This is a genomic window from Bacillus tequilensis KCTC 13622, assembly GCF_000507145.1.
In the GTDB taxonomy this organism is placed as follows: Bacteria; Bacillota; Bacilli; order Bacillales; family Bacillaceae; genus Bacillus; species Bacillus tequilensis.
Genome location: NZ_AYTO01000036.1, coordinates 1 through 115,343, shown reverse-complemented (window position 1 = coordinate 115,343; position 115,343 = coordinate 1). Strand labels below are relative to the sequence as shown.

104 protein-coding genes, 5 pseudogenes and 1 other annotated feature (1 of these 110 running past the window's edge) are annotated in these 115,343 nt (G+C 46.2%); of the genes and pseudogenes, 72 read left to right on the top strand and 37 right to left on the bottom strand.

From position 1 onward, the window contains the following. Positions 1-195, top strand: partial view of a branched-chain amino acid aminotransferase gene (locus V756_RS0116205; protein WP_024715580.1) — the 3' end only. 876 nt of this gene lie to the left of the window's left edge; 195 of the gene's 1,071 nt are visible here — the last part of the coding sequence; the start codon falls outside the window, past its left edge; its stop codon occupies positions 193-195. Positions 196-230: 35 nt separating this feature from the next. Here the strand turns inward: V756_RS0116205 and mmuP are convergent, their stop codons facing one another. From mmuP to V756_RS0116180, 4 genes are all read right to left on the bottom strand, one after another. Further along, a complete protein-coding gene (gene mmuP, locus V756_RS0116200; protein WP_024715579.1) occupies positions 231-1,643 on the bottom strand; it encodes an S-methylmethionine permease in 1,413 nt (470 codons plus the stop codon). A gap of 120 nt (positions 1,644-1,763) precedes the next feature. Beyond that, the gene (gene mmuM, locus V756_RS0116195; RefSeq protein ID WP_024715578.1) at positions 1,764-2,711 is read right to left on the bottom strand and encodes a homocysteine S-methyltransferase; all 948 of its coding nucleotides are present in this window, start codon (positions 2,709-2,711) and stop codon (positions 1,764-1,766) included. A gap of 126 nt (positions 2,712-2,837) precedes the next feature. Then, on the bottom strand, positions 2,838-4,274 hold the full coding sequence (locus V756_RS0116185; protein WP_024715577.1) for an alanine/glycine:cation symporter family protein: 1,437 nt from the start codon (positions 4,272-4,274) through the stop codon (positions 2,838-2,840). A 22-nt stretch (positions 4,275-4,296) separates the two neighbouring features. Further along, complete coding sequence (locus V756_RS0116180; protein WP_024715576.1) at positions 4,297-5,280, bottom strand: glutaminase; 984 nt, start codon at positions 5,278-5,280, stop codon at positions 4,297-4,299. 289 nt (positions 5,281-5,569) lie between these two features. Between V756_RS0116180 and glnK the strand changes: the two genes are divergently transcribed. From glnK to V756_RS0116135, 9 genes and pseudogenes are all read left to right on the top strand, one after another. After that, complete coding sequence (gene glnK, locus V756_RS0116175; RefSeq protein WP_024715575.1) at positions 5,570-6,802, top strand: two-component system sensor histidine kinase GlnK; 1,233 nt, start codon at positions 5,570-5,572, stop codon at positions 6,800-6,802. A gap of 10 nt (positions 6,803-6,812) precedes the next feature. Then, positions 6,813-7,757, top strand: a complete 945-nt coding sequence (gene glnL, locus V756_RS0116170; protein WP_024715574.1) for a glutamine utilization two-component system response regulator GlnL — start codon at positions 6,813-6,815, stop codon at positions 7,755-7,757. Positions 7,758-8,106: 349 nt separating this feature from the next. Continuing rightward, positions 8,107-9,021: pseudogene (gene mphK / locus V756_RS01000000122630) on the top strand (macrolide 2'-phosphotransferase MphK). 56 nt (positions 9,022-9,077) lie between these two features. Continuing rightward, positions 9,078-9,326 (top strand) — a binding site (T-box leader). 93 nt (positions 9,327-9,419) lie between these two features. Next, positions 9,420-9,581: an anti-TRAP regulator gene (rtpA, locus tag V756_RS0116160; protein WP_024715573.1), complete on the top strand. Its 162-nt coding sequence runs from the start codon at positions 9,420-9,422 to the stop codon at positions 9,579-9,581. 20 nt (positions 9,582-9,601) lie between these two features. After that, positions 9,602-10,537, top strand: coding sequence for a DMT family transporter (locus tag V756_RS0116155; protein ID WP_024715572.1), 936 nt, complete (start codon positions 9,602-9,604; stop codon positions 10,535-10,537). Between the two features lie 96 nt (positions 10,538-10,633). Continuing rightward, a complete protein-coding gene (locus V756_RS0116150) occupies positions 10,634-11,314 on the top strand; it encodes a winged helix-turn-helix domain-containing protein (protein WP_081719902.1) in 681 nt (226 codons plus the stop codon). Between the two features lies 1 nt (position 11,315). Then, positions 11,316-12,251 (top strand): HAMP domain-containing histidine kinase, encoded by a 936-nt coding sequence (locus V756_RS0116145; RefSeq protein WP_024715570.1) that lies wholly within the window; start codon positions 11,316-11,318, stop codon positions 12,249-12,251. Positions 12,252-12,345: 94 nt separating this feature from the next. Continuing rightward, positions 12,346-13,287 carry an ABC transporter ATP-binding protein gene (locus V756_RS0116140; protein ID WP_024715569.1) on the top strand — a complete coding sequence of 314 codons (942 nt, stop codon included), beginning with the start codon at positions 12,346-12,348 and terminating at the stop codon, positions 13,285-13,287. Next, positions 13,287-13,973, top strand: a complete 687-nt coding sequence (locus V756_RS0116135; protein ID WP_081719901.1) for an ABC transporter permease — start codon at positions 13,287-13,289, stop codon at positions 13,971-13,973. The genes V756_RS0116140 and V756_RS0116135 overlap by 1 nt, the downstream gene beginning before the upstream one ends. A 45-nt stretch (positions 13,974-14,018) precedes the next feature. On the opposite strand, the gene V756_RS0116130 is transcribed toward V756_RS0116135, so the two are convergent. Next, positions 14,019-14,405, bottom strand: a complete 387-nt coding sequence (locus V756_RS0116130; protein ID WP_014112528.1) for a YndM family protein — start codon at positions 14,403-14,405, stop codon at positions 14,019-14,021. 122 nt (positions 14,406-14,527) lie between these two features. Here V756_RS0116130 and V756_RS0116125 point away from each other — a divergent pair, with 122 nt between their 5' ends. The 7 genes and pseudogenes from V756_RS0116125 (at position 14,528) to tatC (ending at position 19,172) form a co-directional block, all read left to right on the top strand. After that, positions 14,528-14,740: a hypothetical protein gene (locus V756_RS0116125; RefSeq protein WP_024715567.1), complete on the top strand. Its 213-nt coding sequence runs from the start codon at positions 14,528-14,530 to the stop codon at positions 14,738-14,740. Between the two features lie 171 nt (positions 14,741-14,911). After that, entirely contained in the window at positions 14,912-15,340 is a 429-nt protein-coding gene (gene cwlJ, locus V756_RS0116120) for a cell wall hydrolase CwlJ (protein WP_024715566.1), read from the top strand. 88 nt (positions 15,341-15,428) lie between these two features. Then, positions 15,429-16,209 (top strand): annotated as a pseudogene (locus tag V756_RS01000000122625) (vWA domain-containing protein). Positions 16,210-16,214: 5 nt separating this feature from the next. Beyond that, positions 16,215-16,391 (top strand): hypothetical protein, encoded by a 177-nt coding sequence (locus tag V756_RS01000000122620; RefSeq protein WP_032682134.1) that lies wholly within the window; start codon positions 16,215-16,217, stop codon positions 16,389-16,391. Between the two features lie 18 nt (positions 16,392-16,409). Next, positions 16,410-18,161 (top strand): alkaline phosphatase PhoD, encoded by a 1,752-nt coding sequence (gene phoD / locus V756_RS0116105; protein ID WP_024715565.1) that lies wholly within the window; start codon positions 16,410-16,412, stop codon positions 18,159-18,161. 13 nt (positions 18,162-18,174) lie between these two features. Further along, positions 18,175-18,387 (top strand): sec-independent protein translocase protein TatAD, encoded by a 213-nt coding sequence (tatAD, locus tag V756_RS0116100; RefSeq protein ID WP_003223835.1) that lies wholly within the window; start codon positions 18,175-18,177, stop codon positions 18,385-18,387. A gap of 59 nt (positions 18,388-18,446) precedes the next feature. Beyond that, positions 18,447-19,172, top strand: coding sequence for a twin-arginine translocase subunit TatC (tatC, locus tag V756_RS0116095; protein ID WP_024715564.1), 726 nt, complete (start codon positions 18,447-18,449; stop codon positions 19,170-19,172). Here tatC and pcp read toward each other — a convergent pair. Beyond that, positions 19,169-19,816 (bottom strand): pyroglutamyl-peptidase I, encoded by a 648-nt coding sequence (pcp, locus tag V756_RS0116090; protein WP_024715563.1) that lies wholly within the window; start codon positions 19,814-19,816, stop codon positions 19,169-19,171. The genes tatC and pcp overlap by 4 nt on opposite strands. A gap of 79 nt (positions 19,817-19,895) precedes the next feature. On the opposite strand from pcp, the gene V756_RS0116085 reads away from it, so the two are divergent. After that, complete coding sequence (locus V756_RS0116085; protein WP_024715562.1) at positions 19,896-21,008, top strand: aminotransferase class V-fold PLP-dependent enzyme; 1,113 nt, start codon at positions 19,896-19,898, stop codon at positions 21,006-21,008. 61 nt (positions 21,009-21,069) lie between these two features. Here V756_RS0116085 and lmr(B) read toward each other — a convergent pair whose 3' ends face one another. Together lmr(B) and lmrA are read right to left on the bottom strand one after the other, a co-directional pair. Next, positions 21,070-22,506 (bottom strand): lincomycin efflux MFS transporter Lmr(B), encoded by a 1,437-nt coding sequence (gene lmr(B) / locus V756_RS0116080; protein WP_255210050.1) that lies wholly within the window; start codon positions 22,504-22,506, stop codon positions 21,070-21,072. A 46-nt stretch (positions 22,507-22,552) separates the two neighbouring features. Beyond that, the gene (gene lmrA, locus V756_RS0116075; protein WP_024715560.1) at positions 22,553-23,119 is read right to left on the bottom strand and encodes a transcriptional regulator LmrA; all 567 of its coding nucleotides are present in this window, start codon (positions 23,117-23,119) and stop codon (positions 22,553-22,555) included. 212 nt (positions 23,120-23,331) lie between these two features. Here lmrA and V756_RS0116070 point away from each other — a divergent pair, with 212 nt between their 5' ends. Together V756_RS0116070 and estA are read left to right on the top strand one after the other, a co-directional pair. Then, the gene (locus V756_RS0116070; protein ID WP_024715559.1) at positions 23,332-24,465 is read left to right on the top strand and encodes a type II asparaginase; all 1,134 of its coding nucleotides are present in this window, start codon (positions 23,332-23,334) and stop codon (positions 24,463-24,465) included. Between the two features lie 158 nt (positions 24,466-24,623). Beyond that, on the top strand, positions 24,624-25,262 hold the full coding sequence (gene estA, locus V756_RS0116060; protein ID WP_024715558.1) for a lipase EstA: 639 nt from the start codon (positions 24,624-24,626) through the stop codon (positions 25,260-25,262). A 37-nt stretch (positions 25,263-25,299) separates the two neighbouring features. On the opposite strand, the gene V756_RS0116055 is transcribed toward estA, so the two are convergent. After that, positions 25,300-25,683 (bottom strand): RDD family protein, encoded by a 384-nt coding sequence (locus V756_RS0116055; RefSeq protein WP_024715557.1) that lies wholly within the window; start codon positions 25,681-25,683, stop codon positions 25,300-25,302. A gap of 234 nt (positions 25,684-25,917) precedes the next feature. On the opposite strand from V756_RS0116055, the gene V756_RS0116050 reads away from it, so the two are divergent. After that, positions 25,918-26,994 (top strand): helix-turn-helix domain-containing protein, encoded by a 1,077-nt coding sequence (locus tag V756_RS0116050; protein ID WP_024715556.1) that lies wholly within the window; start codon positions 25,918-25,920, stop codon positions 26,992-26,994. A 38-nt stretch (positions 26,995-27,032) separates the two neighbouring features. On the opposite strand, the gene natK is transcribed toward V756_RS0116050, so the two are convergent. Both natK and natR read right to left on the bottom strand, forming a co-directional pair. Beyond that, a complete protein-coding gene (gene natK / locus V756_RS0116045; RefSeq protein ID WP_024715555.1) occupies positions 27,033-27,989 on the bottom strand; it encodes a two-component system sensor histidine kinase NatK in 957 nt (318 codons plus the stop codon). A gap of 12 nt (positions 27,990-28,001) precedes the next feature. Further along, the gene (gene natR, locus V756_RS0116040) at positions 28,002-28,703 is read right to left on the bottom strand and encodes a two-component system response regulator NatR (protein WP_024715554.1); all 702 of its coding nucleotides are present in this window, start codon (positions 28,701-28,703) and stop codon (positions 28,002-28,004) included. A 143-nt stretch (positions 28,704-28,846) separates the two neighbouring features. Here natR and natA point away from each other — a divergent pair, with 143 nt between their 5' ends. From natA to V756_RS0116025, 3 genes are all read left to right on the top strand, one after another. After that, positions 28,847-29,587: a sodium ABC transporter ATP-binding protein NatA gene (gene natA, locus V756_RS0116035; protein WP_024715553.1), complete on the top strand. Its 741-nt coding sequence runs from the start codon at positions 28,847-28,849 to the stop codon at positions 29,585-29,587. After that, entirely contained in the window at positions 29,588-30,748 is a 1,161-nt protein-coding gene (locus tag V756_RS0116030; RefSeq protein ID WP_024715552.1) for an ABC transporter permease, read from the top strand. Positions 30,749-30,883: 135 nt separating this feature from the next. Further along, the gene (locus V756_RS0116025; RefSeq protein ID WP_024715551.1) at positions 30,884-31,816 is read left to right on the top strand and encodes an aldo/keto reductase; all 933 of its coding nucleotides are present in this window, start codon (positions 30,884-30,886) and stop codon (positions 31,814-31,816) included. A 37-nt stretch (positions 31,817-31,853) separates the two neighbouring features. On the opposite strand, the gene V756_RS0116020 is transcribed toward V756_RS0116025, so the two are convergent. Together V756_RS0116020 and V756_RS1000000123980 are read right to left on the bottom strand one after the other, a co-directional pair. Further along, positions 31,854-32,918, bottom strand: coding sequence for a DUF4352 domain-containing protein (locus V756_RS0116020; protein WP_024715550.1), 1,065 nt, complete (start codon positions 32,916-32,918; stop codon positions 31,854-31,856). Continuing rightward, a pseudogene (locus tag V756_RS1000000123980) lies at positions 32,919-33,070 on the bottom strand (hypothetical protein). Positions 33,071-33,243: 173 nt separating this feature from the next. Here V756_RS1000000123980 and V756_RS0116015 point away from each other — a divergent pair. Continuing rightward, the gene (locus V756_RS0116015; RefSeq protein ID WP_024715549.1) at positions 33,244-34,659 is read left to right on the top strand and encodes a YcdB/YcdC domain-containing protein; all 1,416 of its coding nucleotides are present in this window, start codon (positions 33,244-33,246) and stop codon (positions 34,657-34,659) included. A gap of 185 nt (positions 34,660-34,844) precedes the next feature. Continuing rightward, entirely contained in the window at positions 34,845-36,206 is a 1,362-nt protein-coding gene (locus V756_RS0116010) for a YcdB/YcdC domain-containing protein (RefSeq protein ID WP_024715548.1), read from the top strand. A 5-nt stretch (positions 36,207-36,211) separates the two neighbouring features. Here V756_RS0116010 and cwlK read toward each other — a convergent pair whose 3' ends face one another. Next, positions 36,212-36,715: a peptidoglycan L-alanyl-D-glutamate endopeptidase CwlK gene (gene cwlK, locus V756_RS0116005; RefSeq protein ID WP_024715547.1), complete on the bottom strand. Its 504-nt coding sequence runs from the start codon at positions 36,713-36,715 to the stop codon at positions 36,212-36,214. A 122-nt stretch (positions 36,716-36,837) separates the two neighbouring features. Between cwlK and rapJ the strand changes: the two genes are divergently transcribed. The 6 genes from rapJ to znuB all read left to right on the top strand — a co-directional run bounded on the left by rapJ (position 36,838) and on the right by znuB (position 43,247). Next, positions 36,838-37,959, top strand: coding sequence for a response regulator aspartate phosphatase RapJ (gene rapJ, locus V756_RS0116000; RefSeq protein WP_024715546.1), 1,122 nt, complete (start codon positions 36,838-36,840; stop codon positions 37,957-37,959). A gap of 107 nt (positions 37,960-38,066) precedes the next feature. Then, positions 38,067-38,843, top strand: a complete 777-nt coding sequence (locus V756_RS0115995; RefSeq protein WP_024715545.1) for an SDR family oxidoreductase — start codon at positions 38,067-38,069, stop codon at positions 38,841-38,843. 27 nt (positions 38,844-38,870) lie between these two features. After that, positions 38,871-40,562 (top strand): glycoside hydrolase family 13 protein, encoded by a 1,692-nt coding sequence (locus tag V756_RS0115990; RefSeq protein WP_024715544.1) that lies wholly within the window; start codon positions 38,871-38,873, stop codon positions 40,560-40,562. 181 nt (positions 40,563-40,743) lie between these two features. Continuing rightward, positions 40,744-41,697, top strand: a complete 954-nt coding sequence (locus V756_RS0115985) for a metal ABC transporter substrate-binding protein (RefSeq protein ID WP_024715543.1) — start codon at positions 40,744-40,746, stop codon at positions 41,695-41,697. 54 nt (positions 41,698-41,751) lie between these two features. Continuing rightward, positions 41,752-42,447 carry a zinc ABC transporter ATP-binding protein ZnuC gene (znuC, locus tag V756_RS0115980; RefSeq protein WP_024715542.1) on the top strand — a complete coding sequence of 232 codons (696 nt, stop codon included), beginning with the start codon at positions 41,752-41,754 and terminating at the stop codon, positions 42,445-42,447. Further along, positions 42,405-43,247 (top strand): zinc ABC transporter permease ZnuB, encoded by an 843-nt coding sequence (gene znuB / locus V756_RS0115975; RefSeq protein WP_024715541.1) that lies wholly within the window; start codon positions 42,405-42,407, stop codon positions 43,245-43,247. The genes znuC and znuB overlap by 43 nt, the downstream gene beginning before the upstream one ends. Positions 43,248-43,285: 38 nt before the next feature. Here the strand turns inward: znuB and V756_RS0115970 are convergent, their stop codons facing one another. Next, the gene (locus tag V756_RS0115970) at positions 43,286-44,281 is read right to left on the bottom strand and encodes an LLM class flavin-dependent oxidoreductase (RefSeq protein WP_024715540.1); all 996 of its coding nucleotides are present in this window, start codon (positions 44,279-44,281) and stop codon (positions 43,286-43,288) included. Between the two features lie 283 nt (positions 44,282-44,564). On the opposite strand from V756_RS0115970, the gene V756_RS0115965 reads away from it, so the two are divergent. The 7 genes from V756_RS0115965 to niaP all read left to right on the top strand — a co-directional run bounded on the left by V756_RS0115965 (position 44,565) and on the right by niaP (position 51,333). Continuing rightward, positions 44,565-45,164, top strand: coding sequence for a TerD family protein (locus tag V756_RS0115965; RefSeq protein ID WP_024715539.1), 600 nt, complete (start codon positions 44,565-44,567; stop codon positions 45,162-45,164). A gap of 21 nt (positions 45,165-45,185) precedes the next feature. Continuing rightward, complete coding sequence (locus V756_RS0115960) at positions 45,186-45,767, top strand: TerD family protein (RefSeq protein ID WP_024715538.1); 582 nt, start codon at positions 45,186-45,188, stop codon at positions 45,765-45,767. Between the two features lie 34 nt (positions 45,768-45,801). Further along, positions 45,802-46,380 (top strand): TerD family protein, encoded by a 579-nt coding sequence (locus tag V756_RS0115955; protein WP_024715537.1) that lies wholly within the window; start codon positions 45,802-45,804, stop codon positions 46,378-46,380. Positions 46,381-46,431: 51 nt separating this feature from the next. Further along, positions 46,432-47,205: a TerC family protein gene (locus tag V756_RS0115950; RefSeq protein ID WP_024715536.1), complete on the top strand. Its 774-nt coding sequence runs from the start codon at positions 46,432-46,434 to the stop codon at positions 47,203-47,205. Positions 47,206-47,288: 83 nt separating this feature from the next. After that, on the top strand, positions 47,289-48,902 hold the full coding sequence (locus tag V756_RS0115945) for a YceG family protein (RefSeq protein WP_024715535.1): 1,614 nt from the start codon (positions 47,289-47,291) through the stop codon (positions 48,900-48,902). Between the two features lie 15 nt (positions 48,903-48,917). Further along, positions 48,918-50,009 (top strand): toxic anion resistance protein, encoded by a 1,092-nt coding sequence (locus V756_RS0115940; RefSeq protein WP_024715534.1) that lies wholly within the window; start codon positions 48,918-48,920, stop codon positions 50,007-50,009. Between the two features lie 121 nt (positions 50,010-50,130). After that, on the top strand, positions 50,131-51,333 hold the full coding sequence (niaP, locus tag V756_RS0115935; RefSeq protein ID WP_024715533.1) for a niacin permease NiaP: 1,203 nt from the start codon (positions 50,131-50,133) through the stop codon (positions 51,331-51,333). Positions 51,334-51,371: 38 nt separating this feature from the next. Here the strand turns inward: niaP and V756_RS01000000122615 are convergent, their stop codons facing one another. Next, positions 51,372-52,529 carry an MFS transporter gene (locus V756_RS01000000122615; RefSeq protein WP_032682133.1) on the bottom strand — a complete coding sequence of 386 codons (1,158 nt, stop codon included), beginning with the start codon at positions 52,527-52,529 and terminating at the stop codon, positions 51,372-51,374. Between the two features lie 68 nt (positions 52,530-52,597). After that, positions 52,598-52,900: an ArsR/SmtB family transcription factor gene (locus V756_RS0115925; protein ID WP_081719893.1), complete on the bottom strand. Its 303-nt coding sequence runs from the start codon at positions 52,898-52,900 to the stop codon at positions 52,598-52,600. Positions 52,901-53,186: 286 nt separating this feature from the next. On the opposite strand from V756_RS0115925, the gene opuAA reads away from it, so the two are divergent. From opuAA to opuAC, 3 genes are read left to right on the top strand one after another with little or no spacing between them, the layout of a single operon-like run. Next, positions 53,187-54,443 carry a glycine/proline betaine ABC transporter ATP-binding protein OpuAA gene (gene opuAA, locus V756_RS0115920; protein WP_024715531.1) on the top strand — a complete coding sequence of 419 codons (1,257 nt, stop codon included), beginning with the start codon at positions 53,187-53,189 and terminating at the stop codon, positions 54,441-54,443. Position 54,444: 1 nt separating this feature from the next. Continuing rightward, positions 54,445-55,293, top strand: coding sequence for a glycine/proline betaine ABC transporter permease subunit OpuAB (gene opuAB / locus V756_RS0115915; RefSeq protein WP_024715530.1), 849 nt, complete (start codon positions 54,445-54,447; stop codon positions 55,291-55,293). Then, the gene (opuAC, locus tag V756_RS0115910; protein ID WP_024715529.1) at positions 55,293-56,174 is read left to right on the top strand and encodes a glycine/proline betaine ABC transporter substrate-binding protein OpuAC; all 882 of its coding nucleotides are present in this window, start codon (positions 55,293-55,295) and stop codon (positions 56,172-56,174) included. Before opuAB ends, opuAC begins: the two co-directional genes overlap by 1 nt. Positions 56,175-56,211: 37 nt before the next feature. On the opposite strand, the gene V756_RS0115905 is transcribed toward opuAC, so the two are convergent. Next, the gene (locus V756_RS0115905; RefSeq protein ID WP_024715528.1) at positions 56,212-57,363 is read right to left on the bottom strand and encodes a M20 peptidase aminoacylase family protein; all 1,152 of its coding nucleotides are present in this window, start codon (positions 57,361-57,363) and stop codon (positions 56,212-56,214) included. A gap of 148 nt (positions 57,364-57,511) precedes the next feature. On the opposite strand from V756_RS0115905, the gene V756_RS0115900 reads away from it, so the two are divergent. The 5 genes from V756_RS0115900 to V756_RS0115880 all read left to right on the top strand — a co-directional run bounded on the left by V756_RS0115900 (position 57,512) and on the right by V756_RS0115880 (position 64,569). Continuing rightward, positions 57,512-58,945, top strand: a complete 1,434-nt coding sequence (locus tag V756_RS0115900; RefSeq protein ID WP_024715527.1) for a YfcC family protein — start codon at positions 57,512-57,514, stop codon at positions 58,943-58,945. A gap of 115 nt (positions 58,946-59,060) precedes the next feature. Further along, complete coding sequence (locus V756_RS0115895) at positions 59,061-59,552, top strand: DUF6773 family protein (protein WP_024715526.1); 492 nt, start codon at positions 59,061-59,063, stop codon at positions 59,550-59,552. A 244-nt stretch (positions 59,553-59,796) separates the two neighbouring features. After that, positions 59,797-61,776 carry an alpha-amylase gene (gene amyE / locus V756_RS0115890; protein WP_024715525.1) on the top strand — a complete coding sequence of 660 codons (1,980 nt, stop codon included), beginning with the start codon at positions 59,797-59,799 and terminating at the stop codon, positions 61,774-61,776. Positions 61,777-61,951: 175 nt separating this feature from the next. After that, positions 61,952-62,911, top strand: coding sequence for an L-lactate dehydrogenase (locus tag V756_RS0115885; RefSeq protein WP_024715524.1), 960 nt, complete (start codon positions 61,952-61,954; stop codon positions 62,909-62,911). 32 nt (positions 62,912-62,943) lie between these two features. Next, a complete protein-coding gene (locus V756_RS0115880; protein ID WP_024715523.1) occupies positions 62,944-64,569 on the top strand; it encodes an L-lactate permease in 1,626 nt (541 codons plus the stop codon). 41 nt (positions 64,570-64,610) lie between these two features. Here V756_RS0115880 and bmr3 read toward each other — a convergent pair whose 3' ends face one another. Continuing rightward, positions 64,611-66,149: a multidrug efflux MFS transporter Bmr3 gene (bmr3, locus tag V756_RS0115875; RefSeq protein ID WP_024715522.1), complete on the bottom strand. Its 1,539-nt coding sequence runs from the start codon at positions 66,147-66,149 to the stop codon at positions 64,611-64,613. 112 nt (positions 66,150-66,261) lie between these two features. Here bmr3 and V756_RS0115870 point away from each other — a divergent pair, with 112 nt between their 5' ends. The 3 genes from V756_RS0115870 (at position 66,262) to V756_RS0115860 (ending at position 68,261) form a co-directional block, all read left to right on the top strand. Further along, positions 66,262-66,726: a MarR family transcriptional regulator gene (locus tag V756_RS0115870; RefSeq protein WP_024715521.1), complete on the top strand. Its 465-nt coding sequence runs from the start codon at positions 66,262-66,264 to the stop codon at positions 66,724-66,726. Positions 66,727-66,800: 74 nt separating this feature from the next. Then, positions 66,801-67,430 (top strand): LysE family translocator, encoded by a 630-nt coding sequence (locus V756_RS0115865; RefSeq protein WP_024715520.1) that lies wholly within the window; start codon positions 66,801-66,803, stop codon positions 67,428-67,430. A gap of 69 nt (positions 67,431-67,499) precedes the next feature. Beyond that, the gene (locus V756_RS0115860; protein ID WP_024715519.1) at positions 67,500-68,261 is read left to right on the top strand and encodes a YqcI/YcgG family protein; all 762 of its coding nucleotides are present in this window, start codon (positions 67,500-67,502) and stop codon (positions 68,259-68,261) included. 1 nt (position 68,262) lies between these two features. Here the strand turns inward: V756_RS0115860 and V756_RS0115855 are convergent, their stop codons facing one another. Further along, a complete protein-coding gene (locus V756_RS0115855; protein WP_024715518.1) occupies positions 68,263-69,603 on the bottom strand; it encodes an amino acid permease in 1,341 nt (446 codons plus the stop codon). Positions 69,604-69,732: 129 nt separating this feature from the next. Here V756_RS0115855 and V756_RS0115850 point away from each other — a divergent pair, with 129 nt between their 5' ends. Next, entirely contained in the window at positions 69,733-70,329 is a 597-nt protein-coding gene (locus V756_RS0115850; RefSeq protein ID WP_024715517.1) for a DUF1989 domain-containing protein, read from the top strand. Positions 70,330-70,461: 132 nt separating this feature from the next. Continuing rightward, positions 70,462-71,280 (top strand): NAD(+) synthase, encoded by an 819-nt coding sequence (gene nadE, locus V756_RS0115845; RefSeq protein WP_024715516.1) that lies wholly within the window; start codon positions 70,462-70,464, stop codon positions 71,278-71,280. 49 nt (positions 71,281-71,329) lie between these two features. Here the strand turns inward: nadE and tmrB are convergent, their stop codons facing one another. Continuing rightward, complete coding sequence (gene tmrB, locus V756_RS0115840; RefSeq protein WP_024715515.1) at positions 71,330-71,923, bottom strand: tunicamycin resistance ATP-binding TmrB; 594 nt, start codon at positions 71,921-71,923, stop codon at positions 71,330-71,332. A 277-nt stretch (positions 71,924-72,200) separates the two neighbouring features. On the opposite strand from tmrB, the gene V756_RS0115835 reads away from it, so the two are divergent. Beyond that, positions 72,201-72,761: a shikimate kinase gene (locus V756_RS0115835; protein ID WP_024715514.1), complete on the top strand. Its 561-nt coding sequence runs from the start codon at positions 72,201-72,203 to the stop codon at positions 72,759-72,761. Positions 72,762-72,788: 27 nt separating this feature from the next. Here V756_RS0115835 and V756_RS0115830 read toward each other — a convergent pair whose 3' ends face one another. Beyond that, positions 72,789-73,550 carry a class I SAM-dependent methyltransferase gene (locus V756_RS0115830; RefSeq protein WP_024715513.1) on the bottom strand — a complete coding sequence of 254 codons (762 nt, stop codon included), beginning with the start codon at positions 73,548-73,550 and terminating at the stop codon, positions 72,789-72,791. Between the two features lie 116 nt (positions 73,551-73,666). Here V756_RS0115830 and V756_RS0115825 point away from each other — a divergent pair, with 116 nt between their 5' ends. The 7 genes from V756_RS0115825 (at position 73,667) to putR (ending at position 82,136) form a co-directional block, all read left to right on the top strand. Continuing rightward, on the top strand, positions 73,667-74,641 hold the full coding sequence (locus tag V756_RS0115825; protein WP_024715512.1) for a LysR family transcriptional regulator: 975 nt from the start codon (positions 73,667-73,669) through the stop codon (positions 74,639-74,641). A gap of 71 nt (positions 74,642-74,712) precedes the next feature. Continuing rightward, positions 74,713-75,669 (top strand): cephalosporin C deacetylase, encoded by a 957-nt coding sequence (gene cah / locus V756_RS0115820; RefSeq protein WP_024715511.1) that lies wholly within the window; start codon positions 74,713-74,715, stop codon positions 75,667-75,669. A gap of 83 nt (positions 75,670-75,752) precedes the next feature. Next, complete coding sequence (locus V756_RS0115815) at positions 75,753-76,535, top strand: nucleotidyltransferase domain-containing protein (protein WP_024715510.1); 783 nt, start codon at positions 75,753-75,755, stop codon at positions 76,533-76,535. 189 nt (positions 76,536-76,724) lie between these two features. After that, positions 76,725-77,636: a proline dehydrogenase PutB gene (putB, locus tag V756_RS0115810; RefSeq protein ID WP_081719900.1), complete on the top strand. Its 912-nt coding sequence runs from the start codon at positions 76,725-76,727 to the stop codon at positions 77,634-77,636. A gap of 16 nt (positions 77,637-77,652) precedes the next feature. Next, positions 77,653-79,200 (top strand): L-glutamate gamma-semialdehyde dehydrogenase, encoded by a 1,548-nt coding sequence (pruA, locus tag V756_RS0115805; RefSeq protein WP_024715508.1) that lies wholly within the window; start codon positions 77,653-77,655, stop codon positions 79,198-79,200. Positions 79,201-79,293: 93 nt separating this feature from the next. Next, positions 79,294-80,748: a sodium/proline symporter PutP gene (gene putP / locus V756_RS0115800; protein ID WP_081719892.1), complete on the top strand. Its 1,455-nt coding sequence runs from the start codon at positions 79,294-79,296 to the stop codon at positions 80,746-80,748. Positions 80,749-80,900: 152 nt separating this feature from the next. Beyond that, positions 80,901-82,136 (top strand): proline utilization transcriptional regulator PutR, encoded by a 1,236-nt coding sequence (putR, locus tag V756_RS0115795; RefSeq protein ID WP_024715506.1) that lies wholly within the window; start codon positions 80,901-80,903, stop codon positions 82,134-82,136. A gap of 26 nt (positions 82,137-82,162) precedes the next feature. On the opposite strand, the gene V756_RS0115790 is transcribed toward putR, so the two are convergent. From V756_RS0115790 to V756_RS0115780, 3 genes are all read right to left on the bottom strand, one after another. Then, positions 82,163-83,020 (bottom strand): TIGR03943 family putative permease subunit, encoded by an 858-nt coding sequence (locus V756_RS0115790; protein WP_024715505.1) that lies wholly within the window; start codon positions 83,018-83,020, stop codon positions 82,163-82,165. A gap of 4 nt (positions 83,021-83,024) precedes the next feature. Beyond that, positions 83,025-83,909 (bottom strand): permease, encoded by an 885-nt coding sequence (locus tag V756_RS0115785; protein WP_081719899.1) that lies wholly within the window; start codon positions 83,907-83,909, stop codon positions 83,025-83,027. 96 nt (positions 83,910-84,005) lie between these two features. Beyond that, positions 84,006-84,857 carry an alpha/beta fold hydrolase gene (locus tag V756_RS0115780; protein ID WP_024715503.1) on the bottom strand — a complete coding sequence of 284 codons (852 nt, stop codon included), beginning with the start codon at positions 84,855-84,857 and terminating at the stop codon, positions 84,006-84,008. A 161-nt stretch (positions 84,858-85,018) separates the two neighbouring features. Here V756_RS0115780 and ffoR point away from each other — a divergent pair, with 161 nt between their 5' ends. Continuing rightward, complete coding sequence (gene ffoR, locus V756_RS0115775; protein WP_024715502.1) at positions 85,019-86,029, top strand: ferredoxin--NADP(+) reductase; 1,011 nt, start codon at positions 85,019-85,021, stop codon at positions 86,027-86,029. Positions 86,030-86,058: 29 nt separating this feature from the next. On the opposite strand, the gene cobA is transcribed toward ffoR, so the two are convergent. The 5 genes from cobA to nirB form a co-directional block, all read right to left on the bottom strand. Further along, entirely contained in the window at positions 86,059-87,510 is a 1,452-nt protein-coding gene (gene cobA / locus V756_RS0115770; RefSeq protein ID WP_081719891.1) for a uroporphyrinogen-III C-methyltransferase, read from the bottom strand. Positions 87,511-87,570: 60 nt separating this feature from the next. Next, positions 87,571-87,891, bottom strand: a complete 321-nt coding sequence (gene nirD / locus V756_RS0115765; RefSeq protein WP_024715500.1) for a nitrite reductase small subunit NirD — start codon at positions 87,889-87,891, stop codon at positions 87,571-87,573. Positions 87,892-87,922: 31 nt separating this feature from the next. Next, positions 87,923-90,340, bottom strand: a complete 2,418-nt coding sequence (gene nasD / locus V756_RS0115760) for an NADPH-nitrite reductase (RefSeq protein WP_024715499.1) — start codon at positions 90,338-90,340, stop codon at positions 87,923-87,925. 120 nt (positions 90,341-90,460) lie between these two features. After that, a complete protein-coding gene (gene nasC, locus V756_RS0115755) occupies positions 90,461-92,593 on the bottom strand; it encodes an assimilatory nitrate reductase catalytic subunit NasC (RefSeq protein WP_024715498.1) in 2,133 nt (710 codons plus the stop codon). Positions 92,594-92,599: 6 nt separating this feature from the next. Further along, the gene (gene nirB, locus V756_RS01000000122605; RefSeq protein ID WP_255210048.1) at positions 92,600-94,873 is read right to left on the bottom strand and encodes a nitrite reductase large subunit NirB; all 2,274 of its coding nucleotides are present in this window, start codon (positions 94,871-94,873) and stop codon (positions 92,600-92,602) included. Between the two features lie 216 nt (positions 94,874-95,089). On the opposite strand from nirB, the gene V756_RS0115745 reads away from it, so the two are divergent. Both V756_RS0115745 and V756_RS1000000124585 read left to right on the top strand, forming a co-directional pair. Further along, entirely contained in the window at positions 95,090-96,295 is a 1,206-nt protein-coding gene (locus V756_RS0115745) for an MFS transporter (RefSeq protein ID WP_024715497.1), read from the top strand. Positions 96,296-96,356: 61 nt separating this feature from the next. Next, positions 96,357-96,440 (top strand): annotated as a pseudogene (locus V756_RS1000000124585) (hypothetical protein); the annotation flags it as partial. Between the two features lie 62 nt (positions 96,441-96,502). Here the strand turns inward: V756_RS1000000124585 and V756_RS0115740 are convergent. Together V756_RS0115740 and V756_RS0115735 are read right to left on the bottom strand one after the other, a co-directional pair. Next, positions 96,503-97,183, bottom strand: coding sequence for an amino acid ABC transporter permease (locus V756_RS0115740; protein WP_024715496.1), 681 nt, complete (start codon positions 97,181-97,183; stop codon positions 96,503-96,505). 9 nt (positions 97,184-97,192) lie between these two features. Beyond that, positions 97,193-98,056, bottom strand: a complete 864-nt coding sequence (locus tag V756_RS0115735; protein WP_024715495.1) for a transporter substrate-binding domain-containing protein — start codon at positions 98,054-98,056, stop codon at positions 97,193-97,195. A gap of 169 nt (positions 98,057-98,225) precedes the next feature. On the opposite strand from V756_RS0115735, the gene V756_RS0115730 reads away from it, so the two are divergent. The 7 genes and pseudogenes from V756_RS0115730 to V756_RS1000000123640 all read left to right on the top strand — a co-directional run. Further along, positions 98,226-99,362: a zinc-dependent alcohol dehydrogenase gene (locus V756_RS0115730; RefSeq protein WP_024715494.1), complete on the top strand. Its 1,137-nt coding sequence runs from the start codon at positions 98,226-98,228 to the stop codon at positions 99,360-99,362. A 12-nt stretch (positions 99,363-99,374) separates the two neighbouring features. Next, entirely contained in the window at positions 99,375-99,830 is a 456-nt protein-coding gene (locus V756_RS0115725) for an RDD family protein (protein ID WP_024715493.1), read from the top strand. An 81-nt stretch (positions 99,831-99,911) separates the two neighbouring features. Beyond that, positions 99,912-100,244: a YckD family protein gene (locus tag V756_RS0115720; RefSeq protein WP_024715492.1), complete on the top strand. Its 333-nt coding sequence runs from the start codon at positions 99,912-99,914 to the stop codon at positions 100,242-100,244. Positions 100,245-100,370: 126 nt separating this feature from the next. Next, positions 100,371-100,793: a MarR family winged helix-turn-helix transcriptional regulator gene (locus tag V756_RS0115715; protein WP_111909791.1), complete on the top strand. Its 423-nt coding sequence runs from the start codon at positions 100,371-100,373 to the stop codon at positions 100,791-100,793. Further along, a complete protein-coding gene (locus V756_RS0115710) occupies positions 100,781-101,122 on the top strand; it encodes a DUF3147 family protein (RefSeq protein WP_024715490.1) in 342 nt (113 codons plus the stop codon). Before V756_RS0115715 ends, V756_RS0115710 begins: the two co-directional genes overlap by 13 nt. Positions 101,123-101,141: 19 nt before the next feature. Next, positions 101,142-101,870 (top strand): AAA family ATPase, encoded by a 729-nt coding sequence (locus V756_RS0115705; RefSeq protein ID WP_024715489.1) that lies wholly within the window; start codon positions 101,142-101,144, stop codon positions 101,868-101,870. 72 nt (positions 101,871-101,942) lie between these two features. Beyond that, positions 101,943-102,351 (top strand): annotated as a pseudogene (locus tag V756_RS1000000123640) (family 1 glycosylhydrolase); the annotation flags it as partial. A 68-nt stretch (positions 102,352-102,419) separates the two neighbouring features. On the opposite strand, the gene nin reads toward V756_RS1000000123640, so the two are convergent. From nin to hxlA, 5 genes are all read right to left on the bottom strand, one after another. Then, the gene (nin, locus tag V756_RS0115695) at positions 102,420-102,818 is read right to left on the bottom strand and encodes a DNA-entry nuclease inhibitor (protein WP_024715487.1); all 399 of its coding nucleotides are present in this window, start codon (positions 102,816-102,818) and stop codon (positions 102,420-102,422) included. A gap of 26 nt (positions 102,819-102,844) precedes the next feature. Then, positions 102,845-103,291, bottom strand: a complete 447-nt coding sequence (nucA, locus tag V756_RS0115690) for a DNA-entry nuclease (protein WP_142675228.1) — start codon at positions 103,289-103,291, stop codon at positions 102,845-102,847. A 173-nt stretch (positions 103,292-103,464) separates the two neighbouring features. Continuing rightward, the gene (gene tlpC / locus V756_RS0115685) at positions 103,465-105,189 is read right to left on the bottom strand and encodes a methyl-accepting chemotaxis protein TlpC (RefSeq protein WP_024715485.1); all 1,725 of its coding nucleotides are present in this window, start codon (positions 105,187-105,189) and stop codon (positions 103,465-103,467) included. 112 nt (positions 105,190-105,301) lie between these two features. Beyond that, positions 105,302-105,859, bottom strand: coding sequence for a 6-phospho-3-hexuloisomerase (gene hxlB, locus V756_RS0115680; protein ID WP_024715484.1), 558 nt, complete (start codon positions 105,857-105,859; stop codon positions 105,302-105,304). 5 nt (positions 105,860-105,864) lie between these two features. After that, on the bottom strand, positions 105,865-106,497 hold the full coding sequence (hxlA, locus tag V756_RS0115675; protein WP_024715483.1) for a 3-hexulose-6-phosphate synthase: 633 nt from the start codon (positions 106,495-106,497) through the stop codon (positions 105,865-105,867). A gap of 229 nt (positions 106,498-106,726) precedes the next feature. Between hxlA and hxlR the strand changes: the two genes are divergently transcribed. Beyond that, complete coding sequence (hxlR, locus tag V756_RS0115670) at positions 106,727-107,089, top strand: transcriptional activator HxlR (RefSeq protein ID WP_024715482.1); 363 nt, start codon at positions 106,727-106,729, stop codon at positions 107,087-107,089. A gap of 579 nt (positions 107,090-107,668) precedes the next feature. Further along, positions 107,669-115,343: surfactin non-ribosomal peptide synthetase SrfAA (gene srfAA, locus V756_RS0115665; RefSeq protein ID WP_024715481.1), on the top strand; the 7,675-nt coding region annotated here is incomplete at its 3' end.

Below are 115,343 nucleotides of genomic sequence, written 5' to 3'. Positions count from 1 at the left end.
GGAGAATTGACAGAGGTTTTTGGCACCGGTACGGCAGCGGTCGTTACGCCTGTGGGTGAACTCAATATTCATGGGAAGACCGTGATTGTAGGCGACGGGCAAATCGGGGACATCTCGAAAAAACTGTATGAATCGATAACAGATATTCAGCTTGGCAAAGTGAAAGGGCCGGTCAACTGGACGGTGGAAGTTTGAAGATGAAAAAGAACCTGCCCGGAGGCAGGTTCTTTTTATTTGGCATGCGTCATATCAGCAGCCGGCTGTCTTTTGCGATTTTTCGCATAATACACTGCATAGCAGCCGGCCATAAACGGAATGCCGCAATACAATGCGATTCTTTGGTTCGGATCAAAGGCTATGCCGATAACAGAAGCCAGACATAACAGAAACGCGGCGATTGGCACGAACGGATACAAGGGAGTCCGGTATTTTAAATCGGCAACCTTGTTTCCCGCTTCAATATAACGTTTTCTGAACATGAATTGAGAAGCGGCGATTCCCATCCACACGATAACGACCGCAAAACCGGAAATCGACACGAGCGCAACGTATACAGTATCCGGCGCAAATACGCTGGACAGCAGTGCCAGAATCCCGCCAATCATGCTGAACACCAGCGCGTTAAACGGGGTTCCTTTTGATGTCAGCTTTGCAAATGTCGGATGAAGCGTTTTTTCTTTTGATAAAGACCACAGCATCCTTGATGAAGCGTAGAGTCCGGAATTTGCCGCTGACAGGATTGCTGTCAAAATGACAAAGTTCATGATATCGGCTGCGTACGGGACACCGACTCTGTCAAAGACTGCGACAAACGGGCTTTCGATGACGCCTGCATCCTGAATCGGAATCATCCCTGACAGCACAAAAATGGTTCCGACAAAAAAGAGTGAGAGACGCCAGACCGTTGTTTTTATCGCTTTTGGTATCGTCTTGTCGGGATCAACGCTTTCACCCGCGGCGATACCAATCAGTTCCGTTCCCGAAAAAGCAAAATTGACGGACAGCATCGTCATTAAGATGGGGACAAATCCATTGGGAAAGAGCCCGCCTTCCCCTGTGAAGCTGGACAGCATCGGAGCGGCTTCTCCCCCTTTGATCGGGATGATGCCGAACATGGCAGAGCCGCCTAAAAGAATAAACAATACAATGGCTAATACTTTGATGCTGGAAAACCAAAATTCTGATTCTGCGAAAAACTTGACCGAAAATGCGTTAAGTAAGAAAATGACCAGCGCAAAGACGGCGCTCCACATCCAAACGGACGTATGGGGGAACCAGCGCTGCATTAACAGGCCTGCTGCTGTGAATTCTGATCCCAATGCCACGGTCCATGTCAGCCAGTACAGCCATGCGACTGTAAATCCGGTGCCCGGTCCTATGTATTTGGCTGCATAAGTGTGAAAGGCTCCTGTCACAGGCATGGCTACAGAGAGTTCACCAAGGCACAGCATGACCAAATAGACGATTCCGGCGCCGACTAAGTAGGCGAGTATCGTTCCCGCCGGCCCTGCCTGCTGAATGGTATAGCCTGAACTTAAAAACAGACCGGTTCCGATGACGCCTCCTAAGGAAAGCATAAAGAGGTGCCGGCTTTTCATACTTCTTTGAAAGTTTGTCTCATTCTTGTTGTGAGCAGGTTTCATTTTTTACCAACTTTCTATCGGCGGTTTATTTCCTTCCTAATAAAAAATCCCATGCCAGCGAGTGACACGAGACTCCGGCGAACCGGCTTTTAGATAGAATATACAAACAATTCCGATAAGTCAAGTTGTTTTTAAAGAGCGTGCCCAAGCCGCAATTTCTGCAATATCTTCAGGTGTTGTCCGGCAGCATCCGCCAATCAGCTTTGCACCTTTTTCATGCCAAGTTCGGGCGGTTTCTCCGTAAGGTTCTGCGCATGCCATACCGTTCCACGTTTTTGTCTCCGGGTCATATTGTTCACCTGAATTCGGATAGACGATGATCGGTTTTGATGTGCGCTTTTTTAACTCCTCGATCAAGGAAGGGATATGCTGAAGCGGCGTGCAGTTGATGCCGAGCGCTGCAATTTGGCGGTGCTCATTGAGCCACGATGCACAGTCAGCGGCAGGTGTTCCGTCACTGATATGCAGACCGTCTTTTGCACTGAAGCTGATCCACGCATATGTTTCAGGAAATTCCTTCAGCAGCCGCACAATTGCTTTCGCTTCGGTCAGACACGGAATCGTTTCACATGCCAATACATCAGCTCCCGCTTCAATCAGCGCTTTGATCCGGGGACGATGAAATTCAATCAGTTCATCCTCTGAGATTCCGTAGTCGCCGCGATACTCAGACCCGTCCGCAAGATAAGCGCCATAAGGGCCTGCAGAAGCGGCAATAATCGGTTTTGGCCGGTTCATACGGTTCTCTTCAAGCGCCCAAAATTCATCGCGTGCTTCCGCTGCGATGCTGACGGACATCGCGATGAGCCGGCGTGCTTCCGCTTCGCTCAGCCCGCGTGCGGCAAAGCCTTCAAACGTAGACTGATAGCTGGCGGTGATCGCACAGTCGGCGCCTGCCGCGAAATAATCAATATGAACTTGTTTAATCAGGTTCGGCTCTTCTATCAGGATTTTTGCCGACCAAAGACTGTCGTTCAAATCACAGCCCTTGCGTTCAAGCTCGGTCGCCATGGCGCCGTCTAGCACAATAAGCGGGTATGTATCTAGGATGTGTTGGATAGGATTCATAAAATGTACCGATGCCTTCTTTCAGATTTTTTTGAAAAAGATATGAAAATCGTAATGGACGCTTACATATTTGTCAATGAATGAAAAAGGGAAGGGTGTTCAGCCGTATGTCTGAACACCCTTTTTTTACGATATTTGTTTATTAGAGCTGTCAGCCTCTGTATCAGAAAGCGGCCAGCACTCAATGCCATTGTGGTTTTGGAGCACATCTTTATAAAAGACCGGATCTTTGCCCGCTTTTTTCTGGCGTGTATAGTCTTTCAGCGCCGTAAACACGACTTTTGATAATAAGAAAATCGCAATTAAGTTCACGACGACCATCAAGCCCATGAACAAATCAGCCAGATCCCAGACGAGCTGGACTTTGGCCACACAGCCAAACACAATCATTGCCAGCACGCCGATACGGTAGACGAATATCAGTTTTTTGCTTTTGTTTAAAAAGCCGATATTGGTTTCGCCATAGTAATAGTTTCCGATTAAAGCACAGAAACCGAATAACAAAATTAGAATGGCGAGAAAGCCTGATGCCCATGATCCGACATGGGAGCTTAGAGAGGCTTGTGTCAAGGCGATTCCGCTTAGTCCCGGAGTATGATAGGCATCCGAAAACAGGATGATAAAAGCGGTGCTCGTACAAATAACGAGTGTATCTGTCAGCACACCAAACGCCTGAATCAGCCCCTGTTTGACAGGGTGGCTTGTCGTTGCGGTGGCAGCGGCATTTGGTGCGCTTCCCATTCCCGCTTCATTTGAAAAAATTCCCCGTCTGACGCCCTGCATTAACGCCGCTCCCAAAGCGCCGCCAGCGGCCTGGTCAAAGCCAAATGCGTTTTTTACGATAAGCGCAAGCACGTGTGGCAGCTGCGTAATGTTGGTGAAAATCACGAAAAACGCGACTCCGATATACACGACAGCCAATACGACGACAATGGATTCAGCCAGCTTCGCAATGCGTTTTACACCGCCAAAAATAATCATGCCGAATACAGCAATAAAAATGAGTCCCAATGTCAGGCGGTTTGTGCCGAACGCGTTTTCAAAGGCGAGGCTGACTGTATTTGATTGAACCGAGTTAAAGACGATACCGAACGATAGGGTGATTAACACAGCGAACAGTGCGCCCATCCACCTTTTGTTCAGCCCTTTTTCCATGTAATACGCCGGCCCGCCGCGGAAGCCGTTTGCATCCTTTACTTTATAAATTTGAGCCAATGTGCTTTCCACAAAGCTTGATGCTGATCCGATAATGGCGATAAGCCACATCCAGAAGATCGCACCGGGTCCGCCGAGCGCAATGGCGATGGCAATGCCCGTAATATTTCCCGTGCCGACACGGGCTGCCATGCTGATGCAAAAGGCTTGAAACGGAGAAATGCTGTTTTTCGACCGGGATGCAGCACCTTCTCTTAACACTCTCACCATTTCTTTCAGCATGCGAACCTGCAAAAACTTAAGCCTGAACGTAAAATAGATTCCTAGTGAAAGGAGCAATACAATTAACAGCTTTGACCACAAAAGATCATTTGCGATACCGACGATATGTTCCAGGATTTTCTGCATACAATCACCTCTTTTTTATAGTTTAAAAAATGCTGAGCTCCCACTCCTGTGCCATATGCTTCAGCAGCATACCGCCGGTGAGGCTGTTGCCGTATTCATCAATGGCAGGTCCGTAAATGCCGATGCCGCATCCGGATTGAAAAGGCTGGTCTCTTCTGGCGCTTGGAGGAACAAGAGCCATGATGCCGCCGGAGACGCCGCTTTTGGCAGGCACGCCGACAAACGCAGCATATTTGCCTGAAGCGTTGTACATGCCGCACGTCAGCATTAACGCCTTGGCCAACTTGGCCACATCCTTTGGAATGATCTGTTCGCGTCGAATCGGATGATACCCGTCATGGGAAAGGATCAGGCCGATCAATGCGATGTCCTCTGTCGTGCCCTCCATGGCGCACTGCTTCAAGTACACCTCAAGCGTTTCTTCTACATCCGCTTCTAAAAAGTTTGTTTCTTTTAAATAGTAGGCCAGCGCTCTGTTGCGGTGGGCGGTTTCCCATTCAGACCGGAACACTTCCTCATGAATTCTCGGCCGTTTTCCTATTAAAGTTTCCATTACCGAGTAAAGAAACTCGAGCTTATCGTGTGCCGACTCACCCGGAAGGAGCGAGGCGATGGTGAGGGCACCCGCGTTGATCATAGGGTTAAATGGCTTCCCCGGCTTGTTGATTTCAAGCCGAATGATGGAATTAAAGGCATCGCCTGTCGGCTCTACATCTACGCGATCGAGCACATAGGGAATGCCCCGGCTCATGCAGGCGGCGATAAAGCTGATCACTTTTGAAATGCTTTGCAGGGTAAAAGGAACGTTCCAGTCACCGGCGTGTATCATTGTTCCGTCGGGCTCCAATATACAAATGCCGAGCTGTGAGTCATTGACTTTTCCTAAAGCGGGGATGTAATTTGCACTTTGTCCATTGGCGGCAAAGGGGCGATAGTGCTCCACCCAATCATGCAGCTGTGACGTTGGATCTTTTTCTTGTTGGCGCTCTATGATGAGTTCTTTCATCGAATTCCTCCTCACTGTTTTTCTTCTTTAAGGATTGAGAGAAGATTAAAGGGGCATTAAACGCTTTCATAAAAGCGGAAGGTATATTTACTGTACAATGGCGACTACAGAATCATACAAAATACGACAAAAATATGTTGAAAATAAGCCGTTGGATTTATAAAAACCTCATGCACTGGGTCAAAAGAAATTTGCAGGTTTTCTGTCGTTTCCCCAAAATATAAGCGAGGATGTGATCATCATTAAATTGGAACGCTTTTTCGAAAAAGACGGATATATACTGGCTCTTATGCTGATTACGGTGCCGCTGGCCGGTGAACTGAAATTTTATCCCCTTAATGAAGAATTCCGGATCAGCTTTGGCGCACCGGTTTTTTTCTTCTTCTTATCGCTGCTGCGGCATGTGCCTGCTGTACTGCCGGGGGTTCTGACTGGAGCGGCGGTTTTCGTGTTTCGCGTCCTTCTGGAATTATGGGGCGGGGGACACGATGGACTGACTCCGATTCTGTATGACCAAGCGTCTGGGTTTTTCTTTTATATGTCTTATGCCTGTCTGTTTTCCGTATTAAAGGCTAATCGTTTCCACGAACGCCCGGTTATGCTCGGTTTCATCGGATTTATGATTGAAATTGTGTCGGATTGTGTCGAGCTGGCTGTGCAGTTTCTCATTTTCCATACGGTTGTGACGCCTGAGAAAATTACCGATATCGCGGTAATTGCGATTTCTCACACATTTATCGTGATGAGTTTTTATACTGTGCTGAAGCTGTATGAAACGCAGTCGAGAGAAAAACAGACAAGGCAGCAGCATGAGCATATGCTGATGATCGTTTCCAATCTGTATGAAGAGACGGTGCATTTAAAAAAGACATTGAAAACAACAGAGAAAGTGACAAACGATTCGTATCAGCTCTATCGGGAAGTAAAGGGCAGGGATGATCAGCTCAGCGGAAGGATTTTGAGGCTGGCCGGAGAGATTCATGAAGTGAAAAAGGACAACCAGCGGATATTCGCAGGGCTTTCAAAACTGATTTCGAATGAGAGTTTGAGAGATTATATGAAGGCTTCTGATTTGCTCCGGCTTGTGATTCGAATGAATGAAAAGTACGCTGAAGCACTGGGGAAGCAGATTGATTTTCACTGCTCGATCGAAGGGGAGCATGGCGAATATCACGTATTTATCGTGCTTTCGATCATTAATAATCTAACGGCAAATGCGGTAGAAGCTATGGGCGAAGGGGGAACGATCAGCCTGAGGCTCCTTAGGCCAAATGAGCGTGTGGTAGAATTCCAGGTGGAAGACAATGGTCCCGGCATTTCGGAGAAAATCGGTGACATTGTGTTTGACCCGGGTTTTACTTCAAAATATGATGAATTTGGCACCCCTTCTACGGGAATCGGACTTTCCTATGTGAAGGAAATAGTGACTGAACTAGTTGGAGACATTACATTTCATAATCAGCAGCGGGGAGTGGTGTTTGCCATCAGGCTGCCTGTCCGGCATTTGATTCAGAAAGGGTGAACCGAAAGCTATGCGTTTTTTTATCGCTGATGATGACCGAGCAGTACGGTCGATTTTAAGGCAGATCATTGAGGATGAGGATCTCGGGGAAGCTGCTGGTGAAGCGGAAGACGGGAGCCAAGTGGAAGGGCATATGCTGCAATTCAAACAGATTGATATTTTATTAATCGATTTGTTAATGCCCGAAAGAGACGGCATTGAGACGATTCGCCAGCTCCAGAATACATACTCCGGCAAAATCGTGATGATCTCTCAAGTGGAAGCGAAGGAAATGGTTGGAGAAGCATACTCGCTCGGCATCGAATATTTTATCCATAAGCCGATTAACCGCGTTGAAATTGTCACAGTTCTCCAAAAGGTGAAGGAGCGGATTGAGCTTGAGCAGTCGATTGGGGCTATTCAGCACTCTCTAAGCCGGCTCGGCAACCGGACTGAACCGAAAGCGCGTCCACAGCAGAAAGGTGACAGCGGCTTAAAAGAAGCGGGAACATTTCTGTTGTCCGAGCTGGGCATGATGGGGGAAGGCGGCTCACATGATCTCATGGCTGTGCTGCAGTATTTATCAGAGCACGAGCAATCTGAGCCCTATGAAAAACACATCCCTTCGCTCAAACAGATTTTCACTCAAGTAGCGGAACGAAAGCTGGGGGCAGGGGCATCTGAAACGGAAGTCAATCGCGAAATGAAAGCCTCGGAGCAGCGCATCCGCAGAGCGATTATCCATTCGCTCCACCATTTTGCTTCACTGGGCACAACTGATTTTTCGAATCCGAAATTTGAAACCTATGCATCGAAATTCTTTGACTTTTCGGTTGTCAGCCAGAAAATGAAAGAACTCCAATCAAAGGATGCAAAACCTCTCGCCCCAGCCAAAGTGAATATGAAAAAATTCATTCACGTGTTCTTTTTGGAAGCGAAACTTTTGTGCGAGACGATGAAAGAAAGAAGGATATAACCAAAACAGCCGGGGCCCCGGCTGTTTTTTTGCTGCGCCGGAATCTGTGGGTCAGCGATTCACGGTATTTTTATGAAAGATCATAAAATGAAAATATTTACTTTTGGGGAATTCGAATTGCAATATAATGGAAAGCGTGGTTGGTGTACAAAGAACGGAGGGGTACCGCATGACATCCATGAGAATCCGATGATCACGAATTTAATCGTGAACGACTCTCGCCTAAATGCGGAGAATCGGGAAGGATCTGCCAATGTATAAGGCCTTATATCGTCAAAAAAGTGCCTCCCTTTCACCTTCAAAACATCCCTTCTCTACGACAGGCGGAGCGTGAGGAAGGGGAATAGAAATGACAAACAAGAAACGGCTTATTACTGAGATTGTCGGGCTTGCACGCAGCCAAGGTTTGGCGGTCCGCTCCGAAAACGCGCAATTGAATGAGACTGGAATGGATTTTCAAGTTGTATTCGCCGAGGATGATGATTGTATCCCATGGGTGCTGCGAAAACCGCGGCGAAGCGATGTTGTGGAAAGAGCGGCTTCAGAAGGCAGAACGCTTGCCTTTCTCCGCGCAAATCTTACAGCTGATGTACCGGATTGGAGAATTCATACACCGGAATTGATCGCTTACCCCATGTTAAAAGGAACGCCGGCGGCTGGGATTGATCTGGAACAGAAACAATATGTGTGGAATATGAATCATCAGCCGCCGTCAGACGATTTTGTCCAATCACTTGCCGGTATACTGGCTGAATGACATGGCATGGATCAAACATCTGCCGGACAATTCGGAATCGAAGTGATCATGCCAGAGGATTTCAGACAAATGACAGCAAAGTCTATGGCTGATGTGAAGAGTAAGCTTGGCGTATCTAGTCAGCTTTGGGAAAGATGGCAAACGTGGATAAACGATGATGCATACTGGCCTGATTTCTCTGCACTGATACACGGCGATCTCCATCCGCCGCATATTCTGATCAATCAAAACGAACGTGTCACAGGTCTTCTGGATTGGACAGAAGCGAAGGTTGCCGATCCAGCCAAGGATTTTGTCCTTTATCAAACCATTTTCGGAGAAAAAGAAACTGCCCGTTTACTTGAATACTATGATCAAGCAGGCGGCCGGATATGGGCAAAAATGCAGGAACACATCTCAGAGATGCAGGCGGCGTATCCGCTGGAAATTGCTATGCTCGCTCAGCAGACACAGCAGGAGGAGCATATGAATATGGCGCTGGAAGCACTTGGTGTTAAATCGGTGTAAGAATTGACTTCAAAAAATAATCAGAGTATTATAAACTCTACAAATAATAGAACGGATCAACAATTGTGAGGAAGAGTAAGTACGCATCAATGTGTGAGGTTCAGAGAGTCGGTGGCTGGTGTGAACCGATCCTCCTATGATGCCGAATGGGCTTCTGAATTGCTTTGCTGAACGGATAGTAGGCGATGCCGGGATTCTCTCCCCGTTACCAAGAGAGGAGTATCGAAACGGATGTTTTCTGTACTGAGAGTGAACGGCTGTATAGCTGTTAATAAAGGTGGTACCGCGAGACCCTCGTCCTTTGCATAGGACGGGGGTTTTTGTGTTTCTTAAAGGAGGTGACGGCCGATGGATGATGGCTGGTGGTGCATAACAGAGCAATAGAAAGGAGGATTCAAATGGTCATAGCAACTGATGATCTTGAGGCCGCATGTCCTAGATGTGAAAGAGCCGGAGAAATCGAAGGCAGCCCATGTCCGGCTTGCGGCGGGAAAGGCGTCATTCTGACGGCTCAAGGAAATACGCTGCTGGATTTTATACAAAAGCATTTGAATAAGTAAAGGAGAAAAGCTGAGCTGAGATGAGAGCAGAAGAGAAGAGGAAGAGTCGAGAGGCCGCAATAGGTACAATTTTTTTGCTGATCGGAACGGTTTGTTTTGCGTCCAAGTCTATTTGGATTAAATGGGCATTTGAAATGGGTGCTGATCCAGACGCGGTGTTGTTATACAGACAGCTGTTTGCTGTTCCGCTGTTTTGGCTGATTTTTTTGCTATACCGTCCTCCAATGCCTGACGGTATGAAAAAAGGAGATCGATGGAGGGCGTGTGTCGCGGGCGTGTTTTGTTTTTTCCTGTCTCCCTTGCTTGATTTTATCGGGCTGAACCATGTATCCGCAATGGTTGAGCGTATTTTGCTGATGAGCTGCCCGATATTTGTAATCGTATTTACCGCATGCCGTGACCGGAAAATGGTTACCATACAGGACCTTTTCACAGTGCTGGCGGTCATGTTCGCCCTTTTCTTTGCGCTTGGCGGCTGGGATAATAAGCTCCTTCAGGCAAATATGATTGGATCTGCATTCATTTTGTTATCCTCAGCCGTCTATGCGGGTTATCTTGTCCTTTCCGGGCGGCTCGTCCATCAAATCGGGGGCATCCGTCTTAATGCGTACGGGATGACAGCTGCCGGAGCGGCCATGATGCTTTACATTGGCATCAAATCGACGATCGGTCTGAATATACCAATAGCAGCATATCCGCCTGCTGTCTATGGTTTGTTTATGTTAATCGCAGTCGTGACCACTGTGATTCCATTTGTGCTGATGCTTGAGGGCATCAAACGAATAGGAGCACAGCGAGCTGCCATCATTTCAATGGCAGGACCTGTCCTGACGATTTTCTATGGGGCTTTATTTCTTGGTGAACGGCTACGGCTTATTCAAGCCATCGGATGCGCAGCCGTATTTTTGATCATTACGGGCATGGAATACAGGAAACTAAAAACAGGAAAAAAATAATGTTTGTAAAACATACACGTTTTTCAATTACAATAAGTGTAATTACGTGTATGTTTTTTGATTTTGCAAAGGTTAGGTGAGAAGATGAAGCGCATATTGCTTGTGGAGGACGATCAATCTATCAGTGAAATGGTGGGCCACTATTTAACAAAAGAAGGCTTTGAGATGGTGCATGCTTTCGACGGGGAAGAGGGCGTTCGGCTGTTTCATCAGGGTTCATACGATTTGATTCTCCTTGATATCATGCTTCCGAAGTTGAACGGCATGGATTTTCTGAAAATCATCCGCCAAGAAAGCAACATTCCGGTTTTGATGATTTCGGCAAAAGACGGAGAAGTGGACAAGGCATTGGGACTGGGGTTTGGGGCGGATGATTATATTGCCAAACCATTTTCAATGATTGAGCTGACAGCAAGAGTGAAAGCCGCAATACGGCGGGCGACGCAATATTCGGCGGAGGAACCGGCAGAGAGTAAGGTGATCCGGATTCACCAGCTTGCGATAGATATAGATAATGTCTCAGTGATGAAAAACGGAGAGCCGCTTCAGCTGACGTCAACAGAATGGCAGCTGCTGTGCCTATTTGCGGCAAATCCTAAAAAAGTGTTTACGAAAGAACAAATCTACCGTTCCGTCTGGAATGAAGAGTATTTTGGCGATCAAAACATTATTAACGTACATATGCGGCGGCTTAGAGAAAAGATTGAAGATGACCCCTCTGCACCTCAATACATTAAAACGTTATGGGGCATCGGTTATAAATTAGGAGAGTTTTAGCATGACAGTGTTATGGATGGCCGCTGTCATCGTTCTGGCATGTCTGAATGTGATTCAGTTTATGATGAAAAAGAAGCGGGACGGGAATCTGGGATACACGGCGGAACAGCTTGGCGCCATGCTCAATCGTGAGTCGGCAGGACGGATTTTACTTCAGACAGACGATCAGGCGCTCAAAGATTTGCTTGTCAACATCAACCGATTGGTTGAGAATCGTCAGCAGATCAGCGCTCAGTTCGCCAAAACAGAACAATCCATGAAGCGGATGCTGACCAATATGTCGCACGATCTGAAAACGCCGTTAACGGTCATTCTCGGTTATATCGAGGCCATTCAAAGTGAGCCGGACATGCCGGACGAAGAGCGGGAAAGATTGCTGGAGAAGCTCCGTCAGAAAACAAATGAACTCATTCAGATGATCAACTCCTTTTTTGATTTAGCGAAATTAGAATCTGAAGATAAAGACATTCCGATTACCAAAATACATATGAACGACATATGCAAACGAAATATCCTGCATTATTATGACGCTGTTCAGTCAAAAGGCTTTCAAGCTGCCATCGATATCCCAGATACGCCGGTGTATGCACAGGCGAATGAAGAAGCGCTGGACAGAATCCTGCAAAACCTATTATCCAATGCGATTCAATATGGCGCGGCCGGCAAGTTAATCGGCATGACACTGTCATATGATGAGACGAACATTGCCGTTACCGTATGGGATCGCGGGAAGGGGATCAGTGAAACCGATCAGCGGCGGGTGTTTGAGAGACTGTACACACTTGAAGAATCCAGAAATAAAGCATTTCAAGGAAGCGGTCTCGGTTTAACCATCACGAAACGGCTTACAGAAAAAATGGGAGGCTCTATATCCGTTCAAAGCAAGCCGTACGAACGGACTGCGTTTACGATCACATTGAAACGAATGACTTATTAACAAACGTAAGAATTTCTTAAGATTTGAGAAATAAAAATGACAGGACCCGCCGCTACAATAGAAAACAGGAAAAGAGAGGGAAGGAGAAACAAAGTTGACGTATATCGTACAAACAAACGGACTAACCAAAACGTATCAGGGTAAAGAAGTCGTCTCCAATGTCAGCATGCATATTAAAAAAGGCGAGATCTATGGTTTTCTCGGCCCGAACGGCGCGGGTAAAACAACCATTATGAAAATGCTGACGAGCCTTGTCAAACCGACAAGCGGTGAAATCAGCATCCTAGGGAATAAGCTCACCCATACATCATACGAGATGCTGGGGAGCATCGGCAGCATGATTGAATATCCGATATTTTATGAAAACCTGACAGCAGCAGAAAATTTAGATCTGCATTGTGAATACATGGGGTACCATAATAAAAAAGCCATTCAAGAAGTGCTGGATATGGTGAACTTAAAGCAAATCGACAAGAAGCCTGTCAAAACATTTTCACTCGGTATGAAGCAGCGCCTTGGGATTGCGCGTGCCATCCTCACGAAGCCTGACCTGCTTATTTTAGATGAACCGGTGAATGGGCTTGATCCTCTAGGCATTAAAAAGATCAGGCAGCTGTTTCAGGTGCTGAGCAAAGAGTACGGCATGACGCTGTTGATCTCAAGCCATTTGCTGGGTGAAATCGAACAAATTGCGGACACGATTGGGGTTATTCGAGACGGCAGTCTGCTTGAAGAGGTCTCAATGGAGGATGTCAGAGGCCAGAACACTGAATACATCGAGCTCGTCACGCCAAATCAGACAAGAGCCTGCTTTGTGCTGGAGAAAGAGCTGCAATTAACCAATTTTAAAATCTTAAACGAGAAAACAATCCGTATTTACGAAACGGAAGCTTCTCAAGCTGCCATATCTAAAGCGCTCATTTTAAATGATGTAGACATTGAATCAATGAACAAAAAGTATACGTCGCTGGAGGATTATTTTATCAACTTGATCAACGGCAATAGCATCGGTGTGAAAAGGGGTGAGACACATTGATGAATTTGATCAGAATCGAATTAAGAAAAATGAAGATGGGCTGGTATGTCAGAGGTGTCCTCATTGCCAACGTGATCATTATGGGCTTTATGTGGCTGATCAGCTATTCCGAGAAAGTCGATGGCGGGGTTTCGTTCCAAAGCATGGATGAAGCATTTCTCATCATCGGAACCTTCGTCAGAGCGGTATTTATCGTATTTGGCGCTGTGCTGCTCGTAAAATTGGTGATTTCGGAATATAAAAACAAAACCATTCTTGTGATGTTCACGTACCCGATCAGCCGTAAAAAACTGCTCACTGCTAAACTCCTGATTGCGGCCGGACTGACGTTTATCACGATTTTACTATCAAATATACTTATAGCAGCGGGTTTCTTTTGGCTGAACTCGATCTACCAGTTCATACAGGGGGAGCTGACATCCGAAATCATTTCTCAGCAGGCGGTGAAAATGGCGGTTTTCGCTTTTGGCGCCGCTGGCACGAGTTTAGTGCCCATCTTTTTTGGGATGCGTAGACACTCGGTTCCGGCAACCATCATTTCGTCTGTTGTGATTGTGATGCTCATCAGCTCAACAAGTCCGGGCTTCTCAATTTCATCTGTTGTGTATATCCCCTTATCTTTAGCAGCCGTCGGTTTCATTTTTTCCTACATGGCGATCATGAATGCAGACAAACAGGATGCTTGAATGCGGCGTCTACAAAGGCCGATGCTGGCAGCATCGGCCTTTTCATTATGAGTCTGTTCTTGTTTCAAGATAATGCTTCTTGCCAATCTCTTTGCTCATCATATAAAAATGGAAGCAATATTCACCGATGGCCATGGCGATCGCGCCAAATAAAGCCGCCAAAGCAACTTCACCGCCAGTCATTCCCATAGAAAGCGGCATGCCCATCAGCCAAATAACGAGAAAGGCCAAACCGAAATCAGCTAACGTCGCAATCATATTATTCCATCTCGGCAATACATAAAGATCGCCCAGCAAATAAGAAATAACCCCTAACACAATCGTCATTAAGAGCGTATCACCAAACGTGAAACCAAAGCCCAGACCAAGCACTAGATATAATACAATAATCGTCATAATACCTTTAATCGCGAGCGCTTTCACATGTGTCATTCCAAAGTACCTCCTTCTGTGATTCGATTTGTTATGTATGATTCCTCAAATTCAGAAAGTTAAACCTTATACTGCGTTTTTACCTCAAGTAAAGGGAGTGAGCCGTTTATACGAAAGGGAAAATGTTCACAATCCTGCTGATGTTTATGCCTGTCGGAGGCGGCTGCAAACCTGCTGAAAAATTGGCATCACCTGCTCCATCTGGTTCTGCAAAAAACAAAGCTTATGATATTCATGACGGTTTCATTGAAGCGGAGCGTATATTCGGAACCGAGGCTGCGTCTGCCTCGTCAGCTGAAATTGTTGAGTTCCAGCTCGCGCAGACGCTGCCTTGACGGCCAACCGCCTATTTTTCTTTGCCATCATAGACGAACAAACAGCAAGTCTTTTGTTTTTGGGCTTTGCTGCAAATCCGAATGAATAAATTTAAAAACTTCTCCTGTCCCTCCGTCATCACTTTTGAAGTAATGAAATATGATGAAAAGAGATCAAGGGGAGGTGACGTGATGGCGGTCGTAAGAGCAACGAGTGCGGATGTCGATTTGATGGCAAGGCTGCTCAGAGCGGAAGCGGAAGGCGAAGGAAAGCAGGGGATGCTGCTTGTCGGCAACGTGGGAGTGAATCGGCTGCGGGCGAATTGCTCAGATTTTAAAGGCCTCCGCACCATCAGGCAGATGATTTATCAGCCGCACGCGTTTGAGGCAGTGACTCATGGATATTTTTATCAAAGGGCCCGTGATACTGAGCGATCCCTTGCACGCCGGTCGATTAATGGCGAAAGGCGCTGGCCTGCAAAATTTAGTTTATGGTATTTCAAGCCGGAGGGAAACTGTCCAGCCCAGTGGTATAACCAGCCTTTGGTGGCCAGATTTAAGTCGCATTGCTTCTATCAGCCGACGGCAGAAACATGTGAAAATGTTTATAACACATTTTAGAGGCAGGACGCCGTTCAAATTGAACGGTGTTTTTCTTTGAAAACAGACACATAGGTAATTGAAAGAGAGAGCTGACGGAGATGAAAAATTGGCAACAATCGACCTGCAAAAGAAAAGCGTAAAGATCGTACTTGAGAAAAAGCAATTAACGAAGGTGACGGCTCGTGTCGGACTGGTGCTTGACATTACGGGTTCAATGAGAACGCTCTACAAAAACGGCACGGTCTAAAACGTGGTGGAGCGGATTTTGGCAGTGGCTGATTAATTTGATGATAACGGCTCGCTGGATGTATGGTGTATGATAACGAATTCTCCCGATGAAAGCCAGTTTCTGAAAAGGATTTTTCAGGCTATGTCGATCGTGAAATTTTAAATAATGACAGCTTGCATAAATTCGGCAGAAATGATGAGCCGCCGGTCATGAAAGACGTGCTGCGCAAATATGTTACGGAGGAACCGAGTTCATATCCGGCATTCATCGTATTTATCAATGATGGGGGCTGTAAGAAATCGATCAAACCGATCATTGAAGCCTCCTCTGATAAACCGGTGTTCTGGCAGTTTGTCGGCATCGGAAACGGAAACTTCGATTTTCTCAATCAACTGGATACGTTAGAAGGGCGCGTTGTTGATAACACGAACTCCCTGCAGATCGAAGAGATTGACCGCATTTGATGATGAGCTTTATCATGCTCTTCTTACTGAATTTCCATTTTGGCTCAAAAAAAGCGAGGGAAAAAGGAATTGTAAGAGAACAAGAGCCCCCTGCTGAAAAGCCGATTGTTTTCGAAATAATGGATACGGAACTGAGTCATTCTGCGAAATGGCTCGGTGTTTTTGTTTTTTTAAGATCATGTGAAGAAAAATAGTCCGAATGGGCGGCTTGCAAACGACAGGATATGCCGAAAACGCGCCATTCAGCCAGTTTTCGGCATCTTTCAGCGGCAGGTTTGTGAGTGAAGACCTGTTTCTGATGTTCAGTGCTTACAATCGCTTCACACTTCTTCATAATCATTTAACAATGATTTCCTATAATGGAGGCGATCAATGAAAAGAGAGGGGATCTTGAATGGCACACGACAGTCGTTTTGATGAATGGGTACAGAAATTGAAAGAGGAAAGTTTTCAAAACAATACGTTTGACCGCCGCAAATTTATTCAAGGAGCGGGGAAGATTGCTGGACTTTCTCTTGGATTGACCATTGCTCAGTCAGTTGGTGCATTTGAAGTAAATGCCGCGCCTAAGTTCTCAAGCTATCCGTTTACATTGGGGGTCGCGTCAGGTGATCCGCTTTCTGACAGTGTCGTGCTGTGGACGCGCCTGGCGCCAGATCCGCTGAACGGCGGGGGAATGCCGAATCAGGCGGTGCCTGTCAAATGGGAGGTCGCAACGGATGAGCATTTCCGCAAAATTGTGAGAAAGGGCACTGAAATGGCCAAGCCAAGTCTCGCCCACTCCGTTCACGTCGAAGCAGACGGACTTGAGCCGAACAAAGTGTACTATTACCGTTTCAAAACCGGACATGAACTAAGCCCTGTCGGAAAAACGAAAACGCTGCCAGCCCCTGGCGCCAATGTGCCGCAAATGACCTTTGCATTCGCTTCCTGCCAGCAATATGAACACGGGTATTATACGGCCTACAAGCATATGGCGAAGGAAAAGCTTGATCTTGTCTTCCATCTCGGTGATTACATATATGAATACGGCCCAAATGAATATGTGTCAAAAACAGGCAATGTCCGCACCCATAGCAGTGCGGAAATCTATACGCTGCAGGACTATCGGAACCGCCACGCCCAATACCGTTCCGACGCGAATCTGAAAGCTGCACATGCGGCGTTCCCTTGGGTTGTGACGTGGGATGATCATGAAGTCGAAAACAACTATGCCAATAAAATACCGGAAAAAGGACAATCTGTTGAAGCATTCGTGCTCCGCCGCGCGGCTGCGTATCAGGCATACTATGAACATATGCCGCTTCGCATCTCTTCTTTGCCGAATGGTCCGGATATGCAGCTGTACCGGCACTTTACGTACGGAAATCTGGCGTCCTTCAATGTTCTTGATACCCGCCAGTACAGGGATGACCAAGCCAATAACGACGGCAATAAGCCGCCTTCTGATGAATGGCGCAATCCGAATCGGACCCTGTTAGGAAAAGAACAGGAGCAGTGGCTCTTCAACAATTTGAGCAGCTCGACAGCCCATTGGAATGTGCTGGCGCAGCAGATTTTCTTTGCGAAGTGGAATTTCGGGACAAGCGCAAGCCCGATCTACAGTATGGATTCGTGGGATGGCTATCCGGCTCAGCGCGAACGAGTTATCAATTTCATTAATAGTAAAAATCTGAATAACGTTGTCGTGCTGACAGGAGATGTGCACGCAAGCTGGGCGTCGAATCTGCACGTCGACTTTGAAAAGACAAGCTCAAAAATTTTTGGAGCTGAATTTGTCGGAACCTCGATCACATCCGGAGGAAACGGCGCGGATAAGCGGGCGGATACAGACCAAATTTTAAAGGAAAATCCGCATATCAAGTTCTTTAACGACTATCGCGGATATGTCCGCTGTACAGTGACGCCTCACCAGTGGAAAGCCGATTATCGGGTGATGCCGTTTGTGACAGAGCCAGGCGCCGCCATTTCAACACGGGCTTCATTTGTTTACCAGAAAGAACAAACCGGCTTGAGAAAGGTGTCATCTACAACGATCCAAGGCGGGGTGAAGCAATCTAACGAGGTCGAAGAGGATCGTTTCTTTGCGCACAACAAAGCCCACGAAAAACAAATGATTAAGAAACGGGCAAAAATCACGAATTAAGGAGTGAAAAAACATGTTTTCAAACATTGGAATACCTGGCTTGATTCTGATCTTTGTCATCGCCCTGATTATTTTTGGCCCTTCAAAGCTGCCGGAAATCGGGCGTGCCGCCGGACGGACACTGCTGGAATTTAAAAGCGCCACAAAATCACTTGTGTCTGGTGATGAAAAAGAAGAAAAATCAGCTGAGCTGACAGCGGTAAAGCAGGACAAAAACGCAGGCTGAGTGCTGATGAGGCAGACACCTAGTCTGCCTCTTTTTTATGAAAGGGAGGGCCTTTTTGAATGGATAAAAAAGAAACCCATCTGATTGGGCATCTTGAAGAGCTTCGCCGCCGGATTATCATCACCCTCGCGGCATTTCTTCTATTTCTGATCACGGCTTTTTTGTTTGTGCAGGACATTTATGACTGGCTGATCAGGGATTTGGATGGAAAGCTGGCGGTGCTTGGGCCGAGTGAAATCCTCTGGGTGTATATGATGCTTTCCGGCATTTGTGCCATTGCGGCTTCCATCCCTGTTGCCGCGTACCAGCTGTGGCGATTCGTTGCGCCGGCGCTCACGAAAACGGAGCGCAAGGTGACGCTCATGTACATACCGGGATTATTTGCATTGTTTATGGCGGGCATTTCTTTCGGGTACTTTGTCTTGTTTCCGATCGTGCTCAGCTTTTTGACTCATTTGTCTTCCGGCCACTTCGAAACGATGTTTACGGCTGACCGCTATTTCAGGTTTATGGTGAATTTGAGCCTGCCGTTCGGTTTTCTGTTTGAAATGCCTTTGGTGGTGATGTTTTTAACAAGGCTGGGCATTTTAAATCCCTACAGGCTGGCCAAAGCGAGAAAGCTGTCTTATTTTGTGCTGATCGTCGTGTCCATATTGATTACACCGCCTGATTTTATTTCTGATTTTCTCGTGATGATTCCGCTTCTTGTCCTGTTTGAAGTGAGTGTCACCCTATCGGCGTTTGTCTACAAAAAGAGGCTGACAGACGAAACGGCGGCTGCTTAGTGCAGCGTACCGCCCGGTGATTTCACATCCTCATCATATTGTGCGGCCGTAACAGCGGCGATCCTCAATGCCCGGACAATCGTGTCTAAGCTGAGGCTCGGCGCTGTTTTGTCTATAGTCTGCTCTGGAATGAAAGGGATATGAATGAACCCGCCGCGGATGTGCGGGGATGTCCGGCTGATATGATCCATTAATCCGTAGAACAAATAGTTGCATACAAATGTGCCGGCAGTATAGGAAACGGCGGCTGGAATGCCGTTTTCCTTCATTTTTTCAGTCATTCGTTTCACGGGAAGTCCCGTCCAGTAAGCGGCGGGTCCTCCTGGAGAAATCTCTTCATCAATCGGCTGCTGTCCTTCATTGTCGGGGATGCGTGCGTCTGCAAGGTTGATCGCCACCCGTTCCGGCGTGATCTGCATCCGCCCTCCGGCTTGGCCGACACAAATCACGATATCCGGCTGATGTGTTTGAATGGCTTGCCTTAATGTGTCCAGAGCGGTTCTAAAGACAGTCGGAATTTGTTCTGCCGCGACGATTCCTTCGTTTGTCTCAAAGCCATTCAGCCGTTTTGCTGCTTCCCACGATGGATTGACGGTTTCTTTATCAAAAGGGTCAAAGCCTGTGATCAGCACTTTTTTTCGCATCTTCCCATCTCCTTTTTTCTTTTATTCTATTGTTTATTTTTGGATTTTTCATCAAAATAATGAAAAGGGGTGAATCACAATGGAGCATTTGCCGCAGCGGTATCGCCAGCTGTTCCCAACCGTGCAGACACATACGATGCTTGCCAGCTGTTCTCAAAGTGCGCTGGCAGAGCCTGTATCGAGAGCGATCAAAGATTATCACGACAGCCTGCTGCAGATGGGGACGAACTGGAATGAAGCGATCGAAAAAACAGAGAGTGCCAGAATCGAGTTTGCAAAGCTGATAGGGGCGGAACCGGATGAAATTGCGATTGTGCCATCAGTTTCTGACGCGCTGGTTTCTGCAGTATCCTCCTTGTCTGCTTTCAGAAAGAAGCATGTTGTGTATACGGAGATGGATTTTCCGGCAGTGTCTCATGTATGGCAGGCACAATCCGATTATAACGTATCTGTGATTCCGTCAATAGACGGAGGCCTGCCGCCCGAACAATATGAAACGCATATAACGGATGAAACAGTGCTGACGTGTGTTCCGCACGTTCATTACCGTGACGGTTTTGTTCAGGATATAAAAGCGGTCGCTGAGATTTCTAAGAGAAAGGATTCTTTGTTGTTTGTGGATGCCTATCAATCTGCGGGGCACATTCCCATTGATGTGAAGGAGTGGGGTGTTGATATGCTGGCGGCGGGCACCCGAAAGTATTTGCTCGGCATACCGGGTGCGGCGTTTCTTTATGTGAGAAAGGAGCTGGCGGACGCACTGAAGCCGAAAGCATCAGCCTGGTTTGGACGGGAGAACGGATTGCCTGCGGAATATGCGAAAGGCGCGCGGCGTTTTCAAACGGGCACCCCAGCTTTTATCAGCGTGTATGCAGCTGCGGCGGCTTTATCGCTGCTGAATCATATCGGGGTTTCTCATATCCGGGATCATGTGAAAACGATCTGTGCCGATGCATGTCAATACGCTTCTGAAAAAGGCCTTCAGCTGGCAGCGGCACAAGCGGGATGTCAGCCGGGCATGGTTGCGATCCGGGATGAACGGGCATCGGAAACAGCGATGCTGCTGAGAAAGAAAAAAGTGATTTGCGCGCCGCGGGACGTTGTCATCCGTCTGGCTCCTCACTTTTATAACACGAGGGAAGAATTGCATCATGCCATTGATGAAATCGCAGCGGTTTTAGCCGCGCGCTGATTGCGGATCACACATGTACACATACAAAAGCCCCTGACCTTGTGATCAGGGGCTTTTCATATTAATGATCGACCTTAACCCGCTTCAAAAAGAAAGCGCCAATTAAACCGATAATCGCAACAATCATTGCGAACACAAACGCGTGCTGCACGCCCGCTGTCAAGGCATGCGGGATGACTGCCGGATCAGCGGGGTTTTTGACTTTGCTCATATAATCATGCTGTCCTGCAGCCATAATGCTGACCGCAACCGCTGTTCCGATAGCGCCCGCCATTTGCTGCAGCGTGTTCATAATGGCGGTGCCGTCTGGATAAAACTCGCGCGGAAGCTGGTTTAAACCGTTTGTCTGCGCAGGCATCATAATCATAGAGATCCCGATCATCAAGCAGGTGTGCAGGATGATAATCAGCACAGCCGTTGAAGCAGTCGTGACGTTTGAAAAGAGCCAAAGGACAACAGTGACAATCACAAATCCCGGAATGACAAGCCATTTTGGTCCGTATTTGTCGAACAGACGGCCTGTAACAGGGGACATAAATCCGTTTAAAATACCGCCCGGCAAGAGAATGAGGCCAGAAGCAAATGCCGTCAGGACTAAGCCGCCTTGCAGATACATCGGCAGCAGCAGCATAGATGACAGGATGACCATCATGCAAATGAACACCATGATTACACCCAAAATAAACATCGGGTATTTGAACGCACGGAGGTTCATCATCGGCTGCTTCATTGTCAGCTGGCGGATTGAAAACAGGATAAGACCGACAACGCCGACAATCAGTGAGATGATCACAGTCGGGCTGGACCATCCGCCGGAGCCTTCACCCGCGTTGCTGAATCCGAAGACAATGCCTCCGAAGCCAATCGTCGACAGGATGATAGACAACACATCGATTTTTGGCTTTGTCGTTTCAGATACATTCTGCATATATGCGATACCAAAAACAAGCGCCAGCACAAGGAACGGAAGAGAAATCCAGAAAATCCAGTGCCAGTTAAGATGCTCCAGAACCAATCCGGAGAACGTCGGGCCGATGGCGGGCGCGAACATAATGACAAGCCCGATCGTACCCATCGCCGCGCCCCGTTTATGAGGCGGGAAAATCACCAGGATCGTGTTAAACATCAGCGGGAGTAAAAGACCGGTTCCGAGTGCCTGAACGACCCTCGCCGCCAATAAAAACGGGAAGCTTGGCGCAAGCGCCGCGATCAGCGTCCCTAATATTGAAAAGATAAGTGACACGGTAAAAAGCTGTCTTGTTGTAAACCACTGCAATAGCAGTCCCGATACAGGAACGAGAATACCGAGTACAAGCAGGTAGCCAGTCGTTAACCATTGAACGGTTGCTGCTGTTATGTTTAATTCCTTCATCAGATCGGTTAACGCGATGTTCAGCGCTGTTTCACTGAACATGCCGATAAAACCGGCCAACAGCAAGGAAATCATAATCGGCATCACTTTGTATGGCTGAGATGCTTTAGCTGCTGTTTCCAAAATACATTTCCCCTCTCAATCAACTGAATGTAATATACGCGTCTTATTTTTATCTCTTCAGCAGGTCAGGAATGCAGCTGGAGATATAAAGGAGCGGTGTGCTGTTTTTTGCCGTCAACGATAGAAGAATACCGCCTTCGATCATTGCGTTAATCACAGTGCTGGCTTCCTTGGCATGCTCTTCACTGCAGCCCGCCTGCACAAGCTTTTCCTCATAAACAGAGGCCCACTCTTTGTAGGCTTCATGGCAGGCCTCCCGCAGCGGTTCGCTTTTCAATGACGTCTCGGCCGCAAGCAACCCGACAGGCAAGCCTTCAATGTCTTCCGTACAAGAAAATTGGCAGGAGAGCTCCTTCAAAAAGGCTTGAATGCCTTCCGCCGGATCTGCATAGCCTTCCATGCAGTCCGCGATTTTCTGGCGGATATATTCCTTCATCTCATTCACCGCTTCGATCGCCAGCTGTTCTTTGCCGCCCGGAAAGTGATAGTAAAGAGAGCCTTTAGGCGCGCCGCTTTCCTTTATAATCTGGTTCAGCCCCGTGCCGTAATATCCCTGCAGCTGAAATAGCCGGGTAGCTGCCGAAAGGATTTTCTCACGGGAATCTCCATAACTCATAACATTCCCACCTTACTGAATTGCAATCAAAAATATAGTGACTGGTCTATTATCATGATTTGCTTATTCATTGTCAAGAGAAATTCAGTGAATAAAAAGACAAAAAAAGAAGGATATTACAAAAAAGCTTAAAGAAAAATTAATATATATTTTGACAGAATAGGAAAAATATTTGATAATCAAACATTATAAGGATGTTAGGAGAGAAATAGATGAAAAAACAACGATGGATCATATTCACTCTTTTTATCGCACTATTATTTACGTTTACTGGATGTTCACAATCTCCTGAAACAAAAGAATCTCCGAAAGAAAAACCGCAAACACAAAAAGTTTCTTCGGCTTCCGCCTCTGGAAAAAAGGACTTGCCAAACATTAAAATTTTAGCGACAGGAGGCACGATTGCAGGCGCCGATAAATCAAAAACTTCAACCACTGAATATAAAGCAGGTGTCGTTGGCATTGAATCACTGATTGAGGCAGTTCCGGAAATGAAGGACATTGCGAACGTCAGCGGCGAGCAGGTTGTCAACGTAGGGAGCACAAATATTGATAATAAAATCTTGCTGAAGCTGGCAAAACGCATCAACAAATTGCTCGCTTCAGATGATGTAGACGGGGTCGTCGTGACCCACGGAACTGATACATTGGAAGAAACAGCTTACTTTTTGAACCTCACTGTAAAAAGCGATAAACCGGTTGTTGTTGTCGGTTCGATGAGACCATCGACAGCCATCAGCGCTGACGGACCTTCTAACCTGTACAATGCGGTTAAAGTAGCAGGCACACCTGAGGCTAAAGGAAAAGGGGCACTCGTCGTTCTTAACGACCGAATTGCTTCAGCACGTTATGTCTCAAAAACAAACACAACCACAACGGATACATTTAAATCAGAGGAAATGGGCTACGTCGGAACGATTGCGGATGATATTTACTTTAATAATGAAATAACCCGTAAGCATACGAAAGATACCGATTTCTCAGTTACTGATCTTGATCAGCTGCCCCAAGTAGACATTGTCTATGGATACCAAAATGAAGGAAGCTATTTGTTTGATGCTGCTGTGAAAGCCGGAGCAAAAGGGATTGTCTACGCTGGTACAGGAAACGGATCTTTATCTGATGCATCCGAAAAAGGAGCGGTCAGCGCCGTCAAAAAAGGCGTCACTGTTGTGCGTTCATCCCGTACGGGAAATGGAGTCGTTACACCAAACCAAGAGTATGCGAAAAAAGACCTGTTGGCATCGAATTCTTTAAACCCGCAAAAAGCACGGATATTGCTGATGCTGGCGCTCACTAAAACAAACGATTCGAAAAAAATCCAAGAGTATTTCAATGAGTATTAAAGTAAAGAAGGCGAATAAGCCTTCTTTTTTTTTCGGCATTTTCAAAAATATCATCCAAATCTTAAAATTTCTTTAAAATAAGTAAAAAATACCCTTTACTTAATTAATTTGGCAATGTAATATATTTGAAGAATTTGTTACAAAAAAAGGAGGATATTATGAAATCTGTAAAAAGTAAGGTCATTGCACTTGTAACAATTTTGATGCTGTCTGCTACATCGCTTTTTGCGCTGCAGCCGTCAGCAAAAGCCGCTGAACATAATCCAGTGGTTATGGTTCACGGTATTGGAGGAGCATCATACAATTTTGCGGGAATTAAAAGCTATCTCGTATCTCAGGGCTGGTCGCGGGACAAGCTGTATGCAGTTGATTTTTGGGACAAGACAGGCACGAATTTTAATAATGGCCCGGTATTATCACGATTTGTGAAAAAGGTTTTAGATGAAACGGGTGCGAAAAAAGTGGATATTGTCGCTCACAGCATGGGGGGCGCAAACACACTTTACTACATAAAAAATCTGGACGGCGGAAACAAAATTGAAAACGTCGTGACGCTTGGCGGCGCGAACCGTTTGACGACAGGCAAGGCGCTTCCGGGAACAGATCCAAATCAAAAGATTTTATACACATCCATTTACAGCAGTGCCGATATGATTGTCATGAATTATATGTCAAGATTAGACGGTGCTAGAAACGTTCAAATTCATGGTGTTGGACACATCGGCCTTCTGTACAGCAGCCAAGTCAACCGACTGATTAAAGAAGGGCTGAATGGCGGGGGCCAAAATACAAACTAATGAGATAAATAACCTTGAAGAGTCCTATTCTTCAAGGTTATTTTGCTTTTAGCACAATGGTTTTCGCCGCCATATCATGAACGGTTTGTTTTTTCTTCGTAAATGCGGCTGTCAAATAGATCAGGCGAGAGAACACATGCACCCACGCTATTATGTAGCGGACAATCGCCTGTAAGAAAGAAATGTTCTCGTGTGTTTCGTCTCTTACGATTTGCAGTCCGATGATTTTTTTGCCGAGCGTGCCCTTCCACTTTGTCAGCGGCATCAGCAACGGGTACACAAGCAGCATCAGTATGGCGACAATAATGACGCCTGCAGAGCCGTCGCCAAACGTAAATCCGGCCGCCAAAATGACTGCTGCGGCAATGACCGCATCCAGTATAAGAGCGCAGGCGCGCAGCATAAAACCAGCTAGTTCCAACATAAACACTCCTTAAAATATGAGATAAATACCTAATGATTGTAAAAAAGAAGGGCCCAAAGAGGGAATAGGTTATAAGTCTTAAATCACAAAAGATGATAAAAATGTCATAGGTGAATTGGCATGTTTAGCCAGCTGATCATATTACCAAATTCTTTTTTAGCCTGAAAACAAGCCCTCAGAAGTTATTTTTGTTAAAATAGAAAAGTTACAACAGAATTCGGAGGGTTTATTGTGGGAAAAGTGAAACGAAATGCCCCTTGCCCATGCGGCAGCGGCAAGAAATATAAAAAATGCTGCGGAAGCAAAGTTGTCGACTTCCCGACAGAACTAGCGGCAAAAGAAGCAAAACAAATTCAGGAAGACCTAGTGGAGTATGCCTTCACAGTACATAGAGAAAGCATTTCAGGCTTTATCAACCAGCATGATTTTCTTTCAGCTATGGACAGACAGACGAAAGACATCAGCGTATTTAATTTGGGAATCTGGGGTATCTTCTTCCACCCGCTTGCTGGTGAAAAGACGATTTTCGAAGAGTACCTTCAGAAAAAAGGCGATTCGATCACTCGTCCGAAAACGCGCGAGATCGTTGAATCATGGAAGAGCATGACGCCTGCTTTATTGCTGCTGCAAGACTTGAAAGAAGGTGTCATTCACTTTGAGGATGTCATTACGAATAAACAATTCGAAGTGGAAAAGGACGCCAACAATCAAGACCTTCCGCCAGTGGGAAGCCTGATTCTCGGATATCCAATCCACGAAGCGGAAAAAGCGGAGTTCTTCATGCAGTTCACGATCTTCCCGGTGAAGAGAACAGAAGCACTGATCAGCAAAGTGAAGAAATATGCGGATGCCGCTGTGAAGAACGGCAAAACGCCGGAGGACTTCATGAAGCAAGAATTCAACAACGTTCTGTTCGCGCTGTTAGCCGAGAAAGACGAAGAGCCGCAAGCAGAGGCAGCGGAAGAAAGCAGTGTTGAGTGGGCAAATGACATGGAGAAAGAAACAGCCGCGGCTATTGAAGAAGGTTTGAGCGGAGATGAGTATCCGACTGAATTGATTCCGGCCGTCATTGACATCTGGAAAACATTCTGCGAGAAAAAATCACCTGTCATCAGAAAACCGGAAGCTTTTGCGGCGGCAGTTGAGTATTATGTAAATGCGATTTCTCTTAACGGTGCGTCCGTTTCTCAAGCCAAACTGGCGAAAAAATACGGCGTCAGCGCATCAACGATTTCCAGCCGCTACAAAGAAATTGAAAGCACGCTTCAAGATGAAGCGGACCGTTTTGCACAAGCATTATCATCGTAATGAAAAAAACCTTGAAAAGCCGGGCTTTTCAAGGTTTTTTATTTTTGAAACGGAATTTTAATTTCAAGCCGGAAGACGGGATGGCGATAGGTAAAATCCAGCCTGCCACTAGCGCTCTTCACCAGTTTTTGAATGATATACGTGCCCATTCCTTCATGGGGGCCGCTTTTCGTTGAAAGGCCAAACGATTGATACAGTGTATCGAGCACTTTTGCGTCCATTCCGGGCGTGCTGTTTTCACAAATCAGCACATAAAGTCCGCTGCGCAACGAAGTTTCCAGCTTAATCTCCGCTTTTTCTCGTACCCCCGCCGCGCTGTCGAGCGCGTTTTCCAAGATGTTGCCGACCAAGCTGACCTGATCAGCGGGTGAAAACGGAAGTGCAGAAAGCGGTGTATGCATATGCAGTGAAACATTCACATCCGAGGCGTGCGCTTTTTCAAGAAAATCATAAAGCACCCCTGCAACGTATGCATTCTCGCCCTTTAAAAAACGGTCATATTGACTGTACTGATCCGTCCAGTTTTGGATATATGCTTGTGTATCTTCCTTGGACTGCGCTGAACGGATCGCTGTTATATGCTTCATTGTGTCGTGATTCCGGCTTCTGACGTCCATCAGCATGCGATTGGCATGCTGTTCAGCTTGAGCGAGCTTATCAATTTGATCAGAAAACCGAGCCAGTGAGGCAGCCTGTCCGATACGGAGCCCTTCACACGCTGCGAATATCACGATGACAAACAATGCCGGCATTGTGTCTGTGCCGATCAGCACCACCGCCGCTGACATCACTTGAATCACGGCGATCCACGCACAAAGCTGGAAGGAACTGCGGCCCCACACCCGCTTCGTTTTCCATAGGTAAAATCCTGCAGCAGCCGCGCTTAGAGCAGCTGCGAGCAAAGAGCAAGCCGTACTATGCGAAAGAGCGGCCGCTCCCTGATAAAATATGAAACTAAATAAAAACAAATAAAGACATTGAAAAAAAGCAATCACGTTCTGAACTCCTCAAAAATAGTAGTTTTGAAAATAATCAAGCTGCTGCTTGGTGATCATCGCTTTTTTAGCAGTTCCCTCAAAGGAAACTGTAAACGAATGCTTAGTATAAGCGGAAAAGTGCTTTATGTAATGAATGTTGATAATAAAGGAACGGTGCGAACGGAGAAAATCCTTCTCCGGCAGGTCGCCTTTAATATCATTTAATGTTTGATACGTCTGCACCTCTTCAGCGGTTGTCACGATCGTCGTCGAACGTCCCGTCCGTTCTGCGAAAATGATATCCTTCTTTTGCAGGACGTGCATTTCAGATTTTTGCTTGATCAATATCCGCCCATTTAAACTCGTTTCCGTTTTCTTTTTCAAATAACGGTCGAAGGAAGCATTCAGCCGGTCGGCGTGGTACGGTTTCATAATGTAATCATGAACGTTGAGGTCAAAGGCGTGAACCGCATAGCCGCCATTACCGGTCACGAAAATCACATCCACATCAAGCGAGTGGGACCTGATCAAATCGGCAAGCTCGTAGCCAGACATATGAGGCATCTCAATATCTGCAAGCAGCAGATCAATGTCTCCGCTCTTCACCCGGCTGTAGGCTTCCTCCGCTGAATCGGTGGAAAAGACAATTTCGACATTCTGCATTCTGGATACAATCGCTTCCAGTTTCTCTAAATCTACTCGATAGTCATCGACAAGTCCGACTTTTACCATTATCATTCCCCTAGTTACATAGAATCATCTTTATTCTATCCCATTTCGCGACATAAAAAGAACTCTTCGCGACAACTTTATCCAACAAATCCAGCATTTCGTATATAGTCATTACTAGACATAACGAAAAGGGAGATTGTGACATGATTACACTGACCGATTGCAGCCGCAGGTTTCATGATAAGAAAAAAGTAGTCAAAGCGGTGCGAGATGTAAGCTTAACCATTGAAAAAGGAGAAGTTGTCGGTATTCTCGGAGAAAACGGTGCCGGCAAAACGACGATGCTGAGAATGATTGCTTCCTTGCTTGAACCGTCCCAGGGTGCAATCACGGTAGCCGGGTTTGACACGGTCAAGCAGCCGTCCGAGGTCAAAAAAAGAATCGGCGTCTTATTCGGAGGAGAAACCGGGCTTTACGACAGGATGACCGCTAAAGAAAACCTGCAATATTTTGGCAGACTGTACGGGCTGAATCGCCACGAGATTAAAGCGAGAATAGAAGATTTATCGAAACGGTTCGGCATGCGCGATTATATGAACCGGAGAGTGGGCGGGTTTTCGAAAGGCATGAGGCAAAAAGTCGCGATTGCCAGAGCGCTGATTCACGACCCGGACATCATTTTATTTGATGAACCGACTACCGGGCTTGATATTACATCCAGCAACATCTTCCGCGAATTCATCCAGCAGCTGAAAAGGGAACAAAAAACGATTCTATTTTCCAGCCACATTATGGAGGAAGTACAGGCGCTCTGTGACAGTGTCATCATGATTCACAGCGGAGAGGTGATTTACCGGGGAGCGCTTGAATCATTATACGAAAACGAGCGCAGCGAGGATTTGAATTACATCTTTATGTCTAAGCTTGTCAGGGGGATTTCTTAAATGCTGAGCCATATTTATAAAAAAGAAATGATCGACGCTTTGCGCGACAGAAAAACACTTTTACTCACAATTTTAGTGCCGATGATTACGATGCTAGGACTTGTCTTTTTTTATGAAAGCATGCTGTCGGACAAAGGGGAGCAGTACACATTGGCTGTCGGCCATTCGCTGCCGCCCGCACTGGAAAGCAAGCTTAATGCGATTGACGAGATCAGCGTAAAAACATTTGCGAAGCCTAAAGAAGCGGTCGATGACGGAAAAGCAGATGTCTATTTGAACATCCCGAAAGAGTTCGAGTCATATGTCAACAGCATGACGCCTTTTACGGTTGATGTTTACGGCAATTCAGTCGATCAGGAGTCGTCAAATGCCATGCAGCTTGTGCAGTCTGCCTTAGATCAGTACAAAAATGAAATTGTGCAGGAACGTTTAACAAATCAACACATCGATCAATCGGTCATCCAGCCATTTACGATTCAGCAAAAGGAAGCGGATGAGGAAAAAGGGGTTTCCGCAATTATGCTTTCCGCCATTCTGCCCATGCTGATTCTGACATCCATTGTTTCCGGCGCAATGCCGATCGCTCTTGATATCATGGCCGGTGAAAAGGATCGGAAATCAATTGAGGCGCTGCTGTTAACGCCAGTCAGCAGAAACAAAGTGCTGGTCGGCAAGTGGCTTGCGGTTTCTACTTTTGGAGTTGCTTCGGGTGTATTGGCTTTGGTGTTTTTGATTTTGGCCACCGTGTTATTTACCGAAAATTTAAAAACGGCCTTCCAGCTGGGAGATCATATGTGGAGTGTAATCGGCGCTTCCGCCTTAATTATCGTGCTTTCTGCATTGCTGATCGCTGCGATGGAGCTTTTCATCAGCATTATTTCCAGCTCGGTAAAGGAAGCGCAAAGCTATATGTCTCTCATCGTCTTTTTGCCTACGCTCCCGATGTTTTTCATCCTGAGCAAAGGACCGAATCAATTTGATTTATCGTACTTTCTCATCCCGTTTCTGAATCTGCACGCGTTATTTAAACAGCTTTTATTCGGAATGGTTGAGCCGGCTGCTATTTTGTATACATCAGGAACTATCGCCGTGCTCATCGTCATCTTCTTTTTACTGGCCAGAGCCTGCTTCCTGAAAGACAAATGGGTTCTGCCAAAATAAACTTGCAAAAGGAGAAATACACTTTCTCCTTTTTGTATATCCTGAAAAAAGAAGGAAAATAGAAAAAGGATATCTAATACAGAAAGTGACCCTGCACTATTTTTCATCAAAATTGGTTTCAAAGGAGAAGGAACAATGGATCAAACACGTACACTTGGCGAGACGAAGCTACAGGTGAAGCGGATCGGATTCGGAGCAAACGCGGTCGGAGGGCATAATCTATTTCCGAATCTGAATGATGAAACAGGGAAAGATTTGGTGCGCACGGCATTGGATGGCGGCGTGAACTTTATCGATACCGCCTTTATATACGGGTTGGGACGTTCTGAAGAATTAATCGGCGAAGTCGTGCAGGAACGCGGCGTGCGGAATGAGCTCATCATCGCCACCAAAGGGGCCCATAAAGAAGTGAACGGCAGCATTGAATTAGACAACAGCCGGGATTTTCTCCGCAGCGAGGTGGAAAAGAGCCTGAAGCGGCTGAAAACAGATTACATTGACTTGTATTATGTTCATTTTCCCGATGGCAAAACGCCTCTTGCTGAAGTGGCAGGCACGCTGAAGGAGCTGAAGGATGAAGGGAAAATCAAAGCCATCGGCGCTTCGAACCTCAACTATCAGCAATTGCAGGAATATAATGCGGACGGCTATTTAGAGGTTTTTCAGGGAGAATACTCGCTGATTCAGCGTGATGCTGAGAAAGAGCTGCTTCCATACTGTGAAAAACACGGCATTTCCTTTATTCCTTATTTTCCGCTCGCGTCCGGGCTGCTGACGGGAAAATTCACGAAAGACACAGTCTTTGAAGACTCCAGAAAGGACAAGCCGCAATTTCAGGGAGAAACATTTATTCACAATCTCAAAAAAGTAGACAAGCTGAAAGCCGCAGCGGAGGAAAAACAAGCGGAGACGGCACATGTCGCCTTGGCGTGGCTGTTAACGAGACCGGCGATAGACGCCATCATTCCAGGCGCCAAACGTCCTGAACAGCTGAAAGATAATCTCAAGACCTTGGACATTGAACTGACCGAAGATGAGGCGAATTTTATCAGCGGGATTTTTAAATAAAAAAGGAAATAGCTGAAGGCTATTTCCTTTTGGTGTTTTATTCTTTGATGAATGCTTCGACTAATTCTGCTGCTCTGTAATCGTCCATATCAAGCTGCCATTGGTCGATGTCATTTTTCTTCATTTTCACTTCAACCGTTTTTTCTGATGAAGCAGGTCCGAGCTTTTTGAACTCCTCAGGATAGACTTGAAGCGCGTATTTCACAGCCTCTTCATAGCTGGCGTCAGAATTTTTACTGTAGTAGTCTTTCACTTTGTCTTCGATGCGGTCAGAAAGTGAAGACGCATCTACAGGTTTAATTGTGGCTTCAACAATGGCTTCGTCTTTTGAGAGGGAAGTTGTTTTCGCCTGAATGGATGAGTTTTTGCTTAATCCTTCTTTAATGCCGTTTACGATATTATCAAGTGCTTTGCTGTCCGCATATGTGCTTGAAAGGCCAGAAGCTGATAGGTAGCCGTCTTTGGCTGACTTGTTAAAATCATTTACAATTTCATTTTTATTGGCGCCGGTGATTTTTTCGAAATCAGCGTTGTTTTTACCAAAAAGAAGGACATCAACATAAGCCGATAACGCTTTTGCGGAATCTTGGAGCTTATCTGCCGTCGCCAGGATTTTTTTGTCTTTACCGTCAATTTTAAAAGTCATTGATTTTGGCTTTTTGTCACCGTAAGATTTCGGCGTGTAGTTAAGTTCGTACTTCTCGCCTTTATCTACAACGAAGTACAGGTTTCCTTCAACGGATTTGTCAGCGTTGATCGTGCTGCCTTGAAGCTTTTCGTTATAGTCTTCAGGGGCTGTGTCGGACATTTTGGTATCACCTTGGTATAAAGTAAAATCCATGCCGTCTACACTCAGCGGATCTTTTCCTGTGTTTTTCACAGCGACATTGACTTTTAACACAAGCTGGTTATCCGAAGTTGACTTATCATATTTAGACGGAAGCGCATAAGAGACATCCTTGATTTTAACTTGAGCGATATCTGAGCTTTTTTCTGTTTCTGATTCGTTCTTCTCCGCGCTTGTTTTGCTGCCGGAACAAGCAGCTGTAAACATCATCAGCAGAAGAATTAGGAAAACAGCGTACGTTTTTTTCTGAAACATTCATTTTCCTCCTAAAATGGTTTTGGGAAAGGGAGTCTTTTGTCTTTGAGAAAATGGATCTTTTTGAATGGTTAGCATTTTATAACCAAAAAATCGGTTCTTTTCTCACGATTTGCACCGGGCTTTCTGGAAACTCCGCCCTCCTTAGTCATGAATGGACCTGTAAAAAGTAACAACGGAATTAATTTTAAGATTATTAGCATTTATATTGAATAGGTTTATTAACCTATTTTTGGTGAAAAATGTTCTGGTAAAACTGGCAAACTCAGAAATTTGTGTATTTCAGACTATTACTTTTCGATTAGTTGAAGAGGACATAAGAACGATGGAAGGGGCCGTATTTGTGAAAAAAGAGGAACTGAAACGAAAAGCACTGGAAATCGGCCGGGTGCCGGCACACTTTAAACTGGAAATTGAAGATGATGGCGGTGATGAAAAAAGAACCTATTTTTGTTGGACAGATCCTCAGGATGGGCATACTGGCATTAGCGTGGAACTTGGACCGGACGGGCAGCTCGAATCCCTTTCTCGAGATATGGAGCCTGAAAGCGGAGAAAGGCTGTCTGAGGAGCAATTGGAGGATACCATGCGCCAATTTGTTGAGACTTATTATCCGGCAGCGCTCTCTGCCTTTGTCCGTGAAGAAGATGACCGTACATACGACGATAAAGTGAGATTTTCATATGTTCAAATGGAGGAGGGTCTTCCTCTGCCCAGGAGCGGATTTATGGCCGACGTTTCCTTATCAGGTGAGATCATGTCTTTCAGTTATTACGGCAAAGTGGGCAGCATCATCAAGCCGCAGCGGGTGGCCGATGATAAGGAGGCACTTGCCTTTATGAAGAAGGACGTGGAGTTCGACCTTTTGTTTGAGGTCCTTCATCGTTCTGTTTACAAAAATGGGGACGATCAGCCGCATTTGGTGTATGAGCCTGACTGCAGGGCCATTACAGTGCCTGCGGATTTGGTTCAAGAAGAACAAGAACTTGATCATGAGGATGACATGGAGCAGGAAAGCTTTCCCCTCCCTTTATTCGAAGGCATTCACGATAAGGTCGATCCCGGCAGCATGATCGGCATCGAAAACGGCTTTGTCAAAGAGCGGGAAACGGATTTGGGAGACGGGAGAATCGGGACCGTTTGGCGAAATCCCAATGATCCTTTGTATCAGCCGGAGGATAAAAGCTTGGACAGCTGGTTTAAAGGCCGGAATCATCAAGTGGTGAAAACCATCCATAATAAAGAAACCGGAAAACTCGAAGGCGTCATGTCATTTATGGAGAAAAAAGGGCCTTTGACAGTAAGTGAGGCAGAGTGCGAAAAAATTGCCATTCGTTTTCTGTTTGCTTTATTTCCGAATGCCGATCAATATTTTAAGATCAGATACAAAGAACCGGATGAAGAAGAAAACGCAGTCGCTGGTTTTACATTTGAAGCGCACTGTCACGGAGTTCCGCTCCGGTTCGGGCAGATCAGAATCTGCGTCAGCCGCCAGACGGGTCACATTATCGTTTATATGGGACCGGATATTGACCCGAAAGAGCTGGAAGCCATTCATCCCGTCCCGGCCATTTCAGCAGAACAAGCCAAGTCTATGTTTTGGCAGCATTTTAAAGTTGAGCTGGGCTGGGAGAGAGAATATCGTGATGATGAAGCGCACTGCTACAGGCTCGTCTACAAGCCGGTATATCCGCGTTTTATAGAAGCCCATACAGGAGAGCCTGTGATCAGTTCATGGTAAAGCGGCTGAAATTCACGCAAATACCGGAGATATAAAAGGTGATATGGGACGAAAGTAACAGAAGGAATATTGAAAAGCAATGACAATAATAGAAAAGGACCTTTCTTCACTTTAAATGAAGAAAGGTCTTTATATATAATAAACAGGATTCTCTTTGTCGTAGACTCTTTGAAAGGATGACTTCATTGGTAAATAAACAGCTGAAAAAGAAGGCGCAAGAGATCGGGAATGTACCGCCGCATTATGAGCTTGAAATAGAAGATTACGACCAAAAGCAAAAGAAGAAGAGGCAGGCATACTTCATCTGGAAGGACCCCGAAAATCCGGAAAAGCACATTACAGTGGAACTCGGTAATGACGGCGCTTTGCTTACCTTTTCAACAACCGTGCGCTCCGAGACAGACAAAAAACTTCCGGAAGCCGAGCTGAAGCTGACGGCTCTTCAGTTCGCCGCTGCCAACCATCCCAATACGTTTATGAATTTTCATTTCCAAGGCAAGGAAGAGCGAGGACAGCACATTCGTTTTATCTATGCCAAAATGGAATTAGGGCTTCCGCTTCCCAATTCAGGCTTTTTAATTGAGATGACAAAAAGCGGACAGATCGTCCATTTTTTATATTACGGAGAAGGGTATAAAGCCGAAGTTCCAAAGGAATTTGTAGCAAAAGAGAAGGTTGTGTCTCATTACTTAAATACAATGTCTTTGCAGCTGATGTACGATGTCATTGATGGCGAACAAACCCCCCGCCTTGTGTATGAACCGATTCTGCCGGGATACAGCTATCCTGCGGATGTAGACGACATCGTGCCTGACCAGCATATCGCCGATGAAAGAATAGAAAACGGGACGCCTCTGCCGCCGCTTCAGAACAACGAACAAATCGATATATACGCCATGCTGGGACTCACCTCTGATATGCAGAAAGTCAGTGAAAGAGACTTTGGAGAAGAAATAGGAAGCACATGGCGCAAAGGCAATACGCCGGAGCGTAAGGATTTGAGCATAGGGAGTTATTTTGAAACGAGAAATAAAAATACAATCAAAATGAAGACCGATAAAAGAACAGGGAAATTAAAAGCAGCGATCTCTTTTATTGACCCGCAGAACGGCCGCCCATGCTCAACGGAAGAATGTCAAAGGGCAGCGCTTCAGTTTTTGTACGCCCTCTATCCGAGAGCGGCTGAATTTTTCAGAGTGAATCCCGTCCGAATTGATGATAGAGGGAGGGTCCGCAATCATTTTTCTGTCTGGTATAAAGGCGTGCCGCTGCGGTTCGGCGCCGCCCGCATCATTGTCAATCCGGAAACCGGGATGATTGACGCTTTTATGGCCCCGGATATTGATCCTGAACAGTTAGAAACTATCAATCACAGGCCGGATGTTCCAGCTGAAGAAGCGAGAGAAACATTTTTAGCCGCGTTTGATGTGAAGCTGAAGTGGCAGCCTGATTTTCCAACAGGCATCGATCAGCAATACAAGCTTGTCTATCATCCGGTATATCCTCCCTATATTGATGCGCATATAAGGAAAAAGAAAAGGCTGTGAGGTGTCTAGCGAGGAACCATCTCCAAGTGGGGGTAGTCCTTGAATCGTTTCCAGTCCCCGCCCCACTCAAAACCGAGTTTCTTAGCGATTTCGACAACCTCCAGCCAATCTGATTTTCCGTTTTGATTGCCGTCATATTCCATATCCCATATGATGCTGCCATCCTTTTTTTGAAGAGCGAAATCAATAGCTAAGCCATAGTTATGATACGATTCCCCTCCTCTTGCATAGGTGACAATATTCCCTTTTTTTGTACGTCCCTGTTTATATAATTCGTCTTGTTCCTTAAAGGACCTGAATCCTTCAGTCATGACGACGGTAATGCCTTGATTCGCTGCTGCTGCTTTGAGGGCATCGGCATTCTGCTTCACAATCGGATGAAGATCCGAAGGGACAGGCATATGCTGCAAGGCGTTTTGAGATTGCCATTCATGCCGTATATAGCTAAAACACAGATCAAGAAGAAACAGAATACATAAGACAACAGATGTTTTCGCGGATAATTTCATATCAGTCTCACTTTCTCGTGGTGTGCTGCATGTTAACGCTTTTAAGTGATTGACTCTCTCTAAAAGTGAACAGCTATGATAAAATATAACATAAATAGTAGCAGGAGGAAGGAGGCAGACTGATGAGAGCAAAGATTCCATCTGAAGATGTAGCAGTAAAGCTAAATGAATGGTACAAGCTCATTCGCGCATTTGAAGCGGACCAAGCAGAGGCGTTAAAACGGGAGATTGAATACGATTTAGAAGATATGGAAGAAAATCAGGACTTGCTTTTATATTTTTCTTTGATGGAATTCCGGCACCGAATCATGCTTGATAAGCTGATGCCAGTAAAAGACAGCGACACCAAGCCTCCGTTCTCTGATATGCTGAACGAAATTGAAAGCAATCAGCAAAAACTTACGGGCTTATTGGAATACTACTTTTATTATTTCAGAGGGATGTACGAATTTAAGCAGAAAAATTTTATTTTAGCGATTGACCATTACAAGCATGCTGAGGAAAAACTCGAGTATGTCGAGGATGAGATCGAAAAAGCCGAGTTTCTTTTTAAGGTAGCGGAAGTGTATTATCACATCAAACAAACGTATTTTTCAATGAATTACGCGAGCCAGGCGCTTGATATCTATACGAAATATGAATTGTACGGGCGCCGCCGTGTGCAGTGTGAATTTATTATCGCCGGGAATTTGGCCGATGTTTATCATTACGAAAAAGCACTGACACACCTGTGCAGCGCCTTAGATCATGCCAGACAGCTTGAAGAAGCGTATATGATCGCAGCCGCCCATTATAATGTCGGCCACTGTAAATACAGTCTGGGCGATTACAAGGAAGCGGAGGACTATTTCAAAACAGCCGCCGCTATTTTTGAGGAGCACAACTTTCAGCAAGCCGTTCAAGCTTTTTTTTCACTGACCCATATCTACTGTAAAGAAGGAAAATACGACAAAGCGGCAGAGACGTATGGCCTCGGGATAAAGAGTGCAACTGAATGGGACGATGACATGTACTTGACGAAATTCCGCCTCATTCATGAGCTGTATCTTGGAAGCGGCGACCGGAACGTGCTTACAGAATGCTTTGACCTGCTGGAATCCCGCCAGCTTCTTGCCGATGCAGAAGATCTGCTGCATGATACAGCGGAACGTTTCAATCAGCAAGAACGTTACGAATCCGCGGCTTTCTTTTACCGCAGGCTGATGGATATTAAAAAGAAGCTTACTGACCAGCGTTTTCAATAGAAGGTGGCAGAGAACATACAGGTTCTCTGCTTTTTTATGCTGTTTTCAACCGGGAAAAATGGGGTATTTTCCACTGCATAATGGAAAATCAGAGGAGGATATCGTTTATGTATAAAGATTTAACAGGTAAAACAGCGATTGTGACAGGTTCTTCAAAAGGAATCGGGAAAGCCATAGCGGAGCGGTTCGGTCAGGAGAACATGAATGTTGTCGTGAACTACCACAGCGATCCGACCGGAGCTGATGAAACGGTGGACATCATTAAGCATAACGGAGGAAAAGCTGTCGCAATTGAGGCGGACGTGTCAAAAGAAGCAGGGATTCAGGCGCTCTTGGATACCGCTTTAGAGCATTTCGGCACGCTCGATGTGATGGTGAACAACTCCGGCTTTAATGGTGCGGAGGCTATGCCGCATGAGATGACTCTTGAAGATTGGCAGAGAGTCATTGATGTTAACGTCACGGGGACCTTTCTGGGAGCGAGAGCAGCGCTTAATCACATGATGAAAAACAACATCAAAGGCAATGTGCTGAATATCTCAAGTGTTCACCAACAGATCCCGCGCCCCGTCAACGTCCAGTATTCCACGTCCAAAGGCGGCATCAAGATGATGACAGAAACGCTGGCGGTCAACTATGCGGATAAAGGAATCCGCGTCAACGCGATAGCGCCCGGTACCATTGCGACAGAATCAAATGTGGATACGAAAAAGGAAGAAAGCAGGCAAAAACAACTGAAAAAAATCCCGATGAAAGCCTTTGGAAAGCCGGAAGAAGTAGCGGCGGCAGCGGCATGGCTCGTATCTGAGGAAGCGAGCTACGTGACCGGCTCAACACTATTCGTCGACGGCGGAATGACACTTTATCCGTCTCAGCTTGAATAGAAGAACACAAAACAGGGGGACTGTGGGATGAAAACAGACTGGTGGAAGGATGCGGTGGTGTATCAAATTTATCCGAGAAGCTTTCAGGACAGTAATGGAGATGGAATTGGAGACCTGCGGGGGATCATGTCCCGCCTTGATTACATAAAGGAGCTCGGGGCGGATGTGATTTGGATTTGCCCGCTTTATCCTTCTCCAAATGTTGATTACGGCTATGATGTGACGGACCATAAAGCAATGATGGATTCATATGGAACGATGGACGATTTTCACGAACTGGTTGACCAGGTGCATCAGCGAGGGTTAAAGCTGGTGATGGATTTTGTGTTAAACCACACTTCTGTCGAGCATCCGTGGTTTAAAGAAGCTGAAATGGACAAAAACAGCAAATACCGCAGCTATTATATTTGGCGCCCCGGCACAAAGAACGGTCCGCCGACAGACTGGGTGTCTAACTACGGACGACCGGTCTGGGAATATGAGGAGCACACGGGAGAATATTATCTTCATATGAATGCCGTCAAACAAGCTGACTTAAACTGGGAAAATCCCGAAGTTCGCCAAGCGGTGTATGACATGATGAAATTTTGGCTGGATAAAGGGGTCGACGGCTTGCGTATAGACCAGCTCCATCTCATTTCCAAGAAAGAATATCTTCCCTCGTATGAGGACTATGTCAATCAGCAGGCTGAGCCGAAGCCTTTCCAGCCAAATGGCGAACGAATCCATGACTATTTAAAAGAAATGACAGATGAAGTGTTTTCTCAATATGATGTCATGTCTGTGGGAGAGGTCGGCAGCGTCACACCGGAAGAGGGCTTGAAGTATACGGGAACAGCTAAGCACGAGCTGAATATGATTTTTCATTTTCAGCATATGGAGCTTGACCAGCAGCCCGGAAAAGAACACTGGGATGTAAAGCCCCTTGAGCTTTCTGATTTAAAATCGGTACTGACAGCATGGCAAAAAAAGCTTGAACATCAAGGCTGGAATACATTATATTGGTGCAACCACGACCAGCCCCGGATTGTGTCCAGATTTGGAGACGAGAGGGAATACCGCAAAGCATCCGCGAAAATGCTGGCCACCGTTCTTTATCTCATGAAAGGCACGCCGTATATGTATCAGGGAGAAGAAATCGGGATGACAAACGCGCCTTTTACCCGAATTGAGGACTACAAAGATATCCAAACGATTCATATGTATCATAAACGGGTGTTTGAAAAAGGCTATGATCCAGAAGATGTAATGAGATCAATCTTAGCTAAAAGCCGGGATCACGCCCGGACGCCGATGCAGTGGAGCAGCGGCAAAAATGCCGGATTTACTGACGGCACACCTTGGCTGAAGGTCAATCCGAACTTCACATCCATCAATGTCGAGGAAGCACTGACAGACCCTGATTCGATCTTCACTTACTACAAAAAGCTGATCCGCCTGAGAAAGCAGTACGCTGATCTCATCAAAGGAAGCTATGATCTTTTGCTTCCGGATGATCCGCAGCTGTTTGTATACATGAGAGAAAACGGCAAACAGCAGCTTTTGTCGGTGAATAACTTTTCAAAAGAGCAAGCCGTTTTCCGATGGCCTGAGCACTGCGGCAAGGCCCAAGCATCTCTGCTTCTCAGCAATTATAGCAACAGCGGTGATCTTGCTGATGAAATGGTGTTCCAGCCTTTCGAGAGCAGAGTGTATCTTCTCGACAATACAATAAAATGACTCAGCCCGGCTTTTTCAGCCGGGTTTTTTAGGTACTTATATTCGCGCTATAGCCGGGAAGAATAAAATCAAAATGAAATTTAATCTTGCAAAACGTAATGACTTCGGTTTATTATGATATAGGATTATAAAATCGTTATCATTTTGATTTAAGTGTTTATGAAAAGAGGGGATATCCGATATGTTTAAAAGATGGGGCGGTTTGTTCGTGATTGCGGCGTGCTTTTTACTAGTTGCAGCATGCGGCAACTCATCAACAAAAGGGTCGGCGGATTCTAAAGGTGATAAACTGCACATTGTCACAACGTTCTACCCAATGTATGAATTTACAAAACAAATAGTAAAAGACAAAGGCGATGTGGATTTGTTAATCCCTTCTTCAGTTGAACCGCATGATTGGGAGCCGACGCCGAAAGACATTGCCAACATTCAGGATGCCGATTTGTTCATTTATAATAGTGAGTACATGGAAACGTGGGTACCGTCAGCTGAAAAAAGCATGGGCCAAGGTCATTCCGTTTTCGTCAATGCAAGCAAAGGCATTGATTTAATGGAAGGCTCTGAGGAAGAAGAGCACGGGCATGGAGAGCATGAGCGCAGCCATGCAATAGACCCTCACATATGGCTCAGCCCTGTTTTGGCGCAGAAGGAAGTTAAAAATATTACGGCGCAAATCGTGAAGCAGGACCCGGATCATAAAGAATACTATGAGAAAAATAGTGCAGAATATATTGCAAAACTGCAGGATCTTGATAAACTATATCGTACAACCGTAAAAAAAGCGGCGAAGAAAGAATTTATCACGCAGCATACAGCTTTTGGCTATCTGGCAAAAGAGTACGGCCTGACGCAGGTTCCGATTGCAGGGCTTTCGCCTGACCAAGAACCAAGCGCAGCCGACTTGGCAAAGCTGAAAACATATGCCAAAGAACATAACGTAAAAGTCATTTACTTTGAAGAAATTGCATCCTCAAAGGTCGCAGATACGCTAGCCAGTGAAATCGGCGCGAAGACAGAAGTGCTGAATACACTGGAAGGCTTAAGCAAAGAAGAACAGGACAAAGGTTTAGGGTATATCGACGTGATGAAACAAAACCTCGATGCTCTGAAAGATTCACTATTGGTTAAATCATAAGATGGTGTGCGCCGGAGGGTGCACACTATTTCTTTGTGAGAAAGGAAGATTAACATGAATCTCGTCTCATTGAAAGATATCGTATTCGGCTACTCCCACACGCCTGTTTTAGATAAAGTATCACTGGATATTGAAAGCGGTGAGTTCGTCGGCATCACGGGACCAAACGGCGCCTCTAAATCGACGCTTATAAAGGTGATGCTCGGCATGCTGAAACCGTGGGAAGGCACGGTGACGATCAGTAAAAGGAATACAGAAGGAAAACGGCTGACGATAGGGTACGTCCCGCAGCAAATTTCTTCATTTAATGCCGGCTTTCCAAGCACAGTGCTCGAGCTTGTTCAGTCAGGGCGCTATGCAAAAGGGAAATGGTTTAAACGGTTAAATGAAGAAGATCATATCGAGGTAGAAAAAGCACTGAAAATGGTGGAAATGTGGGAGCTCCGCCATCGTAAAATCGGTGATTTATCAGGCGGGCAAAAGCAAAAAATCTGTATCGCCAGAATGCTTGCCAGCAATCCGGACCTTCTCATGCTGGACGAACCGACAACAGCCGTTGACTATGACAGCAGAAAAGGATTTTACGAATTTATGCACCATCTCGTGAAAAATCACAACCGCACAGTGGTAATGGTTACTCATGAACAAAATGAAGTACAGCAATTTTTAGATAAAGTGATTCGATTAGAGAGAGGAGAAAAAGGCGGATGGAAATGTTTGACTTGGAATTCATGCGACGAGCTTTTCTAGCAGGCGGCATGATCGCCATCATGGCCCCGATTTTAGGGGTGTATCTCGTTCTCAGAAGACAGGCCTTAATGGCTGACACGCTTTCACATATTTCCTTATCGGGTGTTGCCATCGGCTTTTTTCTCAGCACCAATATCACCGCGGCGAGCATAGTTGTGGTGACCGCCGGCGCAATCGGGATTGAATACATGCGGCGGGCATATCGGACGTATTCAGAAGTGTCCATTGCCATCTTAATGGCGGCCGGCTTGTCATTTGCGATGTTTTTAATCAGCCTTTCAAAGGGCACCGCCAATATGAGCATCGATCAATACCTATTTGGATCGCTCGTGACTGTAAACCAGCAGCAGGTGTACATTATCAGTATCATTACACTGCTGATCCTGCTTTACTTTATCGTCCTGAAAAGACCGCTCTACCTGCTGACATTTGATGAAGCAACAGCGAAAACATCGGGGATTAATACAAACTTCCTGTCGATGTCATTCAGTATCGTTACAGGCCTTGCGATCTCAGTCATTATTCCGATCATCGGGGTTCTTCTTGTATCAGCCCTGCTCGTATTGCCGGCAGCATTCGCCATCAGAATTGCAAAAGGCTTTAACATGGTATTTATCACAGCCATACTGATTTCATTATTCAGCGTATTTATGGGACTGACATCGTCCTATCAGCTTGGAACGCCCCCAGGGCCGTCAATAACCCTGCTTTTGATCGTGCTGCTTTTGATCGGATTTGCGGTTCAAGGTGTTTGGACATTTATCAAAAAAGAAACCCAGCGCAAAAAAGCGCGCCAGTAGCTTGAAAAGCAGTTTTCCACAAGGGAAAACTGCTTTTTTTATAGAAACAGCCCGGCAAGACGCTCATACGATTCTTTTTTCGCTTCAAAATCAAACACATTGCACAGAACCATGATTTCATTTGTGTCATAAAGGTTTTTGAGCTCTAAAAGCTGCTGTTTGACAGTGGTTGGAGAACCGATCACCATCCGCTTTCTGTTTTCTTCTATCAATTTTTTATCAGACGCTGTATAGGGATTTGCCTTTGCTTCCTCAATGCTCGGCACGCGGCTGTCCAAGCCTTTTCCGACGCGAAGAAGCCATAAATCTTGGCTTAACGCAAGCTCTTCTGCCTCTTCATCTGTTTTTGCGCAAATGACAAAAATCGTAAAAAGTGCTGCTGGAGACGAAAAATGGGCTGAAGGCCGAAAGCTTTCGCGATATACGCGAAACGCGTTTTCACCCCGTTCTGGATTAATGAAATGCCCAAACACATATCCAATCCCCTGCTGCGCCGCGCGTCTTGCGCTGTTTTCACCGAGACCGAGCACCCATAGCTCAGGTGCAGTGTCAATAAGGGGCGCCGCTTTGATTCCAATATACGGATGCCCGGCAGGCAGGGAATCGGTGAGAAAATAAGAGACGTCCTGCAGCTGTCTGTTAAATTCGGTTAAGCTTTTTTTCACCCCGTCCGTTAGCGCAAGACGGGTTTTTGTCGTGCCGCCGGGGGAACGGCCGACACCAAGGTCAATCCGATTTGGATACAGCGCCTCAAGCTGGCGAAAGGTCTCAGCCACTTTAAACGGGCTGTACTGGGGCAGCAGCACGCCGCCTGACCCGACACGAATCGTGCTTGTCTGTGCCGCGATGCGTGCGATCATAATTTCAGGCGCCGTGCTTGCCAGTCCTCTCGTGCTGTGATGTTCGGCAAACCAATAACGCTTATAGCCCCACTGCTCGCTCAGTGCGGCAAGCTCAATCGAATGCTGAAGAGTCGTCACAGGGCTTTCTCCTTTAGAAACAGGTGCCTGATCAAGTACGCTTAAATGAATCAAAAGGCCGCTTCCTTTCTGTCTGTTTTTAGAATGTGACACAAGAATAGGCAAAATGGCTCGCTCGCGTCAAATGGTTTGTTTAAGATGCGTACTTCATAGCATCTGCAAAACATATATCAAATATGGAAGTTTTTTTTCGAGGTTTTTCGTCAATTATTCTTAACTTTTACGAAACTTTGATATAATAACAAACGTATATATTAATAATTTACCGCTTATTTACCTTGTGAGCGTAAAAATAAATGTGACTATCTTCACATTTCGATGAGTAGGAGTGAATCGTGTGGCAATTTCTTTAGAAAAAGGTCAGCGAATTGATTTAACAAAAGGAAAAGCCGGCCTGTCAAAATTGATGGTCGGTCTCGGCTGGGACCCGGTGTCTTCAGGCGGAGGATTCTTCAGCAAACTGCTTGGCGGAGGCGGTCCGAATATCGACTGTGACGCTTCAGTGGTGATGCTGGAAAACGGAAAATTCACTGATAAGAATAACTTGGTTTATTTCGGGAACCTGAAAAGCCGCTGCGGCGGTGTACAGCATACAGGCGACAACTTGACGGGTGACGGCGCGGGCGATGACGAGCAAATTATGATAGATTTGAATAAAGTGCCTGCAAACATCGATAAGCTTGTATTTGTAGTGAACATTTACGATTGTGTCAGAAGAAAACAAGATTTCGGCATGATTCAAAACGCGTTTATCCGCGTCGTTAACCAATCTAATCATGAAGAAATGCTCAAATACAATTTGAGAGACAATTATGCCGGCAGAACAAGTCTCATTACAGCAGAAATCTACCGAAGCGGCAGTGAGTGGAAGTTTGCGGCGATTGGTGAAGGCACAAACGATACGAGACTAGAAGATATTATCAACCGATACGTATAAAAGAAAAGGAGTGGATGAAACATGACAATTTCATTGGCAAAAGGACAAAAAGTAGATTTAACAAAAACAAATCCGGGTCTTTCAAAGGTTGTTGTCGGTTTAGGCTGGGATACGAACAAGTATGACGGCGGGCACGACTTTGATCTTGATTCAAGCGTGTTTCTGTTAGATGCGGCGGGCAAATGCGCGTCTCCAAACGACTTTATTTTCTACAACCAGCTTGAAGGCGGCAACGGTTCAGTCGTTCATTCAGGCGATAACCTGACTGGCGCTGGCGAAGGCGATGATGAGAATGTAAAAGTGAATCTCAGCGCTGTACCGGCAAACATTGATAAAATCTCATTTGTTATCACCATTCACGACGCAGAAGCGCGCAGCCAAAACTTTGGACAAGTATCAAACGCGTTCGTCCGCATCGTAAATGAAGAAACAAATGAAGAGCTCATCCGTTACGACCTTGCGGAAGATTTCTCTATTGAGACAGCAATCATTGCAGGGGAGCTTTACAGACATAACGGCGAGTGGAAATTCTCCGCTATGGGCTCAGGCTACCAAGGCGGCCTTGCCCGCATCGCAACGGACTACGGTTTGCAAGTCGGTTAAGACAAATACGAAGAGCAGAAAGGAGAGAGGCAGTATGGCCATTCAATTATCAAAAGGACAGCGAATTGATTTAACGAAAACAAATCCGGGACTCACAAAAGCAGTGATCGGCTTAGGCTGGGACACAAACAAGTACTCCGGCGGAGACGATTTTGACCTGGATGCTTCAGCCTTTTTAGTTGATGCGCATGATAACTGCGTGAATGATCTCGATTTCGTCTTCTATAATAACCTTGAACATCCAAGCGGCGGTGTCATCCATACGGGTGACAACCGCACGGGTGAGGGCGACGGAGATGATGAGCAGATTATCGTTGATTTTTCAAAGGTACCTGCTCACATTGAAAAAATCGGCATCACAGTGACCATTCACGACGCTGACGCACGCAGCCAAAACTTTGGACAAGTTTCCAATGCGTTTGTGCGCGTTGTGGATGAAGAAACGCAGAATGAGCTTCTTCGCTTTGATTTAGGAGAAGACTTTTCCATTGAAACGGCTGTTGTTGTTTGTGAGCTTTACAGACACGGCGGAGAGTGGAAATTCAATGCGATCGGCAGCGGTTTTTCCGGCGGGCTGGCTGCATTGTGCCGGAACTACGGTTTGCAAGTGTAAGCGAGTGACAAATAGAGAAGTCACCGTTTCAAATTAATAGGAGGAAAAAATTTGGACTTTTTACATCATATCATGTCTACGTATGCTTCATTTTTCGATTGGAAAATGTGGGGGGAAGTGCTGACTGATCCTGTTTCCTGGGGTCTGATCGGCTCCCTTGTTGTTCTGGAAGGCCTTTTATCGGCCGATAACGCGCTTGTTCTTGCGGTCATGGTCAAACACCTGCCGGAAAAACAGCGGAAAAAAGCGTTAACGTATGGTTTGTTTGGAGCTTATATTTTCAGGTTTATTTTCATTGGGCTTGGTATGCTCCTCATCAAATTCTGGTGGATCAAGGTGCTTGGCGCCCTCTACCTGGCTTGGCTCGTCATTAAGCACTTCTGGATCGGCGAAAATGATGAGGAAGCGGACGGCATGAAGAAAAACTCTTGGATGGTCCGCACATTCGGGATCTTCTGGGCGACTGTTGTTTCAGTTGAATTAATGGACCTTGCCTTCTCTGTGGACAGCATCCTTGCCGCGTTTGCGGTATCTGAAAAAGTATGGGTGCTTCTGATCGGCGGTATGCTTGGTATTCTGATGATGCGTACAGTGGCAAAAGTATTCCTTGTCCTGATTGATAAAATTCCTGAGCTGGAAAACACAGCATTCGTGTTAATCGGTATTATCGCGCTGAAAATGGCGGCGAGCGCTTTCCATTACGAAATGCCGCACTCTGTATTCTTCATGATCATTATCGCAGCATTTGCGGTAACATTGATCATTCACTACATCAACAAACAAAAGCAGGTGCGCGAACAAACAGCCGCTTCAAAAGAAGAATAAAACAAAACAAGGAGGGAGGTTCAATGTCCTTCCTTTTTTGTTACAGAAATATCTTCTGATGACAAACCGGAAAGGAGGATAAGATGAGACAAGAAGAACTAACCATTCATAAAGCACTTCCGGCGGAGGGAGAGTGGAAAAGCCTGCTGTTTCAGCCACTGCCCGAGCGGGATCACTATGAAACAGAACAAGGCCTTTCATTTTCTCGTCTTGCCGGGCAGATATTAGGCACGCCTATTGATGAGACAGACTACTATAACGAGCTGTATGAGCTGTCTGTAAACGACCGCATTACCATTCTGAGTGAAACGCTTGATAAAACCATCGAGCCGGAAACATTTCAAAAGCTCCAGCATATTCATTCCATCAATCAGAAAGAAAAAGGGCTGTCAGTCAGCCGTTTTGTTGCCTTTCTGGACGGGGAAAAGCTGATTGCGAAGCACTCAAATCCCTTGATGCACCGCCATTTAAGAAAAGCGCTGATGACGCTTTTGCATACCTTTGCGGACAGTCATGAGAAGGGGCTGAATCATCCTGATTTTCGCAGAGTGCTGCTTGATGTCTCGAAGTTTTCTTTGAATCACCTGAATCCTTGGCTGGAAAAAACCGATATAGAGCGGGAGATGCCAAAGGTTGTTTGGTATGGAGACGCGACGAAAAGCCAGCTCTATTTCTTATATTATCTGATGCTAGTCGGCTGCGATGTTCTGTTGTTCCATCCGGCGGGTACCGATCAGCTGACGCTTGTTGATCCGAAGCAGGAGCTCAGTTTTACGGAAAAGCTCCCCGACGTTTCAGAGCTTCAGCCATTTCCAAAAGAAAAACCGGACCGGAAATCAACAGTCGCCTACCGCTCAACAAAGGAAATTGAACATGTGCTCAATCACGAAGAATCCATGCTGTACAAGCCATGGCAGTTCAGAGATCACACACCGGTATCTGTTACATTGAAAACGACCTATGATGAACTGTTTTTAATCACGAAAGAGCGCGCCTTTATTCGGCCGAATTTCAAAGCTGATAAACATTCCATCGAGATTCCGAATGTATTCGCCAAAATTATGGGTGTGTCGAAAGACAATAAAGAATATTGGAACAGGCTTCATACATTAGCGGATTATCAGGAAACAGAAATGGTCAGAAGCTTTCCGTTTACTGAAGAAATAAAGTCAAACTATCAATTTCACTACAGCCACGCACTTGATCACGAGGGGAACATTGATCCGGACAAGCTGATGGCAAGCAATGTGTGGCAGTACAAGCAGCTGCCGGCGGGCGTTCAGACTGCCATTGCCAAGACCATTTCGAGAATGTGCAGACACCCGCGGCTTAAGGCCCTGCCTCAGGAACAAATCAAAGATGTTCAAATTTACTTGTTTAAACAAACAACAAACCTGCCTGCTCATCTGCTGAAACTGATTCACATGTTCGACTACGCGCAAACCGTTCCGAAACTCGTTTTATATCATACGGAAATGAGCGGCGGACTCACGCGTTCGGATGCTGCGGCCCTGCTGTTCCTAAATGAAATCGGGATCGACATCATGATTTATAACCCTCCCGGCCATCAAGATATTGAGCAGTTTATTGAAGAGGATCAGTATGATATCCACTGGCTCGACGACATGGTGTTTCAGCAGGACTATAAAGAGCCTTCGATTGTGAGCAGGCTGTTCAGAACGATTACCCAAAAATAAGGAGAGAAGAAAAGCATGACAACTGAAAACCAAAATCCTCTTGTTCTCGATAAAAACGAAGAAATTTCCCAGCAAAAAGCTGACGATATCCGTCTCCAGCTCCGTCAGGAACCAGAGGTGAAGCGGCTTGTTCAGCAAATAGACGTCAAAAACCAAATGGAGCTGCTTGAGTACGGCAAGGAGCCGGCCGTTGAAATTTCCAAGTTCTCTGACCGCATCCTGGGAATGATGAAAACAACAAGCGTGACAGACTCCGGCACAATGCTGACTCAGCTTGGGAAAATCATGGACCGCTTCGATAAAAACGATTTTGATGAGCCGAAGGGATTAATGGCGAAAATTTTCAAACGCGGCGGAAGCATGATTGAAAAAATCTTTAAAAAGTATCAGACACTCGGCGGGGAGATTGAAAAAATCAACGTTGAGATTTCGAAATACAAAGATGAGATGACAAAGACGAACTACACGCTCGATGAAATGTATGAAAACAATATCAAATACTATATGGAGCTCGAAAAATACGTCGTTGCCGGGCAAATGAAGCTGGAAGAAATGCAGTCGGTCCTTCCTTCATATGAAGAAAAAGCGGCAAGCGGAAATCAGCTGGCGCAAATGCAGCTCGATACACTGCGCAATGGCATTCAGGCGCTTGAAGAACGGGTGTATGATCTGGATATGGCACGGATGGTGGCTCTTCAAACGGCACCTCAAATCCGTCTCCTGCAGCGCGGAAATGCAAAGCTGATCGGGAAAATCAATTCCGCATTCATTATCACCATTCCGATTTTTAAAAACGGCATTATTCAGGCTGTTACCGTGAAACGCCAAAAGCTTGTGGCTGACTCCATGAGCGAGCTTGACCGCCGGACAAACGAGATGCTGAGACGAAATGCCGAAAACATCTCGAACCAAAGTGTTGAAATTGCCAGAATGGCCGGCAGACCAAGCATTGATATTGAAACAATCGAATCGTCTTGGAACACGATCGTCAGCGGCATGCAGGAAACAAAACAAATCGAAGAAGAAAACAAACGCCTCCGCGAAGAAGGCGCGAGACGTATTGCCCAGCTGCAGGATAATATTAAAAAAGCAGCCTTGCAGCAATAAAAGGAACCCCGCTTGTGAAACATAAGCGGGGTTTTTCATTTCCTTCATTTTGTTAATGACAACATGTAAAGACAGGTGTAAACTTAAACGGTAATCATTTTGCATATCAGAGGTGTTGGCAATGGGAAAACGACAGCCTATTTCCCAGCGTAAACTGCTGGGCGTCGCCGGCTTAGGGTGGCTGTTTGATGCAATGGATGTCGGAATATTATCGTTTATTATCGCCGCGCTCCATGTGGAGTGGAATCTGTCGCCTGAAGAAATGAAATGGATCGGAAGCGTCAATTCCATCGGCATGGCCGCGGGTGCGTTTTTGTTTGGCTTACTGGCTGATCGAATCGGCCGCAAAAAAGTGTTTATCATTACCCTTTTGTGCTTTTCCATCGGAAGCGGCATTTCCGCTTTTGTAACGAGCTTATCAGCATTTCTCATTCTTCGTTTTGTCATCGGGATGGGGCTTGGCGGAGAGCTCCCAGTTGCTTCAACACTTGTATCGGAAGCGGTTGTGCCTGAGAAGCGCGGCAGAGTGATTGTGCTCCTGGAAAGCTTTTGGGCCGCAGGCTGGCTCGCAGCGGCACTGATTTCTTACTTTGTGATCCCAAGCCTCGGCTGGCAGGCTGCCCTGCTATTAACCGCGCTGACTGCTTTTTATGCGCTGTACTTGCGGACGGGTCTGCCTGATTCGCCGAAATATGAGTCGCTGTCTGCTAAAAAGAAATCGGTGTGGGAGAATGTAAAAAGCGTCTGGGCAAGACAGTATATAAGGCCGACTGTGATGCTGTCGATCGTGTGGTTCTGCGTGGTGTTTTCTTATTACGGCATGTTCCTATGGCTGCCGAGTGTCATGCTGATGAAAGGCTTCAGCATGATTCAAAGCTTTGAATATGTCCTGCTGATGACGCTTGCTCAGCTTCCGGGCTATTTTTCCGCTGCATGGCTGATCGAAAAAGCGGGCCGGAAGCGGATACTCGTCATTTACTTGATCGGTACGGCAGGAAGCGCCTATTTCTTCGGAACAGCTGATTCCTTAGGCCTTCTGCTTACGGCTGGCATGCTGTTATCGTTTTTCAACCTTGGTGCGTGGGGCGTGCTGTATGCCTATACACCGGAGCAATACCCGACAGCGATTCGCGCAACAGGTTCAGGAACGACAGCGGCGTTTGGAAGAATCGGCGGCATCTTCGGCCCGCTGCTCGTCGGAACGCTCGCAGCCCGCCATATTTCGTTTTCAGTCATCTTTTCAATCTTTTGCATTGCCATCTTACTAGCAGTTGCTTGTATTTTGATTATGGGGAAAGAAACAAAACAAACTGAGCTTGAATAAGCAAAGCACCTCGCGATTGAGGTGCTTTTTTTTTACATTCACGCCCGGGCTGCGGATTGGCGATTCCCGGTTGTCTGGTAGAGAGTCATCGACAGGATGAATAGAATGGCTGTAAATCCTGTGACGGCTCCGAAATGGTGTGCGCTTTGATATAAAAAACCTGCAGCACATGTGCCGACAGTGGTACCTGCATACATAGCGGCATTGGAAAGGGAAGCGATGGTTCCTCGCGCATTCGGTGAAATGGATTGAAAGACACCCATCATTAACGGAAAGATGATGCCAGCTGTAAAGAATGTGAGAAAAAAGCTTGTTTCTACTAAAATTAAGTTGGGTAAGAAAGGAAGAGCGAAATAGAGAGCGCCCATCAGCAGCATGCCGCCGATCAATGTTTTAAACATGCCCAGCTTTTCTGAAATCCGGCTTCCGAGCAGGCTTCCGATCATATTTCCCAGTCCGAGTACAAGCATAGCGGCGCCAATTTGCGAAACGGTTAAATGATAATCCGCAGAAAGCCAAGTGCCGAGAAAGCTGAACGATGCGAAATTTCCGGTTTGAAAGAGGAAATAGGCCAGCAAAATGACCGCTGTTTTCGGCAGCGAAAACAGCTCCCGATATGGAGCGGAAATTGACGTGCGCGCTATTTGTTCAGAAGGTCGAATATCAGGCATAACAGCCGCCAGAATCAATAGAAGAATAAGCGAGCACGCTGACAAAACGAAAAAGGGCGTATGCCATGTAAAGGAAGCGAAAAAACCTCCGATCGGCAGTCCGAGCATTTGTGAAGCGGCCAATCCCGCTGTTGCAATCCCCATGCTTTTCATGATCTGAGAAGGCTGGACGAGGACAGGGATGGACGCCCAAATTTGAGGCGTCACAAACGCAGCGCTAACGCCTGCGGCAAAACGGAACAGGCACATGGCGGCAAAAGAGGGTGCGATGCCGCATAAAAACGTGGATACGATAAAGCCTGCAAGTCCCCACAGCATGACTGTTTTCCTGTTAAGCCTGTCTGAGATCGGGCCCGCAATTAAAGCGAACAGCGCATAACCGAGTGCATAAGCACTGACCATCCAGCCCGACAAATCGGTAGAGACATGAAACTGATCCTGTAAAAGCGGGAGAAGCGGAGAAAGTAAAAAAGTATCCGTGCCAATGACAAACATCACACTGAAGAAAAGCCAAATACGATTCAAATGTTATCACTCCTATAGTTTTATAACTTTGAAACTATGAAACAGATATGTATAGAGGAAACCCTTTGTTAAAGGGTTTCCAAAAAGCCGGGTAGGTATGTTTGAAATGTGTCTTCCCGCAGGCTGACGTATTTTGTCCGTGAATTTTTCCGGGTTGCCGTTAATCCCGCTTCCCGCAGCGTTTTAAAATGATAGGATGCTGTGGTTTTGACAATATCGCATTTTTCACCTACTTCACCGCAGCTGAGTTCTTTTCCGCTGTAATAAAGCGTTCGAATAATGGCAAGCCTCGATTCATCAGACAGCGCTTTAAAGATTTGGGCTCTGATTTGATCATCTGATTGTTTCATAGTCATGAAACTATAATACATAATGGGAGGTGGAAAAGCAACTTATTTTTCCAGTAAAGGAGAACAATTATAGAAAAAAAGAGGAATTAAGTGCCATTAAAAGCGCTTTCAAACATAGGTGAGCGAAATATCACCTGTAAAATACAATCATAAAGGAGTATAACAGAGTATTTAGAAGCATAAATAAGGTCAAACGGCCACAGGGATGTTTATAAAGAAATGATACAGAATAATAGGAAATATGCTGTTTGTGGAGATGTTACATAAATGTTACGTTAATTAAGATTGCTTAATATGGAGGGAAAATATGAGTGTAGATGAGAAACCAATTAAGATAAAAGTCGAGAAAGTCTCTAAAATTTTTGGGAAACATACAAAGAAAGCAGTTCAGATGCTTGCCGACGGAAAGACAAAAAAAGAGATCCTGAAAGCGACTGGATCAACCGTTGGGGTAAATCAAGCTGATTTTGATGTATATGATGGTGAGATATTTGTCATCATGGGTCTATCAGGGAGCGGTAAATCAACGTTAGTACGGCTATTAAACCGGCTTATTGAACCGACTGCCGGAAATATTTACATTGATGGTGACATGATAACAAATATGTCTAAAGACCAGCTCCGGGAAGTACGCCGGAAAAAAATCAGCATGGTCTTCCAAAAGTTCGCTCTGTTCCCGCACAGAACGATACTTGAAAACACAGAATACGGACTGGAGCTTCAAGGTGTAGACAAACAAGAACGCCAGCAAAAAGCACTTGAGTCTCTAAAGCTTGTAGGCCTTGAAGGATTTGAACACCAATATCCTGACCAGCTTTCAGGCGGGATGCAGCAGCGTGTCGGCCTTGCCCGCGCGTTGACAAATGATCCGGACATTCTTCTGATGGACGAAGCCTTCAGTGCGCTCGATCCATTGATTCGTAAAGATATGCAGGATGAACTTCTTGATCTTCACGATAATGTCGGAAAAACAATTATTTTTATTACGCACGACTTGGATGAAGCATTGCGCATCGGTGACCGAATTGTTCTAATGAAGGACGGTAACATCGTCCAAATCGGCACGCCTGAGGAAATCCTGATGAATCCATCTAACGAATATGTTGAGAAATTCGTTGAGGATGTTGATTTATCTAAGGTCCTCACAGCAGGCCACATTATGAAACGCGCTGAAACAGTGCGGATTGATAAAGGGCCTCGCGTAGCATTGACACTGATGAAAAACCTTGGAATCTCTTCCATTTACGCAGTTGACAAACAAAAGAAATTGTTGGGCGTAGTCTATGCGTCTGATGCGAAAAAAGCGGCTGAGTCTGAATTGCCTCTTCAAGACATTTTGAACACAGAATTTACGACTGTACCAGAGAATACGTATCTGACAGAGATTTTTGACGCTGTTTCTGATGCGAATATTCCAATTGCGGTTGTAGATGAGAAGCAAAGAATGAAAGGGATTGTCGTAAAAGGCGCACTGATTGGCGCGCTTGCCGGCAATAACGAGTATATCAACGCTGAAGGCACTGACGAACAAACACAAGATCCTTCTGCACAGGAGGTGAAATAAGATGGATAGACTGCCTAGAATACCTTTAGCAGATATCATTGACCGTTTTGTTGACTGGATTACGATAACGTTTGGCGGATTCTTCGACGGAATCGCAAACGGATTGGCCGCTTTTGTAAATGGAATTGTCAGCGGTCTTGGATTTATCCCATCTATTTTGTTAACGATTATTTTCGCTGCACTCGCGTGGTGGATCAGTACGAGAGGAATTGCGTTATTTACATTGATTGGATTCCTCCTGATCGATTATTTAGGCTATTGGGATCCAATGCTTCAAACATTGGCGCTTGTTTTGACATCTGTGATTATTTCGATTGTGGTCGGGGTTCCGATCGGAATTTGGGCGTCCCAGAAAGAAACGGTTCGCCGTATTGTCACGCCTATTCTTGATTTAATGCAGACAATGCCTGCTTTCGTATATCTATTGCCGGCAATTTTCTTCTTCAACATCGGTGTTGTACCGGGGGTTGTTGCATCCGTTATCTTTGCAATGCCGCCGACAATCCGCATGACTGTTCTCGGTATTAAACAAGTGCCGGCGGATCTGATTGAAGCGACTGAGGCGTTCGGTTCTACGACAGCTCAGCGTTTGTTTAAAGTTCAGCTTCCGCTTGCGACAAAAACCATTCTGGCCGGAATCAACCAAAGTATCATGCTTGCGTTATCAATGGTTGTTATCGCCGCGATGGTCGGTGCGCCTGGACTTGGTTCTGAAGTATACAGCGCCGTTACACAGCTGAAAACAGGGGTCGGTGTAGAGGCGGGTATCGCAATCGTTATCGTTGCCATTACGCTTGACCGTATTACGCAAAATATCAAAGTGAAGAAGAAAAGCAGGGGGAATGCCTGATGCTTAAAAAAATCATCGGTATCGGCGTTTCCGCCATGCTGGCGCTCTCACTCGCGGCCTGCGGTTCAGAAAGCGATGAAAATGCAACCGCGGCTGAACAGGTGAATAAGACCATCATCGGGATTGACCCCGGTTCAGGGATTATGGCCCTGACCGACCAAGCGATGAAGGATTATGGCCTGAATGACTGGACAGTGATTTCGGCGTCAAGCGCTGCGATGACCGCAACGCTTAAAAAGTCATACGATCGTAAGAAACCGATTATCATTACTGGGTGGACACCGCACTGGATGTTCTCTAGATATAAGCTGAAATATCTCGATGATCCGAAGCAATCCTACGGCAGCGCAGAGGAAATCCATACGGTCACACGCAAAGGCTTCAGCAAAGAACAGCCGAATGCCGCAAAGCTTCTCAGCCAGTTTAAATGGACGCAAGACGAGATGGGAGAAGTGATGATCAGAGTGGAAGAAGGCGAGAAACCTGCCAAAGTCGCTGCTGATTATGTGAAAAAGCATAAGGACCAGATTGCGGAGTGGACAAAAGGTGTTCAAAAGGTAAATGGTGATAAAATCAATCTTGCCTATGTAGCGTGGGACAGTGAGATTGCAAGTACAAACGTGATGGGTAAAGTCTTAGAAGACTTAGGCTATGACGTGACGCTTACTCAGGTAGAAGCCGGGCCAATGTGGACCGCAATTGCGACGGGAAGCGCGGATGCATCCCTTTCCGCATGGCTGCCGAATACCCATAAAGCATACGCCGCCAAATATAAAGGCAAATATGACGATATTGGCACCAGCATGACTGGCGTGAAAATGGGTCTTGTTGTGCCGGAATATATGAAAAACGTCAATTCAATTGAAGATTTGAAGAAGTAATGGAGAAAGCAGCCTGTAGCCAGGCTGCTTTTTTTCGTTAAGAAGCGTTAGCGGCAGCGGATGTTTCCGCTTTCTGAAAGGTTTTGACTACGGCGTTAGCCAAAATGTGAATGCCGGTAAATATCGCGTTTCGGTCAAAGGTCATGTGCGGGTGATGGAGTCCGGGCTGGAGTCCGCAGCCGAGACCGAGCATGGTTGTTTTCAGGTTCGGCACTTTCACGGCGTAAAAATGGAAATCCTCGCCGCCGGTGGTGACAAGCGGGTCATCAAGCTGCTCTGCACCGATGATATCTGTAATGGCTTCTGCCATGATCGCTTCTGCTTCTTTGTTTTGTGTTGCCGCAGGAAGGCTGTGCTCCTTTTGCAGTTCGATCTTCGCGCCGAATGCCGCGGCAGCCGATTCGCAGGCTCTTTCTGTTTCGGCGATTAACGTTTTCATGGCTTCATTGGTCTGCGCGCGCAAATCAAGGCTGAACGATGCTTTTCCCGGAATGATGTTAGAGCTTTCTCCGCCGGCTTGAAGTTTGGTCATTTTGACGGTATGCGGGATTTGCGGGTCAATATGAATGAGTCCGAGCTTATGTACAAGTAATGCCGCAATTTCAATGCTGTTTATCCCGAGATGCGGGCGTGCGCCGTGGGCTTCCTCTCCGATAATCGTCCCCTCAATATGCTGGCTTGATCCGTGCAGAATAGATGGAGCGCAGCGGCCGTTCTGTGTTTCCTGAATCGGACGGACGTGAACGCCGTACAAATAATCGACATCATCAAGCACGCCTTCTTCTATCATTTTCAAGGCGCCGCCTCCTTTTTCCTCTGCCGGCTGAAAAATGAAACGGATTGTTCCCTTCGGAAGCTCTGACTGTTTTTTCAGCAGCATTAACGTGCCCAATGCCATTGTCATATGTGAATCGTGGCCGCAGGAATGATTGGCGCGAAATGTCCCGTTGACCTCCTGCCATAATGCGTCAATGTCAGCACGCACCGCTACAACCGGCGAGCCCGAGCCGATTTCGCCGACAACTCCGGTGCAGTCTGAAAACGTGCGCGTCCGGCACCCTAAATCCCCAAGCTTTTGTTTTAGAAATGCCGTTGTCTCATATTCCTTCCAGCTGACTTCAGGGTTCGCGTGCAGATGCTCGAAGATGTCCATAATGGTTTGTTTCATGTCTTCGGAAAGCTTTTGCATGGTAAGAAGTACCTCCTTTTATCAGAATGAATTTTACTTGCTTTCCTTTATTTCTATTGAAACAGAAAGATAGGCTGTATATAATATAGCACATATTGCGACTTTTCAGAATAATGAATATTTTCAAACAGAGGAGATGGATCAAAATATGAATATGCCAGCAGCCGACACACAGCCTAAGAAAAAACGAACGACATTTAAAATGCCTGACGCCTATGTCCTCTTATTTATCATTGCTTTCATTTGCGCCATTGCTTCGTATATTGTGCCTGCGGGTGAATTTGACCGCGTAACAAAGGGGGATGTCACGACCGCCGTTCCGGGCAGCTATCATTCCATTCAACAGTCTCCGGTCAGCTTGATCAGCTTTTTTACTTCTCTTCAGGATGGAATGGTCGGATCAGCACCCATCATTTTTCTGATTTTATTCACAGGCGGCACCATTGCGATTTTAGAAAAAACGGGTGCCATCAACGGCCTGATTTACAATGTCATCAGCAAATTCCGCACAAAGCAATTATTATTTATTTGTATAGTCGGCGCGTTGTTCTCTATTCTCGGAACAACCGGAATTGTCGTGAATTCAGTGATTGGGTTTATCCCCATCGGCCTCATTGTCGCACGCTCCTTAAAATGGGACGCAGTCGCGGGCGCCGCCGTTATTTACATCGGCTGTTACGCTGGATTTAACTCTACCATCTTATCGCCGTCTCCGCTCGGTTTATCACAATCAATCGCGGAGCTGCCGCTCTTTTCGGGGATCGGACTGCGTGTTGTGATATACTTATGTTTTTTGCTGTCTTCTATTTTTTATATCTATCTGTATACGAGAAAATTAAAAAAATCAAAGGATGCCAGTGTGTTAGGAACAAATTGGTTCCCCGCGGCAGGAATGGGCGAAGCGGGTACAGAAGAAGATCAGTCAGTTCCGTTTACCGTTCGCCATAAGCTGATTTTGGCTGCGGCGGGACTGTCGCTGATCGGATTTTTATATGGGGCTTTGAAGCTGGGCTGGTCTGACTCACAGATGGCTGCGACGTTTATTTTTATTTCTGTCCTTGCGGGTTTAATAGGCGGGCTTGCGGCAAACGATATTGCCAAAACCTTCATTACGGGCTGCCAAGGCCTTGTATACGGGGCGCTGATTGTCGGGATGGCGCGAAGCATTTCCGTCATTCTTGAAAATGGCAAGCTTCTCGATACAGTCGTCAATGCTTTGGCTTCGCTTTTGGACGGCTTCAGCCCGATTGCCGGCGCGATCGGCATGTATATCGCCAGTGCGCTTCTTCACTTTCTCATTTCTTCAGGGTCTGGCGAAGCCGTTGTATTTATTCCCATTCTGGCGCCGCTCGCTGATTTGATGGGGATAACAAGACAGGTTGCTGTGGAGGCGGTTATGCTCGGAGAAGGAGTCGTCAACTGTGTGAACCCAACGTCGGGTGTTCTCATGGCGGTGCTTGCGGCCAGCGGCATTCCGTACGTCAAGTGGCTGCGGTTTATGGTGCCGCTTGCTCTGATTTGGTTTTTGATTGGGCTTGTTTTTATTGTGATCGGTGTCATGATGAATTGGGGGCCGTTTTAACGATTGCTGCCCGCCGGCTTGTACGGCGGGCTTTTGAGTTATTCATTGCAGAGGCGCAGGCTGTTATTGTAACATGTAAGCCATAAGCCATTCGTAAAAATGCGGGAGGAAGGTCATGAATAATCTGCGTAATAGACTTTCAGGCGTGAATGGGAAAAGTAAGAGAGTAAAAGAGAAAGAACAAAAAATCTGGTCGGAGATCGGGATGATAGCGGGAGCGTTTGCGCTCCTTGATGTGATCATTCGCGGCATTATGTTTGAATTTCCGTTTAAAGAATGGGCTGCAAGCCTTGTGTTTTTGTTCCTCATCATCTTATATTACTGCATCAGGGCAGGAGCGTCGGGAATGCTCATGCCGAGAATAGCCACCAAAGAAGAACTGCAAAAACGGGTGAAGCAGCAGCGGATAGAATCAATTGCGGTTGCCTTTGCGGTAGTGGTGCTTACGATGTACGACAGGGGGATTCCCCATACATTCTTCGCTTGGCTGAAAATGATTCTTCTTTTTGTCGTCTGCGGAGGCATTCTGTTTCTGCTTCGATATGTGATTGTGAAGCTGGCATACAGAAGAGCGATAAAAGAAGAAATAAGGAAGAAATCATCTTAGAAAAGGTGGTTTCTTTTTTGTGTGTAAAGTGAGGGAAACGAGCGGCGTTTCTATTTCATAGGAATATAGGTTTGAATTCACTCTATCAAGTTGTTTTGATAGAGTGAATGTGATAATTTGAGATGTAAGCGCTAACAAAATTCTCCAGTCTTCATATTCGTTTGAAAGGAGGAAGCGGAAGAATGAAGTAAGAGGGATTTTTGGCTACACAGTCATTTTCAAAATCAAATAAGGAGTGTGAAGGATGTTTCAAAAACGATTCAAAAACTCTTTACTGCCGTTATTTGCTGGATTTTTATTGCTGGTTCATATGGTTCTGGCAGGGCCGGCGGCTGCGAATGCCGAAGCGCAGAACACATCAAATGAACTGGCAGCGCCACCAATTGAAAGCGGTACCATTCTTCATGCTTGGAATTGGTCGTTCAATACGTTAAAACAAAATATGAAGGATATTCATGAGGCAGGATATACAGCTATTCAGACGTCACCGATTAACCAAGTAAAGGAAGGGAATCAAGGAAATAAAAGCATGTCGAATTGGTACTGGCTGTATCAGCCGACATCGTACCAAATTGGCAACCGTTACTTAGGCACAGAACAAGAATTTAAAGAAATGTGTGCAGCCGCAGAAAAATATGGCGTAAAAGTCATTGTCGATGCGGTCATCAATCATACGACAAGTGACTATGCCGCGATTTCCAATGAGATTAAGAGTATTCCAAACTGGACGCATGGAAACACACAAATTAAAAACTGGTCTGATCGATGGGATGTCACGCAGAATTCATTGCTCGGGCTGTATGATTGGAATACACAGAATACTGAGGTACAAGCCTATTTGAAACGCTTCTTAGAAAGAGCATTGAATGACGGAGCAGACGGATTCCGCTATGATGCCGCCAAGCATATAGAGCTCCCGGATGACGGGAATTACGGAAGCCAATTCTGGACGAACATCACAAACACATCTGCTGAGTTCCAATATGGAGAAATCCTGCAAGATAGTGCCTCCAGAGATGCAGCATACGCGAATTATATGAATGTGACAGCATCTAACTATGGACATTCCATAAGATCCGCTTTAAAGAATCGTAATCTGAACGTATCGAATATTTCCCATTATGCATCTGATGTGTCCGCCGACAAATTGGTCACATGGGTGGAATCGCATGATACGTATGCCAATGATGAGGAAGAGTCAACATGGATGAGCGATGACGACATCCGTTTAGGCTGGGCAGTGATTGCTTCTCGCTCAGGCAGTACGCCTCTCTTCTTTTCCAGGCCTGAGGGCGGCGGAAGCGGTGTGAGATTCCCGGGGAAAACCCAAATAGGCGATCGCGGGAGTGCTTTGTTTAAAGATCAGGCTATCATTGCGATCAATGCATTTCACAATGCAATGGCCGGGCAGCCTGAGAAGCTCTCAAATCCGAATGGAAACAATCAGGTCTTCATGAATGAACGCGGCTCGCACGGCGTTGTGTTGGCGAATGCCGGTTCATCTTCAGTCGCCATCAATGCCTCAACGAAGTTACCAGATGGCAAGTATGATAATAAGGCGGGAGCCGGTTCATTTCAAGTAACGGATGGTAAACTGTCAGGCACGATCGAGGCCAGATCTGTGGCTGTTCTGTACCCATCCGGTGCTGCGAGCGCACCTCACGTCTCTCTTGAGAATTACAAAACAGAGATCACGCATTCGTTCAATGATCAGCTGACGATCACCCTGCGTGCAAATGCGAATACAACAAAAGCCGTGTATCAAATAAATAATGGGCAAGAGACTGCGTTTAAGGATGGAGACCAATTAACGATCGGAAAAGGAGATCCGTTTGGCAAAACATACAACATCACGTTAAAAGGAATAAACAAAGATGGTGTAACGAGGACCCAAAAATACAGTTTTGTAAAAAGAGATCCGTCTTCAGCTAAAACCATCGGCTATCAAAATCCTAATCATTGGGGCCAAGTAAATGCTTATATTTATAAACAAGATGGGGGCCGGGCAATAGAATTGACCGGATCTTGGCCGGGTAAAGCAATGATTAAAAATGCAGATGGAATTTACACGCTGACACTGCCTGCACATACAGATACAACAAACGCCAAAGTGATTTTTAATAATGGCAGCGCCCAAGTGCCCGGCCAAAATCAGCCTGGCTTTGATTATGTGCAGAATGGTTTATATAATGACTCAGGCATAATCGCTTCTCTTCCTCATTGAAGGCAAGCGATCAAAATGAAAATCCCAAAGAAGCCATCTCAGATGGTTTCTTTTTTTTGTTCACAAATCAGCAAAACTTTTTTCTTGCAAAAGTTTGTGAAATGGTGCACAATATAAATGTGAAATACTTCACAAACAAAACATCAAAGATAAACATACTTGGAGGATGATTCATATGAACCATGTAAATAAAGTAGCTTTAATCGGAGCAGGTTTTGTTGGAAGCAGTTATGCATTTGCGTTAATTAACCAAGCGATCACAGATGAGCTTGTGATCATTGATTTAAATAAAGAAAAAGCAATGGGCGATGTAATGGATTTAAACCACGGAAAGGCGTTTGCGCCGCAGCCGGTCAAAACATCTTATGGAACATATGAAGACTGTAGGGATGCTGATATTGTTTGCATCTGTGCCGGTGCAAACCAAAAACCTGGTGAGACACGCCTTGAATTAGTAGAAAAGAACTTAAACATTTTCAAAGGCATCGTCGGGGAAGTCATGGCGAGCGGATTTGACGGCATTTTCTTAATCGCGACAAATCCGGTGGATATTTTGACTTACGCAACATGGCAATTCAGCGGCCTGCCAAAAGAGCGGGTGATCGGAAGCGGTACAACACTGGATACTGCGAGATTCCGTTACATGCTGAGCGAATACTTCGGTGCAGCGCCTCAAAACGTGCACGCGCATATTATCGGAGAGCACGGGGACACAGAGCTTCCTGTTTGGAGCCACGCGAACGTCGGCGGTGTGCCGGTCAGTGAAATTGTTAAGAAAAACGATGCATATAAACAAGAAGAACTTGACCAGATCGTAGACGACGTGAAAAACGCCGCTTACCATATTATTGAGAAAAAAGGCGCGACTTATTATGGGGTGGCGATGAGCCTTGCCCGCATTACAAAAGCCATTCTTCATAATGAAAACAGCATTTTAACTGTCAGCACATATTTGGACGGAGAATACGGCACAGATGACGTGTACATCGGCGTTCCGGCTGTCGTGAACCGCGGAGGAATTGCGGGCATCACTGAGCTGAATTTAAATGAGAAAGAAAAAGAACAGTTCCTTCACAGTGCAGACGTCCTTAAAAACATCTTAAAACCGCATTTTGCAGAACTTCAGGTCATCTAATTCGCAACTATAGAGTAAAGGGCTGATTGTCAATGTGGGAGCAGTTGTATGATCCGTTTGGAAATGAGTATGTGAGCGCACTTGTGGCGCTCACTCCGATTCTCTTTTTTCTCTTGGCTTTAACTGTTTTTAAAATGAAAGGCATTCTTGCGGCATTTCTTACTCTAGCCGTCAGTTTCTTCGTCTCCGTTTTGGCATTTCATATGCCGGTTGAAAAAGCGATTTCTTCTGTTTTGCTAGGGATTGGGAACGGACTGTGGCCCATTGGCTACATCGTCCTGATGGCGGTTTGGCTTTATAAAATCGCAGTGAAAACCGGAAAGTTTACCATTATCCGTTCCAGCATTGCCGGCATTTCGCCTGACCAAAGAATACAGCTATTATTAATTGGTTTTTGTTTTAACGCGTTTTTGGAAGGCGCGGCCGGTTTTGGTGTTCCGATTGCCATTAGCGCGGCGCTGCTCGTCGAGCTTGGTTTTAAACCGTTAAAAGCGGCGGCGCTCTGCTTGATTGCCAACGCAGCCTCCGGAGCCTTTGGAGCGATCGGGATTCCTGTCATCACAGGAGCGCAGATTGGTGATTTATCTGCTCTTGAGCTGTCACGGACATTGGTGTGGACATTGCCAATGATTTCGTTTTTGATTCCGTTTCTGCTCGTTTTCCTGTTGGACCGGATGAAAGGAATCAGACAGACATGGCCTGCCCTGCTGGTCGTGAGCGGTCTGTATACAGCTGTTCAGACACTGACAATGGCAGTGCTCGGACCGGAGTTAGCAAACATCTTGGCGGCCTTATGCAGCATGGGCGGGCTTGCGCTCTTCCTCCGCAAATGGCAGCCGAAGGAGATTTATCGGGAGGAAGGAGCCGGCGAAGCGGGTGATAAAAAGACATACAGTGCCGCTGACATTGCGAAAGCGTGGTCTCCTTTCTATATTTTAACCGCGGCGATCACGATCTGGAGCCTTCCTGCCTTCAAAGCGCTTTTCCAAGAAGGCGGGCTGTTATATCAGACAACACTTCTTTTGAAAATGCCTGTTCTGCATCAGCAAATCATGAAAATGCCGCCGATTACGCCATCTGCCATGCCGTTAGATGCAGTCTTTAAAGTCGATCTGCTGTCAGCGACTGGCACAGCGATTTTAGCGGCTGTCATTGTGACAGGGCTGTTCAGTAAAAACTTCTCGACTCGGGATGCTTTTGCTTCCTTGAAGGAGACGGGAAAAGAGCTGTGGGTGCCGATTATCACGATTTGCTTTGTGATGGGATTTGCCAATCTGGCCAACTTCGCAGGGCTCAGCTCTTCAATTGGGCTGGCATTGGCGAAGACAGGAGACTTGTTCCCGTTTGTCAGTCCTGTTCTTGGCTGGATCGGCGTGTTTATTACCGGCTCTGTTGTCAGCAATAACGCTTTGTTCGGGCATTTGCAGGTTGTCACCGGAGCGCAGATCGGTGCGGGTTCTGATTTGCTGTTAGCTGCCAATACGGCGGGCGGGGTCATGGCGAAACTTGTTTCTCCTCAGTCAATCGCCATCGCCGCCGCAGCGGTCGGCCAGACAGGCAAGGAATCTAAACTGTTTAAGCGTACAGTAGCGTACAGCCTGATTCTGTTATTGATCATTTGTATATGGACGTTTATTCTTGCGAGATTAGGATTGTAATAGAAAAAGCAGTACATGCTGGCATGTACTGCTTTTTTGTGTTAATTTGCTTTCTTCGCCATTTCAGCTGTTGTTTTCACTCTGGCTTTTCCCATAAATAAAATGGTAACCGCAGCGAGGACAATTGGTATCAAAGCGAGCAAAAAGACATATGTGATACTTGATGACATCGCGTCAATGATGCGATTCAGGATCGCCTCAGGAATCTGGGAACGTGTTCCCGCTTGAAAAATCTCCTGCGGGTCGCCGATATGTTGCGCCGCACCGGAGCCCGCTGAGCCTTTCATGCCGCTGAAAGCGTCGCTCAGCTTGTTTGTGAATACGTTTGTTTGCACCGTTCCAAAAATAGTAACGCCCAGGGTCATGCCGAGTGACCGCAAAAATGAATTTGTAGAATTGGCCGTCCCTCGAAAACGAGGTTCAAGATCATTCATCGATGCCGCCGGCAGCAGGGAGAAGTTAAAGCCGACACCAAATCCTGAGATCATCATAAAGACGGTCAGCCATACCCGTGCTGTGTCAGGCGTCATATTGGAAAGCAGCAGCATGCCGATAAAGAAGGCGATAACAGATATCAGCATCAAATTGCGGAAGCTGGCCTTCGTTTGGAAGATCCCGCCGATCATGCTCCCGATGACTGATCCAAGCATCATCGGCGTCAAAATGAAGCCCGCGCTTGTCGCTGAGCTGCCGTATACCGCCTGAACGAAAATCGGAATAAATACCGCTAAAATAATGAATGTTCCGCCATACAGGAAAGCGAGAATCTGCGCTGTGGCAAACAAACGGTTTTTAAACATCCAGAACGAAATGATCGGCTCTTCCGCTTTTCTCTCCACAATAAAAAAGGCAATGAAGAAAACGGCGAATACAATAAACAGGCCGATGATCTGAATGGAATTCCAATCGTATGTTTTGCCGCCAAGCTCAAGGGCGAACATCAGGCATACAATGGATACGACCAAGGTAATCGCGCCGCCCCAGTCAATTTTCTGCTTTCTGTGCTCCAGAGATTCTTTGTAGTAGCGAATAATGAAAAACAATGACAATGCGCCGATCGGCACGTTGATGTAAAATACCCAATGCCAGCTGATCGCATCTGTAATGACCGCACCTAACAGCGGCCCAAGAACACTGGATAAGCCAAAGACAGCGCCGAACATGCCGGACATTTTTCCGCGTTTTTCCGGCGGAAACAAATCAAAGATAATGGTAAAGGCAATCGGCAGGAGCGCGCCGCCTCCAATCCCTTGAATGGCCCGGTAAATGATCAGCTGATTCATTGTCTGTGCAATCCCGCATAAAGCCGATCCAATTAAGAAAAAAATAAGTCCAAACAGGAAAAAACGTTTTCGGCCGTACATATCGGAGAGCTTGCCGTAAATCGGCATTCCAGCCATGACCGCCACCATATAGGATGCCGTGACCCATGCAAATTTATCGAAGCTTCCAAGATCCGCTACGATGCTGCCCATCGCGGTGGCAACAATCGTATTGTCCATTGCAGACATTAAGATGCCCAGCAAAAGACCGAGGACCACAAATTTGGTGGAAGCCTGTTTTGCTGTTGTTGTGTCCATTTGTTCTACCTCCTCTTACTTTTCTATGTAAGTTCTGATATCATGATAATAGTTTGATCGTTAAATATCTCGATTATCAAGATAAATTCGATTTTATAGGGAGGACTGTCAGTTGTCAACAAGAAATTCTAGAAGTGAGTTGGAAAAGACTTCCGTTCAGCTTTTTCGGAAATTGGGCACCAGAACGGTTCTGTTTCATCAGGCAGCCGCTCAAGCCCTCGGTCTGTTTCCCACCGATTTGAAATCAGCTGACATCTTAAATGAAGCGGGGCCGATGACGGCCGGAGAGCTGGGGAAAAAGACAGGCCTCAGCACAGGTTCCGTCACCGCGCTTGTTGACCGGCTGGAAAAAGCGGGGTATGTGGCGCGGGAAAAGGACCCGAACGACCGCAGAAGAGTCATAATCGTTCCTTTAACCGCTTCGAAAAAACATGTAAAGGATTTGTTCCGCTCTCTGTCCGAGTCCACGATGGATTTGTGCCGCGAGTATACGGAAGAAGAACTGGAACTCATTTTCAGCTTCGTAGGCAAAGCCGCCGATATTATGGAGGAAGAGCTTGAACGTCTGAAACAGTAAGCGAATTTTGTGCATAGCTTGGCCCGTTCCCGAATACATTGTACAAGTTACGTAAGAGAAGGGAGTACGGGCCGGTGAACATTTTTTTGAGCTATATTGTGCTGGGGCTGTCCTTGTCTGCGCCTGTAGGACCAGTGAATGCGGCGCAAATAGACAAAGGAATTAAAAATGGTTTCTGGCATGCATGGATTTTTGGTTTAGGCGCCATGACAGCGGATGGACTGTACATGCTTTTCATCTATTTCGGACTGTCGCAGTTTTTGACCGCTCCATTCGTGAAAACGTTTTTATGGCTCTTTGGCTTCTTTGTGCTGACCTATACCGGAATTGAAACGCTGAAAAATGTCAGAGAAGCAATGGATGTGCGAAGCTCACGGGGAAAAGTGTCATACAGGAAAACGTTCGCCTCGGGTTTTCTCATTTCACTGTCAAATCCATTGAGCATCCTTTTTTGGCTTGGGATTTACGGAAGCATCCTTGCGAAAACAGCAGAGGCCTACAATATGAATCAGCTTCTTATCTATAGCTCCGGCATCATGATCGGCATTTTAATCTGGGATTTTTGCATGGCGATTACAGCCAGTACGTTCAGAAATCTGCTTCATGAAAAGCTGTTGAGAGGATTGACCGGAATCGCCGGTATATCTCTCCTTGTGTTTGGCTTTTACTTCGGTTATCAGGGCATCAAACAGTTATTAGGCTGATTCATGAAGGACAGTCACCTGCCGCCTCCCGTTTTAATATAGTATCCAGATGATACTGGAGGTGGATCGATAGTGAATGGGATTTACACCAAAAGTTTTCTGGAACGTAATCAAGATGAGCTTTCTGATTGGCAACGAATCGCTTTTGAGCTTTTGGCTGAAACTGTGGCGGATCATGCGGATACGTTTCCGTGCATTCCCGGACGCCAGGCGTTTCTGACAGACCAGCTTCGCATTGCTTTTGCCGGAGATCCGCGGGAAAATCGTACAGCGGAGGAACTGGCTCCGTTGCTTGCGGAGTACGGCAAGATATCGCGGGATACCGGGAAATACGCATCCCTCGTTGTGTTGTTTGATACACCGGAAGATTTGGCAGAGCATTATTCGGTTGAAGCGTATGAAGAGCTGTTTTGGCGCTTTTTAAATAGACTGAGTGAACAAGACGAAAAAGAGTGGCCGGAAGATATTCCGGCCGATCCCGAGCATTATAAATGGGAGTTTTGTTTTGACGGCGAGCCGTACTTCATTCTGTGCGCCACGCCGGGGCACGAGGCGAGAAGAAGCCGGAGCTTTCCTTTTTTTATGATTACGTTTCAGCCAAGATGGGTGTTTGAAGACTTAAATGGATCAACCGCTTTTGGCCGCAACATGAGCAGAATGATCCGATCCCGGTTAAAGGCCTACGATCAAGCCCCGGTTCACCCGGAATTAGGCTGGTACGGAGGAAAGGATAACCGCGAATGGAAACAGTATTTCCTCCGTGACGATGAAAAACAGGTATCGAAGTGCCCGTTTTCTTATTTAAAGAACATGTTCAACAAATTAAAATAAATCACGAGCTGGCAGGGCGGTCTTTATGTCCCTGTTTTTTTTGATAGATCATGGTCACGACGGCAATGATCGCGAGAAAGCCTATGCTCACAAAAAATCCGGGCCGGCTTGATTTTTCAAACAATGTACCGGACACAGCCGCAGCAATCAGAATCACCGCCAAATAAATTTGCGTTTTCCCCATGCCCTCAGGTTCGGTCAGCTTTTTGCTGGAGAACAGGATAAACAGCCAAGTGTATAAAAGCATAAGCCCGGCTGCTGTCGTCATGTGCTCATAAATGTTTTTCGGCAGCACTAAAGACAGAATAATCGATAAAACAAGCCCCGCAAACGTCAGCCCCAGCGCCGGCCAGCATATTTTTTTGCCTTCCTTTAAGGTAAAGCATTTCGGCGCGTCGCCGTCATCTGCCATCGTACAAAGCAATGTCGTAACCGCGAAAAGCGAAGCGACAAGCGTCGAGAACCCGGCGATAATGAAAATCCCGTTAAAAATATCGAGGATGATCTCAAGGTGATGCCCTTTTAACGACGTAATGAACGGGCTGTCCTCTTCTGTAAACGTGCGTAACGGAACCAAAAGCAAAGCCAGCCCGATTGATATAATGTAAATAATAGCCAGTGTTGCCAGCATCAGCTTCCCTGATTTTGACGCTTCCTCTGGTTTTTTTAAGTGAACCGCCATCAGCCCCATGACTTCAATTCCGCCAAATGCGTAAAACGCGTAGATTAAGCCTGTCCACAGTCCCATAGCGCCGTATGGAAAAAATTCACTTGTCTTGTTTGGAACCTGTACATCAGGCTTTCCGCCGGACAGGATGCCGCATAATGCCAGGATGGCAATGACAATAAACATAAAAATAGCGGCTGTTTTGATGACGGCCAGCACGTTTTCAGTCTTCTCAAATACAGACAGCCCGGTGAAAATAATGAGAAGCCCGAGTACGGCGTAGATTGAAGCAAACACCCATAACGGAACTTGAGGAAACCAATGCTTTGTAAATAGTGAAATGGCTGTCAATTGGCTTCCGGTAATCAGCATTTCTGAGGACCAGTACACCCAGCCGTTGCTGAAGCCAGCCCATTTGCCAAACGCTTTTCGCGCATACGCACAAAACGAGCCTTTTTCAGGCTGTTTCGCCGACAGCTTGGCAAGCTGTTCAAAGACAAAATAAGTACCGATCCCTGCGATAAGAAATGAAAGGAGAACGGAAAAACCGCTTTTGACAATTGCGATGCTGGACCCGAGAAAAAATCCTGTTCCGATTGTGCAGCCGACTCCGATCAGAGACAGCTGCCACCAAGCCAGATTCCCTTTTTGCTGGTCTTTTTTAGTTTGACCCATAATCATTTCAACCCCTTTTATCTAAGATTAGATTGCGACCTGCCCGAAGCTTATATGCATCGGATTTTTGCCTCTTTTTACATGGAGAAGGCGGCGAACGCCCATACTAATGAAAAAAGGAGTAAAGCTATGGCACAGCAATATATCGTAGAGCCGAAGAAAGGGCTTGGACTGAAGCTGAAAAAGGGGCAGATTTTGAAGGTGGTTGACGTTGAAGGGCAGCAGGTGGCTGATTTTGTCGCGTACCATGCCAAGGATTTTTACGAGCATCTTGATCAGGGAGCGACAATTGATGCCAATCATTCCATAAACGTAAAGGTGAATGACCATATCTATTCTAATCTGTACAAACCGATGCTGACGCTGATCGAGGATACGGTCGGCAAGCATGATCTGCTGCTTCCTGCTTGCCGCCCTGATATGAACAGGCTGTTATACGGCAAGCAAAAGGATGAATTCCAGGATACGTGCTATGACAATATGAACCGTGCGCTTGAACAGTTTGGCGTGCCAAAGCCCCACATGCATTACCCATTTGCGATTTTTATGAACACGGTTCTTGATGAAAAAGGGAACCTGTCTGTGGAAACGCCGCTCTCGAATGCCGGGGACTATGTAAGGCTGCGGGCGGAAATGGATTTGATCGTCGCGTTTTCTTCCTGCCCGATTGAAAAAGGAAAGTGCAATGGCGAAAGTGTCACGTCTATACGGGTGGAAGTCAGCTGATCTCTCTTGTTCACTGTGAATGAAGACCTGTGCTATATTTAATAGGGATACATCATTGTCATGATTCATTTTCATCAATTTCGGGAAATGATCAAATAAGAAACAGCGAATTGTACAGGAGGAATGATTGGGATGAGCATGCAGGAAAAGATTATGCGTGAATTACATGTGAAGCCCTCAATTGATTCAAAGCAAGAAATTGAGGACCGAATCAATTTTTTAAAACAATATGTAAAGAAAACCGGTGCTAAAGGCTTTGTATTGGGAATCAGCGGCGGACAGGATTCCACACTTGCGGGAAGACTGGCTCAGCTTGCGGCTGAGCGCATTCGCGAAGAGGGCGGAGACGCTCAATTTATCGCGGTACGCCTTCCGCACGGCACACAGCAGGACGAAGACGATGCCCAGCTTGCATTGAAGTTCATTAAACCGGATAAATCATGGAAGTTTGACATTAAGTCGACAGTCAGCGCGTTTTCTGATCAGTATCAGCAGGAGACGGGCGATCAGCTGACTGACTTTAATAAAGGAAACGTAAAAGCAAGAACGCGAATGATCGCTCAATACGCGATCGGCGGACAAGAAGGCCTTCTTGTCATTGGCACTGACCACGCAGCTGAGGCTGTCACCGGTTTCTTTACGAAGTACGGTGATGGAGGAGCGGATCTCCTGCCGCTGACTGGATTGACGAAGCGCCAGGGAAGAAGCCTGCTGAAAGAGCTGGGCGCACCGGAACGTTTATACTTAAAAGAGCCAACTGCCGATCTGCTCGACGAAAAGCCGCAGCAGACGGATGAAACAGAGCTGGGCATTTCCTACGAGGAAATTGATGATTATCTCGAAGGGAAAGAAGTGTCAGCGAAAGTGTCAGAAGCACTGGAAAAACGCTATAGCGTAACTGAGCATAAACGTCAGGTTCCGGCATCTATGTTTGATGACTGGTGGAAATAAAATGAAGAAAGCCCGCTCTCGGAGCGGGCTTTTGTCGTGTACAGAAGCTTTATTTTATGCGGATATGATTCAGCTTTACCATTAATCTGTCGGTGAACCTTCGGAGGCTGCCTCTCATATCAGGATCTAATGGGAGTTCGGCTCTCGCGGCAATGTTCTCTGCCACATCCTGAATCGACAGGTGGTCTGTTTGAATGTGGTCCTCAAAAATGGGTGATGATAATCCTTCAACACAGCGGTCGATTTGTTTGGCGGCCCATGAGTTTTTTCCTTCTGCTCTGGTGCGCAGCCTTTTTAACAAGGTTTCCTTTGAAGCCATTAGTGTAAAGTGGTGAACGATCCTGCCTTCCTGTCTGAGCCTGCCGATGATCTCATTGAAGTATTCAGGATGTACAATCGTCATAGGCACAATAATGATGCCGCGGTATGTATCTGTCAGAGAAGCTAGCAAACTGTAATTGAACGCCCGCCATAAAGGATAGCTTTGAAAATCGTCCTTTGCGATCTCCTGCGGCACCATGGAGCGTAGCGCAAAACCCATTTTCTCGGGATCATACACGTAAGATGGGTTCAGCCTTCTGTGCAGTTCGAAGGCTGTTTGTGTTTTTCCGGAACCGAATGCCCCGTTTATCCAAATGATCATCGCCATTTCTCCCTTCCTATTCATCATACAGAAAAAGACCCTTCAATCGAAGAGTCAGCTGGAAAAATAATAAAGGCGGAAGGGTTTATTGCTTTTTTGCGTCGAAGTATTAAAATACCTGCAGAAATGTTGTACAATGAATGTCATTCAGGCAAAAATGGCTAAACAACAAAGCGCACTATAAGCTTGACCGGTAAAGCCGGTATCTATATAAATATTCGCTAAATAAGCATATAATGAATATAAAATTTCATTCCTTAGGAGGATTTCGCCGAAGATGAACGCTAAACGAGCCATCCCAGTAAGAGAAAGAAATATCGTCCTGATCGGATTCATGGGTGTGGGGAAAACGACAATCGGCCAATTGGTCGCTAAGAAATTATATAGAGATTTTATTGATGTTGATCAAGAGATCGAAAAAGATTTCAACATGACAATTCCTGAGATGTTTGAGGAAAAGGGAGAAGACTTTTTCCGGAAAACGGAGAAGGAATATATCTTGGACATCTGCCATCATAAACGATTCAAGATCGTGTCTCTGGGCGGCGGGTCTTTTAAACAAGAGGAAATCAGAACGTGCTGTCTGGAAAACTGTCTCGTATTGCATTTGGATCTGTCTTGGGAGAACTGGAAGCAGCGCGCGAATCTATTGATCGAGAGCCGCCCGGTGCTGCATAACCGTTCAATGGATGAAATGGAACAGCTGTTTAATGAAAGAAAAGTCATTTACGACAAACACAATTCAAAAGTGGCGACAGACAACCTTTCCCCGGAAGAGGTCGCCGATTACATTGTAGAGACATTAAAAATCGGCTGGGATCTTTATCAGCCCATGTAAAAAGCCGTGCGGTGCGCACGGCTTTTTTTATCGTTTTATGCCTTGTATCAAAATCGCTTTTAAGCAAAAGGAGTCGGGATGTCCGTTTTGGGTGAATTTGACGCAGAACGTATCACGTGCTTTTTCTGATGCTTGATGTAAAAGGCTGATAATCTGTTTTTCCCGATCGGCCGGGGTTCCGCCCCGTTTGATCCAGCTTTCGTATTGGATCGGCAAATTCCACTTTTGGATGTCCTGATAGTCCAGCTGGTTGGCGGCGAACATCGCCTGCCATTCTGATAATGAGCTTTCCCGGACATGGGAGGGGTCCCGGAGCCGGTTCAGGTGATTGACAAACTCATCAAGAGCGGGGGCTTCTGGCGCGTAATGATCGACCAAGAGGAAACGGCCGTTCTTTTTCAGCACGCGTGCCACTTCGCTGACGGATTTACGGACATCTGAAAAATGGTGGGCAGCGTATCGGCAGGTGATGATATCAAATGAATCGTCGGGGAAGGGGAGAGACTCTGCTGTTCCTTGCTGGAAGCGTACGTTCCCAGCTCCTTTTTCTTGCGCAAAGGAGGACGCAACCTCTACCATCTCTTTCGTCGCATCAATGCCTGCGCATTCCAGTACATATGGGGAAAATGCCAGTGCAGTATGACCGGCGCCCGCTCCGATATCCAGCACCCGATGTTCTGACCGGCAATCCGCTGTTTTGATCATTAACCCCAAATCTTCTTCCTCGGCAAAAACTTTCTTATCCCGATACATTTCGGCGTTTTTAGAAAACGGTGTTTCGTTTGTCATCTGGACCAGCTCCTTCTTTTGCAAATGATGATATGGATTATGTTAGCAATTTCTGTTATGATTCGTCCAAGATATAAAAATGATAAAAACGATAGGTTCAACCTATGGAGGCTGAAATGGATATTAAAGTGATGGGGTACGCAGCGGAAATTGCCCGGCGCCAAAGTTTTACAAAGGCGGCAGAGCATCTTCATATCGCTCAGCCGTCTCTTAGTCAGCAAATCAAAAAGCTTGAGGCTGAGCTGGGGCTTCCTCTTTTTCACAGATCTCACGGCTCTGTTACGCTGACACCCCACGGCCGGCGGTTCATTGAAAAAGCCGAGGACATCATTCGTTCCAGAGATGACTTGCTCAGGGAGATGCAGGAGCGGTCGCAGGGGATCGGGCACAAGCTTTCCATTGGGATTCCTGCTGTAACGGGGAGGTACCTCTTTCCGCCGCTGCTGAAACAGTTTTTGGCGCGCTATCCTCATGTGGAGGTTCAGCTTGTTGAAAAAGATCCGGTTTCTTTAGAGGAAATGACGGCAAAGGGAGAGGTTGACCTTTCTGTTTTATCCTTGCCAATCGAGGATGAGCGGCTCGCCATTACACCTTTGCTCACGGAACCGATTGTCCTTGCAGTGCCAAAGGAAAAACAAAGGTGGATGCCGCCGGAAATGGCCGCGCTGATAGAGAAAGCGCTGGAGGGCGAGGAGGGCCGGCGGCCGTGCGTGCCGCTTGATATGGTAAGGAACGTACCATTTATTTTGTTAAAAGAAGGATTCGGTTTTCGGCGGACGGTGCTTGATCTCTGTGCGGAAAGCGGCTTTAAGCCGAATGCAGCCTTTAAGACGAGCCATATTGAAACCGCCCAATCTCTTGTGGCCAATGGTTTAGGTGTGACAATGGCGCCGAATATGGTCAAAAGGGATAAAGATCCGGCTGTGATCTATTTATCGATTCAATCCGCGCCATCACGAACCCTCGTCTTTGTATTTCTAAAGAACCGCTATATCAGTTTGACAGCTCAGTCCTTTATTGAACTAAGCCGGGAAAGTCTTAAACAAACGTTTGATGAAGGCAGTGTGGAAAATGAAAGTGAAAATATTTAGAAAATAGGTTCGGAACGTGGTAATATAAGAATACAAATAAAATCTTATAAAACAAAGGGGAATAATCGGAAATGCAACTATTCGATCTGCCGCTCGACCAACTGCAAACGTATAAGCCTGAAAAAACAACTCCGAATGATTTTTCTGAGTTTTGGAAATCGTCTTTGGACGAACTTGCGAAAATCCAAGCATCACCTGATTTACAGCCGGTTGATTATCCTGCTGATGGAGTCAAGGTGTACCGCCTCACTTATAAAAGCTTCGGGAAGGCCCGCATTGCCGGATGGTACGCTGTGCCTGACAAGGAAGGCCCGCATCCGGCGATCGTGAAATATCACGGTTACAACGCAAGCTATGACGGTGAGATTCATGAAATGGTGAATTGGGCGCTTCACGGATATGCCGCATTCGGAATGCTTGTCCGCGGCCAGCAGAGCAGCGAGGATACGAGTATTTCTCCGCACGGCCACGCGTTGGGCTGGATGACAAAAGGCATTCTTGATAAAGATACATACTATTACCGGGGCGTTTATTTGGATGCCGTCCGCGCGCTTGAAGTGATCAGCAGCTTTGACGAAGTCGACAAAACACGAATCGGTGTGACAGGCGGAAGCCAAGGCGGGGGCTTAACCATTGCAGCGGCGGCTCTGTCAAACATTCCGAAAGCCGCGGCTGCCGATTATCCTTATTTAAGCAATTTTGAGCGGGCCATTGATGTGGCGCTTGAACAGCCGTACCTTGAAATCAATTCCTTCTTCAGAAGAAATGGCAGCCCGGAAACAGAAGCGCAGGCGATGAAGACACTTTCATATTTCGATATTATGAATCTCGCGGACCGTGTGAAAGTGCCTGTTCTGATGTCGATCGGTCTGATTGACAAGGTCACGCCGCCGTCCACCGTGTTTGCCGCCTACAACCATTTAGAGACAGAGAAAGAGCTGAAGGTGTACCGATACTTTGGGCATGAGTATATTCCTGCCTTCCAAACGGAAAAACTCGCTTTCTTTAAGCAGCATCTTAAAGGCTGATAAACGTGAAAAGCCGCCGTGCTTCATCAGGCGGTTTTTTTCTGCAAATTGCCGGAATGAGAACAGACTGGAGACGAATAGATATGAAACAAAGAATCATTGATGAATTAAAACGGATTGAGCAGTCATACGGAGTCAAAATCGTATATGCCGTTGAGTCAGGAAGCCGCGCATGGGGATTCCCATCGCAGGATAGTGATTACGATGTCCGCTTTATTTATGTGCCGAAAAAGGAGTGGTATTTTTCGATTGAGCAGGAGCGGGATGTGATAGAAGAACCGATTCACGATTTGCTGGATATCAGCGGCTGGGAGCTGAGAAAGACGCTGCGCCTCTTTAAAAAGTCCAACCCGCCGCTTCTTGAATGGCTGTCCTCTGACATTGTGTATTACGAAGCATTTACGACCGCAGAGCGGTTAAGAAAACTGCGGACGGAAGCATTTAAGCCTGAAGCAAGCGTCTATCACTATATCAACATGGCGAGAAGGAACGTCAAGGATTACCTTCAAGGGCAAGAGGTCAAAATCAAAAAGTATTTCTACGTGCTCCGGCCTATTTTGGCCTGCAAATGGATTGAAAAGCACGGAACCATTCCGCCTATGGACTTTACGGTTTTAATGAATGAACATGTGACTGATCCTGAACTGAAGGCAGAAATGGAAACCTTGCTTGAACGGAAAAGAAGAGGCGAAGAGCTTGATCTCGAAGCAAGAATTCAAGTCATTCACCAATTCATTGAAACGGAAATCGACAGAATCATGGAAGCGGCAAAAACGCTGAAAGCAGAACAAAAGGATATGACACCTGAATTGAATCGTTTGCTTTTGAATACGGTTGAAGAAGTGTGGAAGGATGGAGGAAGCTGATGTTTTTTGTCGCTTCCTTTTCTTCTTTATTCGACAGAATGTCCCCCGACTTTCTAACTATCTGATTGTGGCAAACCCACAAAAATTATCAGAATCTTTGTATTTTGAGAATATTGTGAACGATGGTTTTGTCCATTTACAATAAACTCATACAAATACTTCTTAGATTGCGGGGTGTTGAGGTTGGAAGTGATCACAAGAGATTTTTTCTTATTTTTATCCAAAAGCGGCTTTCTCAATAAAATGGCGAAGAACTGGGGAAGCCGGGTAGCAGCGGGTAAAATTATCGGCGGGAATGATTTTAACAGTTCAATCCCGACCATTCGACAGCTTAACAGCCAAGGCTTGTCAGTTACTGTCGATCATTTAGGCGAGTTTGTGAACAGCGCCGAGGTTGCGCGTGAGCGTACGGAAGAGTGCATTCAAACCATTGCAACCATTGCGGATCAGCAGCTGAACTCACATGTTTCTTTAAAAATGACGTCTCTGGGTCTGGATATTGATATGGATCTGGTGTATGAAAATATGACGAAAATCCTTCAGACGGCTGAGAAGCATAACATCATGGTCACCATTGATATGGAAGATGAAGTCAGATGCCAGAAAACGCTCGATATTTTCAAAGATTTCAGAAAAAAATACGAGCATGTGAGCACAGTGCTGCAAGCCTATCTGTACCGGACGGAAAAAGACATTGACGATTTGGATTCTTTAAATCCTTTCCTTCGCCTTGTAAAAGGAGCTTATAAAGAATCAGAAAAAGTAGCTTTCCCGGAGAAAAGCGATGTCGATGACAATTACAAAAAAATCATCAGAAAGCAGCTCTTAAACGGTCATTACACAGCGATTGCCACACATGACGACAAAATGATCGACTATACAAAACAGCTTGCCAAGGAACATGGCATTGCCAATGACAAGTTTGAATTTCAGATGCTGTACGGCATGCGGTCGCAAACCCAGCTCAGCCTCGTAAAAGAAGGTTATAACATGAGAGTCTACCTGCCATACGGCGAAGATTGGTACGGCTACTTTATGAGACGCCTTGCAGAACGTCCGTCAAACATTGCATTTGCTTTCAAAGGAATGACAAAGAAGTAAAAAAGGAGAGATTATCATGACAACACCTTACAAACACGAGCCATTCACAAATTTCCAAGATCAAAACAACGTAGAAGCGTTTAAAAAAGCGCTTGCGACAGTAAGCGAATATTTAGGAAAAGACTACCCGCTTGTCATTAACGGCGAGAGAGTGGAAACAGAAGCGAAAATCGTTTCAATCAACCCGGCTGATAAAGAAGAGGTCGTCGGCAGAGTGTCAAAAGCTTCTCAAGAGCACGCTGAGCAAGCGATTGAAGCGGCTGCGAACGCATTCGAAGAGTGGAGATACACGTCTCCTGAAGAAAGAGCGGCTGTCCTGTTCCGCGCTGCTGCCAAAGTCCGCAAAAGAAAACATGAATTCTCCGCTTTGCTTGTAAAAGAAGCAGGAAAGCCATGGAACGAGGCGGATGCTGATACGGCTGAAGCGATCGATTTTATGGAGTACTATGCCCGCCAAATGATCGAACTGGCAAAAGGCAAACCGGTCAACAGCCGTGAAGGCGAGAAAAACCAATATGTGTACACGCCGACTGGTGTAACAGTCGTCATTCCTCCGTGGAACTTCTTGTTCGCGATCATGGCGGGAACAACAGTGGCGCCGATCGTTACTGGAAACACAGTCGTTCTGAAACCTGCGAGCGCTACACCTGTGATCGCTGCGAAATTTGTTGAGGTGCTTGAAGAATCCGGTCTGCCGAAAGGTGTCGTCAACTTTGTTCCCGGCAGCGGAGCGGAAGTCGGCGATTACCTTGTTGACCACCCGAAAACAAGCCTGATCACATTTACGGGGTCAAGAGAAGTTGGTACGAGAATTTTCGAACGCGCAGCGAAAGTTCAGCCGGGCCAGCAGCACTTAAAGCGTGTCATCGCTGAGATGGGCGGTAAAGATACGGTTGTTGTCGATGAGGACGCGGACATTGAATTGGCGGCTCAATCCATCTTTACATCAGCATTCGGCTTTGCGGGACAAAAATGCTCTGCAGGTTCACGTGCAGTTGTCCATGAAAAAGTGTATGATCAAGTATTAGAGCGTGTCATTGAAATTACGGAATCAAAAGTAACAGCAAAACCTGACAGCGCAGATGTTTATATGGGACCTGTCATTGACCAAGGTTCTTATGATAAAATTATGAGCTATATTGAAATCGGAAAACAGGAAGGCCGTTTAGTAAGCGGCGGTACTGGTGACGATTCGAAAGGATACTTCATCAAACCGACGATTTTCGCTGACCTTGATCCGAAAGCAAGACTCATGCAGGAAGAAATTTTCGGACCTGTGGTGGCATTTTCTAAAGTGTCAAACTTTGATGAAGCTTTAGAAGTGGCAAACAATACTGAATATGGTCTGACAGGCGCGGTGATCACAAACAACCGCAAGCACATTGAGCGTGCGAAACAGGAATTCCATGTCGGAAACCTGTACTTCAACCGCAATTGTACAGGCGCTATCGTCGGCTACCATCCGTTTGGCGGCTTCAAAATGTCCGGAACAGATTCAAAAGCGGGCGGACCGGATTACTTGGCGCTGCACATGCAGGCAAAAACAATTAGTGAAATGTTCTAAAGCGGGACTAAATGGGCATCCTCCCTGCGGAGGGTGTCCATTTCATCCATAAAACGATAAAAAAGAGGAGGAAGTGCCATAGAAAACACACAGCTGATTATTTCGATTTGTATTTATATGGCGGGGATGCTGCTGATCGGCTACTTTGCTTACAAGCGTACATCGAATCTGACGGATTACATGCTGGGAGGACGTTCCTTAGGTCCGGCTGTAACCGCTCTCAGTGCGGGTGCCGCCGATATGAGCGGCTGGCTGCTGATGGGGCTTCCGGGCGCGATGTTTTCAACGGGTCTGAGCGGCGCTTGGATCGTCATCGGACTTTGCCTTGGAGCGTGGGCAAACTGGCTCTACGTTGCGCCGCGGCTGAGAACCTATACTGAAAAAGCGGGGAATTCCATTACAATTCCCGGATTCCTTGAAAATCGCTTCGGAGATCAAACGAAGCTTCTCAGGCTGTTTTCGGGGATTGTCATTTTAGTCTTCTTCACATTTTATGTATCGTCCGGAATGGTATCCGGCGGTGTTTTATTCAACAGTATTTTGGGGATGGATTATCACACCGGCCTGTGGATTGTGACAGGTGTTGTTGTGGCATATACCCTGTTTGGCGGCTTTTTGGCTGTCAGCTGGACAGATTTTGTTCAGGGGATTATTATGTTTGCCGCACTCATTCTTGTGCCTATTGTTACGTTTTTTCACACGGGAGGGACAAGTGATACAGTTGCCGAAATCCGCTCTGTTGATCCAGATATGTTTAATATTTTTAAAGGAACGAGCGTCCTTGGCATTATTTCTTTGTTTGCCTGGGGGTTGGGCTACTTTGGCCAGCCGCATATCATTGTGCGTTTTATGGCGATCACGTCTGTCAAAGAGATCAAAAAAGCGCGCAGAATCGGAATGGGCTGGATGGTTTTGTCGGCAGTCGGCGCCGTGCTGACCGGTTTGGGCGGAATCGCTTATTACCATCAGCGAGGCATGACACTGAAGGACCCTGAGACGATTTTTATTCAATTAGGAAATATTTTGTTCCACCCGATTATTACCGGTTTTCTGATTTCGGCTATTTTGGCCGCGATTATGAGTACAATTTCTTCCCAGCTGCTTGTGACATCAAGCTCTCTGGTAGAAGATTTGTATAAGTCGATGTTCAGACGTTCGGCTTCTGATAAAGAGCTGGTGTTTTTAGGCCGTTTGGCTGTTCTGGCTGTTTCAATCATCGCGTTGGTGCTGGCTTGGGAGAAAAACAATACGATCCTTGGATTGGTCAGCTACGCGTGGGCGGGCTTCGGCGCATCATTCGGGCCGGTTGTACTGCTCAGTCTGTTTTGGAAACGAATGACCAAATGGGGGGCACTCGCCGGCATGATTGTGGGAGCAGCAACTGTAATCATTTGGGCGAATGCCGGTCTTTCGGACTTTCTGTATGAAATGATACCTGGGTTTGCTGCGAGTCTATTATCTGTTTTTGTCGTCAGCGTATTGACGCAGGCTCCGTCACAAGCTGTCACAGATCAGTTCAACGACTACCAAGATACAATGTCACAATAAAGATTGAAAGGAGGAGGAAGGGGGCTGTCCCTTTTCCTCTTTTCTCCTTTTAAGCGGGTGTTTTTGTCTTTTGGAAACAAACGTATTTTTTTCTATACAAATAGACCCCGTATGGATATGATTAAAGTAAAAAAAGTATAGGAGAAAAAGGTATGGAAGAGCTTTTAGAGAGAGTTTTTTCATTTTCAGATGTTGATAAGCTGATTGATTTTATCAGCTATGAACTGCAAAAACCAGTAATACTGGAAAGCGCGGATTTCTTTTTGTTAGCCTATAATTCTTACTATATTAACCATTTTGATTCTGCCAATCAGCAGACTATTTTTTCAAAAAAATGTCCGGTCCAGATTTTTGAGAGGTTTTTGAAGGACGGGATCATTGAAAAACTGAAAACAGAACCTGAGCCTTTTCGCGTCAATAAAATTGAAAGCATTGGGCTAAACCAGAGGGTGGTCGTGAGTGCGAAGCACAAAGGGGAAGTCATGGGCTACATCTGGATTCAGGAGCTGGACCAAAATCTGACGAAAGAAGAGCTCGACTTTTTGTATGAAACGTCCTTCCACGTCGGGAAAATCATTTATAAAACGAACAAGCTGAAACAGGAAAAGGAAGAAAAAGCGGAAGACCTCATCAAACGGGCGATCTATCAGCAATTCATTTCTGAAAAGGAACTCAGACGGGAAGCTGAAAGAATCAACACCGTGCTGCCTTCCATGTTTTCAGTTGTCATCCTGCACGCCGCGAATGGGGATGGGGAAGCGGTGGAGGATTTAAAGGAAAATATCAGGTCGTACCTGAATTTACGGGATAAAGTCAGTCATGTCTTAACGATCGAATCCAATATTGTCATCGTCGTAGCGAGTTTTTCCCAAAAAAGCTCCGTCTCCTCGGCAGCTTCTGAATTTATTAACAAGCTGCTAACACATTTTCACTTTCAAAAAATACCTACACCTATTTATATCGGTATCGGAAACGAATATGATCACCTTTTAAAGCTTGGCAAAAGCTACACAGAAGCACTAGAAGTCATCAAAGCCGCAGAAATCACCGGCAATCAGGAAAACATTCCATATGAATATGCCAAACTCGGCATTTACCGCTATTTAGAAAGCATTGAACAGAAAAATGAACTTTTAGAATACGAAAATAAGGATTTGGCTTTATTAAAAGCGAAAGACGAAGAAAGCAGCACCGAGCTTTTGAAAACGCTGGAAATCTATCTCCTCAACAACTGCAAAACGAAACCAGCCGCGGAACAGCTGTTTATTCACCAGAATACATTGAATTACCGCATCAAACAGATTACTGAAATGACATCGATCGATTTAAGCGATTTCAGAACGCGATGTCAGCTCTATCTTGATTTGATGCTGATGAAAAAGAAATAAAAAAGAAACCAGTACTTGTACTGGTTTCAAAATCCTCTGTAAACGTACGGATCATCAGGCTTTTTAATGGTTTTCCAGTCAGTTACTTTCACAACAGGGAGCGTTGATTTGAAAGGCTGATAATATTCTGAGGCCAGAGTGCCCTTAATCTGAATCCATTCATCGTCCTTGATGTTCATGTCCTTCGGAAACTCCACAAGCATCCCGTACACGCCGGAATCAGCGATACAGTGAATGATGCCAAACCTTAATACGAACATCTGATTTTTGTTAATTGTGTTTCCTTTGTAAGCAAATCCATGGAATTCTATCGTCCGTCCGAGAAATTCACCCGGATAGTTATAAATGGTTTCCATTCCTTTTAGGAAATCATCATCGGTCAGAGAAATCTCTTTCCTGCCGGAATACTTGTTAAACAGCTGTTTCATCTGTTTATCATAGCTGTCTTGCGCGTAATAAAGGCTAGCATCAGGCCGCAAATACTGTGTCTGGGAATAATGATCGCCGCTCTCCATCGCCTTAAACGAGAACCCTTTTGTTTTGACAATGGACGAGTCGAGCGTCGCAATCGGGAAGAAGATTCCCGACACTAAAGGAAAAAGAAACACAACATAAATCAAATAGCGCTGATAAAATGGCTTATTTTGCTCATGGTCATGCTCGTGATCATGGCCGCACCCGCAATCATGATCGTGATGATGCCCGCCTTTTTCAGGCGACTTGATAAATACATACGCTTGAACGGCTGTCAGAATGGCCAGCAAGAAGATCGCAATAAAGGAAAGATAGGCGTATTTCATATTGATATATTTTGTTAGATTTCCTGAGGCATGCAGATGATAAAAGAAAAACGTAAACCCCATCAGCACCAATAAACGAAACATCCAATCACCCCTTTACCAGTAGTGATCCCGCTAAGACGAGCACGACAATGTACGTAATCAGCAGGAAAACAAATCGTTTTTTGAAGGCCGCAAGCATCATCAATAGATTCTTAATATCCACCATCGCGCCAAAGACGAGAAAAGCGATTAAAGATCCTAATGAAAATGTGCTGCTGAAGGAAGACGCGATGAACGCATCGACTTCTGAACAAAGCGACAAGACAAACGCCAGACCCATCATCACGAGGGAAGAGGATACATCATTCTGCCCGATCGCAAGCAGAGTGGATGTTTTGACATACGTCTGCATCGCGGCTGCGATAAAGGCGCCGATGATTAAATATTTCCCCACGGAGAAAAATTCATCAATGGCATGGCGCAAGGTTCCGCCCAGCTTTTGAAGCAGGGTGTGATGATGATGGTGGTGATGCCCGGGTTCATCAGGCTTTAACAGCTGATTATCCTTAAATTGATAGGATAGGATGATCCCAATGATCACCGAAACGGCGAGCGCCAGTCCGCCCCTGTAAAAGACTGCGCTCCATCTGTTCCCGAACGCAATAAAAGTAGAAAATAAGACGATAGGGTTAATGATAGGCGCAGTCAGCATGAAAGCAACGCCCGCATGGAGAGGAACCCCCTTTAACAGAAGCCGCCTCGTAATCGGGATGATGCCGCATTCGCAGGCGGGAAACAAAATCCCGGCCAGCGCACCGAATAAAACGGCGAGAAAGCGGTTTTTCGGCATGATTCTCGCAATCATTTCTTCAGAAACGAACATTTGTATGATTCCGGAAAGTATGACGCCAATCAGAATAAACGGAATGGCTTCTATTAAAATGCTGATAAAAATAGAATTCAGCTGAAGAAAAGATGATTGTGCTGTCACAATAAAACCCCCGCTCATGTTAAGCTGCCTCTCATGTTACCAGAAAAAAGACACCGCTTGTTTGACGGAGGAGGAGAAAGGATTGTTTCACTTTGTTTAGGATTCCAAAAATTCGAGTAGGATTCTATCTGTTTCAGCCGCTTCTTTTCCGAGCCAAATCAGGTGCCCCCATGAGTGAAGCATACAGAGGGAGGCGTCAGGAATGTGTTCCTTTGCATGATGTGCATGTGACAAGTTGACCAATCCATCATAAACGCTCTGCATAATCAATACAGGACATGAGATAGCCTGCAGCTCGTCTGAAAAGGCCGCAGTTTGCGACAAATCAATTAGAAATCCTTCACGTGACCGCTGCCGGCTGTTCATTTTTCGAAATGCTTCTATGTCTTTTTCATCCATCAGTGATTTGATTCGCTGAAACGAAAGTGTGCTGAATTGCGGGCTCAAGGCTTGAAACATCAGACGCGGGAAGGCGTTATTCAAAACAGAAATCAGCTTCCATATCCATTTTTCCACAGGCGGTCCAAAGAGGATTCGTCCGGTTTTGTATTCCGGGTCTTTGGGAGTGAGCCATTCCTTAGTGACCGCGGATTGCAGGGTCAAAGTGTTAGCCCTTTCCGGATAATGAGAGGCAAAGCATATGCCGCTCGGTCCTCCTGCGGAGATGGCAATCACATGGACCTTGTCAATTTGTAAATGATCTATCAGCTTCGCATAGAAACGGCAGGCGTTGGCAAGGCTTTTTCCAATCTCTTTTGACGTTCGTCCGTATCCGGGTCTTGAAGGCGTGATGATGGAATACCCTTGCTCAATCAGCGCCGTGTACCCGAATTCCTCGTAACAATTTGAATGGCCGCCATGCATGACAAGAATGGGGGCTCCTTTGCCTGTAACAGAATATTCTAGTGTATGTCCTTCGAAAGTGATCGTTTTGACTTGTCTTTTCATCCTGTTTCTCCCATTTGTTTTCTGCCTATTATAGAGTTTTCAACAATTGATCACAAGGAGAGGAATTGAATAAACAAAGGCACGTGAAATATGATATACTTTTTGTTGATATTCATTCTCAATTAAAATGTTGATATAGATGTGTACGGGAGGCAGGACGGATGGCTGAAAATCACGAGATATATGACGTTACGATTATAGGCGGGGGGCCGATCGGGCTGTTTACGGCTTTTTACTGCGGGATGCGGGAGCTGAAAACGAAAGTAATCGAATTTTTGCCGCGGCTCGGAGGGAAGGTGTCTTTATTTTTTCCTGAGAAAATCATTCGCGATATCGGCGGAATTCCGGGAATTGCGGGAAAGCAGCTGATCGAGCAGTTAAAGGAGCAGGCGGCGACGTTTGATCCTGACATCGTGCTGAATCAGCGAGTGGCCGGATTTGAACGCTTGAGTGACGGCACTATTGTGCTGACAGGTTCTAAAGGAGAAAAGCATTATACAAGAACCGTGATTTTGGCTTGCGGTATGGGAACGCTTGAGGTCAATGAGTTTGACAGTGAGGATGCAACCCGGTACGCGGGCAAGAATCTTCATTATGGAGTGGAAAAGCTTGATGCGTTTAAAGGCAAGCGGGTCGTCATATCAGGCGGCGGAGATACTGCGGTCGATTGGGCCAATGAGCTGGAGCCGATTGCGGCGTCTGTGACTGTTGTTCATCGGCGTGAGGAATTCGGCGGAATGGAAAGCAGCGTGACGAAAATGAAGCGTTCAGCAGTGCGGGTGCTCACTCCTTATCGCTTAGAGCAGCTGCGCGGTGATGAGGAACGCATCCAAAGCGTGACTGTTTGCCATACCGTGTCTGGTCAAAGAGAAGATATAGAGGTTGACGAGCTGATCATTAATCATGGGTTTAAAATTGATCTCGGGCCGATGAAGGAGTGGGGGCTGGAGATTGAAGAAGGCAGGGTGAAAGCGGACAGACATATGCGGACGAATCTTCCGGGCGTGTTTGTGGCGGGGGACGCGGCTTTTTATGAAAGCAAGCTGAGATTGATTGCCGGCGGCTTTACGGAAGGCCCGACAGCGGTCAACAGCGCGAAGGCGTATGTAGATCCTAAGGCCGAGAATATGGCGATGTATTCAACCCATCACAAAAAATTAGTGTATAAATAAAACAGCCCTTAAGGAAAGGGCTGCCCAAATCAGCTGTGAACGAGCTTTTTTTCCGCCTGTTGATTCTGAATGAAAGCAAACAATTCATCCAGCTCTTGGACCGCTGTGAATCCATAGGCGCCGGCAGCTGTGTCATCGCCTATGCAGACGATAGGAGGGCGGTTCGCTGACGGTTCCGGCAAAATGCCAATTTGTTCGCCTGTGCTGATCAATTGCTGAACAGACGGTTTACTTGGGCAAATGATCATGTACAGCGGAGATTCACTGATGGTTCGCTGAATCATGTGGGTGAACCGGTCATCAATGACGTTTTCATGGGTCATATAAAACGAACAGGACTTATGCTTCTGCGTGTCTTTCACGGAATGGCGGCTCCCGACAACCAGCGTTTTTTCTGAAACAGGCTGAGGGGCGGAGACGAGAAAACCTCGTTTTTCAAGCTCCGTTTCCGCATGTTCAGATGCCGCGCTCAGTCGGGCTGTCAGCTGGCGGATATCGACTTTCTTGGAAACCAGCGCTTGGAAAAATTCACAAACCGCACGGCGCGAGGTGAACAAAATGTCTTCAAATGTGCCGATCTTTCGAAGGATCTCTTCATTGACAGGCATGCGCTCAGTCCGCCACTTCGGCCATTCGATGACATCGGCACCGGATGCACGCAGCTTGTCTGCAAGCGGATATTCATCTTCGCTATGAGTGACAACCATCAAGTGCTGGCCGATGAGTGGTTTGCTTTCAAACCAGCTGTGTGTCTGAAAGTTGACGATATCTCCGATGACGATAATCGCAGGGTTTGTAATCTGGTGTTCCTGTACTTTTTGCTGAATGTTTTCAAGTGTGCCTTTCACACTCCGCTGGCGGCCCCATGTACCCCATTGGACCACAATGACAGGGACGGAAGGCGATTTTCCGTACGTGATGAGCTGCTGGCAAATATAGGACAAATTCTTGACGCCCATGTAAAAGACAAGGGTTTGAACGCCTCCCGCAAGCCCTTCCCAATCAAGGTTCGGCGTGCCTTTTAATGATTTATCATGCGCCGTAATCATCGCAAAAGACGACGCGAAATCCCGATGTGTGACGGGGATTCCCGCATATAGCGGCGCTGCAATTCCAGAGGTGATGCCCGGCACCATTTCATAGCGGATGCCGTGCTCATGCAGAGCTTCTGCTTCCTCGCCGACTCTTCCGAAAACGCTCGGATCTCCGCCTTTTAAACGGACGACGGTTAATCCCTGTGCTGCTTTTTCAACCAGCAGGGCGTTAATGTCTCTTTGTTTCATAAAATGGCGGTCTGGCAGTTTTCCGCAATAAATAAACCGGCAATCCGGTGATGCAAATTCGAGCAGCTTCGGGTTGGCGAGACGGTCATATAAAACCACATCTGCTTCCTCCAGCGCCTGTTTTCCTTTGATGGTGAGCAGCCCTGGATCGCCGGGACCTGCTCCCACGAAATATACGATTCCGTTCTTCATGATCATGTCATCCTTCCGTCACTGTAAAAAATGAAGGATCACTTGAAAAGTGATCCGGTCTTTTGATCAATATACGAGGTAAACATGTTCTCCTTCGATCAGCGTTTCGTATGTTTTAACGCATCCGTGATCAGGTTCTTGGACGATTCCGTCTTTTAAGGAGATTTTCCAGTCGTGCATCGGGCAGAAAACATATTCGCCGCTGACGATACCCTCAGCCAGAACGCCGCCCTTATGCGGACAGCGGTTTTCGATGGCGCGGACGCTTCCGTTTGAAAGCTTGAAAACCGCGAGCTCCTTATTTTCAATATACACTGTTTTACCTAATTGTTCAGGCAAATCTTCAATTTTTCCGATCCATACTTTAGTTACGTCTTTGTTCACCATGTCCGTTCCTCCTCAATGTTTGTTTTTGCCATTATGATGTGGTCACGACATTTTCAAATAATTCTTTAGAGGTTTGCTTATCTTCCAAAAAGCTCTTCCATGGATCCTTGTGGACAGAGAGTGTTTCATTCATTCGATCGTTCAGCTCCTGCCGCTTTTCCGGATCGTTTAATACGGATTGGACATGGGATAAACCGACGCGCTCAAGCCATGCGGATGTACGTTCCAAATAGTTTGCGGTTTCCCGGTAATATTGCAGATAAGCGCCTGCGTATTCTAACACTTCTTCATTTGTTTTCACCTTCATCAGCAAGTCACCGGCGCGCAAATGGGTTCCGCCGTTTCCGCCGACATAGAGCTCCCAGCCTCCGTCGATGCCGACAACGCCGAGGTCTTTAATGCCGGATTCCGCACAGTTCCGCGGGCAGGCAGACACGGCCATTTTGACTTTGTGAGGAGTGTTCAGCCCTTCGAATTTTTTCTCAAGCTCAATGCCAAGTGCCATGGAGTCTTGCGTGCCGAAGCGGCAGAATTGCTCGCCTACACACGTTTTTACTGTCCGGAGCGTCTTTCCGTACGCGTATCCTGACGGCATATCAAGATCTTCCCAAACCTTCGGAAGGTCTTCTTTTTTCACGCCGATGAGATCAATTCGCTGGCCGCCTGTCATTTTCACGAGCGGGATTTCGTATTTGTCGACGACATCGGCAATTTTGCGCAAATCTGTGGAGTTGGTTACGCCGCCGTACATCCGGGGAACGACTGAGTATGTTCCGTCTTTTTGAATATTGGCGTGCATTCGTTCATTAACAAAGCGGGATGTCCGTTCATCCTCGTATTTGGTTGGATTGATCATGCCTAAGTAGTAGTTCAGAGCCGGACGGCATTTGGAACAGCCTTCTGGCGTTTTCCAGCCGAGTACGTTCATGATTTCTCTTGTATGTGACAGCCCTTTGGCTTTGATTTCTTCTACGACTTCATCTCTCGACAATGTGGTGCAGCCGCAAATCACTTCTTTTTGCGCTGACGCATTAAAGTCCGATCCGAGCGTATACTGGAGGATTTCTTCTACGAGCGGCTTACAGCCCCCGCATGAACGGGATGCGCCGGTGCATGCTTTAATCTCGTCCGTTGACGAGCAGCCCTTTTCCTGAATGGCTTGAATAATGTCGCCTTTTGACACGCCGTTGCAGCCGCAGATGATTTCATCGTCGCTCATCGCTGCGGTAATGCTTGTGCCTGCTTCTTGGTTGAGCGGCTGTAGGATTGATACTTTTGAGGTTTCAGAGATATCGGCTTCTTTTTGAATCATTGAAAACAGGCGGTTGCCCTCGCTGCTGTCGCCGAATAAAACAGCGCCGACAATTTTGTTGTCTCTCAGGACAATTTTTTTATAGATGCCGTCCTGCTCATCGAATACTTTAATCGCTTTTTTGTCCTCTGATTCATCAAAGTCCCCGGCAGAGAAAACCTCGACGCCCGATACCTTTAACTGAGTGGAGAGAACGGAGCCTTCATACGGTTTTGTTTCAATGCCGCACATATGCTTCGCCAGCACTTTTGCCTGTTCATAGAGCGGTGCCACGAGCCCGTATGCAATTCCCCGGTGTTCTGCGCATTCGCCGACCGCATAAATGTGCGGGATTTCAGTTTGCATATAGTCGTTGACAATGATTCCGCGGTTGACCGGAATGCCGCTTTCTATGCCAAGCTGCGTATTCGGGCGGATGCCGACAGCCATGACGACTAAATCAGCTTCAATGCTTGTGCCGTCTTTGAAACGGAGGCCTTTAACACGGTCATCACCGACAATTTCTTCGGTTTGCTTTTCAAGTAAAAAGGTCATCCCTTGTTTTTCTAACTCGTTTTGCAGCAGGCGCCCTGCGGTTGGATCAAGCTGGCGTTCCATCAGGTATGGGGCGAGGTGAATGACAGACACATCCATGCCGAGATTCAGCAGTCCGCGAGCGGCTTCCAAACCGAGGAGCCCTCCGCCGATGACGGCTGCTTTTTTATATTGTTTTGACGCGGCGAGCATCGTGTCTGTATCTTTTATATCCCGGAAAGCCGTGACGCCTTTTTTGTCTGCGCCCGGAATCGGAAGGATAAAAGGGACAGAGCCTGTCGCCAGGATCAATTCATCGTATGGCTGGATTCTGTCTGCGTCTGTAATGACCGTTTTGTTTTCTGCGTCCACTTTGATGACTGTTTCATTTGTATACAATTGAATATTGTTTTCCTCGTACCAGTCCCAATCGTTTAACGTAATATCTTTAATATCTGTATCGCCTTGAAGTACTTTTGATAAAAGGATTCGGTTGTAATTGGGATGCGGTTCGGCACCAAAAATTGTGATCTGAAACTCGTCTTTTGCAACACTCAGTATCTCTTCAATGGCCCTTACTCCGGCCATTCCATTTCCAACAAGAACTAGCTGTTTTTTTCCCATCAGATGATCCGCTCCTTATCAATGTTTTTTTCAGCATAGCATGGCGAAAAGTAATATTTAAGATACATGTTATAAAATGTAACGAAATATACAAAAAGTTCTAAAGATTTTATGAAAAATTCAAATAGGGTTGATTCTCACGGCGCACACCTTAAAACCGGGCATTTGACAAGCTGGATCTAAGGCTTCTCCGATTAAATCATTCACATTTTGAGCCTCTGCCCAGTGGATGGGAACAAACACGGTGTCTTTTCTGATTTGTTCTGATAATTTGCTGCGGACAATGATGCTTCCCCGCGGGGATTCGATTTTTACCAGTACACGGTCTTCAATATTTAAGGATGCCGCTGTTTGCGGATGGATTTCCATAAACGATTCAAAATGTCTCGCGGCAAGGGCGGCGCTTTTTCTCGTTTGGACGCCTGTTAAGTAGTGAGACATGACCCGGCCTGTCGTTAAATAAAGGGGGTAATCGGATGTCGGCTTCTCTTTTGGGACTGCCGGTTCGTTTGGAATCACACTTAATGCCGCTTTTTGATCCGGATGTGCAAATGAGTCCGCAAACAAGCGTCCTGTTCCGGGGTGATCAGGTTCGGGACATGGCCAATGGATGCCGCCTTCACGTCTGAGCCTGTCATATGTGATGCCTGAATAATCGGCAATCCCGCCTCTGCTCGCTTCTCTCAATTCATTAAAAATATCCTCTGCTGACGAGTAAGAAAAATACCGGCCTTTCCCGAGAGCAGCTGCGATCTCACAAATGATCTGCCAATCATGCTTTGTTTCACCGGGACATGGCCGGCTTGCTTCTCTTAATGTCACGCGGCCTTCGATATTTGTCATCGTGCCCTCATCTTCTAAATAAGAGGAGGCCGGCAAAATCACATCGGCGAGTTTCGCAGTCTCAGAAATAAACAAATCGATCGCGACAAAGAACCTTAGTTTTCGTAAAGCTTTTTTCACAAGATTCGCGTTTGGGCTGGAGACAACGGGGTTGGAGCACATGAGGAACAGTCCTTTGATGTCGCCGTCATTGATGTTTTCCATCATTTCATAGGCTGAGACACCTTTTCGCGGCAGATCGTCCTGATGGACTCCCCACACTTTTGCAATATGTGCCCGGTGCTGTTCGTTTTCAATAGATCGGTAGCCCGGAAGCTGATCGGCTTTTTGGCCATGCTCTCTTGCGCCTTGCCCGTTGCCTTGTCCAGTGATCGCTCCGTAGCCCGAGTAAGGTTTGCTGATTTTTCCGGTGATCAGCACCATGTTTAAGAAGCCTTTCACAGCCGCTGTTCCATCGGTTTGCTGTTCAATCCCGCGGGCTGTGAACAGCATGCCTGACGTTTCCTTGGCAAACTTCACAGCGGCCTTTTGCATGTGTGCCAGCGGGATACTCGTCTGTTCGGCGATATCCTCCAGGCTCAGCGTGTCCGTATGCCGCTTCAGCTCTTCGTATCCATTTGTTCGTGATTGAATGAAATCCTCGTCCGCAAGCTGTTCGTCGATGATGATTTTGACGAGACCGTTGGCAAGGGCGGCGTCTGTGCCGGGTTTGATTTTCAGATGAAGATCGGCGATTTTCGTTGTCGCTGTTTCACGCGGATCAATGGCGATGATATAAGCTCCGTTTTCTTTCGCATTTTCAACATACGGCATAATCGTAGGCTGGCATTCCGCAATATTAGTGCCGGCCAGAATGATCACACGGGTGTGGGGAATGTCTGATAAGGGATTCGTCAAGCCTCTGTCCGCGCCGAAAGTTTGGTTGGCTGCGGTTGCTGCGGCGGACATACAAAGCCTCCCATTGTAGTCGATGTATTTTGTCTGTAAGCCTACCCGTGCGAATTTCCCTAACAAATACGCCTCTTCATTCGTAATTGAGGCGCTTCCGTATACAGCCATGGCGTCATGTCCGTGTTCGTTTTGAATCATTGTCACTTGGTTTTTGATGTGATTCAGTGCTTCTTCCCAGGAAACAGGCATAAATTCGCCGTTTTTCTTCAGCAGCGGGCGGGTGATGCGGGAGGAGTTCAGAGCATGCTGGTGGGCGTTCATGCCTTTCATGCATAACCGGCCCTGTGTCGTAGGATTATCAATCCCGATCGCAGTGTACTTTTTTCGTGTGATGGTGGTTTGTTCCACAAGCTGCATTTTGCACTGCATGCTGCAAAACGGGCATTGGGTGTCATATGTTTTTTCTGATTGGATGTTTTGCTGTTTCTCATGAAAATATCTAAGCAGCCGTTCAGTCAAAATGCCTCATCCTTTCTTATGTGCGCCTGTTTTTAGGGGCAGTTTTTGAATCAGTGACAGGTCTGTTTTGAGGTTTTCCAGCAGATGTATCCTTAGATCCTCTTCAAATAGAACTTCTCTGATATTCACGATCCCGACACGGTCCATCCACTGATGTACAGCTTCTTCGTAATGAGCGGTTTCCCGATAATACTGGATCAGTCCTTTGATCATGCGGACAGTGCTTTCTGCGGTGTCTGTCACGCAAAACAGAGCTCCGGCATGAGTTCTTCGGACGCCGCCGATGTAGATGTCCCAGCCGGCTGGCGTCCGAATCGCGCCGACATCTTGTATGGCGGCAGCGGTGCAGTCTGCTTCACATGATAAGCTGATAGATATGCAAGCAGGCATGGAAAGCGTCTCAAGATGTCTTTCGATTTTGGCTGCCAGCTGCTGGATCGATCGGTTTTGTCCGCATGTACAAGCTCTGATACTTTGCAGCGTGCGGCGGTGTTCGTTTGAGTGAGCGGGTATTTTCAGGTCATTTTTGATGTGCGGGAGATCCGCAGGCCTAATCCCGGAAAGCTTCAGTCTTTGGCTGTGAGTGATGGACACGTCAGGGATGCTGTATGTCTCGATGATGTCGGCGATGTTTCTTAGCTGTTCCGCGTTTGTGCGCCCGCCGTACATTTGCGGAATGAGGGTGCATGTGTCTTCAGCGGCTGGCTCAGGCTGAATAAAACCGGGGTACAGCATTTCCAAGTAGTATTGAATCGCCGGCACACATTTGCGGCAGCCGTTTTTCGTTTTCCAGCCAAGCTGGTTCATCACTTCTGCAGGAGTAGTGAATGGCTTTCGCTGAAGCTCAGCAATGATGTCGTCTTCCGTAAAATCAGTACAGCCGCAAAACGAAGGTGTGCCGGCGGGTTCTGTATATTCGCCGCTGCTCATGTACCTCAAGAGGTCTTCAACGAGCGGCTTGCATCCGCCGCAGGAGCCGGATGCTTTGGTGCAGTGCTTGACTTCCTCGACAGTTGTTAAGTCTTTCGTATGCACCGCTTCCTCGATCGCGCCTTTCGTCACTGAGTTGCATTGGCAAATCGTTTCACTTGAAGGCATAGATTTAAAAGATGTATCCGTTTTCTCCGGTGCAAACAGCTGTTTTTTCACGATCGAGATGTCTCTTTGTGTGAGCAGGCTGTCGAGAAAGCGCCGCTTGTCACGTGTGTCTCCGTATAAAATAACGCCGGCCAGTCTGTCATCCTCAAAGAGTGCTTTTTTATAAATACCTGCTTGTTCATCACGGATGCTGATGCTCGTTGTGCGATCATCCTCATGAACCTTTCCGGCCGACCACACATCAATTCCAGCTATTTTTAACGCTGCAAATGGTGCCGAGCCTTGATATCCCTCACATGGCACACCGCAAATATGTTTGGCGAGCACTTTTCCCTGCTCATAAAGCGGCGATACCAAACCGTATACTGTTCCGTTATGTTCAGCGCATTCGCCGACGGCATAGACATTCGGTTCGCTCGTCTGCATGCAGTCATTCACGATGATCCCGCGGTTGACTGCGATTCCAGATGATACAGCCAATTCAATATTCGGCCTCACACCAGCCGCCATCACAATCAAGTCTGCCTTCAGTGAAGTTCCGTCCTTAATTTGGATTCCGTCTGCCTGAACGGTTCCAGAAATGGATACAGTTTCTTTCTCCAAATGAAAGGTTAAGCCTTTCCGTTCCAGATCCGCCTGCAGCAGCCGCGACGCCGTTTGATCGAGCTGTTTTTGCATAATGCCGGCAGAATGGTGAATGACGCTGACATCCATGCCGAGATGCTGTAAACCGACTGCGGCTTCCAGTCCTAATAAGCCGGCTCCGATCACCGCTGCCTTTTGATTGTGTTTGGCCATGCTCATCAGCGCTTGGCAGTCTTCTATCGTTCGAAATCCGTAGACGCCTTCTTTGTCGGCCCCGGGGATGGGGAGAATATGAGGGGAGGAGCCTGTTGCGACAATGAATTTGTCATAAGGCAGGGTCCGTTTGCGATCTGTAATGACCCGCTGCCGATCTGTATCAATGTGAACAACCGTTTCGCCCGTGTAAAGGGTAATTCCGTTTGCGGCGTACCAATCCTTGCTGTTCAGTGTGATGTCATCGAGTGACGTCTCTCCCTGCAATACTGAGGATAAGAGAATACGATTGTAGTTTGGATGCGGTTCACTTCCAAAAATAACAATCTCGAACATTTGGCGATTCAGCTTCAATATTTCTTCAATACAGCGGATTCCCGCCATTCCGTTCCCTGCTAATACCAATCATTGTTTCTTCATGTACCAAACCTCCTTTGATGCAGCTTGTAGGTTATCTCCTATCAAAAATTATGTCACAATGCATTGTTAACGCATTAAAAGTGTCATAAAAACTGACACATGTCTTTTCTAGAAAAAAATGCTCATATATCCTTAATTCAGAAAATTGAAAATAATGAAGGGGTAAGAAAGGGGAATCTTATGAAGCTGTCGGAACTGAAAACTAGCGGCCATCCACTCACTTTGCTTTGTTCCTTTTTATACTTTGATGTGAGTTTTATGATATGGGTTATGCTTGGGGCGCTGGGGGTATATATTTCTCAGGATTTTGGCCTGTCTCCCGTTGAGAAAGGGCTTATCGTGGCTGTACCGATTTTATCAGGATCTGTGTTTCGTATCATTCTGGGGATTTTAACAGACAGAATCGGACCGAAAAAAACGGCAGTGATCGGGATGCTGGTGACAATGGTTCCGCTGCTTTGGGGAACATTTGGCGGCCGTTCGCTGCCTGAGCTGTATGCCATCGGAATTTTGCTTGGGGTGGCGGGGGCAAGCTTTGCCGTTGCGCTGCCTATGGCAAGCCGGTGGTATCCGCCTCATTTGCAGGGGCTTGCGATGGGGATCGCCGGCGCGGGGAACAGCGGCACCTTGTTTGCAACCCTGTTTGGCCCGCGCCTTGCAGAGCAATTCGGCTGGCATATTGTCATGGGGATTGCGCTTATTCCTTTGCTGATCGTCTTCGTCCTTTTCGTATCCATGGCAAAGGATTCTCCCGCACAGCCGGCGCCGCAGCCGCTCAAAAACTATTTGCACGTGTTCGGGCAAAAAGAAACATGGTTTTTCTGCCTGCTGTACAGCGTCACATTCGGAGGGTTTGTGGGGTTATCAAGCTTTTTATCTATTTTCTTTGTCGATCAATATCAGCTGTCAAAAATTCACGCTGGCGATTTCGTTACATTATGTGTGGCGGCCGGAAGCTTTTTCCGGCCTGTGGGGGGCTGGATTTCAGATCGCGTAGGCGGCACAAAGGTTCTTTCTGTCTTATTTGTCATCGTGGCCTCGTGCATGGCCGGGGTCAGCAGCCTGCCGTCACTTTCAATGGTCATCGTTCTTTTGTTTGTCGGAATGATGGGGCTCGGAATGGGTAACGGAGCCGTATTCCAGCTTGTCCCGCAGCGCTTTCGCAAAGAAATCGGCATGGTGACGGGAATCGTCGGCGCGGCCGGCGGCATCGGAGGGTTTTTCCTGCCGAACATTTTAGGATCGCTAAAGCAAATGACAGGCACATATGCAATCGGTTTTATCACGTTTTCCTGTATTGCGATGCTGGCGTTTGCGTTCGTGCTTGCCGCAGGCTTTTACTGGAGAAAAAGCTGGAGCGCGGAAAGCAGTCCGGCGGATGTTTAAGTTTTGACGGACACGCTTTGGGCGTGTCTTTTTTATTTTTTCTTGATTTTAACCGGTGAAGATCACAAAAGAGCTCGATCAGTGCCTGCTGGCCAAGTATGAATTTGATTCAGACTGGCCGCTGTTTGAGGATCCGTTCAAGTGAGACCGAATCAATAGAAAAAAAGCCGTCTCCTGCGGGAGCGGCTTTTTTAATGAAACGTTTGTTTAAACATAATGAGCGTATTTTTTCTCAAGGATATTCTGAAAAGCGGCCGCTGCTGAGCAGATGGCCCAATAAATGAGGGCAGTCAGAATATACATGGTCATGTAATCGAACTCTCTGCCGCCGATGATTTTCGCATGTTGGAGCAATTCCGGCACTGTAATCATTGCAGCGAGAGAGGATGCTTTGATTAAGTCGAGCAATACATTGGCAAGCGGAGGCAGCGCAATACGGATCGACTGCGGCAAAATGACGCCTCTCATCGTCTGCCAGTAGGAAAGGCCGAGAGAGGATGCGGCTTCCCACTGTCCTTTTTCAACCGATGAAATGGCTGAGCGGTTAATTTCCGCAATGTAGGCGGCGCTGTTAAGGCTAAAGCCGATTAAAGCGGCTGTGACAGCGGAAAATTCAATGCCGATATAAGGAAACCCGAAATAAAGGATAAACAAGATCACCAAAATCGGAACGCCCCGCATAAAGGAAATATAGAGCTTCGCCGGCCACCTTAACAAGGCAAGCTGAGACATTCTGGCGAGTGATAGGAATAGGCCGATCACCGTTCCTGCGAACATGCTTACAAAAGAGATGAGCAGGGTATACCCAATGCCTCTTATGACATAGGGAAACGATTCAATGGCCAGCTTTGTGTTGAAAATATATTCCCACTGAATGCTATTGATCATGGCGTCCGATTACAAATCAACGTCTTGAACGTCGACATCCAGTTTCTTTGATACATCTGCTTTATTGAAGAATTGCTTCGACAGCTTAGTCAAAGTGCCATCCTTGCCCATGTCTTTCAGCGTTTCGTCCATCTTTTTCTGAAGTGCTGTATTGCTTTTTTTCATGACAAGCGCTTGTTTGTTCGGCATGTACTTGATGTCAGGGTGGATCGTAATGTTGAGATCCGGGAACGCTGCGAGCGCAAGCGTCTGCAGGTAATAGTCGTTCAAAATGACATCAGTGCGTCCGTTGGCGACATCTTTTAAATACTGCTCGTTGGTCGCATTATCATAAATCACTTCTTTGCCACCGTATTTTCTCGCGACATCCATGTAGACTGTCGTAGCAGCGCCAGCCGCTTTCTTCCCTTTTAAATCTTTCAGTGTTTTAATCCCCGATAAATCGTCTTTTCGGACGATTGCAGTGCCGTATGAATATTTATATGGAGTGGAAAATGCGAACTTCTTCTCACGGTCCTTCGTTACATCGATGTCGTTTGCGGCCGCGTCAACCTGTCCGCTGTTCACCGCTGTCAGCATCCCGTCAATGCCCATCTCCTTGAACTCAGCCTTCAGCCCAAGGCGTTTTGCCGCTTCGCGAACGACTTCAACCTCATAGCCCGTCAGTTTATCGGAACCGGAATCCGTATCATGATAAGAAGTGGGATAAAGTGTGCCCGATGTAGCGACAACAATTTTCCCTTTGTCTTTGATCTGCGCCCAGCCTGTATCCTTGGAACCGGCTTCATTTTTGCCGGAACAGGCTGCCAATATAAGAAAGAAAGCCATTGTAAGACTGAATATAACGGCTTTGGATTGCATGAATGATTTCACCTATGTTTCCCCCAATCTGTTAATCAACTAAAAAGATAGCACTGAACATAAGGGGTTGCAATATGTTGATGGCGTTTTCAAAAAGTTTGAATTGTGTATACAAAAAGCGTGTGAGCGTTTAAAAACGGCTACAAAGGGAACCAGTGATAAAAAAGGGAGTTGGACAAGCATGAAAGCACTGACATACCAAGGAAAAGAGCATGTTGAAGTGAAGAACGTAGCAGCCCCTGGGATTCAGGATGGGAAGGACGCCATTATCCGTATTACCGCAACAGGTATTTGCGGCTCCGATCTTCACCTGTATAAAAACGGGATTCCAGCTGCTCCGGATTATATCATCGGTCATGAACCAATGGGTATCGTTGAAGAAGTCGGAAATGAAGTCAACACGTTAAAAAAGGGTGACCGTGTCGTCATTCCGTTTAACATCGGCTGCGGTGAATGCTTCTACTGCAAGCACCAGATGGAGAGCCAATGTGATGAATCAAATCCAAACCCGCATACCGATGCCGGCGGCTTATTCGGTTTCTCCGAATTCAACGGAAATTTTCCGGGCGGGCAGGCTGAATACCTTCGTGTCCCGTACGCTGACTTTTCTTCCTTTAAGGTACCGGCAGACAGCGAGCTTGAGGATGAACAAGTATTGCTGCTATCCGATGTGATGCCGACAGCTTATTGGAGCGTAGAGCACAGCGGTGTGAAAAAAGGTGATACCGTGTTGATTCTCGGAGCGGGGCCGATTGGCTTGATGGCGCAAAAATTTGCTTGGATGAAAGGAGCAAAACGTGTCATCTCTGTGGACCAAGTCCCGCATCGGCTTGAACATGCAAAACGGACAAATGGGGCGGAAACGTTTAACTTTTCGGAACACGATGAAATCGGGAAGCTTCTTTATAATGAAACAAACGGCGGGGCAGATGTTGTCATTGATTGTGTGGGAATGGACGGAACGCCGCTTCCTAAAGAAAATACGTCTGAAAAGCCGAATCAGTTTGGCACGATCAGCCCGATCCTCACTGCTTCTGAAGCCGTGAGAAAGTTTGGCACAGTCCAGCTGACAGGTGCATATATTTCTCAAGCGGACGGTTTTCCGCTCGGCGATTTCTTTACACGAAATGTATCAGTCAAAATGGGCCAGGCGCCCGTCATTCATCTGATGCCAATGCTATATGACATGGTGAAGCAGAAAGAAATCGATCCTACCGACATTATTACGCACAAATTAAGTCTTACTGATGCCCCTAAGGCATATGATATATTCGATAAGAAAGAAGATGGAAACATCAAAGCCATATTAAAGCCATAATGGGGGAGTCAAATGAATATTTACAAACCAGCTGGATTTTGGATCAGACTGGGAGCTGTATTGTTAGATTACATTATCGTTTCGGTGCCTCTTTTGCTGATCTATTGGCTGATTACAGGAAAAGACCCGAACGACAGCCTGTTCATCAGTCTGATTGTACTGCTGTACTCTATTTTGCTGCCGGTGTTTTGGCGCGGCTACCTTATCGGAAAAAGAATCTGCGGAATCAGAATCGTAAAAAAAGACGGGGCGCAGGTCAATCTGTTAACGATGGTTTTGCGGGTTATTGTTGGCGATTTGGTTTACGGCATAACCCTCGGACTCGGCTTGATCGCCAGTCTGATTCTGATCGGCGTGCGGGAAGACAAACGGACACTGCATGATTTAATTGCGGGAACGTATGTCACTTATGCATCACCGGATGAAGAAGAACTTTATCATGATGAACAGATCAGAAAGAGCGAGTAATGGTTCGCTCTTTTTATTTTGCATGTATAAAAAAAGCAATAGAACAAAACATAGGAAAAATAGGATTGGAGGAATATCTGGATGAAGCGAATCAAAAACAATATCATCACAATGTTCATAGCCGCAGTCGTTATTTCTCTGGCCGGCACAGCTGAAGCCGCTGAAAAACAGCAGCAGCCTCCCGCAAATGTCACACTGACAGACCAGCAAAAGAAAGAGATTGAAAAACTTGAAGCGGATATACTGAAAAAACGTAAAGACGTGATCTCAAAGTATGTGCAATACGGTGTCCTGCCTAAAGAAAGAGGCGAACACATCAAAAATCATATGGACAAACACTTTGAAATGCTGAAACAAAACGGCTTTGTTCCTAAGCCACATCCTCATGTGCATACATTTGAAAAAAGACATTAAGACGGTAAGCATCCAATGGGAATTGGATGCTTTTTTATTGTTGAAGATTTGCTGAATGAATATTATGAAAAAATATATCGCTTATGATGATTATATCTTATAATAAGATATAAAAAGGGGTGCATGATGGAAATGGATTTCATAGCTAAACTAAATCAGCAGTGGACAGATATATATTATTTACTGCATTACAAACATAAAGAAAATATTTCTCACCAGGCAATACGGCTTATGCAGCATATTGAAAAGCAAGGTGAAGCAACTATAGGGGCTTTGGCTGAATATTTGTCTGTCTCTCACAATACAGCGTCAGAGCATACTAAACGTTTAATTCAAAAGGGATTTGTAGCTAAACGGCGAAGTGAGCAGGATGAACGAAAGGTATTAGTTTTTTTAACACAAGAAGGAAGATTTATTCTTGAACAGCATACACAGCTAGATAAAGAGAAATTAAAAGAGATAATTGAACGAATGAGCCCGTCAGAAAAAGAAATCCTTGAGCAGGCATTTGAACTTTTAAGTAAGGAAGCTAAACAATGGCAGTTTTAAGCAAAATAATCATTTCTGCTTTGATTATCGGTTTTGTCACTGAAATATCAAAAAGGCACCCGACCTATGGGGGAATCATTGCTGCTTTGCCCCTGGTCAGCTTATTAAGTCTTTGTTGGATGCAAATACAGGGTGAAAAAACAGCTCAATTAAGTCAATTTGCATCTGGTGTGCTGACAGGAATCCCTGCTACAGTTTGTTTTCTCGTTATTTTGGCGTTTTTGCTAAAAATTCATGTGCCGTTCTGGTTAGCGTTATGCGCTGGAATACTAGGATGGGTTGTATGTTTATGGATGCAGAAGTTTTTCCTCAATATATTATGTAACTGAGTGATGGAAAGGAGATGCTATGTTTTTAAAAAAGGTTACCCTTCTTCGAGATAAGATTTCGGACTTTGACAGATTCCCTTTTTCTATCCCGGCTATAAGCCAGTTAAATGAAATTTTGTTTACTAGCCAAGTGACTTTTTTTGTAGGAGAAAATGGATCTGGCAAATCTACTTTGCTTGAAGCTATAGCAGATAAGTGTGAATTCAATACAGCGGGCGGAAGCCGAAATAATGTCTATGAATTACAGGAGTCAGGCTCCCATTTGGGAAATTACATACGTTTATCTTGGCTACCAAAGGTAGCAAACGGCTTCTTCTTAAGAGCTGAATCGTTTTATCATCTTTCTCTTCATCTGGATGAGATGGAATTGGACGCCCCGCGGCCATACCGCTCTTATGGAGGGAGGCCGCTGCACAAGCAATCACATGGAGAGTCCTTTATGTCTCTATTTAATCATCGGTTTAAAGAAAAAGCGATTTATCTTTTAGATGAACCAGAAGCGGCACTTTCTCCAGCCAGGCAGCTGGCTTTTTTGAGAGTTATACATGATTTGGTGAGAGGTGGAAATGTACAGATGATCATTGCGACTCACTCTCCGATCCTGCTGGGCTATCCCAACGCTAAGATTTTAAGCTTTGATGGCGGGAGAATACATTATACAGAGTATGAGGATACAGAACATGTTCAATTAACACGGTATTTTCTTGGACAAAGAGAAAAAGTATTGGCTGAGCTTTTCCGCGACTAATATCGAGTTGTTCTGAAGCGCGTTTCATAGCCAATGATAGGTTTATCAAATATTTCAGGAGTGATAAACACTATGATTCGTCAGCATCCAGAATCTTTCTCGAAACATGTTTTGTGGAGCCTGCTTCTGCAACGTACCAGATTGAAGGCGTTTGGAAAGAAGATTGCAAAGGACCTTCTGTAGGGGACGTGTATACGAAAATACCGGGCAAAACGTTTAAAGGAACGAACAGTGATATTGCGGCTGACCATTGTCACCGCTATAAAGAAGATGCCGCTTTGATGGCTCAAATGGGCTTATAAGCGCATCGATATTTTCCAACAGCTGGCCGCGGATTTTTCCAAGTGGAAAAGGCGAGATCAATGAAGCAGGTCTTGCGTTTTATGATTACCTGATTGATGAATTGCTTTCTCATAACAGCGATCCGGTTCTGACTTTATATCACTGGGATTTGCCTCAGGCGCTTATGGACGAGTATGGCGCTTTAATGAAGCAAACCATGAAAGTTTATAAAGAGCTCCTGAGAGTTATTCTCTCAGGGCTTTTTCATTACACAGAAACAGCATCAATAATATAAGTGTCTGCGTGAAGGTCTGACACTTCAGCCGGCACAGTCCAGCATGTCAATTGATAGTTTCCTTTAGGAAGATCAAAGGACAGCCTTTTAGACATAATGCTTTCAATTTCAATTCCGTTTTCTGTGACATGAAAAGGAACAGTCACCTTTTTTTCGAAGGAGGTTACAGTTTCTGAACTGTTCAGGCGCAAAAGAATAAAGGCCTTTGTATTTCTTTGTGCTTCAAACGAAATCGCTCCGTCCGCCGCAGCATATCCTTTTTCAATCGCTTCGTCAGTCCAATCCATTACAGGAGGTGCTGAATCCTTTTGAAATACAGTAAATTGATGATAAGAAATCGATAGTTCTTGCGGCTTCCATGACTTGATCAATGTGCTGCTCCTCCTCTATTAACTATTTACTGAATGGTGAATAAAACCTTTGTGCCGTCTGGATAATCTGTAAGCTGATGCCCGACCCAAGAGCCTGCACCGCGGTTGTCGGCGGGAGAAATATATTCTACAGAAGCCCCTTCGCCGCCTTCTTTGCACATGGCCATTGGCCATTCATCTCTGTCATACCCCGTTTTGGGCGGTACGTCTTTTAATGATTGCTCGCGGTGTTTCTCAGCTCCGTCTCTGTCGATAGTGCACACATCTGAGTGCCCTTCGTTTATCGCATCCTTAATATGTTTGGCCGTTTCAGGATAACGGTCAGAAGGGAAGGCAATTGTTTCATCATATTTCGTTTGAGACGTTTTTTGATCAGCTGGGAAAAAGTCTCCTTTTATCAGGCCAACAGCAGCAGCTGCTATGACGACGATGACGAGAAGTATCGTTTTTATGATGTCCATCGTGATGTTCACCTCCCGCTTGTAGCAACTTTAAAACTGACCCAAGAGTAATCCAGAAAGCGTTTGGTGTAAAGGTTAAAATTTTATGTTTTACTATCAATTTATTGATGAAATCGTAATTTTTGCAGGTCGAAATATTAGTTTTCAGTAAAATAACGTTGCCAATTTACAATAATGATAATAGGTCATCGGCTGTTTTCGGATTGATCAATTATTTTAAATTGGTTTATGATACCGGTAAGCTCCTCGGCTAATTGAGACAGCGTTTCAGAAGCAGCAGTAATCTCTTCCATTGCGGCAAATTGTTCCTCTGTTAATGCTGCAGCTTGCCGGGTATTTTCTGTAGATTCTTTAATATCAGCTGTATTGGCTGCAAAGGATTCGTTGATGTGATGTGCACTTTCTGAAATGTTTGATACAGATGCTGATAGATCACTGATCTCGACGCTGATTTCACCTGTTGCGGCTGTGATTTCCTTAAATGCATCTCTGGTGCGCTGGATCATGCTGACACCTTCCTCAGCTTCTGTTTTCACATGCTCAATAGATCTTGCAGATTGGTTCATATCCGTTTGTATTTCTGTGATCAGTTTTGAAATCTGTCCCGCTGACCGTTGAGATTCTTCCGCTAATTTACGTACTTCATCGGCAACAACAGCAAAGCCTTTGCCGTGTTCACCGGCTCTTGCAGCTTCAATCGCTGCATTCAGCGCAAGCAGGTTCGTCTGATCGGCAATTTGGGTGATAACGGATAAGATTTGTTCAATTTGTTTAGAACGGCCATCCAGCTGCTGTATGATTTCTCCGCTTTTCTGGATCGAATCGTGAATGGCATCCATTTGTGACTGTACATCTGAAATTTCCTTTTGCCCAATGTCGGCTTTTGATTGTGCAAGCTGTCCTTTGTCAGCAATAGCAGCAGTATTAGAAGATATATCCCGGATGTCTGCTGAAGTTTTCTTTAATGAGCTTTCACTGTTTTCAATTCTAGCGATCTGCTGCTGGGCTCCATTTGCAATCTGCTGTACAGCTTCTGTAATCTTTTCTGAAGCTTGATTTGTCTCCTCTGCTCCCGCTGATAGCTGCTGAGAGGCTGACGCAAGCTGAAGGGCTGATTGCTGTACGGTTTGAATGGTATCGTTCAGTTTTATTCTCATCTTATTGTAATAGACGCTGAGTTCTGATAGTTCGTCACCGGACTTGTCTGACACCTCTATTGTCATATCTCCGCTTCCGGCACTTTCGAAAGCGCATTTTAAAGCGTCCAGCCGCTTATTGATTCTTCTGGTGAAAAGCAGGACAAGAATGACTGATACAATAATGACAATAACAAGAACAACAGCGAATTGAGTGAAGAGTGAGTGCGTAAGCGATGCCAAAATGCTTTGATTGGCTCCGGTATACAGCATCCCTATGATGTCCCCGTTTTTATCTTTTAAAGGCATGTATGCAGTCTGATAAGAAGAACCTGCCACGTCTGCTTGTCCGTTGAATGTTTTTCCGTTCTTTAAAACAGCGTCAGTAACTTCAGGAGAAGCCTGGGTGCCGACAGCTCTTTCGCCGTTCTTCATGACATTGGTTGAAACTCGTGTATCCTCTTGGAAAATGGTTACGGTATCACCTGTTTTTTTGCCTAGCAGATCAACAATGTCTTCATTATCGTTGATTTGTGTCTGTCCTTTATATAGCTTATTGTCTTTTATCTGCCAGTCACCTGGAATAACATCATCAATATAAGTGCTGCTTAAAGCGAGATCTCCTTTCGCTTTTTCAGTAGCCATTTGTTTCATGCTTTCTGTAATTTCCTTAAGCATTACAGTGCCGACTGATGCAGAAAACAATAGAATAATCGCGAAAACCAGGAATAGAATTTTTGTTCCTAGTTTAAGCTTTAATTGTTTTATCAACATAATTCCTCCTTTTTATAGTTTGCAGATCATATTACTTATCGGGTTTTTGGGTTTGAAGTTTTATTTTAGAAAATATTAAAACCGGCCTGAAAATCAGGCCGGTTGTGTGAAGCTATTCAAGGTTTGCGTGGTGTGTGAACATGGTTCCGGAATCGAGCCCTTTTCTCTCCATGAGTTTTAAAATCACTGCATCGTAGAATAGCAGCAAAGTCTGCTCGAATAATGATCCCATTGGCTGGATGGTTTTATCGCTTCCGTTTGACTGGTCTTTAGGAGAGCCAGGCATTTTGACGATGAGATCCGCTTGTGCTCCAATGCTTGAATCCGGATTGATGGTTAAAGCGGCAACAATTCCATGTAAGCTTTTTGCTTTTGCCGCTGTATGGATCAGGTTCTTTGTTTCTCCTGATCCTGAGCCGATAATGACGAGGTCTCCTTCTCGGAGCGGCGGAGTGAGAATCTCACCGACGATATGGGCGTTGAAGCCCATATGCATCAATCTCATCGCGAAGGATTTTGCCATCAGGCCGGAACGACCCGCGCCCGCAGTGAAAATTTGATTGGATGAAAGAATGTGATCGGCAAGCTGGTCAGCCTCTTTATCAGAAATATAAGCCGCTGAACGGTGTAACTCATTGAGAATTTCCGTTACGTATTCAGTCGTTTTCATCTGAATTATCCTTGGGCAATCAGCTGTTTCATTTTTGAAGCTGTTTCTGCTTTGTCTGCTGCGCTTGTGATTCCGCCCCCGACAATGACAAGGTCAGGATGTTGTTTGATCACTTCTGGCAGTGTATCAAGTTTGATTCCGCCCGCAATTGCAGTTTTTGCGTTTTTTACGGCATTTTTGATTGTCGTTAATTCTTCGAAAGAGTTTTTGCCCTCTGCTTGAAGATCATAGCCAGTGTGGACGCAGATGTAGTCAACACCGAGTGCGTCAATTTCTTTCGCGCGGGATTCAATATCTTTCACGTTGATCATGTCCACTAAAATTTTCTTCTTTTGTTTTTTGGCTTCTTCAACAGCGCCTTTAATTGTTGCGTCGTCTGTAGCCCCTAAAACAGTGATGATGTCAGCGCCAGCTTCCGACGCTTTCATGATTTCGTATCCGCCGGCATCCATGATTTTCAGGTCTGCCAGAACCTTCAATTGCGGAAATGCTTCTTTTATTTCTTTAACGGCTCTAAGGCCTTCATTAATGACAACCGGTGTTCCGATCTCAACCACATCGATGTATTGTTCCACTTCTTTGACGAGCTCGATGGCTTCCGGGATGTTGACGAGGTCTAATGCTAGCTGTAATTCCATTGTTGATCCACTCCCTTTTTCGAATTACTTTTCATTCTATAGGTTCCCTCTTTTCATGAATAGTAGGCACTTTGAAGTCAAATAGTTACTTGGAGGATACTGTGAGGAGAGGCAATCAGATTTCTTTCGCTTGGTTTTAGGAGTGAGTATAATAAAAAGAGTCTGCGAAAAAGTAAGTAAGTGATGATATGCATGTAACATACAAAAAGTATACCAAGGGGGGGTTCTTTTGAGCCGGATGGACGATAAAAGGTTTAATTGTGAGAAGGAATTAACGCTTGCGGTGATCGGCGGTAAATGGAAAATGCTCATATTGTGGCATTTGGGAAAAGAAGGTACAAAACGGTTCAATGAATTAAAAGCTTTGATTCCTGATATTACGCAGAAGATCCTCGTGAATCAGCTGAGAGAGCTTGAGCAGGATTTGATCGTTCACAGGGAAGTGTATCCGGTTGTCCCGCCGAAGGTTGAATATTCCTTGACCCCGCAAGGAGAGAGCCTGATGCCTATTCTTGATGCCATGTATGAGTGGGGGAAAGGGTATATGGAATTGATTGATATCGATAAAAATGTCATTAAGGAATCGTTGTAAGGCACTCTAGCATAAGAGTGTCTTATTTTTTTTTGCGTGATTTTCGGTTTTTGCGCGGTAAACAGATGCCATGTAAAGATTGTAAAGGGCATTCAATAATAAAGCGGGATAAATGGGATCATCTGATTTTATTTTTTAATTTTTCTGTAAATAATGTTTAGTGGAAATTGTTGCGGTATCCCGCAAAAATATCCCAGTAAATAAAATGGAATCTTTCGGTATCCCGCATGGAACTTTTCACCTATTTTTCGGTGATAAAAACATTTTTTTCATTTAAAGTGAACGGTAGTAATGTAAAAAAATATTGAAAACCATGAATAAATAGCCAAAACTGTTTTCAACTGGTGCGAGGCTGTTGCGGTCTTTGTTCGCTTGTGTTAAACGCCGCAATGATGATTGGTGGCAGCCGTTTAGATAGCGGCATTTTGTTTTTTTGTTGGCTGTACTGTTTTTTTAGCGTAGTGCTTTGGGCTTTCTTGGATGTTAGTTCATAAGGATCAAAAGCTTATTTGAACAAGAAAAGAAAAATAAGCTGCACATGTTCACTGCTTATTGAAGATCAGGGGAGGTATGACAAATATGGAAATGACTTTTTACCCTTTAACGGATGCACAAAAACGAATTTGGTATACAGAAAAATTTTATCCTCAGACGAGCATTTCGAATCTCGCGGGGATTGGTAAGCTGGTTTCAGCTGAAAGAGTTGACCGGACGCTTGTCGAACGGGCGATTCAAGAGTTTATCCGCAGAAATGATGCCATGCGCCTTCGTTTGCGGCTCGATGAAAACGGAGAGCCCGTTCAATATATAAGCGAGTATCGGCCTGTTGATATAAAACATACAGACACCACTGAAGATCCGAATGCGAGAGAAACTATTTCACAATGGGGCCGGGAGGAAACGAGAAAACCTTTGCCGCTTTATGATTGTGATTTGTTCCGTTTTTCTTTGTTCACTTTACAAGAAAATGAAGTGTGGTATTACGTGAATGTCCACCACGTGATTTCTGATGGAATTTCCATGAATATTCTCGGAAATGCCATTATGCATATTTACTTAGAATTAGCCGGTGCTTCAGAAACAAAGGCAGGCATCTCGCACTCATTTATCGATCATGTTTTATCTGAACAGGACTATGCTCAATCGAAGCGATTTGAAAAGGACAAAGCGTTTTGGAACAAGCAATTCGAATCGGTGCCGGAACTTGTTTCCCTGAAACGGAATGCTTCTGCGGGAGGAAGCTTGGATGCTGCGAGGTTTTCTAAGGATGTGCCTGAAGCGCTTCATCAGCAGCTTCTATCCTTTTGTGAAACAAACAAGGTCAGTGTTCTTTCGGTGTTTCAATCGGTGCTTGCCGCCTATTTGTACAGAGTCAGCGGCCAGAATGATGTTGTGACGGGAACCTTTATGGGCAACCGGACGAATGCGAAAGAGAAGCAGATGCTTGGCATGTTTGTTTCCACTGTTCCGCTTCGGACAAACATTGATGGCGGGCAGGCGTTTTTAGATTTTGTCAAAGACCGTATGAAGGATCTCATGAAGACGCTTCGCCATCAAAAGTACCCGTATAACCTTCTGATCAACGATTTGCGTGAAACAAAGCGTTCTTTGACCAAGCTGTTTACGGTATCTCTTGAATATCAGGTGATGCAGTGGCAGAAAGAAGAGGAACTTGCTTTTTTGACTGAGCCGATTTTCAGCGGCAGCGGATTAAATGATGTCTCAATTCATGTAAAGGATCGATGGGATACCGGAAGCCTCACCATTGATTTTGATTACCGCACTGATTTATTTTCACGTGACGAAATCAAAATTGTTTGTGAGCGCATGATTACGATGCTGGAGAACGCGTTATCGCATCCAGACCATGCAATTGATGAATTAACGCTGATTTCTGAAGCGGAGAAAGAGAAGCTGCTTGCGAGAGCCGTCGGTGAATCTGTGAGCTATCGCAAGGATATGACGATTCCTGAGCTGTTCCAAGAACAGGCTGAACGGCTTTCTGATCATCCGGCAGTTGTATTTGAAGGCCGGACATTGTCCTATCGAACGTTACATGAACAATCTGCTCGCATCGCCAATGTGCTGAAACAGAAAGGTGTCGGCCCGGACCGTCCTGTCGCGGTTCTGCTTGAGCGCTCTGAACGTATGATTCCGTCTATCATGGGGATTTTAAAAGCCGGCGGGGCCTATGTGCCGATTGATCCCGGATTTCCGGCGGAGCGCATTCAATATATTTTGGATGACTGCGGTGCGGACTTTATCCTGACTGAATCGAAGGTTGAGGCTCCTAAAGCTAATGCTGAGCTGATTGATTTTGATCGGGCCATTTCGGAAGGTGCAGCTGAAAGCTTACATGCAGATATGAACGCCCGAAACCTTGCCTACATTATTTACACATCGGGAACGACCGGACGTCCGAAAGGCGTGATGATCGAGCATCGCCAGGTTCATCATTTAGTTGAATCTTTGCAGCGGACGATTTACCAAAGCGGCAGCCAGACATTGCGGATGGCATTGCTTGCGCCGTTCCACTTTGATGCGTCAGTGAAGCAGATTTTCGCGTCGCTCCTTTTGGGGCAAACCCTTTATATCGTACCGAAGACAACAGTGACAAACGGATCCGCCCTTGCTGCGTATTATCGCAAGCACAGCATTGAAGCGACGGACGGTACACCGGCCCATCTGCAAATGCTGATCGCTGCGGACGATTTTGAAGGCCTCAAGCTGAAGCACATGCTGATCGGAGGAGAGGGCTTATCGTCTGTTGTTGCGGACAAGCTGCTGAACCTGTTTAAGGAAGCAGGCACAGCGCCGCGTTTGACGAATGTGTACGGACCGACTGAAACATGTGTGGACGCGTCTGTTCATCCCGTTATCCCGGAGAGTGCTGTTCAATCAGCGTATGTGCCAATCGGGAAAGCACTGGGGAATAACCGCTTATATATTTTGGATCAAAAAGGCCGGCTGCAGCCGGAAGGCGTGGCGGGCGAGCTTTATATCGCCGGCGACGGTGTCGGCCGAGGCTATTTGCATTTGCCTGAATTGACGGCTGAGAAGTTTTTACAAGATCCGTTCGTGCCAGGCGACCGCATGTACCGTACTGGAGATGTGGTGCGCTGGCTGCCGGATGGAACAATCGAATATTTAGGAAGAGAGGATGACCAGGTTAAAGTCCGCGGATACCGGATTGAGCTTGGCGAAATTGAAGCCGTGATTCAGCAGGCGCCAGACGTGGCGAAAGCCGTTGTTTTGGCACGCCCTGACGAACAGGGGAACCTTGAGGTTTGCGCATATGTTGTGCAGAAGCCAGACAGTGAATTTGCTCCGGCCAGCCTGCGGGAGCATGCTGCCAGACAGCTTCCTGACTATATGGTGCCGGCTTACTTTACAGAAATCACAGAAATTCCGCTCACGCCAAGCGGTAAAGTCGACCGCCGCAAGCTGTTTGCGCTGGAGGTGAAGGCGGTCAGCGGAACGGCCTATACGGCGCCGCGCAATGAGACAGAAAAAGCAATCGCAGCCATTTGGCAGGACGTGCTGAATGTTGAGAAGGCAGGAATCTATGACAATTTCTTTGAAACAGGCGGGCATTCATTGAAGGCGATGACGCTTTTAACAAAGATTCATAAGGAAACAGGCGCTGACATTCCGCTTCAATATTTGTTTGAGCATCCGACGATTGCCGCACTTGCAGAGGAAGCCGACCACAGAGAAAGCCGGGCATTTGCAGCGATTGAACCTGCTGAAAAACAAGGGCATTACCCGCTTTCGCTGGCGCAGCAGCGAACATATATCGTCAGCCAGTTCGAAGATGCGGGAGTCGGCTACAACATGCCGGCGGCAGCGATTTTGGAAGGACCTTTAGAGATTCAAAAGCTGGAGCGCGCATTTCAAGGGTTAATCCGCCGCCACGAATCTTTGAGAACGTCATTTGTTCTTGAAAACAGCACGCCGAGACAGAAAATCCATGACAGCGTCGATTTCAATATCGAGATCATTGAAAAAGGCGGCCGCTCCGATGAGTCGGTTATGACATCATTTGTCCGGAAATTTGACTTGGCGAAAGCGCCGCTGTTCAGAATCGGCTTGATGAAGCTTGAAGAGAGCCGTCATATGCTGCTGTTTGACATGCACCATTTGATTTCTGACGGTGTGTCCATCGGCATTATCTTGGAGGAGTTAGCCCGTTTATATAAAGGTGAACAGCTTCCTGAGCTGCGCCTTCAGTATAAGGATTATGCCGTGTGGCAAAGCGGCCAGGCTGCTGAAGGTTACCAGAAGGAACGGGCGTATTGGAAGGAAGCCTTTGCGGGCGAGCTTCCGGTGCTTCAGCTTCTGTCTGATTATCCGAGACCGCCTGTTCAAAGCTTTGAAGGAGACCGGGTGTCAATCAAGCTGGATGCGGGATTAAAGGATCGTTTACAGCGTTTGGCTGAACAAAACGGCGCCACGCTGTATATGGTGATGCTGTCTGCTTACTATACGCTTTTGTCAAAGTATACGGGACAGGATGACATCATTGTCGGGACGCCGTCAGCGGGCAGAAACCACTCCGATACAGAGGGCATTGTCGGGATGTTCGTCAATACGCTCGCGATTCGCAGTGAAGTGAGGCAGGACGAGACGTTTACCAAATTGATCACGCGTGTCCGCAAACAGGTGCTGGATGCCTTTTCTCATCAGAACTACCCGTTTGAGTGGCTTGTTGAAGATTTGAGCATTCCGCGTGATGTAAGCAGACATCCGCTGTTTGACACGATGTTCAGTCTTCAAAACGCGACAGCAGGCATTCCGTCTGTCGGTGATCTGACCTTGTCTGTTCACGAGACCAACTTCAAGATTGCAAAGTTTGATTTGACGGTGCAGGCGAGAGAAACCGTTGAGGGCATTGAGCTCGATTTGGACTACAGCACGAAGCTGTTTAAGCAAAGCACTGCTGACAGGCTGCTCAACCATTTTGCGCGGCTGCTTGAGGATGCTGCGGCTGAGCCTGAGAAACTGATTTCTGAGTACAAGCTTCTTTCTGAAGAGGGGGTTGCTTCGCAAATTCAGCGGTTTAACCCGGAAAGAACATCTTATCCGAAAGACAAAACGATTGTTCAGCTGTTTGAGGAGCAGGCGGCGAGAACGCCAGACCATCCAGCACTTCAATATGAAGGCGAATCACTCACTTATCGTGAGCTGAATGAGCGTGCCAATCGGTTAGCGCGCGGCATTCTTTCACTTGGAGCGGGAGAAGGAAGAACAGCGGCTGTCTTATGCGAACGGTCAATGGACATGATTGTGTCGATCCTCGCGGTATTAAAAACAGGTTCGGCCTATGTTCCGATTGATCCGGAACATCCGATTCAGCGGATGCAGCATTTCTTCCGCGACAGCGGAGCGAACGTGCTTCTCACTCAGAAAAAATTAAAGGCTTTAGCCGAGGAAGCCGAATTCAGCGGTGTGATTGTGCTTGCGGATGAGGAAGAAAGCTACCATGCCGATGCGCAAAACCTCGCGCTGCCTCTTGATTCTGCGGCGATGGCCAACCTGACGTATACGTCCGGAACGACAGGAACGCCAAAGGGTAATATCGTGACACATGCCAATATTCTGCGCACGGTGAAAGAAACGAATTATCTCAGCATTACTGAACAGGATACAATTCTCGGACTTTCCAATTACGTGTTTGACGCGTTTATGTTTGATATGTTCGGTTCATTGTTAAACGGCGCCAAGCTTGTGCTGATACCGAAAGAAACCGTCTTGGATATGGCTCGCCTGTCCCGCGTCATTGAACGGGAGAACATCAGCATTCTCATGATTACAACCGCTTTGTTCCACCTGCTTGTGGACTTGAATCCGGCGTGCTTGTCAACGCTTCGCAAAATTATGTTTGGCGGGGAGCGGGCTTCGGTTGAACATGTAAGAAAAGCTTTGCAAATGGTCGGAAAGGGCAAGCTCCTTCACATGTACGGACCGTCTGAAAGCACGGTTTTCGCGACGTATCATCCAGTTGATGAATTAGATGAGCACACGCTGTCTGTTCCGATTGGAAAACCAGTCAGCAATACGGAAGTGTACATCCTTGACCGGGCTGGACATGTGCAGCCTGCCGGGATCGCCGGAGAGCTTTGCGTCAGCGGCGAAGGACTCGTGAAAGGCTATTACAACCGTCCGGAGCTGACTGAGGAGAAGTTCGTTCCGCATCCGTTTACATCCGGCGAATGCATGTATAAAACGGGTGACCTTGCCAGATGGCTGCCGAATGGCGACATCGAATTTATCGGGCGGATCGACCATCAGGTGAAAATCCGCGGACAGCGTATTGAGCTTGGAGAAATCGAACATCAGCTGCAAACCCATGACCGTGTGCAGGAAACTGTCGTGCTTGCTGTTGATCAAGGAGCGGGAGACAAGCTGCTCTGCGCGTACTTTGTCGGAGAAGGCGAAATGTCATCTCAAGAGTTAAGAGAGCATGCGGCGAAGGATCTGCCAGCTTACATGGTTCCAGCAGTGTTTATCCAAATGGACGAGCTGCCGCTGACCGGAAACGGAAAAATCGACCGGAGAGCGCTCCCGCTTCCTGATGCCAGCGTCTCAAGAGGTGTTTCATATATTGCGCCTCGTAATGAAACGGAACAAAAACTCGCAGACATTTGGGCGAGGGTGCTTCAGGCTGAACAAGTCGGCGTTTATGACCACTTCTTTGACATCGGCGGACATTCATTAGCAGGTATGAAGATGCTTGCCTTGGTTCATCGGGAACTGGGGGTTGAGCTGTCACTTAAAGATCTCTTCCAGTCACCGACGGTTGAAGGCTTGGCGCAGGTGATTGCCTCTGCTGAAAAAGGGGCAGCCATCAGCATCAGTCCGGCAAAGAAACAAGAAACGTACCCTGTTTCTTCACCGCAAAAACGGATGTATGTACTCGAGAAGCTTGAGGGAGCGCAAACAAGCTATAACATGCCGGCGGTTCTGCGCCTTACGGGTGAGCTTGATGTTGAAAGGCTGAACAGCGTCATGCAGCAGTTAATGCAGCGACATGAAGCCTTTAGAACCACATTTGAAATGAAAGATGGAGAAACGGTGCAGCGGATCTGGGAGGAAGCTGAGTGTGAGTTGGCCTATTTCGAAGCTGCAGAAGAAGAGACGGAGCGGATCGTATCTGAGTTTATCAGACCTTTCCATGTCGATCGGCTTCCGCTATTCAGAATGGGTCTGATCAAGCATTCAAACACTGAGCATGTGCTGCTATTCGATATGCACCATATTATTTCTGACGGTACGTCTGTCGGTGTGCTGATTGAGGAGCTTTCGAAGCTGTACGACGGAGAAACCCTTGAGCCGCTGCGTATTCAATATAAGGATTATGCCGTGTGGCAGCAGCAGTTCATTCAGTCTGAGCTTTACAGGAAGCAAGAGGAGCATTGGCTGAAGGAGCTGGAAGGAGATCTGCCGGTGCTGACACTTCCGACTGACTATAGCAGGCCTGCGGTTCAAACGTTTGAGGGAGACCGCATTGCATTTACATTAGAAGCAGGCAAAGCTGATGCGCTGCGCAGACTTGCAAAAGAAACGGATTCCACACTGTACATGGTGCTTTTTGCTTCATACAGTGCGTTTTTATCAAGACTAAGCGGGCAAGACGATATCATCGTCGGTTCACCTGTAGCCGGACGATCTCAAGCGGACGTCAGCCGCGTGATCGGAATGTTTGTCAATACATTGGCGCTGCGCACATATCCGCAGGGTGAAAAGATATTTACTGACTACCTTCGCGAAGTGAAAGAAACAGCACTCAGCGCTTTTGAAGCGCAGGATTACCCGCTTGAGGACCTGATCGGGAACATACAGGTTCAGCGTGACATAAGCAGAAACCCATTATTCGATGCCGTATTTTCAATGCAAAATGCGAATATCAAGGATTTAACGATGAAAGGGATTCAGCTTGAGCCGCATCCGTTTGAACGGAAAACGGCTAAGTTTGACATCACACTGACGGCTGACGAAACCGATGGCGGGCTTACGTTTGTACTCGAGTACAATACAGCGCTGTTTAAGCCTGAAACGATTGAACGATGGAAGCAATACTGGATGCAGCTTCTAGATGCAGTCACCAGCAATCCAAATCAGCCGCTTTCCAGCCTGTCACTCGTCACTGAAACAGAAAAACAAACGCTTCTTGAGGCATGGAAGGGCAAAGCGCTGCCTGTTCCGACAGACAAAACGGTTCATCAGCTATTTGAAGAAACAGCCCAGCGCTACA

Excerpts from the sequence above, each read along its gene's own strand:
- mmuP (WP_024715579.1), bottom strand. The coding sequence starts at position 1,643 with ATGAAACCTGCTCACAACAAGAATGAGACAAACTTTCAAAGAAGTATG.
- mmuM (WP_024715578.1), bottom strand. The coding sequence starts at position 2,711 with ATGAATCCTATCCAACACATCCTAGATACATACCCGCTTATTGTGCTA.
- V756_RS0116185 (WP_024715577.1), bottom strand. The coding sequence starts at position 4,274 with ATGCAGAAAATCCTGGAACATATCGTCGGTATCGCAAATGATCTTTTG.
- V756_RS0116180 (WP_024715576.1), bottom strand. The coding sequence starts at position 5,280 with ATGAAAGAACTCATCATAGAGCGCCAACAAGAAAAAGATCCAACGTCA.
- glnK (WP_024715575.1), top strand. The coding sequence starts at position 5,570 with ATGCTGATTACGGTGCCGCTGGCCGGTGAACTGAAATTTTATCCCCTT.
- glnL (WP_024715574.1), top strand. The coding sequence starts at position 6,813 with ATGCGTTTTTTTATCGCTGATGATGACCGAGCAGTACGGTCGATTTTA.
- rtpA (WP_024715573.1), top strand. The coding sequence starts at position 9,420 with ATGGTCATAGCAACTGATGATCTTGAGGCCGCATGTCCTAGATGTGAA.
- V756_RS0116155 (WP_024715572.1), top strand. The coding sequence starts at position 9,602 with ATGAGAGCAGAAGAGAAGAGGAAGAGTCGAGAGGCCGCAATAGGTACA.
- V756_RS0116145 (WP_024715570.1), top strand. The coding sequence starts at position 11,316 with ATGACAGTGTTATGGATGGCCGCTGTCATCGTTCTGGCATGTCTGAAT.
- V756_RS0116135 (WP_081719901.1), top strand. The coding sequence starts at position 13,287 with ATGAATTTGATCAGAATCGAATTAAGAAAAATGAAGATGGGCTGGTAT.
- V756_RS0116130 (WP_014112528.1), bottom strand. The coding sequence starts at position 14,405 with ATGACACATGTGAAAGCGCTCGCGATTAAAGGTATTATGACGATTATT.
- V756_RS0116125 (WP_024715567.1), top strand. The coding sequence starts at position 14,528 with ATGTTCACAATCCTGCTGATGTTTATGCCTGTCGGAGGCGGCTGCAAA.
- cwlJ (WP_024715566.1), top strand. The coding sequence starts at position 14,912 with ATGGCGGTCGTAAGAGCAACGAGTGCGGATGTCGATTTGATGGCAAGG.
- V756_RS01000000122620 (WP_032682134.1), top strand. The coding sequence starts at position 16,215 with ATGGGCGGCTTGCAAACGACAGGATATGCCGAAAACGCGCCATTCAGC.
- phoD (WP_024715565.1), top strand. The coding sequence starts at position 16,410 with ATGGCACACGACAGTCGTTTTGATGAATGGGTACAGAAATTGAAAGAG.
- tatAD (WP_003223835.1), top strand. The coding sequence starts at position 18,175 with ATGTTTTCAAACATTGGAATACCTGGCTTGATTCTGATCTTTGTCATC.
- tatC (WP_024715564.1), top strand. The coding sequence starts at position 18,447 with ATGGATAAAAAAGAAACCCATCTGATTGGGCATCTTGAAGAGCTTCGC.
- pcp (WP_024715563.1), bottom strand. The coding sequence starts at position 19,816 with ATGCGAAAAAAAGTGCTGATCACAGGCTTTGACCCTTTTGATAAAGAA.
- V756_RS0116085 (WP_024715562.1), top strand. The coding sequence starts at position 19,896 with ATGGAGCATTTGCCGCAGCGGTATCGCCAGCTGTTCCCAACCGTGCAG.
- lmrA (WP_024715560.1), bottom strand. The coding sequence starts at position 23,119 with ATGAGTTATGGAGATTCCCGTGAGAAAATCCTTTCGGCAGCTACCCGG.
- V756_RS0116070 (WP_024715559.1), top strand. The coding sequence starts at position 23,332 with ATGAAAAAACAACGATGGATCATATTCACTCTTTTTATCGCACTATTA.
- estA (WP_024715558.1), top strand. The coding sequence starts at position 24,624 with ATGAAATCTGTAAAAAGTAAGGTCATTGCACTTGTAACAATTTTGATG.
- natR (WP_024715554.1), bottom strand. The coding sequence starts at position 28,703 with ATGGTAAAAGTCGGACTTGTCGATGACTATCGAGTAGATTTAGAGAAA.
- natA (WP_024715553.1), top strand. The coding sequence starts at position 28,847 with ATGATTACACTGACCGATTGCAGCCGCAGGTTTCATGATAAGAAAAAA.
- V756_RS0116030 (WP_024715552.1), top strand. The coding sequence starts at position 29,588 with ATGCTGAGCCATATTTATAAAAAAGAAATGATCGACGCTTTGCGCGAC.
- V756_RS0116025 (WP_024715551.1), top strand. The coding sequence starts at position 30,884 with ATGGATCAAACACGTACACTTGGCGAGACGAAGCTACAGGTGAAGCGG.
- V756_RS0116020 (WP_024715550.1), bottom strand. The coding sequence starts at position 32,918 with ATGTTTCAGAAAAAAACGTACGCTGTTTTCCTAATTCTTCTGCTGATG.
- V756_RS0116015 (WP_024715549.1), top strand. The coding sequence starts at position 33,244 with ATGGAAGGGGCCGTATTTGTGAAAAAAGAGGAACTGAAACGAAAAGCA.
- cwlK (WP_024715547.1), bottom strand. The coding sequence starts at position 36,715 with ATGAAATTATCCGCGAAAACATCTGTTGTCTTATGTATTCTGTTTCTT.
- rapJ (WP_024715546.1), top strand. The coding sequence starts at position 36,838 with ATGAGAGCAAAGATTCCATCTGAAGATGTAGCAGTAAAGCTAAATGAA.
- V756_RS0115995 (WP_024715545.1), top strand. The coding sequence starts at position 38,067 with ATGTATAAAGATTTAACAGGTAAAACAGCGATTGTGACAGGTTCTTCA.
- V756_RS0115990 (WP_024715544.1), top strand. The coding sequence starts at position 38,871 with ATGAAAACAGACTGGTGGAAGGATGCGGTGGTGTATCAAATTTATCCG.
- V756_RS0115985 (WP_024715543.1), top strand. The coding sequence starts at position 40,744 with ATGTTTAAAAGATGGGGCGGTTTGTTCGTGATTGCGGCGTGCTTTTTA.
- znuC (WP_024715542.1), top strand. The coding sequence starts at position 41,752 with ATGAATCTCGTCTCATTGAAAGATATCGTATTCGGCTACTCCCACACG.
- znuB (WP_024715541.1), top strand. The coding sequence starts at position 42,405 with ATGGAAATGTTTGACTTGGAATTCATGCGACGAGCTTTTCTAGCAGGC.
- V756_RS0115960 (WP_024715538.1), top strand. The coding sequence starts at position 45,186 with ATGACAATTTCATTGGCAAAAGGACAAAAAGTAGATTTAACAAAAACA.
- V756_RS0115955 (WP_024715537.1), top strand. The coding sequence starts at position 45,802 with ATGGCCATTCAATTATCAAAAGGACAGCGAATTGATTTAACGAAAACA.
- V756_RS0115945 (WP_024715535.1), top strand. The coding sequence starts at position 47,289 with ATGAGACAAGAAGAACTAACCATTCATAAAGCACTTCCGGCGGAGGGA.
- V756_RS0115940 (WP_024715534.1), top strand. The coding sequence starts at position 48,918 with ATGACAACTGAAAACCAAAATCCTCTTGTTCTCGATAAAAACGAAGAA.
- niaP (WP_024715533.1), top strand. The coding sequence starts at position 50,131 with ATGGGAAAACGACAGCCTATTTCCCAGCGTAAACTGCTGGGCGTCGCC.
- V756_RS0115925 (WP_081719893.1), bottom strand. The coding sequence starts at position 52,900 with ATGTATTATAGTTTCATGACTATGAAACAATCAGATGATCAAATCAGA.
- opuAA (WP_024715531.1), top strand. The coding sequence starts at position 53,187 with ATGAGTGTAGATGAGAAACCAATTAAGATAAAAGTCGAGAAAGTCTCT.
- opuAB (WP_024715530.1), top strand. The coding sequence starts at position 54,445 with ATGGATAGACTGCCTAGAATACCTTTAGCAGATATCATTGACCGTTTT.
- opuAC (WP_024715529.1), top strand. The coding sequence starts at position 55,293 with ATGCTTAAAAAAATCATCGGTATCGGCGTTTCCGCCATGCTGGCGCTC.
- V756_RS0115905 (WP_024715528.1), bottom strand. The coding sequence starts at position 57,363 with ATGCAAAAGCTTTCCGAAGACATGAAACAAACCATTATGGACATCTTC.
- V756_RS0115900 (WP_024715527.1), top strand. The coding sequence starts at position 57,512 with ATGAATATGCCAGCAGCCGACACACAGCCTAAGAAAAAACGAACGACA.
- V756_RS0115895 (WP_024715526.1), top strand. The coding sequence starts at position 59,061 with ATGAATAATCTGCGTAATAGACTTTCAGGCGTGAATGGGAAAAGTAAG.
- amyE (WP_024715525.1), top strand. The coding sequence starts at position 59,797 with ATGTTTCAAAAACGATTCAAAAACTCTTTACTGCCGTTATTTGCTGGA.
- V756_RS0115885 (WP_024715524.1), top strand. The coding sequence starts at position 61,952 with ATGAACCATGTAAATAAAGTAGCTTTAATCGGAGCAGGTTTTGTTGGA.
- V756_RS0115880 (WP_024715523.1), top strand. The coding sequence starts at position 62,944 with ATGTGGGAGCAGTTGTATGATCCGTTTGGAAATGAGTATGTGAGCGCA.
- bmr3 (WP_024715522.1), bottom strand. The coding sequence starts at position 66,149 with ATGGACACAACAACAGCAAAACAGGCTTCCACCAAATTTGTGGTCCTC.
- V756_RS0115855 (WP_024715518.1), bottom strand. The coding sequence starts at position 69,603 with ATGGGTCAAACTAAAAAAGACCAGCAAAAAGGGAATCTGGCTTGGTGG.
- V756_RS0115850 (WP_024715517.1), top strand. The coding sequence starts at position 69,733 with ATGGCACAGCAATATATCGTAGAGCCGAAGAAAGGGCTTGGACTGAAG.
- nadE (WP_024715516.1), top strand. The coding sequence starts at position 70,462 with ATGAGCATGCAGGAAAAGATTATGCGTGAATTACATGTGAAGCCCTCA.
- tmrB (WP_024715515.1), bottom strand. The coding sequence starts at position 71,923 with ATGATCATTTGGATAAACGGGGCATTCGGTTCCGGAAAAACACAAACA.
- V756_RS0115835 (WP_024715514.1), top strand. The coding sequence starts at position 72,201 with ATGAACGCTAAACGAGCCATCCCAGTAAGAGAAAGAAATATCGTCCTG.
- V756_RS0115830 (WP_024715513.1), bottom strand. The coding sequence starts at position 73,550 with ATGACAAACGAAACACCGTTTTCTAAAAACGCCGAAATGTATCGGGAT.
- V756_RS0115825 (WP_024715512.1), top strand. The coding sequence starts at position 73,667 with ATGGATATTAAAGTGATGGGGTACGCAGCGGAAATTGCCCGGCGCCAA.
- cah (WP_024715511.1), top strand. The coding sequence starts at position 74,713 with ATGCAACTATTCGATCTGCCGCTCGACCAACTGCAAACGTATAAGCCT.
- V756_RS0115815 (WP_024715510.1), top strand. The coding sequence starts at position 75,753 with ATGAAACAAAGAATCATTGATGAATTAAAACGGATTGAGCAGTCATAC.
- pruA (WP_024715508.1), top strand. The coding sequence starts at position 77,653 with ATGACAACACCTTACAAACACGAGCCATTCACAAATTTCCAAGATCAA.
- putR (WP_024715506.1), top strand. The coding sequence starts at position 80,901 with ATGGAAGAGCTTTTAGAGAGAGTTTTTTCATTTTCAGATGTTGATAAG.
- V756_RS0115790 (WP_024715505.1), bottom strand. The coding sequence starts at position 83,020 with ATGTTTCGTTTATTGGTGCTGATGGGGTTTACGTTTTTCTTTTATCAT.
- V756_RS0115780 (WP_024715503.1), bottom strand. The coding sequence starts at position 84,857 with ATGAAAAGACAAGTCAAAACGATCACTTTCGAAGGACATACACTAGAA.
- ffoR (WP_024715502.1), top strand. The coding sequence starts at position 85,019 with ATGGCTGAAAATCACGAGATATATGACGTTACGATTATAGGCGGGGGG.
- cobA (WP_081719891.1), bottom strand. The coding sequence starts at position 87,510 with ATGATCATGAAGAACGGAATCGTATATTTCGTGGGAGCAGGTCCCGGC.
- nirD (WP_024715500.1), bottom strand. The coding sequence starts at position 87,891 with ATGGTGAACAAAGACGTAACTAAAGTATGGATCGGAAAAATTGAAGAT.
- nasD (WP_024715499.1), bottom strand. The coding sequence starts at position 90,340 with ATGGGAAAAAAACAGCTAGTTCTTGTTGGAAATGGAATGGCCGGAGTA.
- nirB (WP_255210048.1), bottom strand. The coding sequence starts at position 94,873 with ATGGCGGGAATCCGCTGTATTGAAGAAATATTGAAGCTGAATCGCCAA.
- V756_RS0115745 (WP_024715497.1), top strand. The coding sequence starts at position 95,090 with ATGAAGCTGTCGGAACTGAAAACTAGCGGCCATCCACTCACTTTGCTT.
- V756_RS0115740 (WP_024715496.1), bottom strand. The coding sequence starts at position 97,183 with ATGATCAATAGCATTCAGTGGGAATATATTTTCAACACAAAGCTGGCC.
- V756_RS0115730 (WP_024715494.1), top strand. The coding sequence starts at position 98,226 with ATGAAAGCACTGACATACCAAGGAAAAGAGCATGTTGAAGTGAAGAAC.
- V756_RS0115725 (WP_024715493.1), top strand. The coding sequence starts at position 99,375 with ATGAATATTTACAAACCAGCTGGATTTTGGATCAGACTGGGAGCTGTA.
- V756_RS0115720 (WP_024715492.1), top strand. The coding sequence starts at position 99,912 with ATGAAGCGAATCAAAAACAATATCATCACAATGTTCATAGCCGCAGTC.
- V756_RS0115715 (WP_111909791.1), top strand. The coding sequence starts at position 100,371 with ATGGAAATGGATTTCATAGCTAAACTAAATCAGCAGTGGACAGATATA.
- V756_RS0115710 (WP_024715490.1), top strand. The coding sequence starts at position 100,781 with ATGGCAGTTTTAAGCAAAATAATCATTTCTGCTTTGATTATCGGTTTT.
- V756_RS0115705 (WP_024715489.1), top strand. The coding sequence starts at position 101,142 with ATGTTTTTAAAAAAGGTTACCCTTCTTCGAGATAAGATTTCGGACTTT.
- tlpC (WP_024715485.1), bottom strand. The coding sequence starts at position 105,189 with ATGTTGATAAAACAATTAAAGCTTAAACTAGGAACAAAAATTCTATTC.
- hxlB (WP_024715484.1), bottom strand. The coding sequence starts at position 105,859 with ATGAAAACGACTGAATACGTAACGGAAATTCTCAATGAGTTACACCGT.
- hxlA (WP_024715483.1), bottom strand. The coding sequence starts at position 106,497 with ATGGAATTACAGCTAGCATTAGACCTCGTCAACATCCCGGAAGCCATC.